Below are 115,343 nucleotides of genomic sequence, written 5' to 3'. Positions count from 1 at the left end.
CTGCGATCGACGAAGCCGTCAAATCTGCCTGGGCCTGCCGTTACTACGCGGAGCACGCAGAGAGGTTTCTGGCGGATGAGGCGGTCGAGACGAGCGCAAATCGCAGCTATATACACTATCAGCCGCTGGGTCCGATTCTCGCCATCATGCCGTGGAACTACCCTTTCTGGCAGGTGATTCGCTTTGTCGCTCCGGCTCTGATGGCCGGCAACGTGGGGCTGCTCAAGCACGCCTCCAATGTTCCGCAGAGTGCGCTGGCTGTCGAAGATGTCTTTCTTCGTGCGGGATTTGCCGAGGGAGTCTTTCAAACTTTATTGGTTGGCGCCTCGAAGGTTGAAGGCATTCTGGCTGATCCGCGCATCGCCGCCGCAACGCTTACGGGGAGCGAAGGCGCCGGCGTTCAGGTTGGCATCTCTGCAGCCCGAAGCATCAAAAAAGTGGTGCTGGAACTGGGCGGAAGCGATCCCTACATCGTGATGAAGTCGGCCAACTTTGCCGAAGCTGTTGCAACCGCGGTCAAGGCGCGTATCGCCAATAATGGCCAGTCCTGCATCGCAGCCAAAAGATTCATCGTGGAGGACTCCATCGCCGACAGGTTTGAGGATGAGTTCGTTGCGCGGATGGAGGCGCTGAAGGTTGGGGATCCGCTGGATCGGGCGACAGAGCTTGGTCCGCTGGCCTCGACCAGCGCCGTCGAGGATCTGCACCGCGATGTGCAGAAGTCCGTCGATGCAGGCGCGAGAGTGTTGACTGGTGGCAAGCCGATGCCAGGAAAGGGTTGTTTCTATCCGCCGACTGTCCTCACCGACATCCCACGAGATTCGCCGGCCTATAGCGAAGAGTTCTTCGGCCCGGTCGCGACCATCTTTCGCGTGAAAGACGCAGAGGAGGCGATCCGCATCGCCAACGACACGCGCTTTGGTCTGGGCGCGAGTGTGTGGACCCAGGACGAGGCGGAACGAGACCATCTGATCCAGGAGTTGGAGGCAGGAATGGTCTTCGTCAACAAGATGGTCGCCTCCGATCCGCGGGTGCCCTTTGGCGGAGTCAAGCAGTCTGGATTCGGGCGTGAGCTTGGACCCTTCGGCATTCGCGAGTTCACGAACATCAAAACGGTTTGGATTGAAAAGTAGATGGCACGACAGCAATTTGTCCTAAAGTGGCATTATGGTATAACCACTTGTCCTTAAGTATTTTCTAACCCAATAACCCAATCGGTCTATTGGTATAACCGAATACCCTAAACGAGAACCCTCCATCGAAATGGCAATTTCAACCCCTGGCGTCCTGTATAGTGTTTCGACCACGACCACCCTCAAAGGTGGCCAGACGAAGGGGATGCCAATGTACAAAGTAGTTCGAACAGCGAGACTTTATGAACAGATCGTGCAGCAGATCGAGCAGTCGATCCAGGAAGGAAAGCTGAAACCAGGGGACCAGTTGCCGGCGGAACGGGAGCTAGCCCAGGAGTTTGGGGTCAGCCGCACGGCGGTACGCGAAGCCGTCAAGACCTTGAGCGAGAAGGGGCTGGTCGAAGCGTACTCAGGCCGCGGCACGTTTGTCAGCACGGGAAAGTCCCAGGCGATACGCCACTCCCTCAACTCCTTTCTCAAGAGCGGCGACCTTGAAGACTCCGACTATGTTGCGGAGATGCGCGAGATTCTGGAGCCTGAGTTCACGGCGCTGGCCGCGACTCGCATCGAAGAACAGCACCTGGTCATGATGCGGGAGGCCGTCGCGGTGATGGACCGCAGCATGAAGAATCCAGACGCTTATATTGAAGCCGATCTCGACTTCCATCTGGCTCTGGCCGAAGCTGCTGGAAATCCGCTCATTCTGTCGTTGCTGGATTCGCTCGTAGGAGTTTTGCGGGAGCAGCGGCTGGGAATTTTCTCTGTCACCGGGGGGCCGGAGCGTGGTCAGGTCCATCACAAACTCATCCTGGAAGCGATCGAAAAGCGGAGTGCCAGTAGTGCACGCAAAGCGATGCGTGCTCACCTGCAACAGGTGCACCAAGATTCGAAGGTTTCTGCAGTTATGAAAAATAAATCACCTAAGAGGCAGTCCTCTTAATGAAAGGCAGAATCGAATGGCGAACCTCGGATTTATTGGCCTTGGAGTAATGGGAAGTGAGATGGTGGACCGGCTCCTGGCCAAGGGCCATACTGTGACCGGCTATAACCGGACACGGTCCAAAGCGGAACGACTCATCGAGAAGGGAATGAAGATCGCAGAGTCTCCGCGCGAGGTAGCCGAAGCTGCTGATGTTGTTCTCTCCATGGTCACGAACGGTCCCGCATTGAAAGGTATCGCGGAAGGCCCGGATGGTTTTCTCGCTGGGCTCAGCGCCGGAAAGATCCTGGTCGATATCAGCACCGTGGGGCCGGATTTAAGTCGCGAGATGGCGGAAAAGGTTCGCGCTCTGGGCGCTGACATGCTGGATGCTCCTGTCTCGGGAAGCGTCATTACTCTGCAGGAAGGCAATCTCTCCGTGATGGTAGGCGGAAGGGCAGAGACCTTCGAGAAGGTCAAACCGATCCTGTTGGATATAGGCCCCAAGGTGACGCACGTTGGCGGCAATGGACTGGCACTGTCCATGAAGATTGCTTCGAATCTGAGCCTAGCGGTACAGATGCTGGCCTTCTCCGAAGGCGTGCTGCTGGCTGAGAAGAGCGGCATCAAGCGCGAAGTTGCGGTGGACGTACTCACTCACAGCGCCATCGCTTCTCCTATGATCAAGTACCGGGGCCCCTTCGTTCTTCAGCAGCCGGAAGAGGCATGGTTTGACGTGAACATGATGCAGAAGGATATGTTGCTGGCGCTGGATCTTGGACGGCAATTGAATGTGCCACTCCCGACCACTGCTGTTACCAATGAATTTCTAACTGCTGCGCGGGCCATGAACTGGGCCAAGCTGGACTTCGCCGTAATCTTCGATGTTCTCGCGAAACTATCTGGCATCGACACAGGAGTTGGAAGATGACATCCCAAACCGAAGAAGCCGTGAACACGTTCGGCAAAGAGTTGGCGCTGCATGCCTATCGGCAGATGTTGCGTATCCGCATGTTCGAAGAGCAGGTGAACGAGCTCTACACGCGTGCGTTGATGCCTGGCCTCGCTCACTTGTACAGCGGCGAAGAAGCCATTGCGGTCGGCATCTGCGAAGCTCTCAAAAAGGAAGACTACGTCACCAGCACACATCGTGGACACGGTCACTGCCTGGCCAAAGGCGCTACGCCGAATCTCATGTTTGCCGAGCTGCTGGGGAAGGAAGCGGGATACTGTCATGGCAAAGGCGGCTCGATGCATATAGCCGATCCTGCAACCGGTAATCTGGGTGCGAATGCGATCGTTGGTGGCAGCATGGGCATCGCGACAGGCGCCGCCTTCTCAGCGAAGTACCTGAACAATGGCCTGGTTGCTGTCTGCTTCTTTGGCGAAGGAGCACTCGGTCAGGGTCTGCTCTATGAGGTGTTGAACATCGCTCAGCTCTGGAAGCTCCCTGTGATCTACGTCTGCGAAAACAACCTCTACAACGAGTACACACACTACAGTGAGACCACGGCGGGAGATATCTGCGCCCGAGCCACCGCATTTGGCGTAAGAGCCGAAGCCGTAGATGGGCAGGATGTGCAAGCCGTCTATAGAAAGGCCAAACAACTTATTGACAGTGCGAGAGCTGGCGATGGTCCGGCTTTTCTTCTCTGCAATACCTATCGCTACACCGGCCATCACGTAGGCGACATCAATCGCGATTACTACCGCACCAAGCTGGAAGAGCAGGAATGGAAGACACGCCGCGACCCCATTCTGCTTCACGGCGAACGGCTGGTTCACGAAGGGTTCACCGATAAGGCAACGCTCGACGCACTTGAAAGCGAAGTAAGAGAAGAGATGAAAGCCGCTGTCGAGTTTGCGATCGCTGCTCCGTACCCAGCATTAGAAGAAGTGGAGATGCACGTCTATGCCTGACAGTACTGATCGTGAATTGACCTTTGCACAGGCCGTAAGGGAGGCACTCGCGGAAGAGATGCGTCACGACTCGCGAGTCTGCATCCTTGGCGAAGACGTGGCCGAAGCAGGCACCCCTTTCAAAGTGTTATCGGGGCTGGTCGAGGAGTTCGGAACCAATCGAGTCTTTGACACACCGATCTCCGAGGCAGGTTTTACCGGCATAGCCGTGGGCGCTGCCATGACCGGGATTCGCCCCGTGGTCGACATCATGTTCGGCGACTTTCTTACCTTGACGATGGACCAGATGGTTAATCAAGCTGCAAAGATCCACTACATGTCGGGTGGCAAGTGGAAGGTGCCGATGGTTCTGCGGACGACGCTCGGAGCAAGCAGGCGCTCTGCCGCTCAACACTCGCAGTCTCTCCACGCATGGCTATGCCACGTGCCCGGACTGAAGGTTGTGATTCCATCCACTCCTGCCGACGCAAAGGGTCTCTTGAAGACTGCGATCCGCGACGAGAATCCCATCATCTTCTTCGAAGACAAGATGATGCACCACAAGCTGAAAGGCCCCGTCCCGACCGGAGAATACACGATCCCTCTCGGCGTTGCGGAGGTCAAGCGCGTCGGCAAAGACATCTCACTGGTAGCGACCAGTAGTATGGTGCAGGTGGCGCTGGGCGCGGCAGATATGCTCGCGGAGATTGGCATCAGCGCGGAGGTTGTCGACCCGCGAACTCTCTGGCCGCTCGATGAAAAGACGCTCATTGACTCTGCAAAGAAGACGTCTCGCGCCATTGTGATCGACGAAGGGTACGGCCGCTACGGTGTGACCTCGGAGTTGGCCTCGGTGATCTCGGAGGGTGCTTTTTACGATCTCGACGGCCCGGTACTTCGTATGGGAGCGATGCATGTTCCCATCCCCTTCTCGCCGCCGCTTGAGGACCTGACCGTACCGACCGAGAAGATGCTCTTTAATGCGGCGAAGAAGCTTTGCAGCAAGTCGTAGAATCACGAACGTCTTTGGACCACGAACGGGAGAAGCAGCAATGGCACAGCCGACTTACGGAACCATGGGAGTTGATTGGGAGCAGCGAATCGATTTTGATCGTCTTCGTGTAGAGAGACTCCAGCGCGCGAAGAACCTGCTTGCGAAGTCTGAGATGGGGGCGCTGCTCTGCTTCGACATGAACAATGTGCGTTACCTCACGTCGACGCACATTGGCACATGGGCCCAGGACAAAGCGAACCGGTTCGTCTTGCTCCCGCAAAACGATGAGCCCATCCTGTGGGACTTCGGCTCCGCAGCCCGACATCATCAACTGCACTGTCCGTGGCTCGGAGAACGCTCGCGCCCGGGCATCTCCATGTTGCGTGGCACGATGTCTCCTGAGCACGGTCGTGCGGAAGATGTCGCCAAGAAGATTCGCATTGAGCTAGAGATGCGTGGGCTGCATAAGGAGCCGGTAGGAATCGACATCATCGAATTGCCAGTCCTGTTTGCTTTGCAACGCGAGGGTATTACCGTCATCGACGGTCAGCAGTTGATGTCCGAGGCCCGCGTCATCAAGACCAAAGACGAGATTGCGCTTCTAAACACCTCTGCTTCGATGGTTGATGCGGCCTATCACGAGCTTTACATGGCGATGAAGCCGGGCATGCGGGAGAACGAAGCCGTAGGCCTGGTAAGCAAGGTGCTCTACGACCTTGGCTCAGAGTACGTCGAGGCGGTCAATGCAATCTCCGGCGAACGATGCAATCCTCATCCGCACGTCTTCTCCGACAGAATTATGCGCCCTGGCGACCCCGTCTACTACGACATCCTCCACTCTTACATGGGCTACCGAACGTGTTATTACCGTACCTTCTCAATTGGCTATTCGTCCCACGCGATGGTCGACGCCTACAAGAGATGCCGAGACTATCTGGACGCTGCGATCGATCTGATTCGTCCTGGCCGCTCGACAGGCGATGTAGCTTCGGTGTGGCCGAAGGCGCAGGACTTCGGCTTCCCCAATGAGGAGGCGGCCTTCGCGCTTCAGTACGGGCACGGCATCGGGCTCGCGATCTGGGAAAAGCCGGTCATCAGCCGCCTCGTCTCTTTGGATCATCCACAGGAGATCAAGCCTGGAATGGTCTTTGCTCTCGAGACGTTCTGGCCTTCTAAGGATGGCTGGAGCGCGGCTCGAATCGAGGAAGAGATTGTTGTTACGGAGACCGGCCATGAGGTGATCACGCGCTTCCCTGCTGAGAAGCTTCTAGTCGCTGGCGCGCATTACTACACGGTCGGCGGCCCGCTTCCAACCGTGCGAGAGACAGAATCAGAACCTAGCGCAGATGTTCGCAACCTGGTTGCAGCCAGTGCACAAAAAGAGAGGATCGGGAGCTAACGCTGCGGCCTTAGGGCCCGCGTATCCCAATAACTTATGGCTATCAGTGTCGTAATGCCCGCACTCGAGATGGCGCAGGAGACAGGGAAGCTCGTCTCCTGGCTTAAGAAGGAAGGCGACAAGGTCTCGAAAGGGGACCTGTTGCTCGAAATCGAAACAGACAAGGCCGTGATGGAAGTGGAAGCCACTGCCGATGGCGTTCTCGGTGGAATCACCGGCGAAGTGGGGACCGACATTCCAGTCGGCCAGACTATTGCCTGGATTCTGAAGCCTGGAGAAGACGTGCCGGCTGAGGCAAAACCTCACACACAAGCGGCTCCTTCACTTGCCGAAGCAGCCCGCACCACTGAAGAAAATTCTCAGCAGCCGGTGATTGCTAACTCCACCGGAAGAGTCTCTCCTAAGGCGCGTCGGCTCGCGAAAGACAACGGTATCGATCTCACTTCGGTGCAGGGTTCAGGCGATGGCGGAGAGATTCTGGCTTCGGACATTCAGGCAATCATCGACGGTGGTCCTAACGACTCTCGCGCTCCTGCGGTTCAACACGAAACACTCTCTTCTATTGGCCGACTGATGGCGGAACGAACGGTGCAGAGCTGGACCACGGTCCCGCACTTCTTTCTGCAGCGAGAGGTGAATGCAACGGCATTGAATTCCCTACGCGCAGCTCTCGGGCCCGAGGTCGAGCGATCCTCCGGAGTAAAGCTCACGCATACCGACATCCTTGTCGCGCTCGTGGCTCGCGCTCTGGCCCGGCATCCGCGCGTTAATGCAAGCTGGATCGAGAACGGAGTCCGTCTGAACCGTGACGTAAACGTCTCCGTCGCGATGGCCGTCGAGGACGGTGTCGTAGCGCCTGTGGTCCACAACGCAAACACTGCGACGCTGGGTGAGATCGCCAAACAACGTCGCGAGTTGACGGACCGGGCAAAAGCAGGTCGCCTCCGTCCTACGGATTTTGCTGGCGGGACCTTCACGGTCAGCAATCTCGGAATGTTCCACATCGATTCCTTTTGCGCCATCATCACTCCGCCCCAGGCCGCAATCCTGGCCGTAGGTCAAATCGTACAGAGAGCAGTCGCGGTAGACGGAGTCGTTGTTGTGAGGCCAATCTTCAGCCTGACGATCTCCTGCGACCACCGTGTGTTGGACGGGGCAAAGGCCGCGACTTTCATGCATGACCTTGCTGAGTCGATCCGCGAACCAAAACTTTAGCTTGCCCGAGCGCTCGGCTTGTGATGATGCGCAGCCAGGCATGGACTTTCCCGGACGACCGTAGGCTGAGGCATAAGACATGGAAAGCGTTGGTGTAGAGCAGCTCCCTGTAAGTACCTCCACTGAATCAAAGGGTAAAACCCCTTTTTATTTTAGTTTCTGGTTTCAGGTCTGCATCGCCGTTGTGCTGGCGATGGTATTCGGGTACCTAAGCCCGGCGCGCGCCGTTGCCATGAAGCCGCTGGGCGATGCGTTCATCCGCCTCATCACCATGGTTGTTACACCGATCATCTTCTGCACGGTGGTCTCCGGAATCGCCGGCATGCAGGATTTGAAGAAGGTGGGTCGAGTTGGCGGAAAGGCGTTGATCTACTTTGAGGTGGTTTCCACACTGGCGCTCTTCATCGGCTTAGTGGTGGGAAATATCGTTCATCCGGGTGCAGACTTTCACGTAAATCCAGCGACTCTTGATGCGAAAGCAGTAGAAGGCTATGCAGGACAAGCGAAGGCGCAGACTGTAACCGAGTTCGCAATGCACATCATCCCGACAACGATCGTGGATGCCTTTGCCAAGGGCGACATCCTGCAGGTTCTGCTGGTCGCCTTGCTCTTTGGCTTTGCACTGTCGTTGATGGGAGATCGGTGCAAGCCGCTTCTCTCTCTGCTCGATACCTTTACGAGTGCCATCTTCGGAGTCGTTGGCATCATCATGCGCTTCGCCCCGCTGGGAGCATTCGGCGCGATGGCCTTTACCGTGGGCAAGTACGGCATCGCATCCCTCGGGCCGCTGCTCAAATTAATTGGAACGTTTTACGTTACTTCAATCTTCTTCGTTGTGGTCGTGCTGGGAGCAGTCGCGCTCCTTGCCGGATTCAACATCTTCAAGTTTCTGTCGTACATCAAAGAGGAGATTCTTCTCGTCCTGGCTGTCAGCTCCTCCGAGCCTGCACTTCCCACGCTCATGGAAAAACTTGAAGCCCTGGGGTGCTCGAAGGCGCTCGTAGGGCTCGTTGTCCCTACGGGATACGCCTTCAACACGGATGGCACGAGTCTCTACATCACGCTGGCTGCTCTATTTGTGGCCCAGGCTACGGGAACGCACCTCACTCTGGCGCAGCAGTTGACCATCTTCGCGGTAGCAGTCCTTACTTCAAAAGGAGCCAGCGGCGTTCAGGGCGCCTCGTTCATCGCATTGGTCGGAACCTTATCGGTCGTTTCGACTGTTCCTGTCGCAGGGATGGCCCTCATCCTCGGGATCGACCGCTTTATGAGCATGTTCCGCGCAGCCGTGAACATGATCGGCAATGGAGTAGCGACGTTGGTGATAGCACGATGGGAAAAAGAGATCGACAGATCGACACTCCGCATTCATCTATGACGACTTGGTGAAGACCAGACGAATGGTCCACCCGCTTCGCAAAAATAACAACCATGATTCATAACAAGAAACAGTGATGGGCCTGGCCAGCGAGACCAGACCCATCACTAAGAAACGGCAAGCCGCTAAGCTCAGGCAGTTGGACTTTCCAGTATCTGAGCCAGTGCATGCAACCTCTTGGCATCCTCTGGGTTCTTCGCGTCCGAAGCACTCGTCTCAACAGACGCCGCCATGCCATGCAGTTTTGCCAGATCCTTCTTGCCAAGGTGCGACCTCTGCGTCCGCATAATCGCCTTATTCAAATCAGCGATCCGCTCTGACGACAATGCCTGCGAACGCCCCAGCTGATCGAGATACGCTCGCGCCACCGTCAACTGAGACGGCCACGCAATCTTCTGCTGGTTCTGCACGTTCAGTTCGGTGACCTTCACCAGGCTGGCCGCATCGATTTCGTTCTGTGTCAGAAATTTGCTTGGGACCAGCTTAAACACATCCAGTCCGCGCGCGATCTCCGACCCGTAGATATAGCCGTTATACCAATAGGCAGACCAGTCGCCACCCAGGATCAGCGCCTTGGCATCGACAGGCCCGCGATCATAGTAAGCGATCTCGTACGGATGTGCCGCGTCCGTAAAGTCCATCACGGAGATGCCACCCTGATACCACGCCTGCACCTCAATATCACGTCCTGGAACTGGAATCAATGAGCCGTTGTGAGCAACGCAGTTCTCCGTCTCCGTCTGTGCGGCCGGCATCTTGTAGTAACTCGCAAACGACAGCTTGTCGTCCTTCAGATGGAAGATCGCATCCGCTCCCCACTTGTTCGGGTCCGTCGAACGGCAGCGCGGCTGCAGACCGCCGCCCCACTCATCGGTGAACACCACCTTCGTTCCATCGTTCGAGAACGACGCCGAGTGCCAGTACGAGTAGTTTGGATCGTTTACGGCATCCACGCGTTTCGGATGCACAGGGTCCCTGATATCCAGCAGAATGCCGTTGCCGGAGCAGGCTCCGGCTGCGAGCCCCAAGGCCGAATACACCGTTATGTCGTGGCACTGGTTGGTGTCCGCAGGCTTCTCGGCTTTCTTATCGTGGCTTCCGCCATTGTTCAGGCCGTTCAGAGCGCCGGTGCGCGGATCGATAAATACCCGCGGACTCGAAACCACTTTGGCCTGTTGCGGCGCGGCAAGCGGCACCTTGATCACGTCGATCCGGAACAGCGAAGTGTTCGAGTCTTTCTCCGGCTTCTCCTCCCGCGAGCAGCCCGCAAGCTCCTCACTCTGCCGCACAAACGATGTCCCCGAAACATAGATGTAGACGTTGTCCTTATCGTTAGGGTCCACCACCAGGGTATGCGTGTGCGACCCGCGGCAGGTCTGCACCGCCGCCACCTGCTTCGGATTTTTGATATCCGAAATGTCGAACACCCTTACGCCGCGAAAGCGATCCGGGCTCGCCGTCGGAATCCGATGGTCCTTCTCATGCCCCGGCTCCGGCGGGGGCAGCGGCGGAAACCCCTGCACTCCGCAGTCCAGCCGCCCGTTCGGCATCTCCACCGACATAAACAGCAGATTCCCATAGACCGAAACATCGCCCTGCCCGCCCGGGCACACCAGTGTCGTAATCAACGACAGCTTCGCCGGGTTCGAGATGTCATAGAAGCTCACGCCATAAAAGTTGCCCTGGAACAGATGCGTTCCCTGAAACGCAAAGTCGGAGTTTGCGAAGGCGAGCTGCGCAATCACCAACTGCATCGGCTTCGGTATCTTGTCCCTGTTACCCACCCCGATCAGGTCCAGACTCTTCTGCACCGCGGGATCGTCTGGATTCGTAGATGACAGTTGAAACGCGTTAGGCTTCTTCAAAAACGCGAGGTGCTCAATCCCCATCGCAGCCTCACCTGCGTCGTAGAGTCCCGGCTTCAATCCCACGCGCGGATCGTTTGTCGTCGACCCCGTCATACCCGGTGGCAACGGCACAGCGGGCTTCGGTAGAAACGGATTATCGTCTTCCTCTGGCGCCGCCTGCGCAGCGGGAGCAGAAGGAGCCTGTCCAGCGGGAGCCTGCGCCCACAGAGCTACCCAACCGGAACACACCAAAGCCGCGCCAAAGGCCACACCAGCCAAACGGAAAGCGTGAGACTGCCTACGATTCATCGTTTCTCCTTCAACATATTCTGCATAATCCCGATCTCGGCCCTTTGCGAGTTATCTGCATCCGTAGCGAAGTCGAACAGCTCCGCATCCTGTCCCGCGCCGGGCGTATCGAACAGTTGCCTGACCATCACCAGCGCACCATTGTGATGCTGAATCATCCCTGTCAAAAACAGTTGGTCGAACTCTGCGCCCCTGGCCTGCTGCAACGCCTCCATCTGCTTCGGCGTCAACATCCCCGGCATGGCCTGCATCGGGCCCCCGCTCTTATCCATATCCGGCATACCCGGCATGGACATTGACACGGACTCCCCGCGCGCCGTAAGCCACCGTTTCATGAACTTCATCTCATCTGCCTGCGAAAGGCCGATGCGCGCCCCCAGAGAACGAATCTCTTTGTTCTCCGTGTGCGACGGAATCAGCGCCGTCATCTCGACCGCCTGCCCATGATGCATAATCATGCCCTGCATGAACTCGACGTCAGCCTGCGATCTTTGGGGAGCCGTGGCGGTGGTCGAGGACGGCAGTCGCCTGCTGGGAGTTCCCGGCGCACCCGGCTGCACTACCACCGGCGCCGAACCCGTTTGTGCCTGTTGAGCATGAGCTGGAGCAGACGGTCCGCCGCAAAACACCGCAGTCAGAAACCATCCACCAAACGCTGCGAGTGTGGACGCCAGGGGCCGCGGCTCGCGGCTGCGACCAGTAGAGTCGAAGTTCAATCTTCCCATCGTGCCGGGCATATTTTCGTTCTCCCACGGTATCATGGCGGGTGTGAGTCGCATGAGAGAAAGCCACTCTCCAGAGCGCTATGGGGAGCGAAGTATGCCGTTCCAGAATCGCCGTCACGAGCGAATCCCCCGCGACTTTTCAGCAAAAGAGGAGTGTCACCCCATGAAGTCTCTCTCGGTCCCAACGCGGGACTTCTGCAAACTTGCCGTAGTCGCAGTCTCTCTTCTAACACCGGCTCTTCGCGCACAAACTACGCCGTCACAGCCAGCCGAGCAGCATCTGCGCAGCCGTCTCTTCGTCTACGACCTGCACACCGGCTCCTCGCATCTGGTCTACACGGCCGACTCCATCTGGGAGGCGCCAAACTGGTCCCCCGACGGCAAATACCTCATCGCCAACTCCGGCGGGGCCATCTACAAGCTCGTCCTCAAGCAGGACGGCACCGCGGAGCCGACAAAGCTGGCCATCCCCGCCGACTATGAATGCAATAATGACAAAGCCATCTCGCCCGACGGCACAAAGATCGCCTTCTCCGCTACCGTCCCGCCGCAGAAAGGCTCGCAGGTCTTTCTCGCCGACGCCGACGGCAACAACGCAAAGGTGATGACGCCCGACTCCCCCAGCTACTTCCACGGCTGGTCGCCCGACGGCAACACGCTCGCCTTCGTGGCCCAGCGCAACGGCAGCGGTCAATTCGACATCTATGGCATGCCCGCCGCCGGTGGACCCGAGAAGCAGTTCACCTCTAACCCTCATCACGATGACGGGCCCGACTACTCCCCTGACGGCAAGTGGATCTACATCAACTCCGACCGCTCCGGCAAAGAGGCCATCTGGCGGTTCCCTGCCGAGGGCGCAGGCCACAACGACGAGAAGGCCGAGATGGTCGTCAGCGACGGACTCGAAGACTGGTTCCCCCACATCTCGCCCGACGGCAAAAAGATGGTGTACATCGGCTATCCCGCCGGCACTCCCAATCACAACCCCCGCAACGTCTCCATCGAGCTGAAACTAGTGGCAATCGACCACGGCAAAGTAGCGCATACGCAAAAGAAACTCATCCAGGCCACCGGCGGCCAGGGAACAATAAACGTAAACTCCTGGGCCCCTGACTCCACCCGTTTCGCCTACGTCACCTATGAGCTTCTGCCTTAGAAGTACCTATGCCTGGTGGCTGCCCACTAACGCAAAAACCTGTTATGCATGGCGGATTGAGTTTAGTGCTCGTAGGGTGACTTAGGAATGGGATCATAGGGGTTGCCGTACTTATTTGAATGCGTATCGCTTGCGCCAGCCTTGGCAGGAATAGTTACAACGCCCAGGTCGACATTTTGTCCCGTCAGATGCAAGCGTTGCGTCAGCTGATCGGCGGTGGTTTGCGGCAGGCCTTCTACCCACAGATGGAGGATGTAGTCGCCCGGGGGAATATTGGGCAGGACGAACGCGTCGTTTGCGTCAGCGATCGCGTACAGGGGTGTGGATAGTGCCAGTACGACCGCGCTCATCTCCGGATGGATGTTGCAGAAGATATAGGACACGCCCTCTCGAGAGAAGATCACAGATTTGCTCGAGCCGGCTTCGTAGAGACCTAGATCAAAACGTTTTCCATCGAATAGCGAGAAGACGTTGTGGAAGAAGGGATCGGCGTTGGGGAATTGAACTGACGTGCCAACCGGAATGACCTGCAGATGCGGGATGAAAGTTCGATTCTTTTGAAGCAGAGTATAGCGACCGTGGGGCCGGAAGCTAAGGGCTGGTGTAGCCCCGATCGGCTCCAGCCAGATGACCGCTGGCGCGGGATGATGCTTCGCGGACTGAGTCGATACGGCGCGCAGTCGCAACTCGCCCACAGGATTCGGCGAGGAGTTGGATTGGGCATAGATCAGGCAAGACGCCAAACTCACGCAGCAGACCAGCCATCTTCGGAGATGTGTTCTCGCCATCAGAACCTATATCCCGCGCCGACACCGATGATGTTGCTGCCGGCAGTCAAGCCATTGACAGGTGAACTCTCAAGACGACGATACTCGAGAGAGAAGAGCAGGTAAGCGCTTGGGCTATAGAGGATGTTGCCGGTGTATGTCCGGTTTCTTGCGAGGTTCTGATAGATACTTCCGCCTGTGATGGCGTATGGCCGCAGCTCTTTCGAGAAGACGTTGTCGAGCCCGAACGCAGCGTTGAATTCCAGCCGTTCACTGAGCTTCTCTTTCAGTTGTGCCCACCCTCCGACGTCATCGAGCGGACGGGAGTAATATTCACCGGGAATTGAACCGGCGATATAGGTGAAATCTTTAAAGGCTCCGCCTCCAAGTCCGCCCAGTGCCTCTCCGCGGTAGAAGCTGCCGCTGAATGCGAGGCGGAACGGCAGAAGCAATTTTGCATCGAGCGTTCCGGCCCAAGCGTCGAAGCGTTTTCCGAACGGACTGAGATGAGGAGCGAAGTATCCCCCGAAGCCGAGATGGCTGCCATCATCCAGTTTCGACCCAAGCAGCGCGACACGGGCCTCCGCACCCGGCCAACGGCTCTGTTGTGCGGTGGTTGCGGAGGTCCCGCCAATCGCCATAGAGATTGGCGGGGCAGGCCATGGGGCATCCCCGACATCGACCAGAGCTCCCTGCAGACGAACCGTGTGAGAACCAACGGGAAGGTCCTGCGTGACACCGAGCTGCGGATTCCACGTCCAAAGGTTACCGGACCAGGCGAGCGAAGGCTCCGCCACCGCAGTCAATGAGGTTGGCGTATCCGGGCTGAAGATAGGGCGATCCAACGAAAAGTACGCCTGGGTGTGTTCCCATTGCAGACCCGCATGAGCTGTCCGCAGCCGTAATAGTGTAGCGTTGGATGCGTCGTAGCCGGCGTAGTTGGTTGTGGTGCTGACGGACGACGGGTTGCCGTCAAAATCCACGCTCAGATCTGCGTAGCTTCGAGCACCGAAGAGATGCGGGCCGCGAGCCGCGATACCGAGAACAGTCTGACGTAACGACGCGCCACTGCTGCCCGGTCCAGAGACCGCGACTGTGGGCGTAGGCGCTGCGTCCACTTGTCTGGTATTGACGAATCCGTTGAGCAGTAACAGTCCAGTTACTTTTACGGGATACTTTGATTCGCTCTCTACCTTTGTCTGATCTTGAGTTTTGATCTGCGCCTCGTCTATTGCTTGACGTTCGCGAATTTCATCGATATCGACGCTGGCAGTCGTTGATGGCGGCTGTGAAGTTGACGAAGTTGCCTCTGGGGTGGCTGCAGGCGGGGACGTAACATTCGCTGAGGAACCGGACTTTGCCATGAGTGCCTGCAGAGCACTCATTTGTCGGCGCATCTCATCCAGTTCGCGTTGCGACTGCTCGACCTGAGCCTGGGTTCGCGCCATCGCTTCCGTCAACCTCTGGAGCTGATCCGACAAATCCGGCGGCGTTGCGTTCTGCGCATACGCACCACGGGCGAAGAGTCCGCAGGATAAAGCCAGTAACGACATCCACGATAGGCTGCGAAGAGAACTCAAGAAACGACAAGTTCTGCTAGGACCGTATATTCTCATGTTCGATAACCTGATTTTGCGGATTCGCTTCCGGAAGAGCCGTCACGTCAGGGATTAGAAGCCCGCGCGACAACCTCATCTGAAAGACAGTTTCACCAGGGCGGCTTTTGAGAAGAACGACCTCTCCTCCGTGCTCAATAGCAATGCAGTTAGCGAGCGTGAGACCGAGACCTGTGCCCTTCTGTTTTCCCTCACTCACAAAAGGTTCGAACAAGCTGTTACGAATGGCGTCCGGGATTCCCTCTCCATTATCGATAATGTGGATAAACATCTGAGTTTCGTGGACCTCAAGGGTCAACATCACTTTACGCTCCCGCTCGGCCGGCCGCGTGGCCTGGCAGGCGTTGAGTAAGAGATTGCAAAGTGCACGTTCGATTTGCTTTCCGTCGGCCGCGATTGTGGTCTTCGCGGGATCACCATATTGCAACTTCAATGAAACGTGCTCCGAATCCGGATGCGCACGGACCACCGCGGCAGCTCGTTCGAGCAGGGTAGCCATTATCTCTGGAGAACGCTTCATGGCAGCACCGTTGCGGCTGAAGATGAGAAGCGACTCGATCATATCGGTGGTGCCGTGCACGGCTGCACGAACGTCTGCGAATATCTCCGCACGTTCCTGCTCTGAAAGCTGACGTGAGGCCAAAAACTCCGAGTTGGCATAGATCGCAGCCAAGTAGTGCCGGAGGTCATGTGAGACCGAACTCGCCATGCGGCCGATCGTCGCCAAACGCTCAGACTCCAGCAGTTCCCTGCTCTTCTGTTGAATCTCTTTCCGCATGCCTGAGAAGGCTGTACTCAGCTGGCGAACCTCCTGCGTTCCATATTTAGGGATACGATATGCTCCATCCCCCACACCAAATGCGATCACACTCCGCGAAAGCTCTTCAAGCGGACGAGTCACAAAGCGTGAGAGAACAATCATCAAAGGGGTGCCCAGGAGAAACGCCAGAAGCCCCGCACTCAGCACAATCTGATCGATCCGGTGGATCGACCGGTCCGCTTCCTCAAAGGATCTCAATACAACCAATTTAAGCGGGGCAGTTGCCGCAGCTGTGAGATCCTCGGTATCGGCGAGAAAACGGGTTCCTCCAAGGTTCAACACGGCAGGAGTCGGCATCATGTTGGACCTCAACAGCGGTTCGGCTGTCAGGCTAGCCTGTGCTGATGAACTCAGCGTACTGGCTACCACTTCGCCACCGTTCAGGAATGTAGCCTCAGCGCCAGTGGGCCGGCTGATCTGACGCACGGTCGGTTCGATGGACACACCGCTTACGACATAGCCAAGCAGTGTGCCATCGCCGTCGCCACCAAAGTAAAGAGGCTGCAGAGAACAGACGTAAAGCCCTCGGCCGTCAATCAGGTAACGCTTATCCGGTGAGGTGGTCAAGGTCTGCAGCCCACGGACCAGGGTCGCATCAGGAGCCGCGTGCTTTCTATAGACAGCGACCACACGTCCGCTGGGGTCCATCAACGCGAACAGATCGTTTCCGCTAAGCCGCCAAAATTCGGTAGCGCCATCCTGAATGGTGAGGTCGTCGCCGCTGGTCATCAGCGCCTTCAAAGTTGGCAGTTGGGCAAGGAGCGAGTTCTCACGCTCCAAAGCTGCTACGCGCTCTGCCTGCAGGTTTTGGAATGTGGTGACAGAGTGAGTCAGGTCCTGGGACAGCTCCTCTGTAACTTCGACGCGCAAGCGATGGCGGATGAGTAACAGCGACGAACCCGTAACAACTGCAATTACCAACGCCATGGCAACGACCAACAGGATGTGTGTCCGAATCCCCGGCTTCTCGTTGAGGCCTACTAACTCGTTGGTCATTTGGGCAGCCGGCCTTGACTGGGAATACTCATGGAACAAATTTATATCCTGCCCCATAGATAGTGAGGATATGTTTTGGATCGGCCGGGTTGGTTTCCAGCTTTTGACGCAGTTTCAATATCTGATTATCAACTGTCCGCGTTGTGGGGTAGGAGTTATAACCCCACACCTCATTCAACAGGAGTTCTCGGGTAAGGACACGGTCAATGTTTTCAGTAAAGTATTTAAGCAGCTTGAACTCGTGTGCCGTGAGACTAACAGGCACTCCGCTACGCCGTGCGGTCATACTCTTGAAGTCGATTTCGCAGTCGGCGAAGCGGAAGATCTCTGCGCGGGCGGGTTTGCGCTGCCTTCGGATAGCCGCTTGAATGCGGGCCGTCAGTTCGCGTGGACTGAACGGTTTTGTAACATAGTCGTCAGCCCCCAGTTCCAGCAGCAAGACCTTGTCCACTACTTCGCTAATCGCGCTAAGCACGATGATCGGAGTTTCGCTGGAGATCGACTTGAACTTCTGGCAAAGTTCGCGGCCAGGAATGCCAGGCAGTATTAAATCAAGGACTACCGCCACGGGCCGCTCCGTGCGGAACAAATTCAGCCCGGTCTGACCATCTCCTGCAACGAGCACGGTGTAGTGTTCTTCAGCGAAGATCCGGCGAAGGACTTTTTGCATGCGCGGATCATCTTCAATGATCAGGATTGTTCCGAGACTGACTGAATGCGTCGATTCGAGTTCGATGCTGTCTTTCACAAAATCCGCTTCCATGATCATAATTTCCGGACCTCTCTAGTTTATTCTCGTCGACTGGTGTTAGGAATTGAGGCTTCGATCGGCACAAATGACAAACAGATGACAATTCCGGTGGTGAATTCTAGCTCTGCAACTGGCTGTTTAGTAACCCCGCCCGGCCGTTTCCCTACTCCTTTAGATTGCGCTGTCAGCGATGGACTCAAATTCGGGGTCGTACACTCGCATTAATGGCAACAGACGAGGCTGTATACGATGCCCGGCTACAGCATCCCGAGTAACGAGCGAAGTAACTAAGACGATAGCCCATAGAGGAAACAAGAGATCAAAGGGTTCGGCCTCTGCAAAACCTCGGACAAGGACAAACATCAGCATCCCGACGAAGATGATCCGGAGCGGACCTTCGTTGAGTTTGCGAACCTTCCGATATAAATCTCCATATACGCCACAGAGTATGACTAAGCCGACGATTCCGTACGAATAGAGTTGCTCTAACACTTCGTCCTCGGCGTGCCGCGCCTCGAAGGTTCCGAAGGCAGGAACTACTTTCCACATGGAATCGAAGCCATGGCCGATCCAAGGTTTTTCAAGTGCCGCATTGGTCACATAGGCCCAGATCGCGGTGCGCCCCGTCAGAGTCTCTGACTGATTACCATAGGATGTGTAGAAGTCGTAATACGCCTCAAAGAGGCCCCAGAAGGCGAGGACGACTACCACTACCCCGACCGTCAGGTATATCTTTGTCCGACGATTCATGGCCCGGTCCTGGATGATGAGATAACCTTCGCTGATCAGAAACGCGACAATGGCTGTCTTGCTGAGACTGCGGACAAGTGTAATCGCAAGGAAGAAGATCGCGAGTCCCCAACGGGCTTTTCTAGACCTCGAGAGATATTGAGAAAAAAAGATGGCAAAAGCACAGAGATTTCCGATTGTGTTGCCATTGAGATAGTCTTCATCTCCAAGACGCATATCAAATTGAGCCGGCATCACCCAGGCGACTAAGGCGATGCAGCAGCAGCCCCATACAAAACCCGTCATCAGCCCTTCCGCTGCCTCAACTCCAGATCGATTGCGCAGCAGTAAGATAATCATTACGACATCAGATACGGTGCCGCACCAGTATGCAGCCGACGCCAATGGCGACGCTGTTTCACTCCACAGCAGACTGCACCCTGAAAATCCGAGAAAGATGAGAACCCATCGAATCTGCGCAAGCGTCAGTACGGAGGCGGAATCGTGACTCCTTGTTCCCAGTGTCGATAGCCAGATGAAGCCCAACAGCAGGAAATTAAGAGTCAGGTCTGTTGCTGCACCCACTTGCGGATCCGTACCCAGGATACGGACAAGGAAGACAGTCGTAACAACGCGGATTGCAAAATAGAACCCGACGCAAAATGCCGAAGCTGAGTACTTCGACACTTGTGGTTGTAGCGCGATGGTCGAGTTACTGATGGTTGCCATTGTTCACTTGTCTCGTTGAAGACTTAGTGGTTGTACATCTCTGGAATGCCTTGGCTCCCGGCTGGCGGTAGATGCCGAATGAACACTACGATCGCCCAAAGCTCATCATCGCTAAGTGTTCCCTTAGAACCAGGCATACCTGACGGCCAGATTCCATTGTCGAGAATCTCTTTGAGCTGGCCATCCGAGTATCGCTGGACCTCATCTGAAGTCAAGGAGGGGATGGGTGGTGAGATGTGATCCGCAAATGGAACTCCAGTGTTCTGTCCATCCATGCCGTGGCAAGCGACGCAATAATGCGAGAACGCCTCTTTGCCATCCGCCCAGGTTGCAGCGTTAGGCTCCAGTGGATTTTTTTGACTCTTGTTGCCGATGAAGATGTGATGCTTGACGAAGGTGACAGTCGCCCTCTCGATCTTGCCTGGAGGGCTCACCTTACATCCAGTCAACGCTGCCGCGAACGCTGCGAGAATTACTCCGGCAGGCAGCCGCATGACTACTCCACCACATGCAATGTCAAGCTCATCGCACCATGACCAGATCCGCAAAACACAGAGCAATGCCCTACGAAGTCGCCGGTTTTATCCGGGATGAAACTCAACTGGGCCGATCCACCTTTGTCGACCTTAGCATTCAGGTTAAGTTCACGAAAGCGGAGGCCATGAGCTACATCTTCGCTCTTGATGATTAGTACAACGGGCTGTCCCTTTTTTAGAGTGATCTCACCCGGAGCATACGCAAAACGCTTGGCGGTAACTTCCACTTGACGCGGTGCTCCCTGCGCCTTGACCACGTGGCCCGGGAAGCCGATTGTTATTAAACCTGCGGCCAAGGCGCCCATCAACGTTTCATTTCTCTTCATATACTCTCCTCTAGCTACATTCGTTTGGGTGGAAGCCGGGCGCAATTGTCAATCGCGTAACATGCCTGCTTGCTTGTGCGAAATATCTCAGCGCTCTTCATACCGTAGAGAATTAATCGCCTCAAGTTGTCATGTGTCAGTTAGTCAATTGTCAAAATTCTGTCTAGTCTCATTAGACCCAATCGCGCGTCGTCAGCCCACGTTAACCAAGGCCGGGGCGTGTCTTCTTCTCTCATAGGGACTGTCTTTCTGGGGCCACCAGTTGGATTGAAGAGTTGCGGGTCATACTTTTTGCTATCGAGGCGGCGGGTATCAAGTCGCGATAAAGTCTCGCGTACTCGTTCGCAAGAACTTCTGCCGAGAGGTGCGGAAGCGACATGGGCTCTTTGGCTGGATTATCCAATGTTGCTCTGATCCCCGTCGCGAGAGCCTCCTCGGCATCTTCTCGCAGCTCGATGAACCGGCAATGGCGGTCGCCGACCTCGCGGAACGCAGGGATGTCTGAACAGACCACGCGGCAGCCGGCGAGAAGCGCCTCCACGACAGGCAGGCCGAAACCTTCTGTCACTGACGGCAGCACGACGGCCTCAGAACACGAGTAGCACCATTGCAATTCCATCTCTTCCAGTCCTTCCAGGAAGATCACACTTTTGTGCAGACCACGCCGAGACACCAGTGTTTCGATGAGATGAGTTTCCGGTCCTTTGATTCCGATCACGACCAGCTTCGTCGCCGGGTGTATCTGCTCTTGCTGCAACAAGCGATCGAATGCACGAATGAGCAGAGGGATGTTCTTGTTCCGCCTATGCTGAGCAACGCTAAGCAGAAAAGGCTCACCCTGCCACCCTGGAAGCGGAGATCGCGTTGCACAAAAGGGTTCGGGCTCAACGCAGTTATAGAGGCGGGTCGCTTTTTGATAAGTCTTGGTCGAGGCATACTGCTTCAGCCGATTCATCGTCGTCTCGGAGACACAGGCAATCGCATCAACGGAGTTGAGGCAGTGCTGCAAGATCACTCGATTGAAAAGGACTTTATGCAGCCCGAAGTTTCTCGGTATCTCGTACGGATAAAGATCGTGCAAGGTCAGCACCGTCGGACATCGGATCGCCTCTGCATCGACCGGCATCGGATAAGTGAGATGAACCAGATCGGGTTTCAATCGGGAGACGAGCTGTGGAAGCTTCCTGTAGTACCACAGGTTTCGCGCGAGGGTTCCTCGGTCCATCTCTTCAAAATGGATTGCAAGGCGCGGGTCCGAACCCAGTCCGGCCGACGCGGCCATCTTTCGCTGCCATGGGGCCAGGACCAGGTGTACCGCCGTGATATCTGGATTAAGCAGTAGACAGCGCACCATATTGAAGGCATGGCGTTGAAGGCCAGAGATGTTAGCCGAGTAGGAGGCGGCGACGACGAGAATTTTCATAGACGAGGCCCTTCATGAAGTTCGCAGGCTGTTGCGAGAGATGAAGCCCTTACCGTCTTCTTGCGTACTATCCCTAGCTGATAGCCGAGAGGCAGATACACCAATAGTGCAATTGAGCCATATCCGACTCGCGAAATTGCCAATCCTTCAATCCCCATATGGCGCAGCAGGTAGATCATCACAACCAACATGACTGCCCTGCCTCCAAGGCTGATGCAGGCCGCCATGCGAAATAGCCCCAGAGCCTGCATGGCATAGATGCCAGTCACCCCCAGACCCATAAGGGCCGAACCGATCACAATCGGAGGAAGGATAGCGGCGGCGCTTTGTGCCACTGCCCCTCCTGCCCAGATCCTGATCAACCTGGGTCCGAAGCTAAGTAGCATGGCCGCACTACCAGAAACAAGCAGCAAATTGCATGCGAATGCCTTCAACACTGTGCGCTTCAACACTTCGCGGGAGACTGTAGCCGCGCGTCCAGAGATATAGGGGAACAAAAAGTGGAGTCCTGATGCAGCTAGCCCAAAGACGGGCTGCGCAAACTGTATGCACAGCGCGTAAGGGGCGAGGGCCACCGCACCCAAATAGACACCAAGCAACAGTCGGTCTAGCTGTCCAAAGATAATGCCACCCAGAGCCTGCACCCAAGCGAAGATGCCGAGACGCAGCAGCGATCGCGTCTCACCAGGATGAAAGGCAGGCAACAAGGAGGGCCTGCCGAGAAGCCGCCAGAGTTGACGAAACTGAAGGTACGTCCCCGAGATAAGGAAGGCAGCGGTGCCTGTCAGAATGGAGATGACACTGTGGCCAGATTGGACGAGTAGAGCTGCCGCAGTGAGCGTCAAGAGTCTAACCGCGACGCTTACCTGCACTGCATCGCGATATTGTTCAAATGCGCGCTGCGTGCTTACACTTACACTTTCGATAGCGCGGACCAGGATCAGCAGGCTTGCTATGCGGAGGCAAATCAGGCACTCCTGAACCGGAGTGAAAGATGCGACCGTGATATGACGCGCAGCATACGACGCGGCAATCCAGGAGGCAACCGTTAACGTAATGCCAAGCACCAGATTGATGCCCAGCATGCTGCGTACAGAGTTCACCATCGAATCAGTTGCGCCTATTCCTCGAAGTATGGCAACCCGCTGAATGTTGGCGTCACAGAATCCCGAGGCGATGATGCCTCCAGCGCTGACGACCGCCGTTGAGATCATCCAAATCCCATACTCTGCCGCACCGAGTTTGTGCAGCACAATGGGCGCAACCAGCAACATCCCGAACGGATATGAGCCGTAGTCGAGAACTCCATAGACTGCGTTGACGAGATGTTTTTTCATTCGGCAACATGCCCCTGTCGGGATACCCGGAAAAGGCGTTTGCGTATCCACGATAAAACCTCAATCGCCAGTTCTTTACGCGGGTCGCGGCTGTCGGCTGCACGCCAGTGTTCACGAACCACGATCATTGCTGAAGTGGCCGCAAACGCGAGGAAGGTACCCAATAGGGTCAGCAAGAGACGAGGCGGAAAATACTTCTTCTCTGGTATTCCCGGAGGATCAATGACTGACACAACTGGAATGATTTTCGCCTCTTCGATGCGAGCCAGCTCGTATTGCTGTGTGAGCAGCTCGAATACTGCCTCCTGCACTCGTACGCGGCGGTACAGGTTGGCATACGGAACGGCGAGACGGGGAAGCTGTCTCAGCGGCGGATACAGTTCCCCCTGATCGCTGGGGTTCGTCGAGGCGTGGCTGCCGGTAGCGTCGCCTATAGTCAGCGGGGCAGAAGTCCCAGTCATCTTCTGCAGATCTCGCTGCAGCGACGCGATTCGCGCTTCGGTCTCACGAACCCGCACATTTCCATCACCGTAGATCTGACGCAGTGATTGAAGGCCAGATTGCTCAACCAGCAACTCACCTTGCACTCTTGCTCCTGCTTCGACCAGTCCACGTGTCTGCTCTTTGATGTCGATCGTGCTGTTCCTGCTAGAGAATTCGCTCAACTCAAGCTGGGCCTGTTCGAGATCCGCCCCTACCGAGTGAAGGCGGCTCTCGATGAAGATGCGTTCCTGCCGGGCGGAGGACGAGCTCGTTCGCGTCAGTAAATTATTCAATTCATCCAGATAGGCCTGGGCCATATCACGCGCCCGCACCGGGTCGCTGTCTTGCACCGCAATGGTGATCACGCCACTCTTCTTGTCGTCCGTGATCTTCGTCATATTCGCCAGGTGTTTCGCAGCGGTAAAGCGGTAACGCGACCGGTAGACTTTTTGCAGATCGAAGCGATCGATGAGACCTCCCCGGACAGTCCCACTTTCCAGCAGGCTCTCGTAGAGTGCAGTGCTGGTGTGCCCACCGAGCAAGCCGCCGGCAATGCTTCCCAGACTACCGAGGCTGCCCAAACTACCAGAGTGTCCAGCCAACGCAGCCAGCAGCATCGCACCTGAGCCCTGTTGGTCGGGAGGCATTATGCTCGCAATGGACTTGTAACGCTTGGGAATCAGGAATGCGATGGTGAGGCTTGCTACGAGCGCAACGGCCGTGACACGCGCAAGCGTCCGGCGGCTTTGCCAAAGGAGTCTTGCGCGACTAGGCCAATCCGTAGGCGCTGAAGCTGCTAACTTCGCAGCGGATTCGACGTACGGGGTCATAACACTTTCGCTCATATCCTGGACCTCGGCAGGGAGCGGTGTTGTTGCTTACTGCCCGGATTGGTCTTGCATTGAAGCGTCCCGTTCGGCATAGGAGTGTCAGGGTCCAGTACGCGGAGTGGTGCAACCACAGCGACCTTAGATATTCGCTACGGCTGCGGTTATGGCAATCGACGACGCGAGTTGTGCAGCAGTGAGGAGATTTTTCCAGAAGAGGGAGGCCCCAATCACTTTCTGCGGTACAACCACAACGTCGCCGGGGCCAAGCTTTGTGGAGAGGACAGAAGGATCGAACAGGCCGCCCGAATGTCGACCAATGACCGAGCCATTGGCGCGGATCACGAAGATCTCCCTTCGGTTCGCCGTATCACTCGTACCGCCCGCATGCTGCAGATACCAGCTCGCAGTTTTGCCAGGTGCAAAGGTCAGTGCCGTGGCGTTGTATACCTGACCGGTAATCAGAACAAACCCGGGACGTTTAGGAATCGTCAAGACGTCGCCGCGACGCATTTCGATGTCGATAGAGGTGTTCGCCCAAATATCGATGTCCGACGAGATGTGGACGACAAGGCGGCCTGTTGGTGGCTCACTCTTCAAGCGGGCTAATACCTGATCCTGTTGCGCCTGGATCAATTTCAGCGTTGCCCCGGAGTCGCCTGCACCCAGATTCGGTGAAAGACGTGCCGAAGCCGAGCTCGTCTCAATTTGTCGAATAAGTTCTTCGCGGCTCTTCTGTTCGAGTTCGCGCACCTGATCACGAACAAGTACTGCACCTGCTGGATATGCCGTTTCGCGGAATCCACCAGCGCGTCGCAGCACAGAGCTGAGGCGCTCTCCTTCTCGAAATCCATACGTGCCGGGATAAGCGACCTGTCCTTCGATCTGTACCGACTGACCGATTTCATTCCATCCGGTGATCTGGTGGATGGTTAGGATGTCTCCCGGTTTGAGCAGAACGTCTGCTTTCGGCTCCGTCCCCGCAACGGCCGTACCGATGTGAACAGTAACCAAGTTTCCCGTGACTCGAGTTCCGTTTGCCACGCCGTAGCTTGTCAGATCTGCCTCATCGAGCATGGCGTCGCGTTTGAATCCACCGGCCATACGGACGAGTTGTGCAGCCGTCATGCCATCGGACAATGGGTAAGTAGATGGTCGCAGTACCTCGCCCTGGATCGTCACCTTTGGGGCATCCGCTTGGTATCGACCCAGAATGCGAATCGTATCGAATGTCTGAAGGTCGAGATTGCTGTTCCCGATGAGCACATTCGGCACATTGAAGTTGATGGTCTCTGCGTGGAGATCCGGTGGGACGAGGCGGATAATCTCCCCTACAGGCGACGGCTCCGGCAGCAAGTCTTGGTAACTGTGCAGAACGTCACTGAGACGCATGCCGTCACTGTACGAACGCCTGCCTGGGCGAACGACGTGCCCCTCAAGATAAATCGCTCGTTGACTATAGGGCAGAATGGGTGCAATCCGAATACGATCACCATCCCGGATCTGGAACGCCGCAATGGTGGCACGGTCGGCGTCAGCAGCTCCGGTCGCAGAGGTCTTAAGTGTGACTGTCTCGCGTTGTCGATTGATATCGATTCTTTCGATCGTGATGTTTCCAAGAGACGCTGCCGCAGTAAGACCTCCGGCATCGCTGATTGCGAGGTCCAACGTCGATTCGCCGGGCTTCAATTCATAGATCGCGGGCCGCTTGACCGCGCCTGCGACGGCAACCTGTGGTCCTATAGGTGATATCAGCAAGGTGTCACCGCTCTCGAAGCGGGCGCCCTTTGCGCGGACTCCATGCAGCAGAAAGTCGTAAAGATCTATATTCTCAACAAGCTGCTCTCCACGGAGATGGCGCACCATCCGAAGGGACCCGGCCGCGGTAGGGCCACCCGCGAGATAGAGTGCACTTAACGGAGTTGCCAGAGAACTGATGTCATACCCGCCGGGCCGCTGGACATCGCCAACAACGTACACTCGCACGGAGCGAAGACGCGACACGGTCACGGTCACCTTAACATCTCGATATTGTTTCTTAAGTGCGCTGTCAATCAGGCTCTCCGCGCGATCGAGCGAAAGCCCGGCCAAGTCCAGCGAACCCGCCTCAGGCAACAAAATGCGTCCGTCGCGGTCGATAACTCGATTCACACTCTGTGTCATGCCACCCCACATGTTGATCGTGAGTGTGTCACCTGCGCCGATCACGTAGTCGGGACCCAGTGGCACGTCCAGAGGGGTGTCCCGACCAGCCCCGCCACGAGCCATTGCGGAGACGTTGCGGTTGACAAATACATCTGAACCGAAGCGCTTGAGCGGGAGAGTCTGTTCGGGGATCTGCGTATATAAATCACGCATCGATTGCAGATTATAAGGAGCAGGCTGCCGCAGAACCTTTGGTGGGTCAGTGGAGCCATTCACCGGTTCACGGCCACGCATCGGTTCGTTGGAAGATTGATTGGCGGCCGAGCCTACCAACTGAGCTGCGCGACCAGAAGCCTCGATTTGATCGGGCGAAGAGAGATCAGCTGCGGCAAGTCTGGCAGTATCACTTCCAGCCAACGCAGGAGACTGACCTGATAGTCCAGTGCTTTCTTGGCCGGTCAGGTCACTGCCTTCCGCGGTTCCGATATTTGAATTGGAGCCCAAACTTTGGAGATCGTCCTGCGAAACGTACCCTCTTGCGCGAAGAAACATCGTGATGTTCGCGCGCAGATCGCCGTTTGTTGCGATCTGGCTGTAGAGCATCTGGTCGGAGATATCGTTGGCGTCGATAGGCGTCCCCTGCTGTTGGAGGTGATCGGCTACCTGGGACTTCAACTCCACGACCAGATCGGGATTCTGCTGCAGGATATGGATGATTTGATTCGAGGAAAGGGTAGCCGGAACGGCGAGGGTGCTTGAGGAGCTGCTTTTATCGTCCTGCGATCCGTCACTTTGGGATTGCTCCGTAGCTCCTAGACCTGGGCCTGGAGTTGAGGGAGATTGGGTCGTAGTCTGAGGAGGTGAGAACACTCCTTGCGCTCGTGAAGACTGACCCAGCATCGCCGTAATTGCCAACAAGCCGCTTGCCGCAACCGCGTGCGAACGCGACATACGACAGCGGGAGGCAGTCTCAAGCGAGGGTATGATTCGAATTGGCTTGAGAATGCGGAATGGCCTGGAAGATATCAGCATAGGTTTCTCTTCGTCTCTCAACGTAAAGAACTCGAACCGCTGCGGTGTCATGCCTTCGTAAGGCAAATGTCAATCTCTTGTCTGCGCGAGATGGGGCTTGCAGCGTCTATCCTTGCGCCGATTGACAATCTTCACAGCTTATGGCTCGATGGCCGATCAGACTTGCTGTTCAGGATGCGGGGGCTTGCGACAGAAAAACAGACGGAGAGATGGATAATGACGGTCACATACGTGCGTTGCCTCAGAGATGTGGCTTAGACCAGTGAAATACCGGCTCACTGAATTAATCCCGGTGTGCACCATAGACCCTAGCGAAGTAGCACAACTGCGATGTCATGCGCGCGCGATTGAACTCAAGAAAGTTGAGCACGCGCCTTGAGTCTTTACACCAACAGCAAAACGGGGCTTCAGGCAAATAGGACTTGGCATAGATTGCCTATTCCGCCCTGTCGAGCTTGTTTGAATACAAATGAGCCGCTGCCAACATGAAGCGAGGTGGAACCTCAATTCAAAGTGCAAGTCGACGGGTTCCCTGACGCCATTTGACCGACTCGCAGAGATAGCGGAGACCTTCAAATACGTGAAAGCGCAGGCGGAAACATACAAAACTAACTTGCATAAAGTATCGTCTGATCCGCTCCGGAACTGTCTCGTTCGGAGGCGTATGGGCAATCGCGGGCGGCAAACTCCGCGGTAGCAGTGATTTTCGGAGCGACCGCTTCGAGGGCATACCTTCGCGTTCAAGCTCTCTCTGGAGCAACAGGTAAAGTTTGCTGCCCGGAAAGCTAGCAAGAACAGACTTGCATCCATACAGTCTTACCCAGGACCGTACGCGAGCCGGAACGTGAGTAACCGTCCAGTTTGTCAGTGTCTCAGGAGCGAAATTACCCATAACCTGAGTAGTCAACATAGTAATGACCCCGAGTGCCAAAGCCGCTTTTGGATTCTCCTCAGCTGCAGCCTGGACTTCTTCCCAGAAGAGGTCATCGTGATGACGAGCGAGCACATGCCGGTAGAATTCGACGAGGTGTGCAGTCCGTGAAAACTCGCTGGCTACATGCTTGAACAGGTGCAACCCCTGCCCTACGAAAAGATCGCTGCGAGAAAGCACCGGAATGGAGACATCATTGAAGTCGAGTTCATGTTTTCGCGCGAGCACTGAGGGGTAGCTCTGATCGCTTGTTTCAGCGTGTAGCTCTATGCAACTCAACGGAAGAGGTTTGTATAAATCCTTCACGGACCTGCCCGGAGCATGGGGCGTCTTGAATTCCCAGCTCTTGCCGCTGACCGCGTGGAGGTAATAGCCTCGTTGTTCCAAGATCCGGCGCGCCTCTGGTATATGATCCTCCGCTACTAAGAAATCCAAGTCTAGTTGCGATCGCAGCCACGGCTTTGGCGCCGAAAGTGGCCAGAGCGAAAATCCTTTAAGGGATGCATACGAGAGGTGTGCGTGCTGAAACTCACTGTGAATCGTATTTGATTCGGCCGCCATGCTCTGAGTGCGGGCAATGTTGTCATGGAGATTCTGCTGCAGACGTTCCAGTACCAATGGCGGTAGCATTTCGGATCGTTGCAACGCCAGCATCCGGTCGAGAAAATACAGTGCAAGACCACTGGTATCCAGCCAATGCAGCAGCTTCTTCCAATCCTTATAGGAGATATGCCGCAGTAGCGAACACTGGGAAGGAGGCGGGTCGCAGAAGGTCAACAGCACCGCATGCCTGATTTGTTGTTCGGCGCTCAGAGAATCTTTTATCGCTTCAAATTTCATGCGGACTCGGAACCAAGACAAATACCAAGCCGTTCCGCGACGCCGTGAGCTGCTCGCCAACCTGCATTGGTGACTTCAACTGTAGGAAAGATTCTAGGGACGTTTGTCATAGGGCTGTAAACCAATTGTCATTTTCCCCTCGCGCCAATCGACGATTGCCGAGCATACAGATCAGTGAATGCGCACACGTAGAAGGTTGAGCCGTTGGGCCACTATCCCGGGGTGGTACACCAGAAGATTTCGCTTGATGGTGAATGACAAACCTTTGACAAAGGACATACGAGCCTGAGACACATCCGGCTGGAGACGTAACTACAGTTGCATTTATGCCGTGCCCCAGACGAGATTTCCGCTTTTTCAAATCACGATGGTCTGCGAGACTGCTCCTATTCGGCGTGGCCGTACTCTTCGCTACACAGTACGGCAAAGCCCAGGACACACCGCTAATCTCCGGCGGTGTTGGGTTCTTCACAAACACCACTGCGGGCAGTACCACCTATTTGCCGATCGTTTCGCCCTTGTTAGCCGCACCAATCGGAGATCACTTTTTCATCGAGTCTCGAGCGGCACTGCTCGAGGACTTTACACCCAAGGCTGACGGTCAGTCCGGCTACGACCATAGTCATTTCATTGGGTTGACCTACCTTCAGGGCGATTACATTGCTTCTTCGCATGTGACCGTAGTGGGCGGGAGTTTCTTGACCCCATTCGGAACCTACAACGAACGGCTATCTCCAATCTGGATTAATAATCTTCAGGATGGACCATTGATCCAGACACTAGGAGTTATGACCACAGGAGTTGGTCTCGGCGGTCAGGTGCGAGGATCCGCAATCTCACGGCGTAACTTCTCCATTGACTATGCTGCATACTTCTCTGCGCGCAGTGGGAACGAACAGTTCAATTCAAAGCGCTCCTCCGGTGGGCGCGTGAGCCTGTATCTGCCGGCGAAACGTCTGGAGGTAGGTTTTTCTTACGGCCGGCTTTTGCAAGGCACTCAAGAGAACTTCTACGGAACGCATGTCTGGTGGGAGCCCAAGGATAGTGCTTTTCGTTTGCGTTCAGAGTGGGCTCGGGGACAGCACGCACAGGGCTATTGGGTGGAAGCTGATTATCGGCCCACATACTTCGGGGGACTTAATAGCTGGATCGGCCGAGTGGAGCCTATCTTCCGTATTCAGCAGACGTTTCGAATCGACAGCATAGCGAGCGATAGTTTGCCAATAGTCAACTCACAGCGTGCAGACTTCGGCCTGGACTATAACCTACCGCACAATACGAGAATTCTCACAAGCTATTCGCGGCAGTTCTCTTCCAGCGGAAACGTCAACATCTGGGAGACTGGAATCGTATATCGATTCCTCTTCCCGGCCTGGAAAGGAAAGCAAAAATGAACCAGCCGTATCCCTTCACCTATGCTTTTGGTTTAGTTGCGCTTCTTACGCCGTTTATGGCCGCGCAAACTCAGACTCAAGCTAATCAGCGGACCTCCGCACACGTTGATCAGAAAGCATCCGCGAAACAAAACTCGCCGGTGCTCCATAATGAGGGCGATCGCATCTTCGCACAAAACTGCTCGCGATGCCATACGGCACCTGATGGGTTCTCGCCCAATATATCGGGCACGGTAGTGCGCCACATGCGGGTGCGAGCATCGCTCAGCCAGCACGATGAACAAGAGCTCCTTCGCTTTCTAAATCCCTAAATAGCTGACATATCTCAGTGACAGTCGATCCGTTCCTGACTTCGAAAAATGTGCGTTCTTCGCGTCGATTGAAATCCCGGATTGGTTTGCAACATGATCTTCCTCCCGCGCTGGATTTGCGTTCTTCAAGTCTTCGCCGAAGGTGGATTGCCCGGTTGTTTATGCTTGGTGGGATCGCTAGGGGGTCAGAGATGGCGTCTCTCCTTTTTGCCCGGCTAACATTTCAGATGTAAAGCAAAATCCACTACTGTCTGTCGTGAACCAGCTTCTCCAGCCGATGAACTGCCCAGTTTAGATCCTTGTACCGCAGTTCGAAGACTTCGGCGGTCAACAATTGTTCAATAGCCGCATGTTGCCGATCGCGTGTATCTGGTGGTCCGAATAGCATCTGGCGCATAAAGTTGCGCGTCACGTCCTTGCGATAGGGTACAAGGCCCTGCCTACCTTCCGAACGACGATTCAAGAACACGATGAAGTCGACCTTCGTTGCCTGAGCACAGGTCAATCCCGGGATCATTGATGTCTGCATCTCTACGGATGGTTTACCGGCCGCTCGTGGCATCATCTTGAGCTCTCCGATCTCCGGAAACAGCTCTGCCGCGGTCGGCCGGAACCTTACCTGATGGCAGTTGCCTGTAACCACGCGATCCTTGCCACCGCTCAACAGATAACTTCCGTCGTCAGAGACGTACGTCCATCCCTTTCGCGCGCATGCGTAGGACAATGTAGATTTGCCTGCTCCTGAGTCTCCACAAAGCAGCACACCGCGCCCCTTCAGTGCCACGCATCCTGCATGTACCGGTGTTGTGTGACAAGACGCAATGCAGGAGACCGGGGTTCCGAGGAAGTAATACCCTGCGTATAGTTTGTGATGGAGGGCCGCATCCGATAGACATATCTGCGTGGTATTCCGCTCCATATCGACGATGCTGTAGTTATCTTTGTCCGCGATACTTATAAACAATGGCGACATAAGACGGTACACCGGCAGGGGCGGACAGTCGAGAGAATCGCTCGTTACCAAATGCACTTCGGAAGAGATGGGAGTTGTGTTGTACCGCTGCTCGAATTTGCCCCAAATACCCTCCAGCACCTCTAACACGTCGGCTGAGTTTGTTCTGACTTCGACGGGAAATCCATATGGGTAGAACCTTCTGGTCAGTGTGAGTTCGGGTTTCGGAAGCTCGGGTCTGGAAAAGTCCGGTAGTTGTGAGTTGTCACACGCCCGTTCGATCTCCTGGATCGTCATATTTGGGTTCCTTTATCTTTGCGAGGCCGAGAAATATCCGACGCTCCGAAGAGTTGCGCACAGGAGATGCTGATGTCGAATTTGTGAAGTTGCTTTGTCATATACTCGTCTGCCTTAAAGCTGATTATGAACAGAGTCTCTTTGTGTGCTGTTACCGATTTGTCACTCTTTTGTCCCAACATGGGCGTTCGTTCTCGGACTGGCTTGTTCAGACGTCGGTATGGATGTAGGTGAACGGCTAATTTGGTAAATACATTCCACATGACCAGCTTTGGGCGCGATATGACGATTCCAGCCGGACTGACGCGACTGCAACAATATGAATTGGCTAGGCATAGCTTCGGAGAAGTCCGCAATTCTCGCCGCAGAGATTTCGGTTCCTACATAAAGAAAATGATTTCGTGTGGTCCGGGCGATGTCGCATAAGTATTCCGGCATGACTTCCGGTGCGAGATCTGACATGGCATGTGAGCTAAAGCTAAGGTCGACTATGTTGTTCGGGAGATGCGCAAGCTCGAATAATGGCATTAGGATGACGTCGGCCTGCCGGATCGTATCGAAAGTCAACTCTGCCTCACCATACAAAACAGTCTTGAGGTGCGGGAAGTTTTTCAGCAGGTAATACGACGTGAGAGATATGCTTTCTGGCACATCGAAATCAATGTAAGTTGTTCCTGGGCGATCGCGAAGAAGATAATATGCCATTCCACCGAACCCCCCGCCGATCTCAGCGATCGTGGCGTGACCATGCAGAAGCCGGGCAATTCTCTGCGCGCAGTAGTGCTGGTACTCAGAGCCTACTCTGACGAGAGTATCTTCCAGAGCAACGCCGAAAGGGTTTCCGGTCGCCGGACCTGCCAGATCGCCAACCGTATAAGAGCCGCTTGTCTCCGCCTTCCAGTAGTCCAGGCGATAGAGAGCATCGACTAAATACAGACGGCAATAGAAATCGGCAATGATATGACCGAAATAATTGTTTTTTACCCGTTGTACGGGGAGCAGTCCCGTTGAACAATCATCGCGGAAGAAGTTCTCGTACATCTTCTGCAATGTATCTAGGTCGTGCGAAGCCAAAGCCCGCATGACAGACTCAAGTGTGTGATAGCGGTGTTGCTGCCACCAAGGGGTTGGATCGTATTTCCTCGGGGTAACCTGTTCTTGGCTCATTGCCAGGGAGTAGGCCCTGCAAATCCTTTGTAGTAATGGCCGATCGGAGCCGTTGTCACCGATGCGATCACTAAAGCCGCGAGTGACGCCATCAAGATCGTATCGGGGATCACCTTTGAAGTGATGGCCGCCTCGATACAAAAGCTCCCGATTTGTCCACGCCGTCCGACATCTGAGTCCGGCGGATTTCAGCGTTTGAACCGGATCACGTAGATACTTAGAAGCTAATTTCATATCGCCGTTCATGTAGTGGATTAGTCGGGAGGTTCGAGATGATGGGCAGGCGCATACAGCTTCCTTTACCGCTGATGGGCTTCTTAATTCGCAGCGTCTTTCCCAAGGTATGTGCCTGGCTGTTTCTACTTGTCGCTAGATTGTCTAAATGTATTCATTGCATTGTCGAGGTCCCTTGCACGAGCAAATTGGAATCCGATTCGATCGGCAGGCTGGCATATCTCGCGAGGTCTAGAGATTCAAAAGACAATGAAGTGACAACTCGATGACAAACGATAGCAGCACCGACCATATGCTCTGGAGGTCTGTTAGTACGCCGATGAACTACGCGTGCCAGTATGTTTGTCGTGATCCAGAGGACAACGAACTAGAGGTCATTAGATGCAGTCATTTCGCGAAATCGATGCTAGTCACGTGGATTCAGCTCACCTAAAGAACGAGTTGGATTCGCGTGGTTACGCGCTCATCAGGCGGCTCCTGCCATTTGAAGACATTGAGAATTTGCTGCGCAAGATCGCGCAGATTCTCTCTGACGAAGGCTGGCTGCTGCCAAATCAGCAACCCATAGCGCGAGCAGCCAACCTAAGGGCAGCCTGTAGTGAATCTGATCCTGCATTCAAGCGACTCTACGAAAAAGTTTTCAACCTTGAAGCCTTGCACTCTTTTGCTCATCACCCAAAAGTTTTTGAGGTAATGCGTTTGCTGGTTGGCCCAAAGCTGCTTGTTCACCCGAAACCGATCGTTCGATTGATCTTTCCTAATTGCGATCGATCAGTGATTCATGCACATCAGGATCACTTAGCCGTTGGAGGTGATACGAACTGCTTTACAGCGTGGTTGCCACTTCACGACTGTCCAGCTGAACTCGGTCCGCTGCAGGTTCTGGAAGGTTCCCATCGTTTCGGCCTGCAGGACGCCGATCCTGACACCGGAGTAATCTCAAAAGGTAATGTGCGAGGCAGAGAATGGGTGAGCGGGGCGATTAATGCGGGAGATGCGCTGATCTTCCATAGCTTAACTGTTCACTCCGCCTCTCCAAACACATCCAGTCAACTCCGAATTTCTATGGATTGCAGGTTTCAGGATTACTCGCACATTTTAAATCCTGCGAACTTCGTATTCCCCGGCTCGAACGATCGCTCATGGGAAAGCACCTATGCCTATTGGGTGTCGAAGGATCTTAAGTATTTCTGGAAGCACTTGCCCCTGAGATTCAAGCCATCAATTGACGAACTGACGACGCTTGTCAATACCGTCGATTCTGAGCGGATGCGAGTGCGTTACGGCAGAATCCTGAGCCAGATCAAGCTTCAGATGCCACTCGATACCATGTCAGAAGTTGATCAGGGCTCTCTATCGAGCCAGCTTCCGCTGCCGCAGAATCCGGTACACGAGGGCTTATGAATTCCTCTTCCGGAAGATCCAGCGACAGAGGCAATGTATATGCATCGGGCTGCGGATGGAAGCCAAAGCTTGTCACGGCAATCCCCGAGGTCTGGATGCTCGTCAAGCCATTTCGCTGGCTCATCTTTGGTTGTTTTACGTTGATGATCGTTAACCGCATATGTAGCCTTGCAGTTCCCGTCGCTTTCCGTTACTTAGTCAACGATGTAATGTACGGACATCGTTTCGATAAATTAGCGCTTATCGTGGGTGCCGTCGCTGGGGCGACATGCATTCAGGGTGTTACTACTTTTTTTCTTTCTCAAAAGCTTTCCATTACTGGTCAACGTTTGATCGCGGACCTTCGGAAACAAGTTCAGAAACATATTGGTCGCCTCCCCATCTCGTTTTACGATGGCAGTCGCGCGGGAGATCTCACCGCCCGCATTATGAACGATGCGGAGGGTGTACGTGACCTGGTAGGCGCCGGCCTCGTGGATTTGGCAGGAGGTATTCTGACAGCGATCATCGCTCTAGTCCTTCTTTTACGCATCAGCACCTTGATGACAATGTTGACTTTCTGCGTTCTGTTCGGTTTTGGATTCTTTCTTAAGACTGCACTTGGCATTACGCGTCCGATTTTTCATGAACGCTCCAAGCTGACTGCTGAGGTAGCTGGGCGCTTAACCGAATCGCTTGCAGCTGTGCGTGTAGTAAAGGGCTACCGTGCCGAAGCTAGCGAGGCTAATGTGTTCGCCAATGGCGCTGAGCGCATACTTAAGAACCATGTGCGCTCCATCAGTGCACAATCATGGATGTCACTGGCGTCTACTATCCTGTTCGGCATAGTTGGCGGCCTGATCATGTATCTCGGGGCACTAGAGGTGAAGGGACACCGTTTAGACATCGGCAGTTATGTGGAGTTCATCATGCTGCTGGCTTTTATGGTGGCTCCCATTGCCCTCCTCGTTAGTGTCGGAAGTCAACTTACAGAGTCCATCGCCAAGCTTCACCGTACCGCGGTCCTCCTTAGAGAACCTAAGGAGGACAGTGAGATATGCCGTACCCAAATGATTGGCCCAATCCAAGGTAGCGTCGTCTTCAGGGATGTCTCATTCACTTACACAACCGGGAAGGCTGTATTGCATGGAGTTCAGTTCGAGGCCGATCCAGGTACAGTGACCGCGTTGGTCGGCGCTTCCGGTGCTGGTAAATCTACAATCATCTCGCTAATTTGCGGATTTTATATTCCAGTTAACGGTGAAATCTTTATCGATGGCGTCGACTTGTCAACCGTGCAGCTCGACAGCTATCGCCAACAATTGGGCGTGGTGCTGCAGGATACATTTTTGTTCGATGGAAGCATCCGTGAAAACGTTCTATTCAGCCGTCCTGGCGCACATAGAGAACAGTGGCTCGAGGCTTGCCGTATCGCCCGGGTGGATGAATTCGCTGAGCGACTTCCGGATCAGTATGAGACAGTCGTAGGCGAAAGGGGAATCCGGCTTTCGGGGGGACAGCGTCAACGAATATCCATCGCTCGCGCCATTTTAGCGAATCCGCGCATTCTCATCCTCGATGAGGCAACAAGTTCGCTGGACTCAGAATCGGAAGCGATGATCCAAGCAGGACTGAGTTCTTTAATGAGGGGCAGAACAACTTTTGTTATCGCTCATCGGCTTTCCACAATCCGGCGCGCAGACCAGATTCTTGTGCTTGATCACGGGAAGATCGTCGAACGCGGAACGCATGAATCTCTGTATACCCTCCAGCAGCATTACTATGACTTCTACACGAAACAATACGGACTTGAAAGCAACCTGTTTCTGGCAACAGGCGAAGGAGACCTATGCCCAACTCCAGTTTGACGGTTGAGGTGTATGTTGCACCACGAGTCCAAGTAGCTATAGCAAGATGGCGAGAGCTGAATGTTGAATGTGCCCAAGATTTGTCCAGGAATTCAGAGGATATGATCCCGTGAGTTTGACTTATATAAGTCATCCGCTTAGCAGCGTTAGGAAGGCGAAGTCGTGGTTTGCCGCTCATGTTCACATGTGGAGGTTTGGCAACCATGGCCGAAGACATTTTAAAAAAGACTCTCACTATGATCTGCAACAGGTCACGGCTGGCTTTGCCAATCGTACCGATGAAGCGTCTGACGATACACCTCTTCTTGAACGCATCTGTGCAGCCTACAATAAAGCCGAAAGCGAGCCGCATTCCATGCTTGGCGCCTATTTGGCGTCGGAGTCAGTGCGAAGGCTGCGACAAGGAAGTTTGAGCCCATCGATCCGGATGCTCATTGAGCATGACACTGTTGCTTTAGGAAAGATGTACCGAAACTTCTACCGCGATCCTTGCTCCGCCGGCTTGCTGGCTGCTCCTCAAGGGATGTCGAATGCGTACTTTGGACCGCAAATCAGAGACATTTACCGTCATTTTTATCTAAGCCACGTTTTATATCGCCTCGACTATTGGAAATATCTTACGGGTGACCGCTTCTCTCTGAAGGACCTCGCCGGATCGGGAATCGGAAATCCGTTTGGCGTTGTGATCGACGGGACGCATATCGCCGTAGGAGCGGAGTACTCACACTATTGCGCGAAGCGGGTAGCAGATTTAGTCGATCGCTTCTGCATACCCCATTCGACCGTTGCGGAAATCGGCGGCGGCTTCGGCGCTATCGCCTACTATCTTCTCCGTGATCAACGACCTCTAACCTATTTTAATTTTGACATTCCGGAGCGAATTGCTCTGAGCTCATATCATCTGATGAAGGCATTTCCCCATTTAACTTTTTTACTGTATGGCGAGAAACCTCTGACCCAAAACACTCTCTCAGAGGTTGACATTGCACTGTTGCCTATATCTGCGCTGGCGGCTATGCAGAATGCATCTATCGACATTACTTTTAGCTCCAATGGAGTTTTAACTTTATCGGCAGGTGCGATGACTGAGTGCCTGCAAAGGATTGCGGCAATCACCAGGCAGTCGGTGCTGTATGTCACCAATCAGGCGTCCAGCGAATTGATCGGAAAGCAGCTTGGAGAAGGAGCAAATGCTTTAACGCTGACGGATAGACGTACGTCGGGATGGCACAGTCATAAGATTTCCGGTGCTGGTGTGGGCGGTGCAGCGGCCCTCGCCCACTCTGCCTTGGTCGAGCAGACTTTCAGTCGTAAGCCCGCGGTTGACCATTCCGCCGTCAATGTGCAGGTGCTTGCTGCAAGAGAAGGAGCGCAGGGTGCGTAACGGTAATCGAGAGAATCACGCGATGCTGAGAGGACCACACGAGGGCATAGGGTCGTCGCCCGTGGGTGCTCCCCGAGACCCATCCGGAGGGATCGCGCAATTTGGTAAAGCAGCGACAGAAAAACAGGTCCCCCTTCCTTCTCAGCCGCGTTTTATGAAGGTTGCGCTTTGGATGCTAATCGGCGCGATGACACTCTCAGTTACGCTCTACAGCGAAGTACCGCTTCTCCGTCAAGCTGCGGAACGGGCGTACCTGGGTTCCATTCTTTTTCTCATAGTCCCGCACATCATGGGTGGCGTCCTCGCACTTCTTATCGGACCGATTCAGTTTTCGAGCCGATTGCGCAGACATCATCCGCAATTTCACCGGGCACTCGGAAGGATTTATGTAACTGCTGTATTTGTAGCCGCTCCCCTCGCGATCGCGTTGTCAAAGCACCGGCATGACCCCAGAGCTATCCATTTTGTTGTGGCCACTTCTATTCAAGCCTACACATGGATGATTACTACACTTGCGGCATTTCTCACGGCTCGTAATGGCCACATTCAGCAACACCGCGAATGGATGGTCCGTTCTTATGCTGTGACACTTACATTTTTGGGTACTCGTGTGCTTCAACCCATTCCAGCGTGGAACCGGCATAGCGAGGCAGGTTTCGCAATCGAGATCATCATAATCACATTTCTAGCCATTCTGATTCCAGATATTGCTTTCCATTGGCGACAGCTGACAACACACTGTCCTAGACCCGTTGTGCTAAAAGCCTAGAAAGAATGAGCGTCTGCCGGATGATGAGATAAATGGTCGCCGTCCGGAGTCCAACAAGAGATTTGCTCGTTTCAGGTTCGACATCCCCTCCATTCCAAAGAACCACTCAAGGAGAATCTTCTGTATGTCGATCGATACCAGAGTCCGCGCAGGGATCAAGAGAATTGTCTTAGGAAAAACCTTACTGCCCCAGGAATTCACTCTCGGGCTGCCGGAGCCGCAGACCGAGATCAGTGTCTTTCTGCGCGGCGCAGGTGTGAATCGTGACGTGACGGAACACCTTTCGACGGCATGTGCTGAACCGTTGACGATCTGCATTGGCTTCGATGAGGGCACCAGCCCAAACCGCGGAGAGCTCTCTGATTTGACTTTGGTGTTCTCGGAACGAAACGGCCAAGGGTGCGTCCTGGGTGAGATCGGTCTTGACTACAGGCAGACTTTGACTGGGGTACGCACGGAGTTCGTGTTCTTCGAACCGAGGAGTTCAAAGAATTTCTGTTTGCCGAATGCGCAGCTCGGACTCCATTACATTCTTCACGCATACCGGCAATGGAGGAGAGACAACACGCAAGGCATTACGATGTCATTCCTCGAGAGACGTGCATCTATGGTCACGTTCATCCGGCCTCACCCTATCATGTTGGTTAGTGTTGGCAATCACGAAGAAGGCAACCTCTTCCCCATGAATCTCTGCGGATATCTCGGCAACGGGTACTTCGGCTTTGCGCTAAGAACAGAACGAGTTGCCGGTACGGTTGTCCAGCGGGCTGGCTGTGTGGCTCTCAGCAGCCTGCCGGAGCAAAAAGGTTATTTGGCATATCGTCTGGCAAATCAGCACAAAAAGGAATCCGTCGATTGGAATGAACTTCCCTTCGCAACCAAGATCTCTAAGGCACTCAGCATTCCCATTCCAGAGTTCGCGCAGAGAGTGAAGGAGCTTAATATTTTGAACTCCATCGCTGTTGGCAGCCACCGCTTCTTCATCGGGCAGATCCTAGAGGAAGAAACATACACTAATGAATTGGCTTTTTGCTCAATCCACGGTTTTTACCAATCTTGGAGACTCAAGAACTTTGAACAGCGAGACAGAGAGCTGACGCGCTCCCTTGCAGCGGATACATTTCATAAGCGAGAACGTCATCCCGCAAAATAACGAGTCAATCAAACATGACAAAGACGCAAGGCTTGGCCGCATGCTTCCGATATGTCTGTGCACGAATAGTGGCCGTGAATATTCCTCACCGACACGGAGTTATGCGGAAGATCAGTTTATTACGCTCGCAGTAGGCTGGGTCGAGAGATGACCGAGCTTTTCTCGTTTCGTGGCAACGTAGTCTGCACAGCGAGGATCGATCGGAACTTCGGCATTTAGACGTTCTACAATATGGATTCCTGATAATGTAACCGCCCGGATCTTTTCTGGGTTGTTGGTCATTAGACGGACCCTCCGAATGTTCAGCGAACAGAGAATGTCTACCGGTAGCTGATAGTCACGATGATCGATTGCGTGACCTAGACGGAGATTTGCTTCAATCGTGTCGAAACCCTGATCCTGTAGCTCATAGGCTTTCAACTTCTCCATGAGGCCTATTCCCCGCCCTTCCTGGTGCTCGTACAGTAGTATCCCTGTCCCTAGCTCCGCGATCGTGCGCAATGCAAGATGAAGCTGGTCGTGGCAGTCACACCGGAGAGAATGGAAGACATCCCCTGTGGCGCATTGAGAATGGATACGGACCACAGGAGCATCGCGGTAGAGGTTACCCGCGATGAGGGCAAGCGCTGTTTGCACACACTTCTCCTTGTTGTATGGACTCGTGTACGTTCCCTCGAAAGCTAGCAGATGGAAGTCGGTCCACCGGGTTGGGAACTTCACTTGGGCGATCTGTTTTAGCTCTATTAGTGACAACCGGATCTCCTTTGCTATTGAAGGTGCTGATCCACGAGTGGACGTCTTCATGGAACGACTCGCCTACGTGCTATTGCGGTAAACCATAAGCTGCGACCGCAGTCGGTGCCGTAAAGCAGAGTTTTCGAGTCGGCCTCCCAACTTGGCTCAATTTGATTACAAGGAACATCCGCAATGCGTCTCGGTTCGCCGGTTTGTTGATTTCGGATCCATAGGTTCCAAGCGCCGCGATCGAAATGGCTGTATGCCATCCAGCGTCCGTCGGGAGAAAGCGCTGGATACCGCGACTGCCCCAAACTCAGCGGTGTGTTATTGTGTAACGCGTCGCTTAAATAAATCCCAGATGGGTGATTTCCCTCTACCGCAGAAAAAGCATACACGTGCTCAGAGAGGAAAGATGCCTCATATAAGTTGAGCGATGGAGGCGTAAGTACCACATCTGATGCCATCTGGGACTGGAAGTTTCTTCGGACGAGTAAACTGCCGTGACCATGGTAGTCGCGAACAAAAGCCAAGCTCGCTTGATCGGCGGAAAGCATCGGCTCACGTGCGTTCTCCACTATCACGTGTGAAGAACCTCCTCCTTCGAAGATTCGTGACTCCGGGTTCAGAGCCTCCTCGATCCACAGACCTTTCGCACCGGCGGTAAACGATAGGTCATCTCCTAAAGTAATGCCGTTCCTTATCGCGTCAGTCGTGCCCTCCAGGTGATATCCCGTCGCCGTGAATGCCAGATATCTGACTTTGTTTCTGGTGGATTCTGGGCTGGCAGAAAGCAGAGCTTGAGTCTGGAGCGGTAGCCGGTAAGCGTACTCTTGACGGACGGCCCGCTCCCGTTCGAGGGTGTAATGCACGCTGAACATAACTGCGGCGGTCATTGCCGCGACCCACGAGTATTGCGTCCAGCTCCACGACGAGCTCGGGGCCCACCGTTCAGAACGCAACAACATATAAGTTCCCAGTAGCAGCGCAAGCATCAATGGCAAACGCGGGATATACAGCAGAACTGCTGGGCCCATCACGCTGCCTGGGGCCGGCAGGGGCAGCCCGATACCCAAGTAGACGATGGCTAAAGCCAGAAGCCATCCATACCTCTTGCGTTTCAGCAGCATCGCTGTCAACACGCATACGGGAAAGGCGAGGAGAACGAAATTATATGAAGCCGGTATGGTGGAGATGGCTAGGGAAGCCAACAGCAGCGCCGACCACTCCAGCTGTGTCCGGTGAGGGTCTCGACCCTTCCCCCGCATGAGCAGAATCGCTGGCGCCAACAATACCATTTGCAGAGTTGGTTGCAGAATGGCATACCAAAATGGAGAGTAGTGCCAAGGATGCGGATTCCACTGTGGTTCATCGAGTAAGAGGTAATGCAGAACGCTCGAGATAGAGCCACTGGCTGTTACATACGGTGGCAGACCTTCCCCATGCAGAGTCCATGGAAGAATTTCCTGGAGATAGGTGCGATGTACGTTCCAGCCGAAGATCGAGACAGATGCCGCGAGAGTCGCTACCCCGGTAAGCACACCCGCAGTGAGGGTGCGCCATGCCTTGCGCTGCACGAAAAAGACAAAGAAAAATATCGGAAATACTTTGCAGGCTGCCGCGACAGCGATCAGGGCACCGGCAAGCGTATCTTTCTTGTGTAGATATGCCCAGCAGGCAGCCACAATCAGCAACAACAACACTAAATAGAACTGGCCATATAGCAAATTTCGATGCAAAGGAAAGCTTAGCGCGAAGATAAGTGCGATCCGCTGATAGGACAAGCCGGTTAGAGAGCGCAACAGCCAGCAAAGCGGGACTAATAATCCAAGATTCAGCAACAGCCACAAACGTTTTGCGGTAAGCGGTGAGAACTGCGTCAGTGGCCACATAGGCAAGGTAGATATCGGCGTGATGGGCAACATTCCAATCACACGAATATCTAAAGCACGATGGTCCTTCTCCCGCTGTAGCCAGACCCATTCATATATCCGGCTGGTATCGTACCCCTCGCGCGCCAGTCTCGCAGACATGTAATAGTTTGGGAAATCGGTATTCAGTTTGCCCCATGCACGTGGCAGGGTGTGTGCTCCCAGATAGAGCAACAAGATGAGGAGGAGGCCACCCTCTAGCCAGTGCAGAATACGATTGTGCGGCAGTGCGGTCACATCTCATCTTGCTGAATAGCCGCTCTGTGATTGTCACTCGGCCGTCATTTTGCGGTCATTCGGTTGTTGTTATCCCCGGATGGCGCATCTGATCGCGCAACTGCACCTTTCGTATCGCGTTATCGACGATAATTCCTGTGCATCTTGGCGGTTCGTAGATTGCCGTGTCTGACAGGCGGCCTTCTTGCCCGATAACAAGATGACAGACCGTTGACAACCTGGTGACAAGCTCCGCTGCACCGGCTCGCTATGCTCTCCATAGAAACGGCGGGTATAGCGTGCGAACATCTCGAAAGATCGTCTTCTTCTTTCCATCGTTTGCCAGTTCTGAGGCGACGGCACCGCTTGGCATTTTGGCGGTAGCGACCCCGCTGATCCGCGCTGGTTTCGAAATCGTACTGATCGATTCGACGATCACACCCGACTTCAAGAATCGCGTCCTGAAGGAGGTCAAGGATGCACTATGTCTGGGCGTATCCCTGGTGACTGGTCCGATGATCCGCGAAACCGTTGAGATCGCGAAGGCCGTGAAGGCATGGAACCCGGACTTCCCGATCGTGTTAGGAGGGTGGCATCCTTCATTGCTTCCAAAGCAGACGCTTGAGGCGCCCTACCTCGACTACATTGTGCGAGGACAAGGAGAAGAGAGCTTTCTGGAGTTGGTGCAGCACCTGCAATCAGGGTCCGCTCCGGACTTCGTTCCAGGGATCGGATTCAAACGTGACGGCAGGCTAATCATGACGTCAGAGCGTCCGCTCCGTCCGCTAGCCGAGATGCCACCCAAGGCATACCACATCGCGGATTTCGATGCTTATGAGCGCAAGTGCGGGCGGCGTTGGGCAATGTACACGTCCAGCCTCGCCTGCCCATTCAACTGCGCTTATTGCACCAACGCCGGCGTCTACGGACGCAAGTGGAACGCTCTATCTCCGGAACAGTTTGTGGAAGAGACGGTGGATCTGAGCCGCAGGTATGCACTCGATATGATCTGGGTGGTTGACGACAACTTCCTCGTTGACATGGACCGAGCCCGAGGAATCGCAGACGGTTTGGTGAGCGAAGACTCTCATTTCCAGTGGAGTATTCAAGCAACCAGCAATGTGGTCGCACGGCTTACACCAGAGGATCTGCGCATGCTGCGTCGAGCGGGCTTGCAGCAGATCTGCCAGGGTGTGGATTCTGGCTCACCTACAGTGCTGAAGGCTATGAATAAGGATTGGCAAGACTTTGATTCTATCTACGAAAGCGCGGCACGCTGTCTGGAAGCCGGAATACGACCGTCTTTCAATATCATTTTCGCATTTCCGGGTGAAGGCAGGAACGAACGCCGCGAAACTATTGATTTTATGATGAACGTCTGCCGAAGGTTTCCGGGCGCCGAATTCTGGACAAACATCTTCACCCCCTACCCCGGCTCACCGATCTTTTCAAAGGCCACGGAGCTTGGCATCGAGTTGCCGACTTCACTTGAGGCGTGGGCAGATTACTTCCCGCGGTACACCAGGCTTCCCTGGCTTAATGGAAGGGAGCACGACAGACTTCAGGTGACCCGGGATTATCTGCGCGTTGCATTCGACCGCATACCAATCGGAGCCGATAAGCGCGGTAAGATCACCCGCCTGATGCAAAAGTGCATTTCGCTCCCCGCACGTTGGCGATTGGATCACGATATATATCGGATGCCAGTAGAGCTCTGGCTCAACAACAAGCTAAAGCAATACACCTCAATGAAACCTGCCGTAGATGCTAAACGGCTTGCGAATACGCCAGCGGAGGCCGCGTGCTAGGCCGGCGCTGCTTCGTCAGGTCCAGGTTCGGTGAGGCTTGCCTGCACGCGAACTTGATGCGCAGAGGTGATTCTTGGTAGACATTCTCCTCACACATTCGTATCACCTTGCCTACGATCAGAAGCAAGTGCGAAAGATGCAGCCTTACCGTCCGCTCGGCACCCTGTACGCAGCGGCAGCTCTTCGCGATGCAGGTTTTTCTGTCGCCCTGTTCGATACCATGCTGTCGGATCCCGAGACGGAGTTCAGAAAGTCTTTGGCTTACCACGACCCAAAGATTGTGGTGATTTACGAAGACGACTTCAATTTTCTGACGAAGATGTGTCTCACACGAATGCGAGAAGTGGCCTGGCACCTAACCGACGCCGCAAAAGAAAAAGAAGTTCCGGTGATCGCGCATGGGTCAGATGCCACTGACCACCCCGAACTCTTCTTGAGTCATGGAATCGACTACGTATTGCGTGGCGAGGCGGAACAGGCTCTCGTAGCCCTTTGCACATACTTAATTAAGGGAAGAAAACCCGCCGAGATTGACGGACTCGTACGCATTGGAGACAGCGGTGAAGCGACCTATGGTGATCGATCGCTCTCGAGAAATCCTGATTGGACCGCTTTGCATCAGCCGCCTACCGATTTGACAGACTTCAATTCGTACCGTCATGCATGGAATAAGGCACATGGATTCTTCTCGGTTAACATGGTCTCGAGCCGCGGATGTCCATATCAGTGCAATTGGTGCGCGAAACCGATTTCAGGCAACAAATTTCAGCTGCGTGCTGCATCTTCTGTTGCGGAAGAGATGAGGCAACTCAAACATGAAGCGGGAGCTGAGCACATCTGGTTCAGTGATGACGTGTTCGCGTTGAATCGTCATTGGGTCCAGGAGTTTGTTTCAGAAGTCTCTCGAAGAGGGGCCGCGCTGCCATTTAAGATTCAGTCTCGCGCAGATCTGATGACTGAGGAAACGGTAGCAGCGTTGAGGTCAGCCGGTTGCGCGGAAGTATGGATGGGTGTTGAATCCGGTTCGCAGAAGATTCTGGACGCAATGGACAAAGGCCTGAATATATCTTCGGTCCGAGAGGCACGACAAAGGTTGAAGGAATTCGGGATTCGCGCAGGTTACTTCCTGCAATTTGGCTATCCAAGAGAATGTTGGTCCGATCTGCAAGAGACTATCGCTTTCGTCCGCAATACACGGCCGGATGACATTGGGATCTCATTCTCATACCCTCTTCCCGGCACCGTTTTCTATGAGCGCGTCCAGACACAACTTGGGTCTAAGCGCAACTGGGCCGATAGCGATGACTTGTGCATCATGTTTCAAGCAGAGTATACGAGCGGATTTTATCGCGCTGTCCGCGATGCTCTGCACGCAGAAGTCGACACCTGGACTCTCGATAGGCAGCGCTTCGAGGTAGGCTTTGCTTCCGTCGAACGCCTGTGGAATGAGGTATCTCTTCTGGAGCCGATTAGTAGAAATCCAGATGCAATCGAACTTACCGCGACGAACGCAAGTGGGAAGACTCGGGTGAATCTGGTTCCCATTCATCAGCTCACTGGAGCGACGGGGGCATAGATGCTCGACCTTCTACTCACTCACGGATACTTTCTATTCGAAGACCCAAAGGAACGGCAGATCATGAAGCCTTATGCCCCCCTGGGAATTCTGTATCTCTGCTCACACCTGCGTAACCGGGGTTTCGATGTCGATGTATTCGACACGACTTTTTCAAGTCGTGAGCAACTATTCAACCACCTGCGTACAGAGAAGCCTTCGGTGCTTGGCGTGTACGCAAACCTAATGACGCGAAGTAACGTTGTTGAAACTCTTTCTGTGGCTCGAGAAGCGGGTTGGATGACCGTGGTGGGCGGGCCTGAACCGGGCGCTTATTCGCTGGAATATCTCCAGGCTGGAGCCGACTTTGTGGTTGCCGGTGAAGGTGAGCTAACAATGGAGGATTTGCTCCTTGCGATTCGATGCCGAGAAAAGGACTTCTCCAAAATTGCCGGCTTATCGTATCTAGACACCTATGGGAACCTTTGCCAAAACGCCCCACGTGGACAGATTCAGAATCTCGATTTGCAGCCCTGGCCGGCACGTAGCGCAATCGATATCCGTCGATATGTTGAGACCTGGCGGACTCATCACGGCACGGGATCGATAAACTTCATCACGGCTCGTGGATGTCCGTTTCGTTGCAATTGGTGTAGCCACCAAGTCTTTGGGCAGTCCCATCGGCGGCGTGATCCTATCAAGGTTGTCGACGAGGTGGCATGGCTGCTCGAACAGTACAGCCCGGACATGGTCTGGGTCTCCGATGATGTGTTCACCATCAATCACGCATGGTTGCGCACCTATGCTGCAGAGATGAAACAACGTGGAATCCGTATTCCTTTTGAGTGCATCTCGCGTGCGGACCGGTTGAGTCCCGAGATGATAGACCTTCTGGCAGAACTGGGCTGCTTTCGCATATGGATAGGATCGGAGAGCGGATCGCAGCGCATCCTTGACGCGATGGATCGCGGCGTCAAGATTGAGCAGGTGCATAAGGCCGTGAAGATGTGTCGCGAGCGCGGTATCCAAAGCGGCATGTTCCTTATGTGGGGCTACGAGGGAGAAGAAATGGAAGATATCGAGGCAACAATTAAGCACGTCAGCACCTCGAAGCCAGACATCTTCTTTACAACCGTCTCGTATCCAATAAAGGGAACGCCATACTATAACCGCATCGCTTCTCGGATCATTCAGATTTCTCCCTGGGGAAAAACCTCAGACCGCGAACTTGAAATCAAAGGGAGGCACTCGCGTGCTTTTTATACGCATGCGGACAGAGTGCTGCGAGATGAGGTCGCTCTAGCCCGTATATTGGACAACTCAAGAGGCATCGACCAGGCGATCGATCCGGGACAGGCAGCCTTGCTGCGGCAGGCTATTGCAAGCGAACGTGCTGCTCTACAAGCGACCTACGCCGAGGTGGAGCGGTAATGAATACTTTCGAAACCTCCACAGCCGGACTGGCATTTGACCGTCTGGCGACTACTTATGATTCGCTCTTCACATTTTCGGTGATCGGCAGGTCACAAAGGAAGGTAGTCTGGGGACGCGCGCTAAAAGCATTCACAAGAGGCAGCCACATCCTTGAACTGAACTGTGGGACTGGACAGGATGCTTTGTTTCTCGCCGAGGCAGGCATGACGGTGACTGCATGCGATGCCTCGCTGGGCATGATCGAACAAGCCCGCTACAAAATGGCCTTAGAGGCCCCGGGCGCTACTGTAGAGTTTCTCCCACTTCGCACGGAAGAGATCGACACTCTGCCTCAGACACTGTGCTTTGACGGCGTGTTCTCCAACTTCTCTGGGCTGAACTGTGTTGGCAATCTGACTAGCGTTGCACAACAGTTATCCGAGCGACTGACATCAGGAGCGCCGTTGTTGCTGTGCTTTTCTACCCGATACTGCTTGTGGGAGATCGCCTACTTTCTGCTACGTGGAGACCCGCGCAAGGCGTTTCGTCGATGGAGTGGCATGACAGAGGCATGCCTCGATGGTCTAAAGTTCCCTGTGTACTATCCGAGCATTGCACAGTTACGTATCGCTTTCGCGCCTGAGTTTCGCCTTGTCTCTACGACTGCTGTCGGTCTTACCGTGCCCCCATCCTATGTCGACTCCTGGGTGACGTCTCGCCCACGCCTTTTGAAGCTTTTCGAGGCAATCGATGAGACCGTGCGCACCTGGCCAGGGCTGCGTGCTTTGGGAGACCACATGTTATTGCATCTGGAGAGAGTGGGGCCATGACAAGCGTGATGGGACACCCAAATGCAAGTTGCGATAGAACCGCTGCAGATCTGATGTCGAGGTGTCCACGTTGTGGTGGCTCGCTCGTGATTAGGCAGAATCGGCAGGAAGAAAAAACTCTAATCTGCGATGGATGCCACCTCTCCGCGGTTCCCCGCGAAGGGATCTGGATTGCACTCACCGAAGATCGCATGGCGCACTATTCGCAGTTCATTACAGATTATGAGATGATTCGCGCCGCCGAGGGGCGTGGCGGTCAAAACGCGGATTACTATCTGGCACTCCCGTATAAGGATCTCTCAGGCAAGAATCAGGCGCAATGGACAATCCGTGCGCGTACGTATTCCTATCTTGCTAAGCAGATTCTTCCGAAGATCCAGGCGGAAGTGGGAGTGAATGCACGCGTTCTGGATGTGGGTGCTGGTAACGGATGGATGAGCTATCGGTTTTCGCAGATGGGGCTTCGACCTGTAGCGGTAGACCTGCTGGTTAATGATCAGGATGGGCTGGGCGCCGCAAAACATTATCAAGAACACCTACAGGAGATGTTTCCGCGTGTACAGGCCGAAAGTACGCGCCTACCATTTGCCTCAGCCCAGTTCGATGCGGTCTTCTTCAACGCCTCTTTCCACTATGCGGAGAGTTACGAGGCAAGCCTGCGGGAAGCGCTGCGTTGCCTTAGGATCAGCGGAACAATCGTAGTCGCAGACTCGCCGTGGTACTCCAACAAGAGTAGCGGTGAGCTGATGATTGCGGAACGGCAGGCAGCGTTCCTTAAGCGGTTTGGCACCTCTTCGGACTCAATTCGAAGCCTCGAGTTTTTGACAGACGAGCGGCTTAGAGATCTGGAGCATAAATTCGGTATCCGCTGGGAACGCCACAATCCGTTCTATGGATTCCCCTGGACGATGCGGCCGTGGATTGCAAGTTGGAATCGCCGCCGCGAACCGTCACGTTTCCAGATTTATACGGCTAGGAAACCCGCATGATTCTTCTTTTCCATCCACGAGCTACAAAACCACGCAACTGCCGGCTGCCTTTGGCCGTGCTCGCCCTTGCCGCCGTTTTGGAGGGGCGTGAAGAGTACGAGATCGTTGACGGCAACCTCGAAGAGAAGCCGGTCGAAGCGCTATTGAAGCTTATCGACGCGCACCCGGTGCAGTTACTCGGTGTCTCCACTATGCCTGGACCGCAAATGGTCACAGCCATGGAAGTTTCGAGTGAGATCCGCAAGTTGCGACCCCATGTAAACATCGTGTGGGGAGGATACTTTCCTTCGATTTACCCGGATGCGGCACTGAACGCCAAGTACGTAGACTTTGTCGTTCGGGGGCAGGGTGAGGATACCCTGCTGGAATTGATCGACGCGCTGCGCGGCAATCGTTCCTTGGATTCAATCCGCGGGCTTGCCTACAAAGATGCGTTCGGTCTGCATCGCAGCAATGCTGAGCGTCCGATGAAAGGTCCGGATAGCTTTCCATGGTCTCCGTTCCATCGTCTGCCAGTAGAGAAGTACCTGCGACCCTCCTTCTTCGGCAAGCGCACGGCAGTCCATCACGCCAGTATTGGATGCCCTTTCAACTGCAGCTTCTGTGGCGTTCATGCGGCCTATGGGCGCGACGAAAAGATGGAATCGCCGGAACGTACGGTGGCAATCCTCAAGCATCTGATCGACCAACATGGCGCGGATTCGGTGCAGTTCTACGACATGAACTTCTTCCTTCGCGAAGACCACGCACGCAAGCTCTGCGATCTGATGACTCCCTTAAGGCTGCGGTGGTGGTGTGAAGGACGAGTAGATATCATGTCACGATACTCGGACGATACGATGGCCGCAATTGCCGGTGCCGGTTGCGCGATGATCTTCTTTGGTGCCGAGTCCGGCTCCGATTGGGCATTAGAAGAAATGCAAAAGGGTATAACCACGGAACAAACCATTATCATGGCCAAGCGGACGCGAGAGTTCGGAATCATTCCTGAATTTTCGTTCGTCGTCGGAAACCCTAAAGATCCTGAACGGGACACGCGAGAAACTTTGAGGTTTATTCGAAGGATCAAACGAATTAATCCGGACTCGGAGATCATCGTCCAGCACTACACACCCACTCCGCAGAAAGGCTCTATGTACGGGGACGTGGACGACCAGATTTCCTTTCCCGACAGCCCGGCAGGATGGGCGACTAAACGGTGGATGGACTTCACTCTTCGCATCGACACTAATGCCCCTTGGCTGAAATCGACGACGAAAGAGCTGATCGACAACTTCGAATTAGTTGTAGCATCTCGATGGCCAACCGTTCAGGATATTCGCGCGCCTAAGTGGAGCCGTATTCTACTGAAAACCTTAAGCTCATGGCGGTATACGCTGCAGGTGTACAACTATCCGGTTGAGTTGCAGTGGGCGAACAGCTTCATCAAGCTACGTAAGCCAAAGCGGGAAAGCCTGTGAGGGCCGCTGAGTTTGAAACAAAGACGGAAAACGAGCATGCCTTCGCAGCTTGGGCGAAAGTATATGACGAGCAGCCGAATCCGCTGCTTGCGCTTGAGGAACGTTATTTCGCTCATCTTCTGCCGCACACGAAAGACCGCGATGTCTTAGATGTGGGCTGCGGCAGTGGAAGATGGCTGTCGCGCTTCGTGCACGGCGGACCAGCCACATTGCACGGTCTGGATAGTTCTAGCGAGATGATTGAGATAGCCGCTCGCAAAGAGCTTTCAGGTGCGGAGCTAATCCACGCCGCACTTCCTCTTATCCCGATTGCATCCGGCAGCAAAGATCTGGTACTCGCCTCGTTCGTGCTGAGTTATGTGGAAGACCTAGAGCTATGTGCGTCCGAATTAGCGCGGGTGATCCGTCCTGGTGGAGATTTATTTCTGTCGGACATGCATCCGGGCACCGCAGCTACACTTGGCTGGAAACGTGGCTTTGATACTCCCGTCCAGACATATAGACTCAAAGTGCATACTCGGCCTCTGATCGATCTGATCAGCACGTTCGTCGCTCATGGTTTCGCGATTGTCGTATGCCTCGAACCGCCATTCGACGAGAGTGAACATGAATTGTTCATGGCGGCAGGTAAAGAGACAGCGTGGCAGCAAGCGGCTGGAAAGCCTGCAATCTGCTTGCTTCATTTTCGCAGGATGTCCGTGTCTTCACCCGCAATTAGGGAGTCTGAAGGTCTTCATCTGCGAGGAGCGCAATGCGTTTTAGGCGCACATGAGAGTCTTGCAGCCTCTATCACCGTGGACAGCGGACTAATCGCTTCAATTGCGACAGAAACTGCACGGTCAGCCAATAGATTAAAAAACAGAGTGAATCAAATTGACCTGACTGGATATCTCGTCTTTCCGGGACTGGTGAATGCACACGAACATCTTGAGTTCGCGCTCTTTCCCCGGTTGGGCTCTCCTCCATACGAGAACGCAACTGAGTGGGCGCTGGATATTCAAGTCAAGGAAGCCGAAAAGATTGCGCTTCACAAAAGAGTTCCGAAAGACGTTCGCCTGTGGTGGGGTAGCATCCGCAACCTGCTGTGCGGAGTCACCACCGTATGTCAGCACAACCCGGTCGATCCGGTGCTGATGATGAGGGACTTTCCCATTCGGGTGATCACGAACTACGGATGGGACCACTCGCTGGCATTCGCAAAAGATATCCGGTCTGCCCTAGAGGGTACTCCCGCCAATGCTCCCTTTCTCATCCATGCGTGCGAAGGTGTTGATCATGTTGCAGCTAAAGAGTTATACACACTCGATGCAGTTGGCGCGATTGAAGAGCGTACCGTCCTTATACATGGATTATCACTGGATGCCAAAGGCGCGGCTCTCCTGAACGAGCGCCGCTCTGCCTTGGTAATTTGCCCTTCTTCAAACAGCTTTCTCTTCGAAAAGACTCTCACACGTGAACTATTACATTCCATCAAGAGGCTTGGACTTGGAAGCGACTCACCGTTGACTTCAAACGGTGATCTTCTAGATGAGATTCGTTTTGCTAGGTGGGCCTGCGACCTTAACGATGACAGACTCTTCTCAATGGTTACTGAGGAAGCAGCACAGCTTTTACGGCTGCATGGTGGTGAGGGTTCACTACGCGGAGGTGCCGTAGCCGACCTTATTGCTGTAACTCAGCGAGTTGGAAGCCCAGCACATATCTTAAGTGAGTTGAGTTGGCGGGATGTGGAGTTGGTGATTGTAGGCGGCTTGGTACACCTTGCTTCATCTGAAATCTTCGACAGGCTCACAGTACAGATGAGGCGAACACTTGTCCCGCTTATGGTTGAGAAGGAAGTCCGTTGGTTGCGCGCTCCAGCCACATCGCTACTCGATGCAACGGAGAATGTTCTGGGTGATGGTAACGTTCGTGTCGGCGGTCTCCACGTTTCCAGAATGCAGGCATAGCCATGTCAACGAACCCACTACCATACATAACTTTGTCGCAGGAGATGCCATGTCAGTTGAATTGGAAGCAAAGACGCAACTTTCTCACACGTTGCCGCATAAGCTCACATCGCTTCCAATTTTATTGCTGAACCTGCATGAGAACTGCAACTGCCGCTGTCTTATGTGCGATATTTGGAAAAGGCCGCCTGGCTTGGGGCTCGACCTTGCAAGCTTCAAGCACCACCGTGACTCCATTATGGCTTTGGAGGTACAGCAGGTCGTACTGACTGGCGGCGAGCCCCTGCTTCACTCGAACTTTGAAGCACTATGTAGCTTCCTCAAGAGCTGCGAGGTCCGAGTTACTCTTCTAACTACCGGACTGTTGCTTGAGAAACGAGCGAATATCGTAGCAAGGTCCGTGGATGAAATCATCATTTCGCTTGACGGCCCAGAAGTGGTCCATGACGGCATTAGGCGGGTCACTCGAGGATTTGATCTGATTCGGGCGGGCATAGCAGCAATTCGGTGCCATCGGCCCGGTATGCCGATCCAAGCCCGCAGCACCGTGCAGCGTGCCAACTTTCTTTTTTTGCGGGAGACGGTAGCCGCGGCGAAGCGGCTGGGCTTTGATTCCATCTCTTTTCTGGCGACTGACGTATCGTCGCACGCATTCAACCGAGACCTCATTTGGCCCGGCGAACGGCAGAGCGAGGTTGCGCTGACACGGTCAGAAATAGCGGGCCTTGAAGTCGAGATTGAATTGCTGCTCGAACAATTCCGCGACGAAATCGCTCAACGCTACATCGTAGAGCCTCCCGAGAAGCTACGACATATCGTGCGCCGATTTCGCGAGCATCTGGGCGAGCTGACGCCAGAGTCGCCTGTCTGCAATGCACCCTGGGTTTCCGCGGTAATGGAGGTCGACGGGTCTATTAGGCCTTGCTTTTTTCATCGTAAGATTGGCACAGTTGAGAGGGGCTCATTAGAAGACGCCATCAATTCTGAAGAGGCGCAGCAATTCAGGCGTACATTAGACATCGCCCAAAACCCCACATGTCAGAGGTGTGTTTGCTCGCTCAATTACACCTGACTTGCTGAAAGCTAAGCTGCTTGACCACCTGCTCACCATCGCGTTGAGCGTTTTTGCTTCACTCGTTTCGAGCCACGACAATCCCAGCCTTCGTCAAGTTGAAACCGATCGTGGATCTGCTGGAGGCTTGATAGAAATACCTGCATCGGGCGAACTACTTCAGCTTCTTTGGCAAAGGCGGCAAAGACGTCGGCGGCATGATGACCTGGGCTGGCGCCGGTGCGCCTGAGCTACCACCTGAGTGGATGGGCCATATTCACACCGCAAAACTCGATGAAGAACTGAAGACTGTAACAGTCGATGGCGGAACTATCGTAAAACCCGCCCAGGATATCCCTAGTGTCGGCCGTTTCGCCGTCGTGCTGGACCCGCAAAAGGTGAAACACCTGCTCTTCGAACCCGGAAAGCAAGATGCTCCACCACGTCTCGATCAAATGGCAGCGGGCAACGTGGGCTGACACGAACTGCTCACCGATGACGCATCAAAAGCCTTCGATTATTACTTCAGGCATTACGGCTGGCAGAAGGACTTTGCGCACGACATGGGCGCCATGGGTACCTATCAAACCTTCCGGACCGACAAGCCCCTCTATACCGGCGGAATGATGAATCGTAAAGGTCCCGGCATGCCCGAAGGTATTCCGCCGCATTGGCAGTTCTACTTCACCGTCGACGACATCGAGGCCGCGCAGAAACGTGTGATTGACGCCGGCGGTAAAGTATTCCGCCTCCCATGGACGTACCCGGAGGCTCACGCATTTTGCAGGCCACAAACGACCAAGGCGGCCACTTTGCTTTAATGCAAGGTCCAAAATCGTAACCGCGATTATTTTATGCCCGGCGAAGCCGTTCCTTCGTTCGCAGGAGAACGGTCGCCGATGCACAGCGAAATTCACGGCACGTCTTCTAAATCTAAGCGCGATGAAGTCGCTCTTACGATGAGCGCTGCATCAATGGAGAATGAATGCGCCAAATACCTGACTTTATTTTCTGTTTTTGTCTTGCTCCTGTGTTTGCCTTTTGGGCTGCGTTGGAAATCAGACCTAAGACGAGGTGGTGTCTTTTCCAATCAAGGCCCACCGTCTATTGACCCGGGTAGATTCATCGGTAAATAACTGTGGTGAAGCAATACCTTATCTGCCACTTTCTTTCCACGATCGGCAAACACACGGAGCCAGAGCAAACGCCTCAGCTCCATAGCCCGCCGTTGCGGCGGCTTTCCGGGGAGAGTGCATCATTCCATCCACCCACGCACAGGAGTTGCCGAGTCGCGTAATAGAAGCGAGAGCCGATAGAGCAAAGGAAGTTTTCCTGGGCGAGCTGCTTCGCCGACCTCGGTGATGCAGCCACGCGGAATTCCGCCGCCTACGATCTCATCTACTGTAGTCATACCGCTGGCGAAAGCCCTGGGGCATGCTTGATCTTAAATGTCAGGACAGCAGGTACACGCTGAGCCAACTTTGTTTCGATCTGAAAACGGACTGCACGATCGGTAGCCATTAGTAGATTCGCTTTATCTTCGCCTAACTGCTATTGCGACACTCCACCAAACAAATTTTGTTTGTACTCGACCCAAACACATTCAAACAGGAGCTTTAGCTTTCCACATGCGTCCACCAAGGATTGCCGTGGCCAATCTGCTTAGGAGATTGCATGCGCAAAAGGCTCATAGAATCATATAACTAACCCAGGCTGAGTAAGTTGCAGTTTACATATGAGCTTGGACAGGTATCAGACGTATCCAAGCCTGCCAGGATGGGCGTGAATCTGCTTCAGCTGTCCTTTGCGCTCTGGATACTAGAAGGTACTCTACCGAACGTTTTGGATTGGCAGGTGATGTCTCAAATCTGAAAGCCTCATCGAAATTTTAACAATAAGCGGGATCTGGCTTTTCTCTTCCGAGACCTTCCTACGCCGACTGATCTTCCCCTGTCAGCAACGTTGACGATCTGCTCTTGGCGGGATCTATGACGGTCTTTCCAGTCAAGGGCAGATCGCTTAGACAGAGCTAAGTTCTCGGTGAAACGCGTTTTGCGCTTCCATAGAGAGAGGCACGGGTTTAGATCTGCAGTAAGCCTGGGTACCCTATACATCCAGATTGGTTACTTTCGATACGTTGCCATCCGTATGTGGAATTATTCTTATTATCGCTTCTTTACGGGTTGAAGCTATTTGGTGCTGTGGTAGCTTTTAGACACTTTAATAGGTGAAACATGCAGCCAACTGCCCTTTGCAATTTTGCACTGGAGAGCATCATTTTTCAACGTAAGAAATTACGTCGGCAGTTGCTCGCCTGCACAGATCTTAAAGAGATACGAATCGCCATTTTGAGTGGAACCACTACGAATGAGCTCGCGGATCTGTTGGAGATCTTATTGTTGCAAAACGGGTTCCGACCAATCTTTTATCAAGGAGAGTATGGAAGATTCTATGAGGATGCGGTGTTAGAGCCGGAAACTATCGTAGCTTTTAAGCCAGATTTAGTTTACGTTCACACTTGTGCTTTAAACATCCGTAAACTTCCGCCTGTTAGCTGTTCCGAAAAGTATTTCTCTGAGCTAGTCGAAAGTGAGATTGTCCGTTACCAGGCCGTTTGGGACTCACTCACTAATATAGTCGGTTGTCAGATTGTACAGAACAACTTCGAGCTGCCTGGGAACGCAATTCTGGGAAATCTCGATGCTGCAAGTGCCGGAGGAACGACACGCTTCATTAACGAGATGAACCATCGTTTTGTTTTGGAAGCACGTGCCAATCCAACGCTTGCGTTACAAGATCTGTGCAGCATTTCTGCTCGCATTGGACTTGATCGCTGGTCCGATCCGGAACGATGGTATCGGTACAAAATAGCCAATACGATCGAGGGCAGCTTTGCAATTGCGACGTCTCTCGCGGCACTCATCCGTGCCACATACGGGCGTACTCGCAAGGTGCTTGTTTTAGATTTAGATAACACCCTATGGGGCGGTATCATTGGAGACGATGGCCCCGACAAGATCGTACTCGGACGCGAGACTCCGATCGCGGAGGCCTACACGGCCTTCCAGGAATACTGCTTGTCCTTGCGTGAGCGCGGCATCTTACTCGCGGTATGTTCCAAGAACAATGAGGAGGTTGCTAAGCAAGGATTCGTGCATCCAGACTCTGTTCTCAAGTTGGAGCACTTCTCCGCATTCAAAGCGAACTGGGAGCCGAAGCACGAAAACATTTTCAGCATAGCTGAGGAGCTTCAGCTTGGTGTGGATAGTTTTGTATTTGTTGACGATAACCCTGCCGAACGCGCTATCGTTGAGGCCCAGATCCCAGGCATAGCAGTCCCGAACGTCGGAAATGATGTGACTCGATATGCCACTATTATCGAATCGCACCGTTATTTTGAACAGCTATCGCTCGGAAAAGAAGATCTCACTAGGGCAAAACTGTATCAAGAAAATATGCAGCGCTCAACGCTTATGAGTAAGTTTGCTGACTACGGGGAATATCTTGACTCGCTTGAGATGTGTGCAGAGATAGACGTATTCAACTCCACGTACATGGAACGTATTGCGCAGCTTACGAACAAATCGAACCAATTTAACTTAACCACACGACGCTACACGCTAGCGGAAGTCGAAGCCACAATCAGCAGTGGCAAGCACATTGGAATCTACGGAAAACTCATCGATCGCTTCGGCGACAATGGTTTGATCTCGGTAGTTCTCGGAACGATTAGAGGGCGAGAGCTTCATCTGGATCTTTGGCTCATGAGTTGCCGTGTCCTCAAACGCGAAATGGAAATCGGCATGCTAGATGGTCTAGTGGAGCGCGCCAGAAATCGCGGTGTCGAGATAATCTTTGGATACTATTTGCCCACCGCAAAAAACGGCATGGTTAAGGATCATTATCAAAAACTCGGCTTTTCAATGGTGTCAAGTGACCAAACCACTGGCGCTTCCGTTTGGTCACTTAGTATCACAAACTACTCTGTCCGCAGCCGCCACATCAGGATTCTGGAGCCAATCAATGGATGATCGTTTGCCCGAAGTACAAGAAATTTTTCGCGATGTCTTTGATTCGCCCACACTCATTATTACTCGTGAGTCAAGTGCCTATAACGTGGAGGGCTGGGACTCTTTAGCACATATCGATCTTGTTACTGCGATCGAGACGAGATATAAAATTAAGTTCGCCCTCGGCGAGCTAGAAGAGCTTAAGAACGTCGGCGATCTCTTGGACCTTATTGATGCCAAAATGCGCGTAAAGTAATGTCGATTTCCACTAATTTGGAACGGATCATTACCTCGTTTGATAGCACTTATCACCGACTCTAGAGGAGCACTCCGATGAACTTTAGCTCTTTTCAATACATCCTCCTCTTTTTACCGGTAAGTTTCGCCTTTTATCTCCTGGCTCAACGCTTTTCGATTCCGAAAATCCCTCAAACATGTATTTTGCTGGCATCGATTTGTTTTTACGCATGGTCAAAACCGTCCTATTTGCCATATCTGTTGGGCTCAATTCTGGTAAACTGGCAACTTTCACAATGGATCGGGCAAGCTGCTGGACTTCGACGTAAAAGAATACTTCAACTTGGTTTGATCCTCAATGTCGGTTTCCTTTGCGTCTTCAAATATCTAAATTTCTTTTTTGGCAGCATTCCTTATCTCGTCGATCATCTCCGCATTCCAAACTTCGCTTTTCCTCTCGGAATTAGTTTTTTTACCATCACGCAAATCATGTATTTAGTTGATTGCTACGAAGGGTTGATCCCTCCCAGCAGTCTCTTTGACCACGCCACTTTCGTTTCATTTTTTCCGTATGTCATATCAGGTCCTATCAGCAGGTCTAAACGCATCATCCATCAATTTCCTATTCTGAATGAACGTGCTGGACCTTCGGCCGATTTGTTTGCTCGTGCCCTATACCTCTTCTCCCTGGGTCTTATCAAGAAGGTCGTACTTGCCGATGCCTTTGCGAAAGCCGCCGATTATGGCTTCAGCAACATTTCAAGCCTATCCACAATAGAGGCGTGGGCCTTCGCAACAGCATATGCATTACAGATCTACTTCGACTTTAGCGGTTATTCCGACATGGCTATCGCTTCAGCCTTGTTTTTTGGCATTGAGATACCACGCAACTTCGATGCCCCCCTAAGAGCTAGCTCAATTATTGAATATTGGCAGCGCTGGCATATCTCCCTTACGTCATTCATTACCACTTACATCTACACTCCTCTTGTGAGGTCGTTTGGACGCGTCACACTCTACACGTCTGCAATTGCTACTATGGTTGCGATGACGATTGCGGGGCTTTGGCATGGATCCAATTGGACCTTCGTCATCTTCGGCGCTATCCACGGCGTGGCTTTGGCCGTAAACCAATTTTGGCGAAAAAAAAAGATGCCAGCAGTCCCAGGATTGGCATCTTGGCTAATGACTCTTGCAGTCTTCGACATTGCTTTTGTTTTTTTTCGCTCACCGAATTTATGGACTGCATTCAGCTATCTGCCGCATTTATTCAGTTTGCAGAACATCTTTGGCGTTGAGAACCTCCATAAGATGAATGGTGTGGGGGTCGGTACAGGAGTCATGTTTGTGGTTTTTTCCCTCTCCCAGGCTGCAGGCATTGGAGCCGCGTTTTTAGGTAAATCCACCGACCAACTGTCAGTCAGTTTTAAACCGACACTCCTCAATTCGGCAACGACTTCGGCCTGCATGTTGTTTTCGTTGTTTTATTTGAATTCCAACGTAGTCAAGCCATTCGTATATTTTGCTTTTTGAGGTCTACCGATGAATTCTTGCAGCTGGAATACCATCACTCTTGCTACGATTTTCACTGTTGCGATAGCCAACTGCGCCCTCGCTTGCATGTTAGACCCTTACGGTTTATGGCGCGATCCGGTAGGACGCAAGCTTTCCGTGGCCGTCATCACAAATGGAAGAAAAGCAAAGTTTCTCATGAGTAAGCGTTACATTCCCGCCAACTTTGGCGGACTGATCATTGGTCCATCGTCGATCGCAAACTGGGATGTTCCAAATCTCGGAGGCGCTCAAATCTACAATCTAGCTATCGATGGCGCGGACTCCGCAGAAGAGAGACTCGTTTTGGATCAAGCTCTTTTGCGTGGGCATTACAAGATCGCTGTTTTCGCACTTGTCCCGATTATTACGGCAAACCACGAGGTAAAGGGTGGACTAGACTCAACCACGACGGCTGAGTCCGTAGCTAGCTTCCATTTGTACATTCAAGAAGTGGCGTACGCGCTCCGTGCAGCTCATCGCGAGACAGATTTTGTCGACATTGCACCGAACGGTCATTACAACTATCACAAACAAAAAAACCTCGAACATTGGGAACTTAATCCTGATTTGTTCACAATCGATCCCGTTGCCCTAAAACATTACCGCGAGATGATTCTTAATTTGCAAAGCCAAGGTGCAGCGATCGTTTATGTCGTCCCCCCCATTTACGAGGGGTTCTATCAACTGCACAGGGCGGATTATGAAACATACAACACAACTGTCCGAGCTCTTCTGCCCAAAGCTCCGGTAATTGACTTCAGCTCCTCTGAGTATGCGGCCTTGCGTAATGATCCAAGCAACTTTGTGGACGTAATGCACTTAGAACCGCAAGGAGCTCAGACGTTTAGTGCGCTTCTAAGCACTTTTGTGTCACAGACGTTACAACGGGTACAGTAGACCCTCCCCCATCCACTAGGGTCCGGAAGTCGTTTTGCCACGCGCTTTGCTCCTCAACAGAATATCGGCTATATCACCATCTACCTATGACTGTTTATTACAACCTTTCTAGGTCTACCCAACTAATGCCCTCATAAAACACAAGAGTTGCTCTGTACGCTATGTGTGCCAAATGCCCCTAAAAACCTGATCCAACCGCACCAACCGAATGAACATACGTAATCGCCTTGAACCATACATGTTTACCACTCGTAAAAATCTCTCCAGCTGCCCAACTTGGAGAAATCATCTACCCGGATGAGAATGACGAAGAGTGTCGGCTTCTCTGGAGATCGTGCTCAGGGCAAGAAAAGCTAATTTAATGGAGAATTCTCGCGGGTCTCTATGGAAAATCACAGAACCGTTGGCGCTACATCGAGATCGCATTGCGTCTCGGCGTAACCCTTGCAGAGGCTGAGATCGTCTCTCAACGCATCTGGTCTGCCTGGGCCTCCAGTCCGCGGCCCGATAGGATGTGCCGGAGCGGGAGCTTGCATGCAACGGGTGAGCGTTTCACTTTTGATAAACAGGACCGACGCTTCATAGGCGATCGAATGGGCGACCTGGTTGAGCTTAGACTGAACGAGCGGATTTGCAGCAACACTTTGGCGAGTGTGCATGATTGCCTCCTATGGGCGGTTGTGCGGGCTGTAGCCCGCGTTTCTCTCTTGGTCACGTCACCTTTGGCGTGACCGCTTCGTGGAAACTCATTCAGCGCCACTATCAGCTCTCACCACCAGGCGGACCGGCTGACGACGGTGCGGCTTAGTGCGCTGCGATTTGATTATCGAGACTATGCCACCACTTCCCGGAAGGCCAAGACCTTGGCGCCGCGTTGGGTTTGTTCCAGGAAGTCCGCCCAGTCCTGCATCATCTTTGTTCGCGCCTTCAGATGGAGGGCATGATTGTAGGAGGCGCTTACTGCATTCCGTGGGGAGTGCGCAAGCTGGAGCTCTATGTGCTCATGTGAGTACTCCTGCTCGTGCAAGATCGTTGAGGCCACCCCGCGGAAGCCGTGCCCGGTCATCTTGCCTTTGTACCCCATCCGCTCAAGCCCTTTGAGGATGGTGTTGTTGCTCATCGGTTTGGCCGGGTTCCGATCGCCTGGGAACAGCCAGTCGCTATGCCCAGACAGTCCACGCAAGACATCCAGAATCTCTAAAGATTGCTTTGCCAGCGGCACAATATGCGGGGTACGCATCTTCATGCGCTCGGAGGGAATATCCCAACGGGCTCCTTCAAGATCGAATTCGAACCACTTCGCCTCGATTAATTCACTCGTTCGAACGAATGTCAGTGCCAAGAGTTTCATCGCGAGTCGAGTGACATGCGTCCCTTGATAGACCTCTATCTTTCTAAGAAGGTCTGGTAGCTCCTTGGCATCCACCCGAGCATAGTTCGTCTTGCGGGTGGCCTTGAGGATGTACTCGGGCGAAACTCAACGGCGGGATTACGAGTGGCGTATCCATGCGCAATCGCATACCGAAAGACCTGTGCCGCTACTTGTAGAGCTCGTTTGGCGATATCACCCGCTCCGCGTTGCTCAATCGCTTTGGTCATCGCGACCAGCTCAGATGCGTCTATCTCGGCGATAGGGCGTTGGCCCAGCCGGGGGAGGATGTCGGCCGCAGTCCGCCGGCGCACCGAGTCTAAATGGCGAGAACTCTTCCCCTGCTGCCAATGCTCCAACCACCGATCCGCAAGACTGGCGAAGGAGTCTCGCCGGCAACTTGATCCGCGATCTTCTTGGCCTTTCGTTCTGCCATGGGATCGAGACCATCAGCCAGCAATGTCCGAGCTTCTTCGTTACGCTTCCTGGCCAGCGCAAGCGATACCTCTGGGTATCTGCCGAAGGTCATGAGCTTTTCTTTTCCCTCGTACCTGTAGGCCCAGCGCCAAAGCTGATCCACAGATAGAAGTTTCTGCCATCGCTCAGCTTGTAGGGCTTGTCTCTCTTCTTCGCCTTTTGATCTCCGTATCGGTCAGCGCCATTGTGCCCTCGAGCCCGCTTTTTTGGATATACCCGCGTTGCGCAAGTGAGATACCCGCAGATGTACCCGCGCTCGACGCTGGCTTTCACTGTACCTCACTGGAAGCCAAAAGGACATAACCCCAGCATTTGCTGGGGCTTTTTTGATTTGTCCGGATGTCTGCGGAACTCGTGGAACTAGATGGTGGCGGAAGAGGAGGGATTCGAACCCCCGATACCCTTTCAGGTACGCCAGTTTTCAAGACTGGAGCCATCAACCACTCGGCCACTCTTCCCTGTTTGAAGTTTAGTACGCAGCAGGCTATCGCGCAAAAAAAGATCACCGTCACCACCTAGACGTTATAGCCCAGGGGCGGATTCATCGACGATCTGTGAATCTATACTCGTTGATAGCCGCAGCGCAACGCATGAGACATGCATAGCACAAGAAAGTGATGTCAACGCTTGTCGAACCAAATCCAAAATCTTAAGCCGGAACCATCGGCCTCCTCCTTGCTTCATGATGACTCCTTACATAAGGAGCCAGAGGCAAAGCCCGCATGGCCGGGGCGCGCACTAGTGTGGTTATTGGGGATTTCTGGCGCAATCTGGCTGAGTCTTCTGATGATTGTGCCAAAATATTTTCTTCCTGCAGAAGATGCAATGATTTTGTTTGCCTACAGCAGAAACCTTGCGGTGCATGGCGCCATTACTTTTTTTGCGGGCGGCCCCCACGCAGAGGGTGCAACGGATTTTGCGTGGATGGTCCTGATTGCGGGGGCGATAAGAATTGGCTTTGATCCATATTGGTTCTCGGCCGTGGTCAATGTGGCGTCGCTGTTGGGACTAGCTGTGGTGTTGTTGCGGATCGCGCGGGTTCGGATCTCAACGCTTCGTGTGCTTGCGATTGCGGGATTGGCGGCGCTATTCCCACAGATCTTAGCGGCGGCGGCGGGATTCGCGGTTCTTCCGGATGCTTTGCTGCTTGCGACGGTGACGCTGATGGTGATCGAGCGGCGGGTGGCTTGGGCTTCGCTTGCCTCGCTGGTGTTCTGCCTGTTCCGGCCGGATGGGGTTGTCTTTGTGCTGCCTCTGCTGGCTTTTGCTGGGGTCTCTGCGAAAGATAGAAGGGCTGTGGGAGGGAGGGTGACGGCTTTTTTTCTGGTGCCGGGAACAGCATACTTCGCGTGGAGAGTGCATTACTTTGGTGAGCTTTTTCCGCTGCCGTTCCTGGTGAAGTCGGATGCGCATCGCGCGTTGGGGTTTGTTGTCGTTCATTCGATGCAGCAGAGCTTCAAGTATCTGTTGTTCGACACGGCAGTCCTAATGCCGGGGGTTTTGCTTCGCGGGTTTCGACCACGATATCTGTTTGTGAGTCTGATCGCCGCGCCGACGGCGTTCTATTGGATGATGCGGCTGGATCAGAATATCGGCGACCGTTTCTTCTTCTATCTACCGCTTGCCGCCGCTATTTTGCTCGCGGTCCATTGGGAGCAGACAACACCTCCGGTGTGCAGAACTGCGTTGCGCATTGGCTTCGTTGCGTGGCTGCTTTTGATCGCAATGCCGTTCTACCGCGAGCTTCGTACTTTTAGGGATATGCAGTTCAACGAATCGAAGGACATTGCCCAAGAATTGAGCGCTATGCAGGAACATGGCTCCATGATTACGACGGAGGCTGGCTTTTTACCCTACTATTCGGGGTGGACGGCGTACGATCCGTGGGGCCTGAACACCCCGGAGTTTGCCCATCGTTTCGTACAGCCTGAAGATGTCGGGCGCCTGCACGCAGATGTGATTGTGGTGCATCCGGATCGGCCGGAGAGCTGTCTGATACAACCCGGATGGCAGGCACAATACGCAGGCAGGACGTGGCAAAATCTAAGTCGAAATCTGGTGATTGGCGCTGACGCATCGCAGTATGAGTTGTGGCTGGTCTCATACGGATCGGAGTTTTATCGACGGCGAAAAAGTTGGCGTTACGGTGAGGGCGATCGTGAGTGCTGGTTTTTGCTGAGAGATTCACCGCGCTACTCCGGTATAGCGGATGCGCTTAGCCGACATCATGGAGTTGGTCCGCCGGAGTCAACTCGCCTTGAGCAAAATCACGCGCTGCACGCAGCCCAATAGCTGCTGATTTGAGGCATACCCCCCTCCCCACCCAGGGTATTTTGGGAGTAAGTCCCGTATGTGCAATGGTTTAGCGGGAGGGTATGACGCTAAACCATTGCATCCAGGTGGGTTGCGCCTAAAATATCTGCTTTGTGCGGGTTGGTGCGTCGGAGGTAGTTGAATTTGGTCTTTGCGTCGTCAGAGCTATGTACGTGGACGTGGTGGCTTGTTGTCCTTTCGTGGTGCGTTCGTGGTGATTTGGGTACGCTAACGGCGAAGGGCTGCCGCAGCTTTCGCCAAAGGCAGCCCCCGATCTGATCTCTACTTGCAATTGTAGCGAATTGGATATAACTCATACGCCAAGTTTGGCAAAGATTTCTTGAATTATTTTTTCTCATCTTTTTTTACCTCTCATGGTGTCGCTAGTGTCTGAACCTGAGGTGGACACCATAACAGAACTGCAGCTCGATGCAGGCGGCATCCTGCAAGAGGACGTGAATAGATAGCTACTTGAAAAGAGCTTGCCCTGAGCTTGGGCTCATAGACTTTAGTTTATGAACGCGACATGTGGCCGGGCGCGGGGCGGCGTTCTATGGGAGAGACGCACTCTGTTGAACGGATGAATAATTTCTGGAGGAGTGTTGATCGTGGCCGGGGATGCGGATAACTCCGGCTGAAGCGATGTCATCGTACCCGATCAAGAGCTGAAGCTCTTAGAAAAGGTAGTGGACACAATGGCAAAACAAGCACACATGGATGCTGCGAAGCATCACACCGAGGCAGCAGGTCACCACATTAACGCAGCCGGTAAGCACGATCAGGGGCAGGTTGATGAGGCGAACGAACACTCCAAGAAGGCCCATGAGTCCTCGACGGCGGCGCATGGCAAATCGACGGATGCGCATTCGAAGTCTGCGGCATCGGCCGGCAAGAAGTAGTTAGAAACATTAATTAGAACGGATTTGAAGGGGCTGCGGTGTTTCCGTGGCCCCTTCGGCATTTAAACGTGCGGGCGGCCAACTTCCTACAGCTGGAGCGTCTCTCACTGATTGATTCACAGGTGGCAGTATGGCCGGAGTCGTACTGCTGGAATCGGACGACAGATCGACACAGGAGAGGTATATGCCGCTTAAGGATGTTTTGCTGGATGAGTTACGCGATATGTACAGCGCGGAGAATCAATTGGTGAAGGCGCTGCCCAAACTGGCCAAGGGCGCGAAAAATGCAAAGCTGAAGGAGCTGTTTGCCGCGCATCTGGAAGAGACAAAGGGCCATGTTGAACGTTTGAAGGAGGTCTTCGGGCATCTGGAAGAAAAGCCAACCGGAGAGCATTGCAACGGGATGGAAGGAATTGTAGAAGAGGGCAAAGACGCGCTGACGAAGGATGAAGAGGGAGCGTCGTTTGACTGTGGTTTGATCGGCGCGGCACTGCGGACCGAGCACTACGAGATTGCGGGATACCAGGCGACGATTGCCATGGCGAAGACGCTGGGAATGCAGGATGTGATCGATTTGCTAACGGAGAACCTGAACGAGGAGCTGGCGGCGGCAGCAAAGATCACCGAAGCTGCACAGCCGATTCTGCGGCAGAGTTCGGAGGAGCCGGAGCATAAGAAGAAGCCCAAGTCTGCCAAGGAAAAGTACTCTGCACAGAAGAGCCTCGAGGATGAAAAAGAGGCGGCTTCAGGTTTGAAGAAGCGCGCTTCCTAGCCTGAGCAAAGCGTCTTCAGAGAGGGCCCCGCGATTGTGGGGCCTTTTCTTCGGGCAAAGATATGCGCTCGTATCTCGACAGCGCCCATAGAGAGAAGCACAGAGCGCTGACACTCAGATAGGAGAAGTTGAATCGTAGCTTCTCCGAGTGAAGGGCGAAGGTGACAACGAACGGAGCGAGCATCACGAAGCTGGTGATGCTGAGGGTAAGGAACAGACGCGGAAGATCCATCTCCACAAAAAGCATGGAACAGGCAACAATGACCCCAAGTAGAGGTGTCTTGGTTTAGCCTGAAATGGAGAAGCGACCTATTTGGGGTCTGCCAAATAAACGAGTTGTACACGTCAGGCCCTTGCCGTCCATTGATCCGATATCCGTCCGAGGTAAATCTTAGCGTGATTTTTCGGTCAAAAGTTGAGTAATCCGCCGGGGTTTGATCGTATACGGGATATATGTTGGCTCTTCCCATGACATTGAATACGACAGCCGAAACCGAAACGGCAAAGATTGCGCGAGGCTTACGTGAGAGGGATATGGAGCTTCTTGCAGACCTGGTGGAGCGCTATCAGCATCGACTGGTGCGCTACATGCTATACCTCACCGGGAGGCGAGAGTATGCGGAGGACCTTGCTCAGGAGACCTGGATTCGCGTGCTGCAACGGGGCAGCCAGTACAACGGGCGACAGCGGTTTGATCCATGGTTATTCGCGATCGCCCGCAATTTGGCAATAGATTACCTCCGGAAAAAACGAAAAGCGGTACAGACAGTTTCCTTGCCAGATGATCACGATGCAGTGCTGCTGTTACCCTCCTCCGGTCCTTCCCCATTCGAAGCCGCAGCTCGAAGCCAAGACGCAATGCGTCTGGCCGGCCGGCTGCAGATTCTGGCACCCCTGTATCGCGAGGCTTTGCTGCTGAGGTTTCAAGAAGACATGTCTCTTCCGGAGATCGCTCAGGTCGTGGGTGCCCCTGTTACAACGGTGTCGTCCAGAATCTATCGCGGTCTTGCAGCACTGAGATGCGCGTTTGAGGAGGGTGATTCGCATGGAGAGTGACAAGAGATTTCGCGAGCTTATTGACAGGTCTTTCGTAGAAGAGATTTCAGAGGGCGAAAGACAGCTCATCCGTGACCACATCCGCGACTGTGATGGCTGCAAGCGCTACGTCGAGCTAACTGCGCGTACGATTCGGGGGTTGCGGGAATTCACTTTTGTGAGTGGACCAGATTCAAATGCCCAGGTCCGTGAGATTCTTGCGCATCACACCGGGACAATGCGACAGCACAAAGTGCAATTCAAGATCTGGGCTGCATTCGCTGTAGCACTCTTGATGTCATTTGTGGGATCGGCACTCGTGTACCAGGTGGCTAGGCTCCTGGCGGCCCCAATGCATTTCGACACTTCCCAAGTCCAGCCACGCGTGCTGATCTTTTGGCTGCTGCCATCTCTTTGCTCGGCCTTATGTCTGCTCGCAGCCCCTGGTGAGAATAGAGGTATTGCATGACAGAGCAATCGGCGGTGCTTTTGGTAGCGTTCTTGGTCGGCCTTGTAGTTGCGGCTGTCTTGTTGGAAACCGCAAGACGGAATGTTCTACCCAGGTCTGCAATGGTCATCGCAGGACTGGCGATCCCGATGTGGGTAGTCTATTTTGCTTCCAGCCAGGGCCGTTCCTTACTTGCTTCCAAAGGATTTCTCAGTACCATGCCAGAAGCGCTTTGGTTTGGCTTGACGTTTGGCGCCTTCACCGCGGCTTTTTTCCTTGCCCTCGGATATATCTATGGGGACGCAAAAAGGCGTCTAATGCCTGCTTGGGCCTGGGTGATTGCCGCTTTCCTCATACCCAATTTGATTGGATTCATCCTTTATTTTCTGTTCCGAGGGCCTCTCCTTGGGCCTTGCAGTTCCTGTGGCAAGCCTATTCGGGGAGGAGAAGCATTCTGCTCACACTGCGGATGCTCGCAGGGTTCCAGTATCGGACGCACCGCAGCTGACAATCGCACAATCTGAAGTAAAAACGGTGGTAACAACCTTGCATCGCACAAAACGGAGGATGGTATGAAACGTGAGCGCGCCTTACAGGTAGTGTTGGTGGTGGTGGGCTTGCTTTATTGCTTTTGGGGCTATCTCCTGTTCGACAATCTGTGGCACCTAAAATGGCTTAGCGGGCATAGTGACGTCATGCCGATGTTCCTGAGCCTTAACACGGCGCTTGGGGTCTGTCTGTTAGTGGCCGTTAAGCATCCGGCCAAGCATCGCTTGATGATCGCCTATGGGGCGTGGTCAAGCCTTGCCCATGGGTTCACGATGACCATCATGTCGGCGCAGGCCGTGGCGCACGGGACGCACAGGAAGGATAGCCCCCAGGACATTGTGATCTTTGCCGTGATTGGAGTCACGCTGCTTGCACTCCTCCCGGCAAAACAAGCATCTCCGGTTGGCGCGCTTATCAGTGAGCCGCGCTTTGCCGAACGCTAGGGGAACCTTCCACCGCCGCGCGTGCAGCGAGATACAAGGACTTCTCAGGAGAACGCGGCGATTCGCTCTGTTGAATGTATGGGAGCCCATGAGATGAGCACTCAAGCAGCGCAGATGCTGAAGATAAGCGAGAACCGATGGACGGATGGATTCATCGTTTGAGTACTGTAGAGCGATTCCACCGTTACGGTGTCTCGGGCATGTCTGCGAGATGTCATTTTTTGGCTGAAGAACCCTGTCAACCTTGCCTCTGCAGAGTTCTTTTAGGTAAGTTGATTCGAAATTCCTTTGGTTAATTGTGGGTGCGGCTTACGTGGTCAGCTGGGTGATCTGGCGTCCGTCTGCGTTGAAGTTTGCGGGATCAAGCCAGCGTTCAAAGGCGCGCTTGCGATCGGGCCACTCCGTGTCGAGCATGGAGTACCAGGCGGAGTCGCGGCTGCGCTTTTTTATGACCATGTGCTGACGGAAGATGCCCTCGAAGGTGAATCCGAAGCGTTCCGCTGCCCGTCGCGATGGCAGATTGAGCGCGTTGCACTTCCACTCGTAGCGTCGATAGCCCAACTCCTCGAAGGCGTATCGGGCCATAAGATAGATGGTCTCGGTGGCCGCGCGGGTTCTTTGCAGTTGCGGAGAGAAGAGGATGTTGCCAACTTCGATGACGCCGTTGGGTGCGTCGATGCGCATGAGGCTGGCATAGCCGGCGGCACTTTCGGTTTGCCCAGAAGGCTGCTTCGGGAGGATGGCGAAGAAGCGGGAGACGCTGTCGTTTTCTTTGGCGCGAAGAGCCTGAAGAAGGTCCTCTTCGCGTAGGTAAGGGCCGTCGCCCAGCCACATCCAGACGGAGTCGTGGCCGTTGACGGCCGACCAGATTGCTTGGCCGTGCTGAGCGGTTACGAGCGGTTCAAGTCGAACCCATCGACCCTCCAGCACGACGGGTTGAGGCAGGCGTGCGGGCTTCCAGTCTTCCAGGTTGAGAGGGTGCTCAGACACCGGAACATGATAGCAGTGAGGCCTGCGGGCTTTGGGTCCGGCTGGAGAGAGTGCGAAGGGAAAAGAGGCACGGCTTACGCCGTACCCATCTTCTAGTTGGTCGGGTGAAAGCCGACCAAAACTATAACGAAGATCACTCCAAAGAGAATGACCAACAGCGGCCACCAGCGATCCACCCAAGACATCGACTCAGTTGACGAACTCATCGCAACATCCTCCGTTAGCTACCTTCAAATCCTAACCGAGAACCGATGTTCGACTCAATGTGCTGGTTAGGGAGCCGTGAGGAGATAGAGATCGCGCGAAGGGAATACGAAGTAATTCAGCCTCAACGTGGATTGCCGGAGTAGTCTGGCAAGGCCCGGTGATTCCCCAGAGATTGGCATTTTCGGAAGAGCGAAATTGTATGGGTAAGACGTGGCCTTGATTTGGGGGGGGTATGCAGTGGTTGTAGATTTGTAGACGTCAGCTCGCGTAGAGGAGTCTTGCATGAAAGTCGCACTCTCGATGGTCTCTGCTCTTTTGCTGCTTTTGGTATCGTTGCCTGCATCTGGCCAGAGTCCAGATACGACGGTTACTTCCGGAGACAAGTCGGCGATTTTACGGGAGTACGACCAGGCGATTGATGAGGTTGCCGAACACGCGATGCGCTCGGTGGTGCAGATAGAAGTCACCGGCTTTGGAAAGCCGGAGAGCAAAGAGGACGAGGAAGATCCGACGGCGATGCAACGACAGCGCGTGATCGGGTCGGGAGTTATCGTCGATCCGGATGGCTATATTGTCACCAACAACCACGTTGTAACGGGTGCGCTGCGGATTCGCGTGATCGTTGCACCGACGACCGTGGAGCTGATAACAGGGCACACGCAATTGGCTAATCCCCAGCGCGTGTACGAAGCTAAATTGATCGGCACGAATCGATACGCTGATCTTGCGGTCATCAAGATTGAAGCGCATGACCTGCCTGCGATTGTACTGCCGGAGGCATTTCATGTTCGTTTAGGACAGACGGTGATTGCGATTGGATCGCCACAGGGGCTGGACCATACGATCACCAAGGGGATCATCAGTGCGGTGGGAAGACAGCCTGAGCTGGATCGCCCGATGGTGTACGTGCAGACCGATGCGCCGATCAATCCGGGCAATAGCGGCGGGCCGCTGATCGATCGCGATGGCAATTTAATTGGGATCAATACATTCATTTATAGCTCCGGGGGCGGAAGCGAGGGCCTGGGATTTGCGATTCCTGAACCTGTGGTTCGGTTTGTGTATCACGAGTTGAAGGCGAACGGATTTGTGCCTTCGGTTTCGATTGGAGCGCATGCCCAGGCGATCAGTCCGGACCTTGCGGCGGGCTTGAAGCTGCCTCAGGATCATGGGGTGATCTTCTCTGACGTGGATGCAGGAGGGCCGGCCGCGAACGCGGGGATAAAGGCCGGCGATCTTGTAGAGAAGATCGATGGCGTTCCGATCGACTCGTTTCCGAAGTACACGGCTTTTCTTTATGTGCACCAGCGAGGAGCTCCGCTTCGGGTTGAGATTTTACGCGGGGGCAAACCGGTCACACTGTCGGTAAATCCGGTTGATTCGCTGCCAATGGTAGATAGCTTGTCGGATCTGACGAATCCGAAGAAGGATCTGATTCCCTCTCTCGGCATCTTTGTGATTGACCTCAACGACTTTATCGCTGCGGCGCTGCCTGGACTGCGCTCGAAGCGTGGAGTTGTCGTGGCCGGCGTTCTGGCGGGAGAGCCTGCTACTCTCGCCACACTTGAGGTGGGTGACGTGGTCCGTTCGCTTAACGGGAGGGAGCTAAATAGCTCGGAGGAGTTGCGGCAGCAGCTTGCGAACTTCAAACCGGGCGAGTCGGTGGCGTTAGAGGTGGAACGCCAGGGGGTCTTGCAGTATGTGGCCTTTGAGGTGGAGTAGCGGGATATGACGGATCGTTACGCTAGCTGCTCATTTGGATCCCGGGATTTTGAGCCACCTTGCATTCCGTTGCATGTACGGGAGAAGAGTCATGGTGCGAGGTTCGGAGGAGGTCTCGTCTCACAAAAAGAAAACGTAACACGGTGGTGCGCGACAGGATAAGATTTAGCGAAATATTCGACATGGTTTTCCTGGGGACTTAGGTTGAACGATCCGGCCCGCGCGTCTCTGCTTGAAAGATTTTCGATCTCCCTTCTGGCGGAGTTGGAGAGCGGTCCACGTGCGCGACTTTTGTCGCTCGGCATCTCCAAGCTGCTGCCGGAGTCTTCCGTTCTGGTGTATCTCCTCGACGAGAGGCGATCGATCTGGATGTTGAAGGCTGCCGTTGGTGAGGTGTCCGCCGATCGGCATGGCATTGCACTGAATTCAGGAGGCCTGGGCGCTGTGGCGACGGAGCGCATTGTGCTGCAGTTCAGCGCCGAGGAGTTGAGCCGGGAAGACTTTGCGCATCTTGATATTCGTCAGAGCTTTCGTTCTCTGACTTATATTCCTGTCTTACTTGAGGAGCAGTTACTGGGGTGCGTTGAGGTGGTTAGTTTCTCTGAACCGCCCACGGAGGATGTGCTTGCAACCATCGTGGAGATGGCCGATTGTGCAGCCGTTGCCCTCGGCACAGCTTTGCTTTATGAGTCGGAGCGAAGCGCCGGCCTCTCTTCTGTGCTTCGACTTACGCAGCTTTACGACATCGAAAAAGTGTTCAACGCGACGCTTGAGATGCAGGAGTTGCTTCCTGTGATCTGCTCGAAGGTGCAGGATCTGGTGGGGGCTTCCGCGGTGAATTTGTGGATGGTCGATCAGGACGACTTGATGCTGATCCAACAGGCGGGGGAGGATTCTGCGGCAGGAGTGGGTGATCGCCAGGTGGCCGGCGGGGGCATCGTTGGAGATGCCGGTGAAACTGGCGAAGCGGTGCTGCTGCAGGCTGAGGACGATGCACTGCAACAGCGGAATCTGCGATCGACAGACGTTGCGGCTACTTCGTTGATGGCTGCGCCTTTGGTGAAGGATGAGAGTTTAACTGGCGTGCTCGAGGTAGTCAGCTATGACCCGGAGTTTGTCTTTAGTGATGACGACCTCTTTACGTTGACTCAGGTGGCTGAGTCGGCTGCGCAGGCGCTGCACAACTCCTCCCTTTTGCAGGCAGAACGAAAGATTGAGATTCTTCAGACACTGGTGAGCGTGAGTCAGGAGATCACCTCCACGCTGAATCTGCAGCGGGTCCTGCAGGCCATCGTGAATCAGCCGCAGCTTGTGATTCCGTATGAGCGCGCCGCGATTGCCCTGGAACAGAGAAACAGGGTGACCGTGCAGGCTATCTCCGGCGTGACGAAGCTCGATCTTTCCAGCCCGGAGGCCGAGACGCTCAACGGCCTGCTGCGCTGGGTGGCGGGATTGGGGACGGAGGTTTATGTCACGCAACATGAGGAGGAGATCAGCGATCCGCGGCCCGAGACGCGCGAGAAGTTTCTCCGTTATTTTGAGACGACCGGGTCGCGCAGTTTTTACGCCATCCCTCTTGGAGATGACGAAGGCACACTGGGAATTCTTTCGTTTGAGAGCTCCGACCCCGATTTTCTGACTACGCTGCACTTTGAAATCATCAAGATTCTGGCGAGCCAGGCGACTCTGGCGTTGCGTAATGCTTCGCTCTATAAGGAAGTTCCATTTATCGGCATACTCGAGCCTTTGATTGAAAAAAGACGTCGCTTTATGGCGATTGAGAGGCGCCGACGCGCACTGATTTTGACGTCGTGCGCTGCCGTGTTACTTGCGTTGATCCTGGTGCCGTTTCCGATGCGAGTTGTCGGACAAGCGCAGGTGAGCCCAGCACAGACGCAATATGTTCACGCAGAAGAGGATAGTGTTGTGCAGCGAGTTTTCGTGCATGAGGGAGATCCAGTACAACCTGGAACTCCGCTGCTTCAGATGACGGATTGGGGTCAGCGGGCGAGTCTGGCTGCGGCACAGGCGAAGTACAACACGGCTATGGCACAGATGACTCGCGCTCTGATCGATAACGATGCAACGGTGGCGGGGCAACGTCAGCTTGAGTCGGACTATCTGCATGGCGAGGTGACCCGCTTGAGCGATAGACTCTCGCGAACGACGGTCCATGCAGAGATAGCGGGGGTTGTTGCGACGCCGCATGTCGAAGATCTTGTCGGAAAGAAACTCTCGAGCGGAGACCCTCTGGTGGAGTTGGTCAGCACGGAGAACGTAGTGGTAGATGTCGCTGTGCCGGAACGGGATGTCGAGCTTCTGAAGACGGGTGCGCCGACCAATATCAAACTGGAGTCGTTCCCGACCGCGACGTTTAGCGGGACGGTTAGTGTGATCAGTCCATCGGGCAAAGCTGAAGGCGACAGCCATGTCTTTTTTGCGAGAGTAGCGGTACCCAATCCGGCGGGTGATCTGAGGCCAGGGATGCAGGGCCTTGGAAAGATTCGAGTGGGGATGCGCCCGTTGGGCTATGTGCTGTTTCGTGATTCGGCTCTCTGGATATGGTCCAAGCTTTGGAGTTGGTTTAGCTGGTGAGGATCAGGATGAAGCGTCTTTTTGCGGTGATGATTGCGGCGGCTGGTTTGTTGGTGAGTCTTGGTTGCGCTCCGAGTAAGGCGCAGCTGCACGCCGCGCCGGTTCAAGTAGCGCACAGCACGGAGACGGCGAAGTCTCAGCTGACTAAGAGAGTGCCACCGCCGCACGAGCTCGTGGTCAGCGGCCCGATTACGCTGGAGCAACAACTGGATATTGTGGCTCTTCGATCCGGGGTGATCGTGATGCTTCCTGTGGACGTAGACACGGTGGTGCAGAAGGGTCAGTTGCTGGCCGGTCTGGATGCGCGCCAGTTGGAGGCGGATCGCAATACGGCTAGATATAAGGTCGAGAGTCTTGAAGCAGACCTGAAGAACTGGCAGTCTGAGCTGCAGGTTCGTGAGACCGATATGCGCCGGGCGGAGGCGATGCATAAAGAAGGAATCACAACCCAGGAGGCGTATGACCACAGCCGCTACGAGGTTGCCGCGAGCCAGTTTGAAGTGGAGCGGCAGCGCGGGGAGATGCTGAGCGCGAAGGCTAACCTGCAGTCCATCGATTTGGAGTTGGAGAAGACAAGATTCGTAGCGCCTTTCAAAGGGGTGGTGGCGCAACGCTATGTGCGGCTTGGCCAATATGTAACGACCGGAGATAAGCTTTTTCGGGTCATGGGCGCGTCTCCCCTCGAGGTCCGATTCACTCTGCCCGGGGCAGAGGCAGTTCTGTTGAAGCGTGGGGATTTGGTTACCGTATCGGCAACGCCTGAGTTCCAGCAGACGACCGCTGCGACGGTGACGCATGTGAGTCCTGTCGTCGACCCGGGCAGCGGCACGATTGAGGTGACTGCGGTGTTGAAGAGCAGGCTGCCGGGCCTGATCCCGGGCACGGTTGCCTCGGTACGGATTGCGAGATGAATCTCGCCGAAGCATTCAACGCTGCGCTGCCCGATCTGCCTGCACGCAGAAGCCGGACCGCGCATCCGAAGCTGGACCCTGCGCTGGTGTTCCGCGAAAATATTGAGGATGGCAATCCGATTATTGTTGCCCTCATCCGCGGCACGGACAAGATCTTTCGGTTCAGCCTGGAGCAGTGGCGAATTGTGGAGTTGTTCGATGGAACACGCGCGTACGAAGACGTAGCTAAGGCCCATGCAGAGCTCTATAACGTGGTCTACAGCACGGATGATCTGAAGGAGTTTGCCGGCGGCCTGGACGACGCTGACTTCTGGTACAAGACGCCGCTGGAAAAGAATATTGCGCTGCAGCAGAAGCTTGAAAGCAGCCGGCATCAACATACGCATCGCAAATCGAAGTGGGGCGACATCTCACACATGCAGTTTTCGGCGTGGGATCCTGACCGGTACTTCAATTGGATCTATCCTTATTCGCGATGGATTTACTCGCGATGGTTTACGGCACTCACGCTGCTTCTGTTTGGGTTCATGATGACTTTGTTCATCGCTAACTGGAGCCAGATTGATCGAGATACGGTTCAGTTCTATACGTTCACGGAGAAGAGCGCGGGCGATCTTGCGGAGTTCTGGATTCTGTTTTTAATACTGGGCTTCTTCCATGAGTCTGCGCATGGGCTGACCTGCAAGCACTACGGAGCGGAGGTCCACGCGATGGGCTTTCATCTTATCTTTCTGACTCCGGCATTTTTTGTGGATGTCAGTGAGGCCTGGGTTTACGCAAACCGCTGGCAACGTCTGGTTACGATCATCGCCGGGATATGGGTGGAGATGATCTTCTGTGCTTTTGCGACGATCGTGTGGTGGGGTACCCCTGCGGGAAGCGATGCGCACGACCTTGCTTACAAGATCATGCTGTTGACTGGTGTCGCGGTGATCGTTGTGAATATGAATCCGCTGATCAAGCTGGATGGCTACTACGCTTTTTCTGAGGTGATTGGCTTCTCGGATATCAAGGAGAAGTCGACGGCGTATCTCTCGGGTTTGGTCAGGGGGAGGATCTTCCGGCTTCCGGTCGAGGTAGAGTATGTGCCCAAGCGCAGGCGTTTCGGCTATCTTGCGTACGCCATTCTCTCTGGCGTTTATAGCTACAGCCTTCTCTACACCGTGATACGTTTCAGCCATAACGTTTTTCTGAAGTACAGTCCCGACTGGGCGTTTCTGCCTGCCCTGGCGTTGGGTATGGTCATCTTCCGCTCGCGTATTCGCATCTTTCTGAGGTTCTCACAAACCGTGTATCTGGATAAAAAAGACCGGGTTCGATCGTGGATCACCGCTACTCGCTTGAGTGTGGCTGCGGCTGTTCTCCTTGTTGTTTTGTTTGCGCCGGTTTTGCATGAGACGGTGAGCGCCAGGTTTGTTCTGGAGCCAAGCCGGCGTGAGGTGGTGAGAACGATTGTTCCTGGCCGGGTTGCGGAGGTTCTGGTTGCTGAGGGACAGAGTGTTGCGGCAGGCGAGCCATTGGTCAGAATGCAAAATGCGCAGGTAGATGCCGGGCGTACAAGGTCGCAGGAGGACTTTGCACTTACCGGGGTGAAACGGGTGCAGGCTCAACTTACGCAAGCCGATCTCGGGGCTGTGTCCCAGGAGCATACCCGCGCGGGAGTAGAGCGAACCATTGCAGAGGAGGAGACTGCCCAACTTGCTCCGAGTGCGCCGGTGGCGGGTACGGTGATGACGCCGCATCTGCGGGATCTTGCGGGCACCTACCTGGATGCGGGAGCGGCGATTGCAGAGATTGGCGAGACCGAACAGATGCGGGTTCGCATGTTCGTCGTGGAATATGCAGTGCCACGGGTGCGGAACGGAGCCAAGGTTCATCTGCTGGTGGATGGACGATTCTCGCCGGCATACACTCGCGTTGAGGATATGCAGCCGGCACCGGAGGTTTTGGCGCCTGCGCTCGAGGGAATCAAGAAGGGCAAAGAGGGAGACATTCTGAAGTACTACGTGGCCGATGCGTTGATACCCAACGATGGGACTCTGCACGATGGGATGACTGGAACTGCAAAGATTGCGGTGCGAAGTCGAAGCGTGATGGGGCTCATGGGCAAAGAGGTACGGGAGTTTTTTGATCGGAAGATCTGGTGAGGGAGAGCTTAACGAGAAGGAGGAAGAGCCTTAACTCTTCCTCCTTTACGTACTTCGGCAAGAGAACCAAGAACGAACTTCCAAAGAAACATCACAGCCCTAAAGAACCGCAAAGCGTGCAATCACATCTGGATGGAGAGGCCCAATTGGCAGATATCTGCTTCTAAAAGTCCACTGCTCTCTTGGAGAGAGCCACTTTGGACAGGTGGGCTTGCTTGGAAAGCGAGATCTGCTTGGACAGGTGAGCTTGCTTGGACAGCGAGATCTGTTTGGACAGGTGAGCTTGCTTGGACAGGGAGACGCCGCCAGCGGCCTTCTTTGCCAGCATGACGCGGCTGGCGACTGGAGCGTTCGATACGGAAACGTCTGACTTGGCGCTCTTGGTGGCTGGGGCAGACTTCTTGGTTGATTCGAGGTTGCTGATCAATGATTTCTTCTGGATAGCCATGATGTGTTTCCTCCGAATGTCTGAATCAGCTAGTTGCTGTTGCCATACATCGTTGCAATCCCCGTGCCAAACGCTAATGAGCTCGTTCCATGCGAAAACAGGGTGATTTTGTGGGGTCTCCTGCTCTGCTGCTGTCTTCTATGTCTCCAATAGCCTGAGCCTGGGGGCAAATTTAACCTGGCTAGGGTTAAATTTTAACCCTCCTGACTGAGCTGATATTTGCGACAGAGATACTTCATCTTTTCCTTGGAGATCTGCAACAGGGCGGCGGCTCCGTTCTTAGTGCCAGCCCTGCGCAGGGCCGCCGTCAGATAGGCGACTTCGATACGGGCTAACTCATCGTCGAGATCGAGGCCGTCGGCAGGGACCAGGATCTCATCCTGCTTGGCCTTATTCTCGTACAGCACTTTGTCGGGGAGATGCTGAACTTCAATCAGATCGCCATCGACCATGAGGGCCAGACGCTGGGCCAGATTTTCCAGTTCTCTTACGTTCCCCGGCCAGGTGCTGGTCTCGAGCACCTGCAAGGCCTCGGGCGAAAAGCGCTTCTGCGGCAGATCCCCTGCGGTGCAATACATCCTGAGATAGTGGTCCAGCAGGAGAGGCACATCTCCTGTGCGCTCCCTCAAGGGCGGAAGGAAGACAGGGATGACGCAGATCCGGTAGTAGAGGTCTTCGCGGAACTGACCCCTTTTCACCATCTGGTCGAGGTCGTCGTTGGTCGCGGCGATCAGTCTGAAGTCTATCTTCCGCGGACTTTTGCCGCCGATTCGCTGGACGACCCTCTCCTGAAGCACGCGGAGCAGCTTGCTCTGGAGCGGCAGGCTGAGTGAGCCGATCTCGTCGAGGAATAATGTCCCGCCGTCGGCTAACTCAATCTGTCCGGGATGGGTGGCGTGAGCACCGGTGAAGGATCCTTTTTCGTGGCCGAAGAGCTCGGACTCCATCAGGGTCTCGGGGAGAGCGGCGCAGTTGACGCTGATTATGGGCTGATTGCGGCGGGGGCTTAAGGAGACGATGGCGCGAGCTGCGAGTTCTTTCCCGGTGCCGCTCTCTCCGCGCAGCATGACGGTGCTGTTGCTCGCTGCTACGCGGCGGAGGATGTCATAGACACGCTGCATGGCTTCGCTGGCGCCGATCATCTCGCAGAAGGTGCTCTTGCGCGCGATCTCGCTGCGAAGCTGGTTTGCTTCGAGCCGCTCGCGATGGCGGGCACCTGCCTCCAGGAGGTACTCCCGGAGTTCGGGAAAGTCTACCGGCGCGAGGAGGAACTCGTCTCCGCCAGCTTTTTTTGTACGCTGACGGGCGTTTCGCAGAGGGGTGCGCGAGATGGCGAGGCATAGAATCTGCGGCGCGGCAGCACGCACGGATTCGATGTAGGCAAAGACGTCGGTGCCGTTGGGGACGATCGTGTCGAGATCGATGACGACGATCTCGGGGGCTTGCTCGGCGAGGCTTTGGAAGAGGGCTACTGAATCGGGAGCCATGCGGATGAAGAACGCCGGTGCCAGCTCCTGGCCGATATCAAGAAGAGCCGCGTCATCGCTGGTTGCAAAGAGCAGCTTTAGTCCGTCATGGGGTCCTTCTGCCGTTGCAATCTTTGCCACGTACAGCCTCAGTTGGAAAGAGTTGATTCGACATTACAGCAAAGCTGCGACGATTTCGGAATTTATCTTGTGAACTGTGCCTTGATCATGGCTCTGACTTATTGGGCGACTTGAAGGTTCCCGGAGTTCAGCGCACCTCGGCGGTAAACTGCCTCACCCACTCGTGTCCCTTCAGTACGAACATGCCTGAGTCAACCGTCCCGACGGGGCCCAGGTCGTTGACGTCGATCCGCATTGCGAGCTTGCCTCCATCCAGCACATCCACCCTTCGCGCTACCTTTATACCGTTGAAGTCGCTAAAGTTCATTCTTCGCGTCTCTAACCCATTCCCATAGGTCTTTACTAGTTGCCCTATCTGATCGAACCAATAGCCATTGAACTGCTTTGCGTCTGGTATGCCGTCGGGGCTCTCGTATCCTCTCGCCACCCGGATGGTTGGGTTCCCGTCAATTGTGTCGCGCTTGATCCTCCAGTCTGACTCGACGAATGTGTCGTCGGCCGGTATTGGCTCCATGTCTACTAGAACGATCCGCAGGAGTCCTGCCATTGGACCCTCCGTAAGCAGATAGCGCTTATCGCCATTCCGGCTACGCACGACGCGGCTGGCACCCAGCGCCGCTTCGCGCCGCCACTGAGTGGCGCTCACCCATGTGTCGGTATAGTTTCCAGTTTCCAAATTGCCTGAACTTCCGCGAATCTTGAACTCCGCTCGAACCACATACGACGGACCAGATCCCGCGGCGGGAAAACTAGCCTTCCTGCCACGATCAAAGTAGGTTCGCGCAGTCTCGAAGCTCTCTACTCCGGTGGGTCGCACGGTCTTGAACGGGATCGTGACTGTTGTTACAACCTGAACCGGCAATCCATCGAAGACATACGGCTTGAAGTTCATATTCGTGATTCGCTGACGAGCCGAGTCATTGAGTCCTGGGTTGTCGCTAAGAACGCTGCCGATATCTCGGATCGTGCCTTCGCGATCGATAACTACTTTCGCCATCAATACACCTTCCAAGGGACCTTGCTCCAGCGGCGGCCATTCAGCAATATTCTGCGGGAGGAGATTCTTTCGCATCGCTAGTTCGTCGACCACTCTTGTCTGCAAGATGGGATCACCAGCGCTTGTTCCTATATCGAAGAGCTGCGGTGTTGTGTCTTTCAAGTCTTCGAGCAAGATAACCTTCGCGGTGACCTCGGCTCCGCTGCCACCTGACGTAACCTTGCGGGCGATACTCCGCCCGTGAAAATCGGCTACGTCTTGAAGGCCCGCCTCGTATCCTAGTCCGCTTACAAAAGACACACCGCTTGCACCGAGATAGATCCCCGCTCCAATTCCCTTCGAGACAACCCCGTCGCTTCCCATCTCGACCCAACTGATGTGTGTTTGTCCGACGAGAGTCTTCTCTTCTCCCGTTCTCACATTTGCGAGCAGCCTCTCCAGGTCGGGCACCGGTTTGACCAGCGCCACGGCTGTTTCGCGCAGCCATTCCGGAAAGTATTCGCCTTTATTTTTCTGCCGGTCTTTCCCATCGTTCACGATCTCGATCTGGTGGAACTCCGGAGACTTTACCTCTCTCCGCCACCTGCCAGGTCCGGCCCACCAAATCTCTACTTCACCTGTTCGTCCTGATGCTTTGTCTCGCTCGAAGCTTGGTGCTAGCACAGCCTTCAGGTGAAATGGCTTAGTCCCTGGCTGATCCAATGTATTTTGCTCTACTGCCTTCTTCACTTTTGCAGTTAGATCTTCAGCTCGCATTGTGACGGGGCACACCACAGCCGCCACCATCACCGCTGCTACTAGTCTCTTTCGCATTGCTGAACTTTACACGCTTTGGCAAGCGTGAAAAAGCAATATGAGACGATCCACACGGCTAGCGGACGACCTGGAAGGTGCGGCCCCAGCGGGCGAAGTCGACTACGGAGTCTATTTTGCCGGGGTGACGGCGAGTGGTGGCGGTGGCGGATTGGGCTATGCTGGCGTCGTTGCCTCCGTAGCCGTCGGTGTCGTCGGCTTCGTGGGGCTGAAGGGAGAAGTAGATGAGCAGGGGTTTGCCTACGATGGCTTCGCGGGGGACGAAGCCCCAGTAGCGGCTGTCTTCGCTGTCGTTGCGGTTGTCGCCGAGGACAAAGTAGTTGCCGATGGGGATGATGAGCTCGTTGTTTTCGATGAGGGAGCGCATGCGGATCCACCAGTGGGAGTCGATCTCTGGGTCGGCACTCTGGAGACGGGGGAAGTTGTCGCGGAAGTTGTCTGGTGGGCTGGGGCGGTAGACGGCGTAAGGCTCAGTGAGGGCGTGTCCGTTGATGTAGACGCGGCCATCGCGGAGGCGGAGATGGTCGCCGGGGAGTCCAATGACGCGCTTGACGAGGTGGAGGGTGGCGTCGACGGGATCGTGAAAGACGATGACGTCGCCGCGGTGAATGGCGGCAGTGGGAAGGAGGGTGCCGGCGCCGTCGGGTGCCACGGCCTGCTTGTCGACGAGGAGGAAGTCGCCGACGAGGAGGGTGGACTCCATGGATTCGGAGGGGATGCGGAAGGGCTGTACGCAGAAGGTAATGATGAAGATGGCAATGACGATGAGGTGCAGAAGAGATTGGAGGGCGGTGAAGACGCTGGGCCTGTCGTGGTGGGCTAAGTGATGCCGGTGGGTTAAAGGGTGGCTGGGTAGCGGCGGACGGGCCTGTGGGGTGCCGGACGTGTCGGAAGAGCTGTGGGTTCCGGGACGGCTGGAGGCGACGGCGGGCTGGGTCATTCGACCACCTCCGCGGTTACTTCCAGAGCGGCGGCTTCTGCTACGAGGCGGGCTTCGGCGACAAGACGCTCGAATGCCAGGCGGGCTGCGGCTTGCTGGGCTTGTTTCTTGGTGGAGCCTTCGGATTCGGCTAGTGCACGGGAGACGCCGGATTTGTCTTCGATGCGGACTTCGACGCGAAAGCGCTTCTGATGGTCGGGTCCGCTCTGGTCGGTGAGAACGTACTGGGGCTGGCCTGCGCCGGTGGCTTGCAGATGCTCCTGCAGGGCGGATTTGTGGTCGCCGATGGCGCCGCTGAAGGTCTTGCTACCCTGAAGGGCGAGGTTGAGGTCGGGGAGAGCGGGCTCGATGATGTGTCTTTCGATGAAGGCGCGGGCGGCGTCAAGGCCTCCGTCGAGATAGAGGGCTGCGATGACGGCTTCAAGGGCGTTGGCCAGGAGCGCGGGCTTCTTGCGGCCGCCGCTTTGTTCTTCGCCGCGTCCGAGACGGAGGAGCGAGCCGAGGTCGATGCGGGCGGCTACCTCGCCGAGGTGGCTGCGGCTGACGAGGGAGGCGCGGAGGCGGGTGAGTTCGCCCTCGCGAGAGGCTGGGAAGCGACGGAAGAGAGCTTCGGCGACGGCGAGACCGAGAACGGCATCGCCGACGAACTCAAGCTGCTCGTTGTCGGCGGCGGGGTCAGGGAGAGTCTCAGGGCTGGTCTCATAGGCAAGCGAACGGTGAGTGAGAGCCCAGGTGAGGAGTTCGGGACGCTGGAAGATGTGATCGAACAGGGCCGGGGGGGCGGCGTTCGGGTGCGATCGTCCGGGCTTTTTGTGACGCGTCGTCATAGAACTTCCCTGCTCTACTTTACCGGACCGAGATGGTCCCGTGCTAAGGGGTAGACGCTCGTTGGTAAAGGAATGAAGCGGTTTTTCAGGGAAAGCTTACTCTTGCGGATGGGAGCAAAGACAGAAACGAGTTGACGGGATAGAAAGCGAAAGCAAATGCGGGGATTCTTCGCTGCGCTCAGAATGACGACGCAAGAACAAGCAAATGCAACGGCAACGGCATCCCTAATGCGGGGGTGGGGGGCGGTAGGCGTCTTTTTCGGCTTTGCCGCTGGGGTCCAGCGGGGCGTCGTCGTCTTCTTCTTGTTGATGAGCGACTTTTGGAGCTACGAAGGGCTCCTTGATTCCCTTTTCGGCGGCGGCTTTGGTGTCGGGCTGGGCGTCGCGGACGGTGAGGGCGGCCTGGTACTCGGATACGGCCTTCTTGCGATCGTCTTTGACGTCGTAGAGACGGCCTAAGTAGATGTGCGACCAGGCGAGGGTTCGGGGGTCCTTGGAGGAGTCGAGTACCTCCTGAAAGTCGGCGAAGGCGGCCCCGGGCTGGCGCTGCATGAGGTTGACGCGGGCGAGAACGTAATGGGCCTGGGCGTGGTCGCCTTTGGGGTCGGCGAGAACTTTGTTGGCGATGTCGGAGGCACCGTCGAGGTCGCCCTTGAAGATCTTCTCTTCGGCCAGTTGCAGGCCCGTGAGCTGCTGGGGGGCGCGACGAAGAACATCACGGCTGCCGGAGGGCAGAAAGGCGATCTGCTGGGCATGATGGCGCTCCCGCTCTACGTCCATACCGTAGACCATCTCGCCCATGTACTCCTTGAGGCTGACGGACTCCTTCTCCATCTGGCCGACCTGGTTGTAGAAGTACTCGGTGAGGATCCAGCCCTGACGCATGGCAAGGTCGACGGCTTTGCGGCGGGTGGCTTCGGCTTCGCGATCGTAGGCGCTAAGGTCGGCGTTGTACTGCTCGATCTCGGCGCGCTGCTTGACCGCGGTGGGCTTGGTTGGTTTGGAGATGCCTACATCCATGGTTCTGTCTTCGACCGCTTTGATGAGGCACTCGGTGATGAGAGGAACGATCTCAGTCTTGTAGACGTAGTCGAGGGGCGCGTCCTGAACGGCTTTGAGCAGAGGCTGGAGGCGCTCCATGGCGGAGGCGCGGGAGTAGACCAGAGGCTCAATCTCGTAGTGAAGATAGCTGTGGCGGATGTCGTCCATGTGGACTGCGCCGAGAGGTTCGGCCGAGGGCGAGGTGACGACGATGTAGTCGTTGGAGTAGATGCGGGCGTTAGTGGTGGAGGGAGAGAGCATGGGCTCGAGGAGGACGAGGAAGCGGCGCCCATCGTAGCTGCTGACTGGAAGGTGGAGGTAGACGTTCGTGTTGAGGATCGTGCGTGTAAGGGGATCGTGGACGCGCTTGAGGAGGTCTTCGTACTCGGGACGATGTTCGATCCAGATGGCGTGGAGGTGGACGTCGTCGGCGAAGGTTCTTAGCAAGGGAAGAATGTTGACGACCTGGGTGGAGTCGGGAGGCAGCTCTGTCTCGCCGACGATGGGGGAGAGGGTTGGGGGCGGAGATAGATAAAGAGCGAGCGAGATGTACTGGGCAAGGTTGAGACTGGCGTCGTTCAGGGTGTGCTCGCGGACGTAGCCGCAGAGTGCGTCCCTGGTGGTGCGGGCTTCGGGAGAGGCGGCAACCTGCGCGTTGATGTCATCGCGAATCCTCAGGCGTACTGGGGCGGAGTTGGCGAGATCAGCGTCGTAGCCGCAAACGTTGAGCGCAACGGCAAGGTAGAAGAGAGGCTCGCTGGTTTCGAGAGTGATGGCCGAACCGCCGGCTTCGGGTTGAGCAATGCGGGGGGCGGATTTGGTGGGGGGTTCTTTGGAGATGGTCGTGTCGGTTGCGCCCTCTGAGCTGCTGCTTGAGGAGCTTGACTGGGCCCTGGCAGCGAGAGGCGTCAAGAAAAGGGATGACGCGAGACACACGGAGATAAAGGCGGGATGGGGCCAGGAAGACGGCTTTGCTGAAAAGGACACGATAGATTCGACGCTCACGTGAAGTTTATGGGAGCGGGGGCAGGGGTGGCAACTTACCGTCTGAGAGCTTTCAGCCAACAAAACTCAATAGGCCTGAGAGGTCGGGTGTTACGACATCCGGCTGTGCATCGAGATCGTCCAGGGGCGCATTGGCACGATTCACCCAAACGGTGGGATAGCCAAACCACTTCGCACCCACGGCGTCCCATGGAGCGAATGCGGCGAAAGCTATCTCTTCTCGTTTCAACCCAAACGCATCCAGCCCCATCTGATAAGCACTTCGGCTTGGTTTATATGCTCTGACTCGGTCAGTGGTCAGGTGCGGTTCAAAGTGGTCGACGAGATTGGCTGCTTTGATGTTCGTCTCCAACATCGCTTCAGTGAAGTTAGACAGAAAGACCATTCTGATGCCACGGCGACGAAGCTCTTTGAGAGCTGCAGGCACATCGGGCCAGAGTGGCAACGAGCGATACGTCTGCATCAAGTCGTCGCGTTGCACGGTAGTGAGCGACATCTTCATAGCACTGGCGGTATATTGGAGCGCGTCTTCGGTGACTTGCCAAAAATCCTTGTACTGATTGCCGAGAGTGCGAAGCCAGGTGTATTCGAACTGGCGTGTTCGCCAGAGATTCATGAACTCCGCGCCTCTGCCGGGAAACTCTTTCTGCACCTGCACCGCGACAGGGCGGGGATCGAAGATCACGAATCCGTCGAACGCGATCGCTTTCATGCGCTTTTGATTAGTGGACGGTTGTGCCTCAGCGGAAAGCACCGATCCTATCGAGGCTACAGCCAACATATTCACGAACTCTCTGCGCTTCATAGGGCGTTTTCGGGCACGAAGGCACCTATCTTCCGTAGCTACAGGGTTCAGGAAGCAGCGTGGTCGCGGATGTGCATGCTGCGTATGAGGCCATCCTGCACATGGTAGACGTGTTGCACCATCGTATCGACGAGGACTTTGCCGGTGAGGTCGCGAACAACCTGATGGACGTGAACGGTGGTGCGGCTATCGGATTCGGGTGTGAAGCCGGTTGGTTCGACGTGAGGGTCAAGGATGGCCCACTGGCGAGTCCAGTAGTCGCGAACCTCTGCGTGGCCGTGGGCACGACAGTTTTCCATCAGGTTGGGCCAGTCCACATCGGAGTGCATGAGGTTCAGGACGGCGTTGATGTCGCGGGCGTTGAAGTGTTTGTAGGCGGAGACGAGAAGTTCGCGGTCGGTCGGCATGGACTTCTACTTTTGCATGGACTTTCTACTTTATTGGGGTGATCGGCTTTCTAGCCGCGGACGGAGATGCCTGAGAACGTCAACACGACGCGCCCGCGCACCGGAGCACCGAAGACGCTGGCCGGCTGGAAGACGCTGGTCAATAGCTGATCGACCACCTGGCTTTGGACCGCAGGGCTCTCAGGCCCGGAGACGATGTGGTAGTCATAGACCTTTCCCTCTGAGTTCACACTGGCCTCAACGACGATGACTCCATCGTGATCGGTGAGGATGGCGTGCGGGTTGACCGAGGAGTAGAGATAGTGGGGAGAGGTCATCGCGCCGAGGGGTTCGTCGTTTGCCATCACGGGCTCCGGCGCAGCGAAGAGCCCGAGGAGGAGCGCGATGCTGCCAACGAGTGCGATGGTGCCTGCGAAACCTGCGGAGACCTGGAGAAGCATAGGACGAGCGGTATTGTCCCATTTGAGGGATACGGTATCAATCCAACTGGATTTGCGCTTGGAATGTTCGTGCGAGATAGCCAGCCTAAGCCGGAGCGCCAAGTTAGCAGGCGCCTTCGCCGGTCCGACGCTTGAGAGAATGTGCTGCGTGGTACGCCAGGCGGCAAACTCGCGCTTGCAGTCGGAACAGCTTTCGAGATGCGACGCGATCTTATGCATCTGCTGTCCACTGACATCGCCGTCGAGATAGGCCGAGAAAGAAGACTGGCACTTCAGACAGGTCAGGGAGGTCATTGGGCCACCTCCAGCTTGGACGTCTGAGGGTCAGTGGAAGATGCAGAATTAGCTGCGGCGATGACGCCGTCGGGGTTCAGGATTGCGCGAAGGGCGGAGCGGCCCCGGGTGAGTCGCGACTTGACGGTGCCAAGGTTGACGTTGAGGATTTCGGCAATCTCTTCATAGGCGAAGCCTTCGATCTCGCGCAGGATGACTACAGTGCGAAAGGCCTCGGGGATCTGGCGGAGAGCAGCTTCGACGCGCTCGCGAACTTCGGCTTGGGCGGCGTGGTCGAAGGGAGAGCCGGACTGATCGGCAAGTGTGGATGCGAGGCTGAGGTTACTATTTTCCGCATCCGGATCGGATTCGAAGGAGGAGTCGATGGTGATCTCCTGCTTCTTGTGTCGGGACCACCATCGTCTCTGGTTGGAGGCCTCGTGGAGCGCGATGCGATAGAGCCAGGTGCGCAGGCTGGCCTCGCCGTGAAAGCCGCGAATGCTACGGAATACCTTGATGAAGACTTCCTGGGTGATGTCTGAGGCGTCGGCGGGGTCGTTGAGGCTGCGTGCGATGAGCGAATAGAGGGGCTGATGGTACTGCGCGATGAGCACAGCGAACGCCTCCTCGGAGCCGGCCTTGAGGTCAGCGATGAGAGCGACGTCTTCTGTTGTGATGCCAATCGCACTGGCTAGATTGCCCACTATCGTGCCCGCCTGCATATCGGGTGTCCTTTACATTACGACGTGATGAATCGCTATGCAACTTTCGAGCATGCGACGCTCCAAAAAGGTGTTAGAAACTGCGCCGCCGGCGGCCGAGTGCTCGCTCACTCTGTTAGCTTTAGACACCGGGAGGGGGGAGATAAGTTCCCGCGCACGTTGACTAATATCGCGCTCTCGGCCAGAATAGAAAGAGTCCTTCCTGAGAGTGGGCCTGTGGCGCAGCTGGGAGCGCGCTTCCATGGCATGGAAGAGGTCATCGGTTCGATCCCGATCAGGTCCACCAATAATCCAATTCAAAATCAGCAGCTTGCGGACAACGTTCGAGCATCAGAAGCTCTCAGATCGGGGCACGATAAGGGCACACGCTCAGAACAGGGCCAGTCCGTGCAACACGGTAAGCGAAACAAAAGCCCACCATTCAAGGTGGGCTTTCAGATTTCTGGCCAGTTCAGCTGGCTATCTTGTGGACGGAGCCATGCCTGACGCAACAGCAGACCGGCCTGGATCGTCTTGCCGAGGCCGACTTCGTCCGCGATAAGGAGACGCGGTGGCCAGTTCCGATACCTCCGTGAGAGCGCATTCTCATCTTGGCCCCGAAGGCCGTGCTCAAGCAGTGGCAGTTCGAGATCCGCGAGAAGCCACGCTCGCTCGCCCCGGCCTCGAAAGCGAAGATCAAGAGCAGGATGTACTCGCTCTTTGAGCACGCAGCACGCCAAGCGCCACAAGTTTTGAGAGAGGAGATTTTAGAAATGAAGATCTTTGTAACGGGCGCCACGGGATTATCGGATTCGCGATTGTAAAGGAGCTTGTGGCAGCAGGCCACCAAGTGACCGGCCTTGCTCGGTCCGAGGTATCTGGCAAGAGGTGGATTACGGCTGGAGCGCGAGTGCAGCTAGGTGCTAGCTCTGAGCGCCGGCCGCTGGTATATCCGCTTAATTATAAGGGTGTACGCCGACAAAGAGCATGTTTGCCATCTCTTAGGCCGCTACGAGAAGTCGCTCATCGCTGAATTACCTGGCCACGCCAGCATAGCCGTAGAAGCTATAGCTGAGAGTTTTTCCTTCGTGGCACCGTCGCGAGCCAAGGTGGACATTCCCTGGATTACTGCCATAACGTGACCCGCCAGTGCGTCTGCATCGGCCGTGTGCCTGAGCTTGCTCATCGTTCGATCGCTGGTGATTTTCTTCCGCAGGCGCTTTTCGATGTTGATACGAATCTCTGCCAATGCTTTCTGCACGTCGGCAGCCACAGGTGAGCAGCTGATCGCCGAACTCGCCAGCAAACATCCCGTTGGAGTGCTTTTCCCGGTAAATCCCGTCGCTGAAGCCTGTAGCAAGCCAGCCGCCGCATCGCGCGCAGTTGGTGCCTCATCGATGATTGACTCGGAGGTGACCGGGCCGGAAAGATAACACCGAAGCGCTTCAAGAAAAAGCTGCTTCTTGTCTCCGAACGCGGTATAGAGGCTAGGCGGCGTAATTCCCATGGCGGCGGTTAGATCATTGACCGAAGTAGCTTCGTATCCGTGCCGCCAGAACAGCAGCATCGCCTGATGCGGTGCGGCTTCGCGGTCAAAGCCCAGAGGTCGTCCTGGCTTGCGTCTCACTGAACTCACAGCCTTTTTCATAGTTATTACTATGAAACACTTGACGTGCATTTGCAAATAGGTCTACTCAATTTTGTAGTGAACACTAAGTTGACGCGAACATATGAGTTCGCAAAGAGAGGTGGGTGGGCTCTCGATACATATAGTTCTTGTCAACCAGATACGCTGACTCACTTCACTTGAAACAATAGAGGAACGAACTTGCTTAGGTTGTCCCTCCAGACCATCCAGGCGTGCATGCCGGGTGTGGAGACAGCCATCGGCGTCATCCCGTTGCTTTTGAGCCAGGCGATGAACTTCTGGTTGGGATCGTACAGGCCGTCCTCGGTTCCGCAGGAGATCCATAGCAACTTCAATTTTGATTGCACCTGCGCTCCGGTCTTCGCGGTTATAGCCGGAAACAACGGCTCGAAGTGATCGTTTCCGACTCCGCCCGCGCTAAAGGCACCGATCCAGGCGAAGTCGTCAGTATGGTTCAGTCCCACCAGCAGGGTCTCGGCGCCGCCCATCGAGAGACCGGCGATGGCATGGTCTTCGCGTTTTTCTGAGAGCGGATACTCGACTTTCACGCGAGGCATCACCTCGGTATACAGCGCCGTCCCGAACTTCGTGAAGTTGCTTATCACCACGGCGGGGTCGCGCCAGGCCGCCCACCCTTGTTTGATGATGGACATGTCGCCATAGCCCCACGGCATCACAACTATCATTGGCTTCGCTTTGCCAGTGGCGATCAGGTTGTCGAGGATGATGTTTACCCTGCCCATAAACGTCCAGGCTGTGGGCTCGTCGCTGTAGCCGTGCAGCAGATAGAGCACCGGATACTTCTTCGTGCTGCGCGGGTCAAATCCCGGCGGCGTATAGACGAAATACTGGCTGTTGATACCGACCACATCGGAACGGTAGTAGTGGTGGTGCACCTCTCCGTGCGGCACGTCCGCATCTTCCCAGGGCATAGGAGGATGGCCGGGCACGAGGGCGACATTATCGTTGTTGAAGAAGCTCGTTTTGATCAACGTATTGTGCGGATCGAGAACCTTCGTTCCATCTACTGTGAAGGAATAGCTGTAATACTCTGGCGCCAACCCTGGAACTGTTGTCGTCCACATTCCATCGGCTCCTTTAATCATGGGAAGAGCGCCCTTTACGCCTTCGAGATCCAGTCCAACGCTCTGTGCATTCGGCGCGGCCAGCCGGAAGACCACCGACCCATCATCGTGAACCTCAGGAGTTGCAGCGGGCGCAGGAACCAACGGCACTGGCGCTGTTGGACGCGCGGCCGAAGCTGCAGGCTGCTGCGCCTGGATGGCGGTGGAAAAAATGCCAAGGGATGCAAATAACAATGAAGCCGCGAAAATGGATTGCGGACCTCTGGCGTGCAGACGAATCATGGAATACCCTTTCGACTTCAATCATCTTCGGTGTAGCCGGCTGGCAACTTCGAAATGCCGGACGATTATAGCTTCCGCACATCACTGAACGCATCGCATAGCCGGGTCGGCTATGTCCGCCACACATCGGCAGCGATCTCACACAACTCGAACATATGGCCGCCAGAGACGCAGTCGCTTTCCGTGCCAACTATGCGTACGCCTGTTTTCGGGAGATGCGTCTCGACTCTGTGTTCTCGATGGCCTTCAGCACGCGCAGCACTTTGAAGGCTTTTTGTACTTCATCGATGGTCATCAGATCGAATCCACGCACAAAGCAAGCCGGATCGTTACGAGCGGCTTCGAGGGCACCTTCACCAATGTGCTCAATCACACGAACTTGGCCGACCCCACTCTCGATGCAGCTTCAGCAAGATCACGCGGGCGATAGGTTCTGACTCGGCGGAGACAGAACCGGCCAGATCTCTCTGCGGGTGATCTAGAGAGTACGCTGTTCTCGCGGAACCTACTCGGGCGTTGTCAATGTAGCTTATGACCTTCGTCTCCAAAGGAGTCGCGAGGTGCGAAAGGCAACCCCGTGAACCATCCTGAGTGGGTTCGACAGCCAAAGGATCGGTTCGTCAAAACTTCACCCCACGGACCGCACACCCCGAGGACACAAGCCGTGGACCAAACGCCCATCACATGCGGTAAGAACTGAAACAGAACTCCAGGCCTCGTCGCCATCGCATGCTGCTCGCGATGGCTTAGACGAGCGCGGGTTTGTTGGAAAGCCTCAATCGCTGCTAGTGCTGGTTTCTGTTCCGTTGCTATTCAGACGCAAAAAGCCCTCTCCTCGCTAAGCGAAGAGAGGGCAATGGGAAGCGTTGGAAGGGATTGGTTATTCTCCGTCGTCGTCCTTGTCTCCTGCGGGTGCCTTACGGTTCTTGAAGTCACTCGCCGGCCGAACTTTCGCCTCGCCAGGATAGGGCCGGATAAATCCGGTGGCCTCGTACCAGGTGAGGTGGTTGACGGTGTCCGGATCCTCAGAGTCCGGCTTCGTGTGCTTGCCGGCGAAGATCTGGGCCTTCTTCTTCATCCAACCGACCCTCAGAGCCTTGGCCGCAGGACTTTCGTCCTTGAGCGCCACAGCCGGGCTGACGCCCTGATCCAAGGGGATAAGGTTCGGCACGTGATTCCATGGCTTGAAGTTATCTGAATCAGGATCGTCAGTGAAGATTGTCTTCATCGGCGAGGCTACGAGGTCGAACTGATTCATCGGCTTCAGACCGAGGATCTGCTCGATGGTGCGGGTCATGTTGACCTGGGTGTAGGCAGTGGAGTCAACCACTCCGTCCTGCCTTACGTATGGGCTAAAGACGTATCCCGGGCTGCGGTGACCATCAACGTGGTCCACGCCGTCCTGAGCATCGTCCTCTTCGACGAAGACTGCTGATGAAGCCCATACCGAGCTGTGGCTGATGATATCAACGAAGCGCCCAAGCGCGAGGTCGTTATCGGCCTGCATGGCCACCGCGGTCGGGGGGCCACCGGTATGGTCGGAGCTGATCCACATAATGGACAACTGAGGTACGGTCCCCGCTTTCACATCCTTTTGGAAGTCCTGCTCCCAGATATCGACGCGGTACTGGTCGGGAATGTCCAAATCGAACTGAGGATAGTTCTTGACCGTGTTTTTGATCAGGTTCGGAAGTGGGGAGTAGGAATCAATCGTGTCGTAGTACTTGAGTTCAGGTTCCTTTTTAGATTCATATGCTTGCGTGTCTGCATAGAACTGGCTCCAGGTCGGGTGGCAACTACCGGTGAACCCATGAATACGTGGATACAGAGTCCCGGCACTTGAAGTCGCAGTGCAACCCGCAACACTAAAAGAATTCCACTCGATGTATTCCCCGAAGTTCTTGAAGCTAATGCCGGCCTTGACCGCCTGATCCCAGAGGTGGCCCTTCTTCTGGTAGGCAATCGCATCGCCGCCGTTGGAGGGATAATCACGGACCCAGTCAGGCGACTGGATGTCGTCGGAGTAGGGCGCCATGGCCTGGACGATCCAGTTGTGACCGTCCGCTGATTGGCGGCTGGGGTCGTAGAAGTTATCGAGGAGCGGGAAACGCTTTACCAGAGCGTGCGCGTTAGGTGTGACGCCAGCGCCGAAGACTGCCAGGGTGGGATCGCCATTGCCGCCGACAACGTCGCCCAGAATCTGGTCGTAGGTGCGGTTTTCACGAATGATCAGGAATACGTGTTTGATCAACGATGGGTCCCCGATGTTCCTCGGGATTACAGTTGCTTTGACGTGCGAATCGCCGTCGGCGGCAGTCCGGATATTCCGGGTCAGGTCCCAGTGATTGTTTTGATAGACCTGATTGGTCCAGTCCGCCAACGTGCCGACACTAGGCAGTGGGATGATGCTAACCGTTCCAAGGTCCTGGTGAGTGTTATAGCTGGTGACGCCGTGAGTAGTTCCGAGCGAATTTTGCGGGGGAATTCCTTTGGAGCCTATGCCCTTGTCGTTGGCAACGATCAGGGTGCCGTTCTTTTTGTCTAGCACGACTGAGCTTGGCGCATACGCAGTCGGGATCATTCCAAGAATAGCGTCCCTCGATACGCTGTTGAGGTCGACCACAGCAATCGTATTCGCGTTGTACAGCGCAACATAGGCAATGCTCTGGTTGGAATCGATGGCAATTGAGTTCGGTCCAGCACCGTAGGCGGCTTTCTTCTCGCCTGGCACTCGGATGGGAAGCCCAACGTCGATCGTGCGAACTACTTGGTTGACTACCGTGTCGATGATGGAGATGGTGTCGTCGTAGGTATTGGCGACTACCAGGTAATTGCCCCAGAAGGCCATGCCGGTTGGGTGCAGACCAGTGGAGATGGTGTTGGTGACTTTAAAGGTGGACAGATCGACTACCGAAACGGTGCCGGTGGACGTGGAGCCAGTGACGTCATCGGCTACAACCGGAGTGCCATCAGAATATTGCCGCGGATCGCTCTCTTTCGCGATCCGGCCGGCTTCGTTGGAGACGTAGGCGGTCTTGCCATCGGGTGAGATCACGACACTGTGCGGGACGTTGCCGACGCGGATCTGGGCACCCTCAGTCGGTGTCTCTGCAGACAGGTCAATTTTGGTTAGTGTGTCGTTCACGTCGAGCACGGAATATGCGGTCTTTCCGTCGGGAGAGACGGCGATGCCGAGGGGATACGAGGAAGGGTTAGTCCCAACCGTGTGGCTGCAGTAGTGGGCGAAGCTGCCATCGGTTCCCGGAGCGCTGCTGGGGGGGCAAGTGACGGTGTTGAGCTTGTAGTCGAACGGCATTCCTTCGATTTTGTAGAGGCTGCCGTCGATGGGAACACTGACGTGGGCGTAGTCAGAGAGCTTGCCCGTCTTCGCATCGACTTTGGCGATAGCGACGTAGCTGCTGTCCTGGCTGAAGAGCAGGTACTTGCCGTCCGGGGTATAGGTGATGCCGGCATGGCTGCCGCTCGAATCGGTCCCGGCGAGGCTGCTGTAGCTCTGTAGGACAGCCCCGGTTTTGGTGTCGAAGATCTCAACGGCTCCGTTACCGTTGGACGGCGACGTTCCCATGGTAAGAACGGCGGCGGTATGAGTCTTCGTGTCCGGGTTGAGCGCAACGGCTTTGGCGCGGACCCGGATGCCCAGATCGACCTGGGTGCCGGCGGGCGTGATGATCGTGCCATCGCTGACGACATAGGAGCCATCCGGCTGAGGGCCGACGGTGTAGGTCGGAAACGGTACGGATTGCGCGAGCGCCGAGACGCTAAGACCCATCGACAGCAGTCCGAACCATGCCGTCAGGCTATTGTTGCGGGGTCTGTTGACAGTAAGTGGTGAGTTCTGGTGGAACGTGTTTCGAGACATATAGAGCTCTCCTCCAAGTTGTCTTTCATTAGGTAATCGGCGATTGGCACAATCTTGCGGTGCACATTGCGGTCGCCGTACTTCTACAAGGAAGTTGAAAGGGGATCTGCCGAAGCCGCGGTAGAACTGTCGACGGCTGAAGAGTAAAACCCCGGGCCGGACAGCGGCATGACAGCAAAATTACATTCTTGTCATTTTGGTTCGCGAGCCGCTTTCGTTGACGGCACGCCGAAAATTCAGTGAATTTGCCGTTGAATTGAAGTCACATCGAACCGAATTACTTATTAACAATTCTGTTCGGAATTTGTAACAACCGCGAAATATCCAGGCTCCTAGAGTACGAAATTGTAATGTTCTCGATCCCCCAATAAGAATTTAGAGCCTATCGGTCGCCGATAGCAGTTTCATCTTGCGAGGCTAAACATGGAAAAAATCCGCTCTTTTTTCTTCCAGTCTGTGCTCGTTGTTTTCACGATCTCTTCTCTCTCTTGTGTGATTCCTGCTTTCGCGCAAGTGGACCGCAGCGGGTTGAACGGCACGGTCACTGATCCGACGGGCAGGCTGCTGGCGCAAACACACATCGTTGCAATAGAGGACTCTACCCAACTCCGGCGTGAAGCGGCGTCGTACACGGATGGAAGATTCAGCATGCCTGAGCTTCCGGTGGGTAAATACACCATCATCTTCGATCACCCCGGCTTTGAGACTCTTACGTTTGCGGATGTGGAGCAGGTCATCGGGAGAACGCGCACTCTGGATGCAGCTTTGCGGGTATCGGGCGGTAAGGAGCGCGTGGAAGTCTCGGCCAGTTCGGAACTGCTAGATCGCAACACCGCCGCGGTGACCGGCCTCATCGAGAGAACCCAGGCCGACGAACTACCACTGAATGGCCGCAACTGGGCCGCGCTGACGGCATTCGTTCCCGGCGCCATCGACACCGGCGGGAGCAATCAGCGGTCGATCCGGTTCGCCGGACGGGGCCTCGACGACAGCAACTTCACCTATGACGGCGTAGACGTGACCAACATCGCGAATCAGACGCAGCGCGCCTGGGCGCGGCTCTCCATTCCGCTGGACGCGATCGCGGAGTTCCGGGTTGACACGCTGCTGGCAACCGCCGAGGAAGGCGCGACCGGTGGCGCCCAACTGGCAGTCACTTCGCCTTCAGGCACAAACCGCTTCCACGGGCGCCTCTTTGAATACTTGCGCAATGACTATTTTGACGCGCCCGAACCGTCCTGGGCCTCTAACGGCGAATCGCAGCAGCCGCTTCGTCTGAATCAGTTCGGCGGATCACTCAGTGGTCCCATCGTGCACGACAAGACCTTTTTTTACCTAGCTTCTGAAGCCTACCGGCAAGTCTGGGGGTATCCGGTGAGCGGCGACGTGCCAAGCGCAGCTTTCAAGGCAAAAGTTCCGAATTCGTCTCAAGTCTATGACATCGTAAACGCCTATCCGGGAGCAGGTCCAAATACGATTGTGACGCCCTACACGCCAGCCAACGGCGGTCCGAACTACGCGGACTACGACCTGCTCACCTGCTCGTGCAGGCAGGTGGTTAACGAGAACTCTGCAATGCTGCGCCTCGATCAGCATGTTTCCGGCAAGACCACCGCATTCCTTCGCTTCAACTACGACCGGTCGGTCAATACGCAGCCGGTTTCGACTACCGCGACGGACTTGCAGCAGAGGGTGACCACGCCGATCAATGGCGCGCTCGAATTGCTCCACATCTTCAATCCCAGCCTGGTGAATGAAGCCAAATTTGGATACAACCGTTCCACCTCCAACACCTATAACTCCAGTGAAACCGGCTCCGTCTATCAGATTGCAATTGCCGCGGGTCCGGGTCCCGGATTTGGCATCCAGAACTACGATTACAACAGCATCTACGTGGGCAACACGTTTTCGTGGATCGACAACTTGACCTGGAGCCATGGCCGGCAAACCTTCAAAGCCGGAGTCGAGGTCCGCCACATTCAATTGAACCAACACTATGGGGAACACGGGACAGTTACGTTTTCCACGCTCCAGGCACTGGCAGCGAACCAGGCGAGAAAAGCAAGTCTGACCGGTTCACTGCCGGTCAACGACTTGCGCAAGAACTGGATTATCGGCTACATCCAGGACGAATTCAAAGTGCGACCCAATCTCACCTTGAACCTTGGCGTGCGGTACACCGTCTTCCAACTGTTTGACGAAGCGCACGGCAAAGGGAACCCCTTCGATTTTGCCACCTGCGGCCCCCAGGGATTCTGCGGAGTGGGCGCCAGCTTTGGTCATCAAAACTACGGCGACCTTGATCCGCGTGTTGGCCTCATCTGGTCCCCTGCCGGGAATAGAAAGACAGTGGTCCGCGCCGGATTCGGGATGTACCACGAAGACGGCCAGCTGGACGATCAGAATCTGCCCGCCAAGAACGAAGTGCCCTCCTACTCGGTGAAGAATGTGATCTATCCGCCCGATCCGTTTTTTACCGTCGGAACCATCTCACCGAATGCCGAACAACGGGACCGCAAGGACAGCTATGTTGAGCAGTGGGACTTCTCCGTGCAGCGGGAACTACCTGCGAACTTCGTGACCACGATCTCCTACCTGGGCAGCCATGGCGTGCATCTGCTGGAGACTAACGTGGTGAACCTGATCGACCCGACTACCGGAATTCCACAATATCCGGCGTTTGCCCCCGCCATTGGCTGGCGCGGGTCAGTCGGCGCGAGCTCGTACAACGGCCTTTCCGTGTCGGTTCGGCGGCCGCTCTCGAACGGGCTCTTGATCGCAGCAAATTACGCCTATACGCACGAGATCGACAACGGCTCGAACGGCAGCGGCGACGGCGACGAGATATCACCGCAAAACGCACTGTGTCTGGCCTGTGAGTGGGCCAGTGGTGCCTGGGACGCTCGCCATGTGGTCAATGGCAACGCCGTCTATCAGCTCCCCTTCGGCCGAGGCAAGCAGATGCTGAACCAACGCGGGGCGGCCAGCGCCATCGCCGGCAACTGGCAGCTGACTACGACGGCGCTCGCTCGCACCGGCTTTCCAGTGAACGTGCTTTTACCCAGCAGCTACGTCGCGCCGGATGGTAACTCGGGCACACAGCGGCCCGACCTGGTCCGAGGCGTCTCGCTCACTCCGCAAGGAGGCAGAAGTGTAGCGCATTGGATTAATCCTGCGGCCTTCACTCTCCCCGTGGCTGGAGAGTTCGGCGACGCGCCCCGGAACTTCGTTCGCGGTCCGGGCACGTGGCAGATCGATCTCGGCGCCGCCAAAACGATTGCACTGCGCGAGCGCGCACAGTTGGAGTTCCGCTCGGAGTTCTACAACATCTTCAATCACCCGCAGTTAGGCCAGCCGCAAGCTACGTGCGACCTTTCGTCGTCAGCTCCAACGGGCTGCCAAACCGGGTTTGGCAGCATCATCAATACGGTGAACTTGAACACGGCGATCGTGTCGCCCATTACCCCTGTCGGCTCGGGAACGCCGCGCGAGATCCAGTTCGCGCTGCGTCTGCAGTTCTAATGAGGGAGTGCGGTCTAGGAAGTATGGCATGGCGGGATAGAGGTCTGCGAGCGTGAAAAGACGATTCTTTCTGGGTTTGCTTTCGGCACTGTTTTTGGCGTCTACCGGAATCTGCTCGCCACCGAACTTAGACTTCTCCGGGACGTGGAAACTGAGCAGCGAACGCTCGACGCCGAAGCGAACCGGCAGTGTCACGCTGCACATCGAGCACCGCGATCCTGACTTGATAGTGGAGACTGCCGCTCTCCGCAATTCTGGGCCGCCGCGGTACGCTGTGCAACGCTACACCACGGATGGTAAGACCTCTGTATCCATAGGGAATGATGGGGATGAGTTTCACACTTCCATCGTTTGGAACGGACCATGCCTGGTCTTTTCTGTGGAAGAACACGAAGACGGCCGCATCATCCTTTCCAAAGAGACGTGGACGCTGATTGACAATGGCGCCGCTCTTCAGAGAGTTCGCAACGGCCTGAATGCGTCTCCGGATAAAGCCGAAAGACAAACACTCATCTATCTCCGGCAATTGCCACAAACCTGAGCATACTTGCTGGAGCCCGAATGATGTCACGGGAAGGCACTAATAGAAATCGTTCGAATTGAGGCAAAATGCACTGTCGCTCGAGAAAGGTTGGCGAATCATGAAAATTCTTGTCGTCGAAGATGAAGCTAAAACCGCCAAGTTCCTGAAGAAGGGCCTTGGAGAAGCAGGGTTTGTCGTTGACGTCGCCGAAGACGGATCGGAAGGATTGCACCTCGCGCAGGAGATGCATTTCGATATCATCATTCTCGATATCATGCTCCCAAAGCTGGATGGTTGGCAGGTTTTGACTCGCTTGAGACAACAAAGCGGGCGCTCCCTGGTACTTCTTCTTACCGCTCGCGATGCGGTGCACGAACGGGTACGAGGGTTCGAATTAGGAGCGGACGACTATCTGGTAAAACCGTTCGCTTTTTCCGAATTGCTGGCACGCGTACGATCGTTGCTACGCCGAGGACCGGCGCGTTCGCAGGAAAGTATGCGCTTGGCTGACCTTGAAATCGACTTGTTGCGTCAACGTGCCATGCGAGGCGGTCAGCGGTTGGATCTAACACCTAAAGAGTTCCTTCTCTTATCGTTGCTGGCAAGGCGCGCAGGTGAGGTGCTGTCGCGAACTCTGATCGCCGAAGCGGTCTGGGACATGAACTTCGACAGCGACACGAATGTCGTAGATGTGAATGTGCGACGGCTACGCGGCAAGGTCGACGATCCTTTCCCGCTTAAATTGATCCATACCGTTCGAGGCGCAGGCTATGTCCTGGAAGCCGAGTAGCAGAATCACGACAGTCTCGCGCTTGTGGCGTACTCTGGCCTTCCGGCTAACCGCCGGCTACGCACTCGCGGGCTTATTTCTTGTAACCATCGCCATAGTTAGTCTCTACTTAGTGCTCGAGAGCGAACTCGACAAAAGTACTGATTTGTTTCTCGCGGACAAGGTACACGTGCTTCGTACTATGTTGCAGGAAAGACCCGATGACGTGGACGCACTGCGGGAGGAGATCGAGCTGGAATCGGCGGCGCGCCAGTACGAACGTTTTTATATTCGGCTGCTGGATGATCAAAACACCCCTGTGCTAACGACGCCAGGCATGGCAGACCAGTTGGACCTGGCGCAATTAGCCGGCAAAACCAAAAACCACTCAGAGCGCACGATCCGAATCAAAGGCAGCAACGGACACGCTTTTCGCGTTACCAGCGCATTGGCTCAGGTGGGGCTGTCCGCAACTCATACCGACACCGTTCAGATTGCGATTGATGTCTCGCAAAAAGAGGAGCTGCTGGCACGCTACCGGTTCTGGTTTTGGGTCATTCTGCTGGGGGCCTTCGCCATTTTTCCGTTGATCGGGTACCAGATTGCGCGGCACGGCATTCGCCCTGTGGAGGAAATGGCGACAACTGCGCGCCACATTAGCTCGAGCAACCTGAAGGAACGTATCCGTCCGGAAGGATATCCGTCCGAACTGGCATCTCTGGCAGGCACCTTCAACGAGATGCTGGATCGCCTGCAGGAGTCGTTCGAGCGCATTTCGAGGTTTTCGGCAGACATCGCGCACGACCTGCGCACGCCCGTGAATAACATTCGCGGCGAGGCAGAAGTGGCTCTCGCCCGCGCGCGCACTTCCGGCGAATATCGCGATGTGATCGAATCCTGCCTCGAGGAAGCTGTGCGGCTGTCGGATCTGATCGGCGACCTCCTCTTTCTCGCACGGGCGGAGAGTCCGTTGTCCTATTTACGCCGCGAGCGGGTGGATGTGGGCGAATTGCTGGACCAAGTAAGGGAATACTACGAAGCCTCGGCTGTGGACGGCGAAGTTTCGCTCACCGCTGCCGTTGCCAGCGAACCGGTTGTTGCCGAGTTGGACCGCACGCTTTTGCAAAGGGCGGTAGGCAACCTGGTCGCAAATGCGTTAGCTCACACCCCACCCGGCGGAACAGTCGTGTTGAGCGCAAATGCAGATGTTTCCACGGTTCACATCGAAGTCTCCGATACGGGCATCGGTATCCCGGCAGAAGCCCTACCAAGAGTCTTTGACCGCTTCTTCCGAGTCGACTCAGCGCGGTCCCACGGTTCGGGGGGAACTGGCCTAGGGCTGGCAATCGTGAAGAGCATTGCGCAGCTTCACGGTGGCAATGTGGAAATTGTGAGCCCACCGGGACACGGTACTCAGGTTACGCTCCAAATGCCGGTCCTCCCCGCAAGACAGCCGACGATGTAATCGTAGAAACGATGGCAATCTGGCGTCGAGCGATTTGGCAGCCGGCGCCGTACCCGGCGACGCTTTAGCCATGCTGCACTTGGCCACCTTCATCCGACCGAGTCGCGAATTGGACTGAAGCGCGCATTGCCACGTGAACTCGGGTTGAACGGGCCGCAAAACGTCAGGCAGAGTTCGAGCGGCAGAGAGCAGAGAGCGATAAAATTGCTGGATGCAGGGATCTCAATTGGGCGGCGACTCCGCGCAGGGAAGGCCGCAGGGACCCACCCCGGAAGGGTCAGCGTCCCTACAGCTCATTCTTTCGATTGGCAGGGCATTCAAGTTTGTCGACGACTATGTTCGCCCGCGTATGCAGAAGCATGGGCTGACTATGACCGAATTCTCAGTACTGATGGTTCTATTTCACGGCGGACCAACGCCACTCGGTGAACTAAGCGAGAGGATTCTGCTCACGGGCGCCAGTACAACTTACACAGTGAAGAAGTTAGAGAAACGCGGGTTGATTGCGCGCGAATCGAGGAGCGAAGATAGGCGCATCGTGATGGGGATCATCACAGAAAAGGGCCGCGTGCTAGCGAGGAAGATCTTTCCTCTTCATGCAAAAGATCTGGTTGAGGCAATGCATCATCTTTCGACCGAAGAGAAGAACGCAGCAGCGCAATTGTTACGCAAGTTGCGTGGGCTAGCACCTAATGAGCGCTGACGATCTGATGCATTAGGACAACGGTTGCGGCCAGCCTGACGACGTCAGCCCCCTTCCTGATCCAGTCGGTGCGCAGCAGTTTTCTCATCAGTGCGGGCGAGTAACCGTCTCGGTTCAAGGCGGTATGGATGGGAAGCTGAAGCGTCACCGTAGAGACTGCGCCGACTGCGGACGCGATGATCATCACCCACGGGACCATTGGGTTCACGGCGACGGGCACAATCCGCAGAAACCATATCTGCAACACGAACCCAACGGCGATGGGAGCAACTACGAAGGCCTGGATCAGCGGCTGTTGCGCTTTGTGATACGCCGTGAAAGAGGCCGCGGCAATGAGAGGCCAAGTTTGATAGTTAACGAAGCGTTCCACACAATTGGCGCCGAAGCTGTAGGCATTGAGTAGGACGATGCCGAAGACGAGTGCTTGCTCGAGAGGTGTTTGCATGGGAAGTCTCGTGGGGCGTTAGAAGTTCCAAGTCAGCTGCGGAGAGATAAAGTTGAGGCTGTGGCCGGGCGGACTCTGCTTCAGGAACTCGCCGGCGAAGAAATGTTCATAGACCAGGGAGCCGCTGAGATGGCGGGTGAAGTTGTAATCAAATCCCTGCTGGATTTGCGTGCCGATGGAGCGTGCGGTGGAGTTGTCTGGAGGATGGGTGAGAATGCCTACGATGTTGTAGACCCCATCCCGTGTGGCTTGCCGCCAGAGGAGTTCAACATTAGTGTTGCTGCTCACTTTGCGGGTGAGCGCTGTCTTGAAGGTGGGGCGCACGATGATGAGATTGAAGGGGCCGAGCAAGATACTCTGACTGAGGTAATTGCCGTTGGGGAACAGTGGATTGAAGGTGCCGAGTGTGTTGTCGTGGGCGTTGTGATCACCGCTTAGGACGCCGCCGTCAACTTCAGGGTGCGGCGCGAAGCGGGCATGGGTAAAGGTGTAGCCGAGGTGATATCCGGCTCCCATGGCACTAATTTCGCCGGTGTTGAAACGGCCGAACTGGCCTGTGTATTCAAAGTCGTAGTCCCACGTGGAGGTGTGGGACCAGATGCGCGCGCCGATGGTCTCACGCTGCTCGCGACCAGTACCCTGTGCGTAGCGGACGGACTTGTGGTCGTAGCCGAAGTAATAGAGATCCAAATTGGTGTGGAAGGACGGAAGCGCCCGGCTAACGTAGAGCCCCCAGAGTTCTTCAGCGGGGTTCGGTTCGTTGTCCAAGAAGCCGGTCTTCGTCTCGGTGGGGCGCACAGCGATACCATCGGCGGTCCAGTAGCCGGCGAGGAGCGTAAGGCGGAAGCCATCGAAGGGCTGCTCGACGTTGAGGCCGGCACCAGTGGCGACGAGACGTGTAGAACCCAGGGAGATGAGTTGGCGACCGGCGCGAACCGTGAGGTTGTTATCAGCGGACTTAAAGGGAGTGATGTCGATGAAGCCCTGGTTGACGTCGAGCTTGTCTTCGTCGATGCCAGGGCGCGGTCCGCCGTCGCGTCCGTCAATAAGGCCGCTGTCGAACTGGATGAAAGTGCGGAAGCGCTGGCTGAGGTGCAGATCGGCGCTGAAGAGATAACGCTGCAAGAGGTAGCCGTTATCGGGTGGCTGCGCGCCGAAGGCAGGGTGATCCTGATACTCGCCACGCTCGCGGAGTTGGCCGTTGATAGAGAGAAACCTGGTGTCGCCGAGTGGGATGTAGTGGAGGCGGTCCGTCCAGTCGGCGGCAACGCTATCGCGCGCGGCAGGCTCGGCGAGGTAGGACCAGTCGATGTCCCAGACCTGAGGTGTGTAGGGCGGTGGGGTGGCAGTTTGGGCGGTGAGACGGGAGTGGGCGCATAGCAGCATTAGTGCGAGCGTCGCCGCGATGCAAAAGGGATCCCGAGTGTTCACTGTTTGGCCTTTCTAAAGAGGCCGCGCCCGGAGAGTTTGCCTCGGGCGCGGCACAGTGCGCAATGCTAAGTGAGCTTGGAGATGACTTCGTCGGAGAGGATTTGTTGGGCTTTGAGACCGTCGGGGCTGCCGAAGTCGTTCTCGAGCTCGGTGACGATCTGGTTGACGACGCTGACAGTAACACCGAGGGCGCGGAGACGGTCGAAAGTTGTGTCGTCGCCTATGGTGGACATGGTGCCGCAGGCGTCGGCGATGACGTTGACGTTGTAGCCGAGACGCACAGCGTCGCGGGCGGCCCAAAAGAGACAGATGTCGGTGGTGAGCCCCGCGAGGATGAGGTTGGTGCGGCGGGTGGCCTTGAGGGCAGCCGTGAGTTCGGGCTGGTCGAAGCAGCTGAGGATGCCGCCACGCTTGAAGCGCGCAGCGAACGCGTCGGGGGCGACCTCCTCGATCTCGGGCAGCGTGGGGCCTACGTATTCCTCCATGGTGGTGGTGAGAAAGAGCGGTATCGAGAAGGTGACGCCCATTCGGGCGAGGACGCGGCAACTAGCGATAACAGTGGCTTTGGGCAGGCTCTTGACCCAGTCGATGGTGGTCGATTGGTGGTCAACCAGCAGGATAATGCTGTCGGTGGGCGAGAACCGTGGTGTGACGGTGGGCATAAAGGTCTCCTTGTTGATTGTTTAATACATTTCTAATTCTAAACAAATTCTAAGGATAATGCAGCACTGATTACCTGCTATTAGCAATTCTCGGAATGGCCCTACACTACGCCGCCATGAGAGTTTGGAGCCGCCCCTGGTTCCGATGCTCTCAACGCGTCGCTTCGTGATCGAAAGCAGCCAGAAAAACCGCCCGCTTATCCTTGAATGCCTTCCTTAAGATGAGCCATGTGATTCCAGTACTTGGATAGTTGGCATGAAATTTGCTGAATTTAAACTATCGATCAAGTCCTCTAGAAGGAAGGAGTGGGTCGTCCTTTAACTCATGTCCTTATAGAGTTAGCCGCGAGTCACGAGCTGAGTTATTACCTCTCATTCCGCCCTTAGGAACAGCGACCGGCTCGCCTACTCGGATTCGCCCACAAAGACTGCGGTTGTGAGTGCGGGTACTGTCGCAGTCCCCTCCTTAGAGTTGAACGTGGATAGCCTCGTTTCCGGATCACTAGAGCTTCGTTGCACTGGGTGCAGATGCAGGGCCAAACCCTGCAGTCGACTGTTGGTGAAAGTCACGGACGCATTGGTCGCGTTGAAGATCACTACGATATGCTTGTACATTCCGTAGTTGCCACCATTCGCGTCCAGCTTCATGACGATTAGCCCCGGCGTCTGGCTTGGCCCCGTATTCAGGAAGATTAGGTTCTGCTGCACTTCGCTAAACGTGGACATGCGGAACAACTCTGAGCTATAGCGGATATTCAACAGTTCGCTGAACGCTGCTTCACTGTACGCGATATTTACTGGAAGAGGCGTATACGCGGAGTTGCTGAGCAGCGGCGTCATGATGGGCCACTGGGCCTGATTCTGGCTTGCAATAGGCAGGCCAATACCCCAGTTTGCCGTCTTCCCGCTCCAGTCGATTTTATTGAACCAGTCTCCGGAGTTATAGCTGTTCTGGTCCATATCCTTGGAGCGGAGCAGATCATCGCCTGCCTGGAAGAACGGAATTCCCTCTCCCAGCGTAACCAGGCTCATGCCCATCACCTGCCTCCGGGCACGAGTAGCAATGTTGTCGTTGTAGCTCGACTTTAGCTGTACCTTATCGAAGAGGTCCTGATTGTCGTGGACTGAGGCATAATTCACCGCCTCAATTGGGCTCTTCGTATATCCCGTCGGTTGCCCGTTGTAGTTCACTTGAGCGCCGGTTACTGTCGCCCCAGCGCTATCGATAAAGCTGTAATCGCGCAGGTTGCCCGTCAGTCCTACATCGATCCAGTCAGAGTATTGCAGCAACTGGCTTTGCTGACCGCTCAACGGCGGATTCGAATTGGTGTAATCGCTTGGATCGGTGAAGAGCCCTGTGGCAAAGCCCTGCACCCGCTCATCGGTAAACGGACTGCCGCCGTGGATGCCATCACGTATGCGGTCGTTGAAGGTGCCAACTCCAAACCCATAAAGATTAATCTGTGAAGCGTTCGGACCTATTTGATTGTTCGCGGTATCTGCGAAGTTGAATCCTTCTCCGTAGAGGTAGATCTTCGATCCGTCAACGCCGTCTTTCTCGGGAGTAAGCGCCTGCAGTGCCTGCTGAATATGCTGAATGTTGTATGTGAACATGAAGCTCAGTATGTCGAAGCGGAAGCCATCGATCTTATAGTCTCGCGCATTGAGCACGAGGGTGTCGATGATCAGCTTTTCCATCATGAGATGTTCGCTTGCTGTGTCGGGGCAGCACGAACCTGTCTCAAGATTTCCATTCGCGTCGAGGCGGTGATAGTAGTTTGGCACCACCTCGTCGAGATTGGAGTTCGGACCTTCGCCGCTGGCGTTTGTGTGGTTGAAGACCACATCCTGAACCACACGCAGTCCCGCCTTGTGCAGCCCATCCACCATTCCTCGATACTCGCGCACGCGGTTATCCGGATTGATTGCGTAGCTACCCTCAGGCGTCATGTAGTGCACGGGATCATATCCCCAGTTGTACGCAGGATTGGTCTGGCTTGTGGTGACAGCCGCCTGCTGCTGCTGCCCGTCCGGCGGATATGCCGCGAGACCTGTGGGGATGATCCACGTGGATTTGTCTTCATTCACGCTGGCGAAGTGGAAGGAAGGCAGGATATGAATTGCCTTTAGCCCACTGGCAGCTAAAGAGCGAAGATGCTTCATACCGTCCGAGCCATGATCCTCAAAAGCATCGTACATACCACGATGAGCCAATGGAACCGTGAGATCGTCCACGCTAAAGTCGCGTACATGCAACTCATAAATGCTTATGTCGCTGAGGCTTCGCAGCGGAGGCGAAGTATCCTCGTCCCAGCCTGCGGGCTTCGTCTCACGGGAGTCGAGATCGGTGAACCTGCTCTTAGTGCCGTTCAAGGCGATATCGATTGAATAGGGATCGCTGGTTACATTTGTGTCCACCGCGCCGTCGGCTGACACCCAGACTTTCACGCTGTAAAGGTAGTACTTATCTTTCCAACCAGGCTCCCCTTTTGCGACCCATACACCATTATGCTCATGCATCGCCACAATGGTAGAAGGCGACGTATCGGATTCGTGGTCAAAGATTTGCAACGAGACACTCTGCGCCGTGGGTGCCCACAGCTTTAGCTTCATGGCGCAGTCCTCGTCTTCAGGCCAGTCGTGCCAACCTGTGTCGTCCCAATGGTGAAAGACAACGCCAAGCTTGCCTGGGTAGTAATAGAGGTCGTCCAGAACACCCGCAAACTGTATGCCAGTGGCATACTGCAACGCTCCATTCGAACCGATCGCTGAAAAAGCGAGCTGCCCTTCCAGAGCCGTCTGCAAAGTTGAAAGTTGCGTATTCGCCGGTAGTTGAAGGACGGTATACCCACTCAATTGCGGGTAACGGAGCAATTCATCCGCAGTCAGGGCTCCGCTAACAGTGAGCGGAATATTGGTGCCTCCCGTAATACCGGTGGGCGTCACAGAAAGGCCGCCGGTCAGGCTGGTGCTGATCGCGTAGGTATCGCCACTTTGAGCAAACTGCGGTTGAATAGCCACTCGCTGGCGATCAAGCCAGTATGCCTGCTCCACATTCAGCAGACTATCCAGTATCTGGGTCGGAGTTGGCGTTGACGTGAAGACCATCGCGTTCCCTGAAATCGCCCACGCCTGGGTATTGGTAGCGACATTCAGATGCATGTCAGGCCCGGGATCTTTAACGCCGGTAGAGATATTGTGGATGATGAATCCAAGGTTCTGCGCATTGGGAATCAGACTTATGTCGAAGTACGCGCCATAGGAGTCATGGCTGGTCACTCCAGTCAGTCCGTCGTTGAAGTCGCCGGTATATTCTGCAGTGTCGTTAAACGCATAGACGGTCCAGTTCGCGTAGTTTCCGTCAGGCCGGTAATAGTGGATGCGAGCGTACCCGGGTAACTGCGCGCTGGGATTGGTCAGGCTCGGCTGGCTCTTGTATAGTTTGCCAATGCCTGTGTAGCCCCAGTACTCAAAACCTTCCGTAGTCGGATCTACAAACTCGTTCGTTCCCGGGTCTTTCTGGTCGCCGCCCGACGCCGATGGATTGTGAATGATCAGCCCAAGGTTCTGCGCATTCGGGACAACTGCTACATCAAAATACGCTCCATACGCGTCAGTATTCGTCACAGGTACTAACCCGCTGTTGTAGTCTCCGGTGTACTCCGTTGTGTCATAAAAAGCATAGATCGTCCAGCCGCCATAGTTGCCATCCGTCCGGTGGTAGTGAACACGGACATATCCTGGCAGTAGCGCGGTGGGATTGGTCAGGCTGGGTGCGGCTGTATACAGTTTGGCTATCCCGGAGTAAGCCCAATACTCAATCCCCTGCGTAGCCGGATCGACAAACAGATTGTTTGGAGTGTCCTTTTGGTCTCCGCCCGAAGCCGTCGGGTTGTGAATAATAATCCCAACCTCTTGCGCGCCGGTTGTTACTCCAACATCAAAATACGCGCCGAAGCTGTCCGTGCCAGTCACCTCAACCGGACCGCCGCCATAGTTGCCAGTGTCTTCCGTGGTGTTATCGAAGGCGTAGACCGTCCAGCCGCTATAGTTGCCGTCCGGCCGATGATAGTGAATACGTATGTCACCCGAGGGGATAGCCGGATCGGCTCCAAAAGCCGGGGCCGACGCAAAAACGCATAGCAAAAACATCAGGGCGTGAGAACTGGCCCTGCACAGAAGGCGCTGTGTTCCAATCCGGATTTTCATGAGTGGCTCCCTGAGGAAATTGGCTGGATTCGTTTTGAGTCAAGGAGCCCGGTCGTTCGCGGTCGGCGAAGGCATCCAATGGCAGCGCCGCGACATTAGTTGAGTAGAACTTCTGGTGTCAAGGAAATTGCGGACCTCTTCGCTTCAGCCCGGAAAAGAGCCATTAGGCGGCGACGCATCGTTGTTGACGACGCAACTTATTTCGTCCGCGATCGAAGGCTTGTGGCTGGTCATAGAGCAATTGCTCAATCCTTTGATTCAAGGAATCTGAGTAGACGCCCAAACCAGCGCATTGGCTAGCTCCACCCATGGAAATTATGATTATCCATAACATTCCAATTGACTTGAGCAGACTCTAAGATCGGCTTTGTGTGCTTGTTGGGTTAATGGGACGGAGTTGCGTCCTCGTCGTGATGGCCATGGTGGAAGATCTTGCCTATACCGCGACCAGTGCCCTTGGTAATTTTGCCTGTGCCCTTGACGGCTCCAACTCCGACGTCTTTGCCTGCGACGCCTGCGCCTTTGCCAACGTTGCCCGCAGCGTCAATGGGGTGGAGGGTAACAAGATCGCCGGCACCTTTGCCGACGCCCTCGGCTGCAGATCCGGTTCCTTTGGCGGCGCCCTTGCCGATGTCGCCGGTTCCGCTTCCGACGTCACCTCCAGGGCTGCGCGGTTGCGTCTGAGCGGGCGTATTTCCGGTGGAGGGCGCCTGGGTAGTTTGGGCGGAGGCGCTCTGGCTGCAAATGACGAAGGCTAGAGTAAGGAGTGCGAGGTGTAGGGTTTGGAATGTATGGCGCACGGATGACCCTCCTTACGATTTGATGCGCTAGAGAAGGGTTAGGAAGCGTACCGCGTCGGAGGGTAAGCGCTTCTCGAAGCCTCTTTCATAGATCGAGGTGGGGCAGCGGTTGGTTGCAGTTCATTTTTTTGAGGGGTGAGTTTGTGGTGTTTTATTGGGGGTTTTGACAAAAACAGGTGTTTTGACGTGGTGTTTTTGTGGTGCGGTTGTGGTGTTTTGTGTGGTGAACGTGGCGAATAAGCAATCATAATTATGGTGACGAAAGATGTGACACGAATTCTGGGTTTATTTTTGGGGTTTCCCGTTTTGGGAATGAGCTTGGGGACAGGGAGTTATTGGCTCGATGACGGTAGCCCAGGTCTGGAAGAGTTCGAAGTTCACGATCGAACGCAGTCAAGGCGAGAAGCCCGGCACAGTCGTCTTTCGATTGTCCGGACCGTTTACGGCGCGGGACATGCACGCTTCCCTTTCGCCTGACGTACTTCGCAGTACGTTTGAATCGGAGGAGGGGAGCGATCCGCATGCGCCCCCTGTTGCTCCTCGCCACGTTCTGGATCTGACAGAGGTCCCGTATATGGATTCTGCGGGGCTTGGTTTGATCGTCAGCCACTATGTCCGGTGCAAGAGCAGAGGAGTTCGGTTGGTTTTGGCCGGGGTGAGTTCGCGCGTGCTTCAACTGTTTGAGATGACCAAGGTAGACAAGTTTTTTCCAAGGGTCGCGACGGTCGAAGAGGCAGATCGGTTGTAAAGATTCTGTTCCCGACTCAGGTGGCGAGGTTCGCTCTCGATGGCTCCTTCACAGAATCGAGATGTGGAGCGCCCGACCGTTCGCAGATTGAAGTCTTACAACCCACCCTTCGCAAGAGCGCGAAGGATGGGGCACCTGGACATTTTTGATAAGTCAACTCTTGTTTGAGGCACTCTTATGGGCAACCGTTCGGGATGCGTGGCTGACGTGGGTGTTCGAGTTTGATTCAGTCGGTTGGCGGGGCTATGCGGGTGGCGAGGAGAAGGGCCAGGGCGCCGGTGGTGAGGAGAAGAAGGGTGGGGGGCTCGGGCGCGGCAGGTTGAAGTCGGATGGAAGATGAAGTCCGGGGCGGCCACCGGAGAGATGAGTCGTAGCTTCGGTGGGCCGCATCCAAGAGTGCGAATGGAGAGAGCGATATGAAGAAGGGTTATTGGGTGGTTGCATACCAGACGGTTGGGGATGATGCGACGATGAAGAGCTATGCAGAGCTGGGTGGAGTTGCGCTGAAGCCGTTTGGGGTGCGTCTTCTGGTGTCGCCGCGTGGCGAGATTACGGCTTTGGAGGCTGGGTTGAAGCAGATGACGGTGGTGGTGGAGTTCGACAGCTACGCGGATGCTTTGGCTGCGTATGAGACTGCGGATTATAAGAAGGCTCTGGCTGCGCTTGGGCCAAATGTGAAGAGAGACTTTCGGATCGCTGAGGGAGCTTGATCGGACGCACGTGATCGGACGCACTGGGCCGGTTCAGGGCTGCATTCGGGAGCGGGCGTCGCGGAGGTGTCCGGTAGCGGGTTCGTGGGTGCCGGCGACGGCCAGGCCAAAGCGGGGCATGTTGGCGTAGATGGATTCGTACTTGCCGGCGGCGACCTGATAGGTTTCGTGCCAGATGCCGACGGAGCCGTCGTCGCCGATGTTCTGGTTGAAGGCCTTCCAGGCGGGAAGGTGGGCGGCGTTGCGGGATTGGGCGTAGTCGACGAGCTGGTCGAAGCTGCGCCAGTACTGGGTGACCATGACACCGGGCCAGTAGACGGAGGAGAAGCCACCGAGGAAGCCCAGGGATGGGTTGGCGTAGAGCTCGCTGAGCATGGGTCCCATGGCTTTGCCGACGGAGAGCCATTTGTTGACTGCCAAGAAACGGTTGATGCGAAAGCCTATGAGGAAGACGACGAAGGGCCCTTCGATGTGGGTGGAGTAGCGGCCTGCGTGGATGGTGGACATGTGGATCGGATGATTCTAATTGGGCTTCGGGTGCATGGGAGAGCGCGGATTTAGCGTGCCAGCGGCTGGCCGATTACCGTAAAGCTGCACCAATAGTCCATGCCACAGGGCTTGTTCTGGACGCTAACCGGGGGATCTTGGGACCGTATGTTTCTATGACTGGGCCTCAAGATTCTGTTGTATCGTCTGGATGAGCTGTGGAATGGGGTGCGCTAAGGGTGAATTCATCAGGCCCAACAATTGCCGTGTGCGCGATGGGGTTGATTTTGATTGCACACGCGAGGACCAGTCACGGATTACAGATATTGCATGACACAGCGCAGGGATCCCATGTGCGCGAAGGCTATGTAGGCGATGCAACATGCAAGTCGTGCCACGTCGACCAAAGCTTGTCTTATGTGCATACGGCGCATCACCTCACTTCACAGAGTCCGACAGCCGAGGCCATGCTCGGTTCTTTTGCAAAGGGCTCAAACGCTCTGAAGATAGCCGATCCTGCGCCAGCTATCGGCGACCCCGGTATCTCTTATGAGATGGAGAAGAGAGGCGCGGATTACTACATTTCGGCAGTTACCGGTTTTGCCGGAGACCTCCAGAGGAGAAGCGAAGAGATTGGTGTGGTGATTGGCTCAGGAGTACGTGGGCAGAGCTATCTGTATTGGCGAGGAGATGAGTTGTTCGAGTTACCGGTGAGCTACTGGTCGGATGGCGGCCGATGGATTAATAGTCCGGGCTATAGGAATGGTTCGCCAAACTTTGATCGGCCTGCGTCTGCGCGATGTCTGGAGTGCCACGTCAGCTATATTAAAGCGCTATCGGACGACCCGATGGGCAATCGGTACGACAGAGGAAGTCTGGTCCCGGGGATCTCCTGCGAGGTGTGCCATGGGCCGGGATCGCGGCATGCGGCGCTCTTTGCAAAGGGAGAGACGAAGAGGCACTTGCAGGAGACGCTGATCTTGAACCCGAAGCATTTCGCGCGAGACAGGCAGGTGGACCTGTGCGCACTTTGCCATAACGGTGCCGCACAGAAGGAGAACGCGCCTGCATTTTCCTTCCTACCCGGGGAGCCGCTTGCGCGATATCTGAGCGAGGATACTGCGAGCGCAGACATGCATCCTGATGTGCACGCGAACCAAGTGGGTCTCTTGAAGCGGAGCCGGTGTTACTTATCGTCTGCGGAGATGAGTTGCTCCACGTGCCATGATGTGCATGCGGCTGAGCGACCGGCGGCGGCGTACTCTGAGAGATGCTTGACGTGCCATCGTGTGGAAAGCTGTGGGATGGAAAAGACGATGGGTCCTTCGATCAGGAGCAACTGTATTGACTGCCACATGCCGATAGAGCAGACAAATGCAATCGTCTCTGAGACCGGCGACCGGGTGATTCGGACGAGGATGCGTACTCACTGGATCAAGGTGTATTCGCCGGCTGAATCACAATGACTAGGGCTGCGCCTGAGATGCATTGGCGGTGCGGGCAGGAAAAGATTTTCTTTCCTGTTCGATCTCATTATTCAGCACCGATTTGAGATGTTGGAGGGTTTGAGCCGCCTCGTCGTTGCGGTGCAGCCTGCGCAGAAGAATGAACTGACGGTCGAGTGCAGAACGGTTGTCCGGCTCTAACTCGATCGCTTTGCTGTAGTGACCCACCGCGGCTGAGATATCGTTTTCCTGTTCCAGCAGGTGGCCCATAAGGATCTGGGCTTCGGCGGAGTCTGGCTTCGTAGCGAGAGAGGTGGCGAGATAGCCTTTTGCTTCCTGAAATGCCGGCTGTCCAGGTTGAACTCCGGCACGGATGATGAGGTCGGCAAGCAAATAGTTTGTGACAGAGTCTTTAGGAGTAATGGCGAGTTGCTTGGTGAGGAGCGCCTTCTCTTTGTCGGGCTGATTGCGATCGGAGTACAGCATGCTCATGGCAACTACACTATGCGGCTGATCTGGTTCGAGCTGCGCGGCATCCACGAAGTCTTTTTCAGCCTGGTCGTATTGGGCTAGTTGTGCATAGGCGACACCCCGAATGAGATAAAGAGATGCGGCCTTCGGGATTCGTGCGATTCCCGCGGTGGCTGCTTTGACAGATCTGTTTTCCTGGTTGTGCTCGAGGCAGAGTATGGCGAGGTCGAGATAGTTTGTCTGATCCGTTGGTTTAAGCTCGATTGCCTTCTCGAGGACACGAAAGGCATCATCGGGTTGATTCGTCTGGACGTAAGCTGAGGCCAAAAGGTTGAGCAGATCGGAGTCGTTGGAGTTTGAGAGAGGCGTGAGTGTTTTGATCGCTTCTGCTGGCTGATGAGTGCGCAGCTGTGCCACGGCAAGATTGTAGGTTAGGTCAGCTCTCTCGGGATGCAGTTGAGTTCCGCGCAGAAGGACATGCAGGGCTTCATCGTTTTGTCCTTGTTTCAGAAGGCAATCAGCGAACTCGTCGAGCGCTTTGGGATCGCGATATACCTGATCGTTACTGAGGGTGAAGTACGTGATTACGGCTGCGCAGTCATGTGCCTGGTAGGAGAGCGCTCCCGCCATAGCGTTGCCTACATCGTTGGCGGGCATGACCGCCAGCAGCTTCTTGACGTATTCCAGTGCACGAGGATTGGCCCGGAGATAAGAGATTTGCGCTGCTCCCTTGAGTGCGGGGACGAAGGCGGGATCAATCGAAAGCGCCCGGTCGAAACTCGAGAGGCTTTCTGTGGTGCGGTCGAGGCCATCCAATGCGACACCACGCATCGTGAGTAGCATTGGATCGCGAGGGTGCTGTTTTAAGAGCGGTTCAAGGTCGCGAAGAGCCTGGTTGTACTGACGAGATGAGAGTGCGGATGCTGCGGCCTTACGAGCGGCCGTGGAGTCTTGACCTTGAGCGAAGCAGGCGGCGACGAGAGAGACGCCAATGAGATAGATAAACCGCTTGCTGGTCATTTCAGAAAAACCCAGGAGATGAGATCCGCTGCGTATCAGTATAGAGACACTACTGATACGCAGCGGAGTCGTGATCAGAATCGAATCCGGCCAAGCACCTGAATAGTGCGGGGAAGATTCTGGTCTGTAGATTTGCCGAACTCACCATTGGAGAGATCGCTTACGGGATTGGTCAGATTAACTCTGTTGAAGAGATTGAGAATCTCTCCCCGCACCTGGAAGCTCCCGGCATCACCAAGGAACGGTAATCGGAAGAGCCGTTCTGCGGCAAGGTTAGTGTTGGCCAGTCCGGGCCCGTTGTAGGTGTTTCTCCCTAAATTTCCCTCGGTTCCCATTGCTGGTAGCGGGAAGTCAGAGACCGCGAAGACCCCTTTGAGGAAATCGGAGCGGCTTGTCGCCTTATTGCTGCCAAAAGCCGGCATGTTGGGAACATCATAGTTATAGCCGTCTGCGTTGAAGTCGCCTGATGGATAAGGGGCCGTGGTGTAAACCGTAAACGGCTGCCCAGATTGAAGGACGATGACGGGAGAGAGGGTCCAGCCACCTGTAATCAGGTGCTCAATTCCTTTTCCGACACCTGGAATATTCCAGACAGCGTCGATTGAGATTCGATGCCGTGAGTCATAGTCGGAGCGGCCGTAGTTGCGGCGTGGATTATTGACGTCGATGACATTCTCTGCTCCGCCAACTCCATTGTCATTACTGCTGGTGTAGTCCAAGGCTTTGCCGTAGTTATAGATGGCATGAACAGACCAGCCTCGAGAGAAGCGCTTGGAGATGGCTAATGCTCCGACTTCGGCATTCGCCTTCCCGATGCTTTGGCCATAGACGACGGCACCGAAGCTGGAGTTGAGTCTAGAAAGTGACCCATCATGTTGAATTAGATCGCCAGCGTAGCGGTTGGAGTCGGTCTGAAAGTAGAGATGGGTGCTGGATGTGCCGAAGTAATCAGCTTCGATAACGACACTGCTGCCGATGCTTCGCTGAATACTAACTGACCAATCCTGCACTTCAGGAGGAACGAGATTGGGTTGAAGACCACCGACCCC

At 55.1% G+C, this 115,343-nt stretch carries 94 protein-coding genes and 2 tRNA genes (2 of these 96 running past the window's edge); 51 read left to right on the top strand and 45 right to left on the bottom strand.

Annotation, left to right across the window (positions count from 1 at the left end):
* From HDF08_RS02165 to dctA, 8 genes are all read left to right on the top strand, one after another.
* Nucleotides 1-1,133: the 3' portion of an NAD-dependent succinate-semialdehyde dehydrogenase gene (locus HDF08_RS02165; protein ID WP_179636835.1), read on the top strand. 235 nt of this gene lie to the left of the window's left edge; the window shows 1,133 of its 1,368 coding nt (coding positions 236-1,368); its start codon lies off the left edge, out of view; it ends in the stop codon at nucleotides 1,131-1,133.
* A gap of 130 nt (nucleotides 1,134-1,263) precedes the next feature.
* On the top strand, nucleotides 1,264-2,073 hold the full coding sequence (locus HDF08_RS02160; protein WP_179636833.1) for a FadR/GntR family transcriptional regulator: 810 nt from the start codon (nucleotides 1,264-1,266) through the stop codon (nucleotides 2,071-2,073).
* Between the two features lie 16 nt (nucleotides 2,074-2,089).
* On the top strand, nucleotides 2,090-2,983 hold the full coding sequence (locus HDF08_RS02155) for an NAD(P)-dependent oxidoreductase (protein ID WP_179636831.1): 894 nt from the start codon (nucleotides 2,090-2,092) through the stop codon (nucleotides 2,981-2,983).
* Entirely contained in the window at nucleotides 2,980-3,972 is a 993-nt protein-coding gene (locus HDF08_RS02150) for a thiamine pyrophosphate-dependent dehydrogenase E1 component subunit alpha (RefSeq protein WP_179636829.1), read from the top strand. Before HDF08_RS02155 ends, HDF08_RS02150 begins: the two co-directional genes overlap by 4 nt.
* Entirely contained in the window at nucleotides 3,965-4,963 is a 999-nt protein-coding gene (locus HDF08_RS02145) for an alpha-ketoacid dehydrogenase subunit beta (protein ID WP_179636828.1), read from the top strand. The genes HDF08_RS02150 and HDF08_RS02145 overlap by 8 nt, the downstream gene beginning before the upstream one ends.
* A gap of 40 nt (nucleotides 4,964-5,003) precedes the next feature.
* Nucleotides 5,004-6,344 (top strand): M24 family metallopeptidase, encoded by a 1,341-nt coding sequence (locus HDF08_RS02140; protein WP_179636827.1) that lies wholly within the window; start codon nucleotides 5,004-5,006, stop codon nucleotides 6,342-6,344.
* A 36-nt stretch (nucleotides 6,345-6,380) separates the two neighbouring features.
* Complete coding sequence (locus HDF08_RS02135) at nucleotides 6,381-7,559, top strand: dihydrolipoamide acetyltransferase family protein (protein WP_179636826.1); 1,179 nt, start codon at nucleotides 6,381-6,383, stop codon at nucleotides 7,557-7,559.
* Nucleotides 7,560-7,638: 79 nt separating this feature from the next.
* On the top strand, nucleotides 7,639-8,937 hold the full coding sequence (gene dctA / locus HDF08_RS02130) for a C4-dicarboxylate transporter DctA (protein WP_179636825.1): 1,299 nt from the start codon (nucleotides 7,639-7,641) through the stop codon (nucleotides 8,935-8,937).
* Nucleotides 8,938-9,068: 131 nt separating this feature from the next.
* Here dctA and HDF08_RS02125 read toward each other — a convergent pair whose 3' ends face one another.
* Together HDF08_RS02125 and HDF08_RS02120 are read right to left on the bottom strand one after the other, a co-directional pair.
* Nucleotides 9,069-11,093, bottom strand: a complete 2,025-nt coding sequence (locus HDF08_RS02125) for an LVIVD repeat-containing protein (protein WP_218884475.1) — start codon at nucleotides 11,091-11,093, stop codon at nucleotides 9,069-9,071.
* A complete protein-coding gene (locus tag HDF08_RS02120) occupies nucleotides 11,090-11,872 on the bottom strand; it encodes a DUF305 domain-containing protein (protein ID WP_257030838.1) in 783 nt (260 codons plus the stop codon). The genes HDF08_RS02125 and HDF08_RS02120 overlap by 4 nt, the downstream gene beginning before the upstream one ends.
* A 109-nt stretch (nucleotides 11,873-11,981) precedes the next feature.
* On the opposite strand from HDF08_RS02120, the gene HDF08_RS02115 reads away from it, so the two are divergent.
* On the top strand, nucleotides 11,982-12,974 hold the full coding sequence (locus HDF08_RS02115; protein WP_179636824.1) for a TolB family protein: 993 nt from the start codon (nucleotides 11,982-11,984) through the stop codon (nucleotides 12,972-12,974).
* A 62-nt stretch (nucleotides 12,975-13,036) separates the two neighbouring features.
* Here the strand turns inward: HDF08_RS02115 and HDF08_RS02110 are convergent, their stop codons facing one another.
* The 12 genes from HDF08_RS02110 to HDF08_RS02055 all read right to left on the bottom strand — a co-directional run bounded on the left by HDF08_RS02110 (nucleotide 13,037) and on the right by HDF08_RS02055 (nucleotide 29,262).
* A complete protein-coding gene (locus tag HDF08_RS02110; RefSeq protein WP_179636823.1) occupies nucleotides 13,037-13,762 on the bottom strand; it encodes a hypothetical protein in 726 nt (241 codons plus the stop codon).
* Nucleotides 13,762-15,294, bottom strand: a complete 1,533-nt coding sequence (locus HDF08_RS02105) for a hypothetical protein (RefSeq protein ID WP_179636822.1) — start codon at nucleotides 15,292-15,294, stop codon at nucleotides 13,762-13,764. Before HDF08_RS02105 ends, HDF08_RS02110 begins: the two co-directional genes overlap by 1 nt.
* Nucleotides 15,295-15,337: 43 nt before the next feature.
* Nucleotides 15,338-17,104, bottom strand: coding sequence for a sensor histidine kinase (locus HDF08_RS02100; protein WP_179636820.1), 1,767 nt, complete (start codon nucleotides 17,102-17,104; stop codon nucleotides 15,338-15,340).
* 97 nt (nucleotides 17,105-17,201) lie between these two features.
* The gene (locus tag HDF08_RS02095; protein ID WP_306459656.1) at nucleotides 17,202-17,942 is read right to left on the bottom strand and encodes a response regulator transcription factor; all 741 of its coding nucleotides are present in this window, start codon (nucleotides 17,940-17,942) and stop codon (nucleotides 17,202-17,204) included.
* Nucleotides 17,943-18,095: 153 nt separating this feature from the next.
* Nucleotides 18,096-19,382: an O-antigen ligase family protein gene (locus HDF08_RS02090; protein ID WP_179636818.1), complete on the bottom strand. Its 1,287-nt coding sequence runs from the start codon at nucleotides 19,380-19,382 to the stop codon at nucleotides 18,096-18,098.
* Nucleotides 19,383-19,405: 23 nt separating this feature from the next.
* A complete protein-coding gene (locus HDF08_RS02085; RefSeq protein ID WP_179636816.1) occupies nucleotides 19,406-19,876 on the bottom strand; it encodes a c-type cytochrome in 471 nt (156 codons plus the stop codon).
* 2 nt (nucleotides 19,877-19,878) lie between these two features.
* A complete protein-coding gene (locus tag HDF08_RS02080) occupies nucleotides 19,879-20,244 on the bottom strand; it encodes a cupredoxin domain-containing protein (RefSeq protein WP_179636814.1) in 366 nt (121 codons plus the stop codon).
* A 232-nt stretch (nucleotides 20,245-20,476) separates the two neighbouring features.
* Nucleotides 20,477-21,667, bottom strand: a complete 1,191-nt coding sequence (locus tag HDF08_RS02075) for a glycosyltransferase family 4 protein (RefSeq protein ID WP_179636812.1) — start codon at nucleotides 21,665-21,667, stop codon at nucleotides 20,477-20,479.
* Complete coding sequence (locus HDF08_RS02070; RefSeq protein ID WP_179636810.1) at nucleotides 21,664-23,004, bottom strand: oligosaccharide flippase family protein; 1,341 nt, start codon at nucleotides 23,002-23,004, stop codon at nucleotides 21,664-21,666. The genes HDF08_RS02075 and HDF08_RS02070 overlap by 4 nt, the downstream gene beginning before the upstream one ends.
* On the bottom strand, nucleotides 23,001-24,332 hold the full coding sequence (locus HDF08_RS02065; RefSeq protein ID WP_257030837.1) for a Wzz/FepE/Etk N-terminal domain-containing protein: 1,332 nt from the start codon (nucleotides 24,330-24,332) through the stop codon (nucleotides 23,001-23,003). The genes HDF08_RS02070 and HDF08_RS02065 overlap by 4 nt, the downstream gene beginning before the upstream one ends.
* A 123-nt stretch (nucleotides 24,333-24,455) precedes the next feature.
* Nucleotides 24,456-27,491 (bottom strand): SLBB domain-containing protein, encoded by a 3,036-nt coding sequence (locus HDF08_RS02060; RefSeq protein WP_257030836.1) that lies wholly within the window; start codon nucleotides 27,489-27,491, stop codon nucleotides 24,456-24,458.
* Between the two features lie 508 nt (nucleotides 27,492-27,999).
* Nucleotides 28,000-29,262: a nucleotidyltransferase family protein gene (locus tag HDF08_RS02055; RefSeq protein ID WP_218884474.1), complete on the bottom strand. Its 1,263-nt coding sequence runs from the start codon at nucleotides 29,260-29,262 to the stop codon at nucleotides 28,000-28,002.
* A 395-nt stretch (nucleotides 29,263-29,657) separates the two neighbouring features.
* Here HDF08_RS02055 and HDF08_RS02050 point away from each other — a divergent pair, with 395 nt between their 5' ends.
* Nucleotides 29,658-30,656 carry a hypothetical protein gene (locus HDF08_RS02050; protein ID WP_179636808.1) on the top strand — a complete coding sequence of 333 codons (999 nt, stop codon included), beginning with the start codon at nucleotides 29,658-29,660 and terminating at the stop codon, nucleotides 30,654-30,656.
* Nucleotides 30,653-30,967 (top strand): c-type cytochrome, encoded by a 315-nt coding sequence (locus HDF08_RS02045; RefSeq protein ID WP_179636806.1) that lies wholly within the window; start codon nucleotides 30,653-30,655, stop codon nucleotides 30,965-30,967. Before HDF08_RS02050 ends, HDF08_RS02045 begins: the two co-directional genes overlap by 4 nt.
* 244 nt (nucleotides 30,968-31,211) lie before the next feature.
* Here HDF08_RS02045 and HDF08_RS02040 read toward each other — a convergent pair whose 3' ends face one another.
* Nucleotides 31,212-32,216, bottom strand: a complete 1,005-nt coding sequence (locus tag HDF08_RS02040; RefSeq protein WP_179636804.1) for an aldolase — start codon at nucleotides 32,214-32,216, stop codon at nucleotides 31,212-31,214.
* Nucleotides 32,217-32,378: 162 nt separating this feature from the next.
* The gene (locus HDF08_RS02035; protein WP_179636802.1) at nucleotides 32,379-33,617 is read right to left on the bottom strand and encodes a putative sugar O-methyltransferase; all 1,239 of its coding nucleotides are present in this window, start codon (nucleotides 33,615-33,617) and stop codon (nucleotides 32,379-32,381) included.
* Between the two features lie 381 nt (nucleotides 33,618-33,998).
* Between HDF08_RS02035 and HDF08_RS02030 the strand changes: the two genes are divergently transcribed.
* The 5 genes from HDF08_RS02030 to HDF08_RS02010 all read left to right on the top strand — a co-directional run bounded on the left by HDF08_RS02030 (nucleotide 33,999) and on the right by HDF08_RS02010 (nucleotide 40,174).
* The gene (locus HDF08_RS02030) at nucleotides 33,999-35,021 is read left to right on the top strand and encodes a phytanoyl-CoA dioxygenase family protein (RefSeq protein ID WP_179636800.1); all 1,023 of its coding nucleotides are present in this window, start codon (nucleotides 33,999-34,001) and stop codon (nucleotides 35,019-35,021) included.
* Complete coding sequence (locus HDF08_RS02025; RefSeq protein WP_179636798.1) at nucleotides 35,018-36,868, top strand: ABC transporter ATP-binding protein; 1,851 nt, start codon at nucleotides 35,018-35,020, stop codon at nucleotides 36,866-36,868. Before HDF08_RS02030 ends, HDF08_RS02025 begins: the two co-directional genes overlap by 4 nt.
* Before the next feature lie 109 nt (nucleotides 36,869-36,977).
* On the top strand, nucleotides 36,978-38,252 hold the full coding sequence (locus HDF08_RS02020; protein ID WP_179636796.1) for a class I SAM-dependent methyltransferase: 1,275 nt from the start codon (nucleotides 36,978-36,980) through the stop codon (nucleotides 38,250-38,252).
* Nucleotides 38,209-39,021, top strand: coding sequence for a DUF2306 domain-containing protein (locus tag HDF08_RS21930; protein ID WP_306459689.1), 813 nt, complete (start codon nucleotides 38,209-38,211; stop codon nucleotides 39,019-39,021). Before HDF08_RS02020 ends, HDF08_RS21930 begins: the two co-directional genes overlap by 44 nt.
* A 124-nt stretch (nucleotides 39,022-39,145) precedes the next feature.
* Nucleotides 39,146-40,174: a hypothetical protein gene (locus HDF08_RS02010; protein WP_179636794.1), complete on the top strand. Its 1,029-nt coding sequence runs from the start codon at nucleotides 39,146-39,148 to the stop codon at nucleotides 40,172-40,174.
* Between the two features lie 111 nt (nucleotides 40,175-40,285).
* Here HDF08_RS02010 and ribA read toward each other — a convergent pair whose 3' ends face one another.
* Together ribA and HDF08_RS02000 are read right to left on the bottom strand one after the other, a co-directional pair.
* Nucleotides 40,286-40,978: a GTP cyclohydrolase II gene (ribA, locus tag HDF08_RS02005; protein ID WP_179636792.1), complete on the bottom strand. Its 693-nt coding sequence runs from the start codon at nucleotides 40,976-40,978 to the stop codon at nucleotides 40,286-40,288.
* Nucleotides 40,975-43,077 carry a glycosyltransferase 87 family protein gene (locus HDF08_RS02000; protein WP_179636790.1) on the bottom strand — a complete coding sequence of 701 codons (2,103 nt, stop codon included), beginning with the start codon at nucleotides 43,075-43,077 and terminating at the stop codon, nucleotides 40,975-40,977. Before HDF08_RS02000 ends, ribA begins: the two co-directional genes overlap by 4 nt.
* Before the next feature lie 221 nt (nucleotides 43,078-43,298).
* On the opposite strand from HDF08_RS02000, the gene HDF08_RS01995 reads away from it, so the two are divergent.
* From HDF08_RS01995 to HDF08_RS01925, 14 genes are all read left to right on the top strand, one after another.
* On the top strand, nucleotides 43,299-44,864 hold the full coding sequence (locus HDF08_RS01995; protein ID WP_373563103.1) for a B12-binding domain-containing radical SAM protein: 1,566 nt from the start codon (nucleotides 43,299-43,301) through the stop codon (nucleotides 44,862-44,864).
* A gap of 136 nt (nucleotides 44,865-45,000) precedes the next feature.
* On the top strand, nucleotides 45,001-46,440 hold the full coding sequence (locus HDF08_RS01990; protein ID WP_257030834.1) for a B12-binding domain-containing radical SAM protein: 1,440 nt from the start codon (nucleotides 45,001-45,003) through the stop codon (nucleotides 46,438-46,440).
* Between the two features lie 63 nt (nucleotides 46,441-46,503).
* Nucleotides 46,504-47,850 carry a B12-binding domain-containing radical SAM protein gene (locus tag HDF08_RS01985; RefSeq protein ID WP_257030833.1) on the top strand — a complete coding sequence of 449 codons (1,347 nt, stop codon included), beginning with the start codon at nucleotides 46,504-46,506 and terminating at the stop codon, nucleotides 47,848-47,850.
* A complete protein-coding gene (locus HDF08_RS01980) occupies nucleotides 47,850-48,662 on the top strand; it encodes a class I SAM-dependent methyltransferase (protein WP_179636784.1) in 813 nt (270 codons plus the stop codon). The genes HDF08_RS01985 and HDF08_RS01980 overlap by 1 nt, the downstream gene beginning before the upstream one ends.
* 86 nt (nucleotides 48,663-48,748) lie before the next feature.
* Complete coding sequence (locus HDF08_RS01975; RefSeq protein WP_353068196.1) at nucleotides 48,749-49,651, top strand: class I SAM-dependent methyltransferase; 903 nt, start codon at nucleotides 48,749-48,751, stop codon at nucleotides 49,649-49,651.
* Nucleotides 49,648-51,111: a B12-binding domain-containing radical SAM protein gene (locus tag HDF08_RS01970; RefSeq protein ID WP_179636780.1), complete on the top strand. Its 1,464-nt coding sequence runs from the start codon at nucleotides 49,648-49,650 to the stop codon at nucleotides 51,109-51,111. The genes HDF08_RS01975 and HDF08_RS01970 overlap by 4 nt, the downstream gene beginning before the upstream one ends.
* Nucleotides 51,108-53,060 carry a methyltransferase domain-containing protein gene (locus tag HDF08_RS01965; RefSeq protein WP_179636778.1) on the top strand — a complete coding sequence of 651 codons (1,953 nt, stop codon included), beginning with the start codon at nucleotides 51,108-51,110 and terminating at the stop codon, nucleotides 53,058-53,060. The genes HDF08_RS01970 and HDF08_RS01965 overlap by 4 nt, the downstream gene beginning before the upstream one ends.
* 49 nt (nucleotides 53,061-53,109) lie before the next feature.
* Nucleotides 53,110-54,132: a radical SAM protein gene (locus tag HDF08_RS01960; RefSeq protein WP_179636776.1), complete on the top strand. Its 1,023-nt coding sequence runs from the start codon at nucleotides 53,110-53,112 to the stop codon at nucleotides 54,130-54,132.
* Between the two features lie 197 nt (nucleotides 54,133-54,329).
* Nucleotides 54,330-54,590 carry a VOC family protein gene (locus HDF08_RS01955; protein ID WP_179636774.1) on the top strand — a complete coding sequence of 87 codons (261 nt, stop codon included), beginning with the start codon at nucleotides 54,330-54,332 and terminating at the stop codon, nucleotides 54,588-54,590.
* Between the two features lie 6 nt (nucleotides 54,591-54,596).
* Complete coding sequence (locus HDF08_RS01950; protein ID WP_373563166.1) at nucleotides 54,597-54,932, top strand: VOC family protein; 336 nt, start codon at nucleotides 54,597-54,599, stop codon at nucleotides 54,930-54,932.
* A 1,413-nt stretch (nucleotides 54,933-56,345) separates the two neighbouring features.
* On the top strand, nucleotides 56,346-58,142 hold the full coding sequence (locus HDF08_RS01940; protein WP_179636769.1) for an HAD-IIIC family phosphatase: 1,797 nt from the start codon (nucleotides 56,346-56,348) through the stop codon (nucleotides 58,140-58,142).
* Nucleotides 58,135-58,377, top strand: coding sequence for an acyl carrier protein (locus tag HDF08_RS01935; protein WP_179636767.1), 243 nt, complete (start codon nucleotides 58,135-58,137; stop codon nucleotides 58,375-58,377). Before HDF08_RS01940 ends, HDF08_RS01935 begins: the two co-directional genes overlap by 8 nt.
* A gap of 77 nt (nucleotides 58,378-58,454) precedes the next feature.
* Nucleotides 58,455-59,891, top strand: a complete 1,437-nt coding sequence (locus HDF08_RS01930; RefSeq protein ID WP_179636765.1) for an MBOAT family O-acyltransferase — start codon at nucleotides 58,455-58,457, stop codon at nucleotides 59,889-59,891.
* Nucleotides 59,892-59,900: 9 nt separating this feature from the next.
* A complete protein-coding gene (locus HDF08_RS01925; protein WP_179636763.1) occupies nucleotides 59,901-60,809 on the top strand; it encodes a hypothetical protein in 909 nt (302 codons plus the stop codon).
* Between the two features lie 832 nt (nucleotides 60,810-61,641).
* Here the strand turns inward: HDF08_RS01925 and HDF08_RS21570 are convergent.
* From HDF08_RS21570 to HDF08_RS01915, 4 genes are all read right to left on the bottom strand, one after another.
* Entirely contained in the window at nucleotides 61,642-62,235 is a 594-nt protein-coding gene (locus tag HDF08_RS21570) for a tyrosine-type recombinase/integrase (RefSeq protein WP_353068193.1), read from the bottom strand.
* The gene (locus HDF08_RS22060; RefSeq protein ID WP_373563102.1) at nucleotides 62,196-62,537 is read right to left on the bottom strand and encodes a phage integrase central domain-containing protein; all 342 of its coding nucleotides are present in this window, start codon (nucleotides 62,535-62,537) and stop codon (nucleotides 62,196-62,198) included. The genes HDF08_RS21570 and HDF08_RS22060 overlap by 40 nt, the downstream gene beginning before the upstream one ends.
* Entirely contained in the window at nucleotides 62,498-62,707 is a 210-nt protein-coding gene (locus HDF08_RS21565) for an Arm DNA-binding domain-containing protein (RefSeq protein WP_257030832.1), read from the bottom strand. Before HDF08_RS21565 ends, HDF08_RS22060 begins: the two co-directional genes overlap by 40 nt.
* Before the next feature lie 316 nt (nucleotides 62,708-63,023).
* A tRNA-Ser gene (locus tag HDF08_RS01915) sits at nucleotides 63,024-63,113 on the bottom strand.
* Nucleotides 63,114-63,480: 367 nt separating this feature from the next.
* Between HDF08_RS01915 and HDF08_RS01910 the strand changes: the two genes are divergently transcribed.
* The 6 genes from HDF08_RS01910 (at nucleotide 63,481) to HDF08_RS01885 (ending at nucleotide 69,114) form a co-directional block, all read left to right on the top strand.
* Nucleotides 63,481-64,947: a hypothetical protein gene (locus tag HDF08_RS01910; RefSeq protein ID WP_179636761.1), complete on the top strand. Its 1,467-nt coding sequence runs from the start codon at nucleotides 63,481-63,483 to the stop codon at nucleotides 64,945-64,947.
* A 716-nt stretch (nucleotides 64,948-65,663) separates the two neighbouring features.
* Nucleotides 65,664-65,867 (top strand): hypothetical protein, encoded by a 204-nt coding sequence (locus tag HDF08_RS01905; RefSeq protein ID WP_179636759.1) that lies wholly within the window; start codon nucleotides 65,664-65,666, stop codon nucleotides 65,865-65,867.
* A 184-nt stretch (nucleotides 65,868-66,051) separates the two neighbouring features.
* The gene (locus HDF08_RS01900) at nucleotides 66,052-66,639 is read left to right on the top strand and encodes a ferritin-like domain-containing protein (protein WP_179636757.1); all 588 of its coding nucleotides are present in this window, start codon (nucleotides 66,052-66,054) and stop codon (nucleotides 66,637-66,639) included.
* Between the two features lie 534 nt (nucleotides 66,640-67,173).
* Nucleotides 67,174-67,695, top strand: a complete 522-nt coding sequence (locus HDF08_RS01895) for an RNA polymerase sigma factor (protein WP_257030831.1) — start codon at nucleotides 67,174-67,176, stop codon at nucleotides 67,693-67,695.
* A gap of 444 nt (nucleotides 67,696-68,139) precedes the next feature.
* Nucleotides 68,140-68,646, top strand: coding sequence for a zinc ribbon domain-containing protein (locus tag HDF08_RS22055; protein WP_179636753.1), 507 nt, complete (start codon nucleotides 68,140-68,142; stop codon nucleotides 68,644-68,646).
* A 48-nt stretch (nucleotides 68,647-68,694) separates the two neighbouring features.
* The gene (locus HDF08_RS01885; RefSeq protein ID WP_179636752.1) at nucleotides 68,695-69,114 is read left to right on the top strand and encodes a DUF6632 domain-containing protein; all 420 of its coding nucleotides are present in this window, start codon (nucleotides 68,695-68,697) and stop codon (nucleotides 69,112-69,114) included.
* A gap of 309 nt (nucleotides 69,115-69,423) precedes the next feature.
* Here HDF08_RS01885 and HDF08_RS01880 read toward each other — a convergent pair whose 3' ends face one another.
* On the bottom strand, nucleotides 69,424-70,104 hold the full coding sequence (locus HDF08_RS01880; RefSeq protein WP_179636750.1) for a GNAT family N-acetyltransferase: 681 nt from the start codon (nucleotides 70,102-70,104) through the stop codon (nucleotides 69,424-69,426).
* Between the two features lie 489 nt (nucleotides 70,105-70,593).
* Here HDF08_RS01880 and HDF08_RS01875 point away from each other — a divergent pair, with 489 nt between their 5' ends.
* The 4 genes from HDF08_RS01875 to HDF08_RS01860 all read left to right on the top strand — a co-directional run bounded on the left by HDF08_RS01875 (nucleotide 70,594) and on the right by HDF08_RS01860 (nucleotide 77,686).
* The gene (locus tag HDF08_RS01875; RefSeq protein ID WP_179636749.1) at nucleotides 70,594-72,033 is read left to right on the top strand and encodes a trypsin-like peptidase domain-containing protein; all 1,440 of its coding nucleotides are present in this window, start codon (nucleotides 70,594-70,596) and stop codon (nucleotides 72,031-72,033) included.
* 204 nt (nucleotides 72,034-72,237) lie between these two features.
* Nucleotides 72,238-74,628 carry a GAF domain-containing protein gene (locus HDF08_RS01870; protein WP_179636747.1) on the top strand — a complete coding sequence of 797 codons (2,391 nt, stop codon included), beginning with the start codon at nucleotides 72,238-72,240 and terminating at the stop codon, nucleotides 74,626-74,628.
* 8 nt (nucleotides 74,629-74,636) lie between these two features.
* A complete protein-coding gene (locus HDF08_RS01865) occupies nucleotides 74,637-75,539 on the top strand; it encodes an efflux RND transporter periplasmic adaptor subunit (RefSeq protein WP_179636745.1) in 903 nt (300 codons plus the stop codon).
* Nucleotides 75,536-77,686: an HlyD family efflux transporter periplasmic adaptor subunit gene (locus HDF08_RS01860; protein ID WP_179636743.1), complete on the top strand. Its 2,151-nt coding sequence runs from the start codon at nucleotides 75,536-75,538 to the stop codon at nucleotides 77,684-77,686. Before HDF08_RS01865 ends, HDF08_RS01860 begins: the two co-directional genes overlap by 4 nt.
* 163 nt (nucleotides 77,687-77,849) lie before the next feature.
* Here the strand turns inward: HDF08_RS01860 and HDF08_RS01855 are convergent, their stop codons facing one another.
* The 10 genes from HDF08_RS01855 to HDF08_RS01810 form a co-directional block, all read right to left on the bottom strand.
* Nucleotides 77,850-78,134, bottom strand: coding sequence for a hypothetical protein (locus HDF08_RS01855; RefSeq protein ID WP_179636741.1), 285 nt, complete (start codon nucleotides 78,132-78,134; stop codon nucleotides 77,850-77,852).
* Nucleotides 78,135-78,328: 194 nt separating this feature from the next.
* Nucleotides 78,329-79,741 (bottom strand): sigma 54-interacting transcriptional regulator, encoded by a 1,413-nt coding sequence (locus tag HDF08_RS01850; RefSeq protein WP_179636739.1) that lies wholly within the window; start codon nucleotides 79,739-79,741, stop codon nucleotides 78,329-78,331.
* A gap of 127 nt (nucleotides 79,742-79,868) precedes the next feature.
* The gene (locus HDF08_RS01845; RefSeq protein WP_179636738.1) at nucleotides 79,869-81,551 is read right to left on the bottom strand and encodes an energy transducer TonB; all 1,683 of its coding nucleotides are present in this window, start codon (nucleotides 81,549-81,551) and stop codon (nucleotides 79,869-79,871) included.
* Nucleotides 81,552-81,609: 58 nt separating this feature from the next.
* The gene (lepB, locus tag HDF08_RS01840) at nucleotides 81,610-82,491 is read right to left on the bottom strand and encodes a signal peptidase I (protein ID WP_179636737.1); all 882 of its coding nucleotides are present in this window, start codon (nucleotides 82,489-82,491) and stop codon (nucleotides 81,610-81,612) included.
* Nucleotides 82,488-83,318, bottom strand: a complete 831-nt coding sequence (gene rnc, locus HDF08_RS01835) for a ribonuclease III (RefSeq protein ID WP_179636736.1) — start codon at nucleotides 83,316-83,318, stop codon at nucleotides 82,488-82,490. Before rnc ends, lepB begins: the two co-directional genes overlap by 4 nt.
* Nucleotides 83,319-83,543: 225 nt before the next feature.
* A complete protein-coding gene (locus HDF08_RS01830) occupies nucleotides 83,544-85,271 on the bottom strand; it encodes a tetratricopeptide repeat protein (protein WP_218884473.1) in 1,728 nt (575 codons plus the stop codon).
* A 145-nt stretch (nucleotides 85,272-85,416) separates the two neighbouring features.
* Nucleotides 85,417-86,076: a haloacid dehalogenase type II gene (locus tag HDF08_RS01825; RefSeq protein WP_218884472.1), complete on the bottom strand. Its 660-nt coding sequence runs from the start codon at nucleotides 86,074-86,076 to the stop codon at nucleotides 85,417-85,419.
* A 140-nt stretch (nucleotides 86,077-86,216) separates the two neighbouring features.
* Complete coding sequence (locus tag HDF08_RS01820; protein ID WP_179636734.1) at nucleotides 86,217-86,576, bottom strand: nuclear transport factor 2 family protein; 360 nt, start codon at nucleotides 86,574-86,576, stop codon at nucleotides 86,217-86,219.
* A gap of 50 nt (nucleotides 86,577-86,626) precedes the next feature.
* Nucleotides 86,627-87,310 carry a zf-HC2 domain-containing protein gene (locus HDF08_RS01815; RefSeq protein ID WP_179636733.1) on the bottom strand — a complete coding sequence of 228 codons (684 nt, stop codon included), beginning with the start codon at nucleotides 87,308-87,310 and terminating at the stop codon, nucleotides 86,627-86,629.
* Complete coding sequence (locus HDF08_RS01810; protein WP_179636732.1) at nucleotides 87,307-88,011, bottom strand: RNA polymerase sigma factor; 705 nt, start codon at nucleotides 88,009-88,011, stop codon at nucleotides 87,307-87,309. Before HDF08_RS01810 ends, HDF08_RS01815 begins: the two co-directional genes overlap by 4 nt.
* A gap of 210 nt (nucleotides 88,012-88,221) precedes the next feature.
* Here HDF08_RS01810 and HDF08_RS01805 point away from each other — a divergent pair.
* Together HDF08_RS01805 and HDF08_RS21925 are read left to right on the top strand one after the other, a co-directional pair.
* A tRNA-Ala gene (locus tag HDF08_RS01805) sits at nucleotides 88,222-88,297 on the top strand.
* Nucleotides 88,298-88,601: 304 nt separating this feature from the next.
* Complete coding sequence (locus HDF08_RS21925; RefSeq protein WP_306459655.1) at nucleotides 88,602-88,814, top strand: hypothetical protein; 213 nt, start codon at nucleotides 88,602-88,604, stop codon at nucleotides 88,812-88,814.
* A 185-nt stretch (nucleotides 88,815-88,999) separates the two neighbouring features.
* Here the strand turns inward: HDF08_RS21925 and HDF08_RS01795 are convergent, their stop codons facing one another.
* The 4 genes from HDF08_RS01795 to HDF08_RS01780 all read right to left on the bottom strand — a co-directional run bounded on the left by HDF08_RS01795 (nucleotide 89,000) and on the right by HDF08_RS01780 (nucleotide 94,885).
* Complete coding sequence (locus tag HDF08_RS01795; RefSeq protein ID WP_218884471.1) at nucleotides 89,000-89,617, bottom strand: TetR/AcrR family transcriptional regulator; 618 nt, start codon at nucleotides 89,615-89,617, stop codon at nucleotides 89,000-89,002.
* 170 nt (nucleotides 89,618-89,787) lie between these two features.
* The gene (locus HDF08_RS01790; RefSeq protein ID WP_179636730.1) at nucleotides 89,788-91,005 is read right to left on the bottom strand and encodes an esterase; all 1,218 of its coding nucleotides are present in this window, start codon (nucleotides 91,003-91,005) and stop codon (nucleotides 89,788-89,790) included.
* Between the two features lie 190 nt (nucleotides 91,006-91,195).
* A complete protein-coding gene (locus HDF08_RS01785) occupies nucleotides 91,196-91,378 on the bottom strand; it encodes a hypothetical protein (protein ID WP_179636729.1) in 183 nt (60 codons plus the stop codon).
* A 507-nt stretch (nucleotides 91,379-91,885) separates the two neighbouring features.
* Entirely contained in the window at nucleotides 91,886-94,885 is a 3,000-nt protein-coding gene (locus HDF08_RS01780; protein ID WP_179636728.1) for a bifunctional YncE family protein/alkaline phosphatase family protein, read from the bottom strand.
* Nucleotides 94,886-95,308: 423 nt separating this feature from the next.
* On the opposite strand from HDF08_RS01780, the gene HDF08_RS01775 reads away from it, so the two are divergent.
* The 5 genes from HDF08_RS01775 to HDF08_RS01755 all read left to right on the top strand — a co-directional run bounded on the left by HDF08_RS01775 (nucleotide 95,309) and on the right by HDF08_RS01755 (nucleotide 101,867).
* Nucleotides 95,309-98,407: a TonB-dependent receptor gene (locus HDF08_RS01775; protein WP_179636727.1), complete on the top strand. Its 3,099-nt coding sequence runs from the start codon at nucleotides 95,309-95,311 to the stop codon at nucleotides 98,405-98,407.
* Nucleotides 98,408-98,459: 52 nt separating this feature from the next.
* Nucleotides 98,460-98,948, top strand: coding sequence for a hypothetical protein (locus HDF08_RS01770; protein WP_179636726.1), 489 nt, complete (start codon nucleotides 98,460-98,462; stop codon nucleotides 98,946-98,948).
* Between the two features lie 100 nt (nucleotides 98,949-99,048).
* Nucleotides 99,049-99,720, top strand: coding sequence for a heavy metal response regulator transcription factor (locus HDF08_RS01765; protein ID WP_179636725.1), 672 nt, complete (start codon nucleotides 99,049-99,051; stop codon nucleotides 99,718-99,720).
* A complete protein-coding gene (locus HDF08_RS01760; RefSeq protein ID WP_179636724.1) occupies nucleotides 99,701-101,164 on the top strand; it encodes a heavy metal sensor histidine kinase in 1,464 nt (487 codons plus the stop codon). The genes HDF08_RS01765 and HDF08_RS01760 overlap by 20 nt, the downstream gene beginning before the upstream one ends.
* 211 nt (nucleotides 101,165-101,375) lie before the next feature.
* Nucleotides 101,376-101,867, top strand: a complete 492-nt coding sequence (locus HDF08_RS01755) for a MarR family winged helix-turn-helix transcriptional regulator (RefSeq protein WP_373563101.1) — start codon at nucleotides 101,376-101,378, stop codon at nucleotides 101,865-101,867.
* On the opposite strand, the gene HDF08_RS01750 is transcribed toward HDF08_RS01755, so the two are convergent.
* The 5 genes from HDF08_RS01750 to HDF08_RS01730 all read right to left on the bottom strand — a co-directional run bounded on the left by HDF08_RS01750 (nucleotide 101,854) and on the right by HDF08_RS01730 (nucleotide 109,414).
* Nucleotides 101,854-102,312: a hypothetical protein gene (locus HDF08_RS01750; RefSeq protein WP_179636722.1), complete on the bottom strand. Its 459-nt coding sequence runs from the start codon at nucleotides 102,310-102,312 to the stop codon at nucleotides 101,854-101,856. The two genes, HDF08_RS01755 and HDF08_RS01750, sit on opposite strands and share 14 nt — an antisense overlap.
* Before the next feature lie 18 nt (nucleotides 102,313-102,330).
* A complete protein-coding gene (locus HDF08_RS01745) occupies nucleotides 102,331-103,743 on the bottom strand; it encodes an alginate export family protein (protein ID WP_179636721.1) in 1,413 nt (470 codons plus the stop codon).
* 65 nt (nucleotides 103,744-103,808) lie between these two features.
* Nucleotides 103,809-104,405 carry an isochorismatase family protein gene (locus tag HDF08_RS01740; RefSeq protein WP_179636720.1) on the bottom strand — a complete coding sequence of 199 codons (597 nt, stop codon included), beginning with the start codon at nucleotides 104,403-104,405 and terminating at the stop codon, nucleotides 103,809-103,811.
* Between the two features lie 405 nt (nucleotides 104,406-104,810).
* A complete protein-coding gene (gene pulA, locus HDF08_RS01735) occupies nucleotides 104,811-108,614 on the bottom strand; it encodes a pullulanase-type alpha-1,6-glucosidase (protein ID WP_179636719.1) in 3,804 nt (1,267 codons plus the stop codon).
* Nucleotides 108,615-108,997: 383 nt separating this feature from the next.
* The gene (locus HDF08_RS01730) at nucleotides 108,998-109,414 is read right to left on the bottom strand and encodes a hypothetical protein (protein WP_179636718.1); all 417 of its coding nucleotides are present in this window, start codon (nucleotides 109,412-109,414) and stop codon (nucleotides 108,998-109,000) included.
* Between the two features lie 343 nt (nucleotides 109,415-109,757).
* Between HDF08_RS01730 and HDF08_RS01725 the strand changes: the two genes are divergently transcribed.
* From HDF08_RS01725 to HDF08_RS01715, 3 genes are all read left to right on the top strand, one after another.
* Complete coding sequence (locus tag HDF08_RS01725) at nucleotides 109,758-110,162, top strand: STAS domain-containing protein (RefSeq protein WP_179636717.1); 405 nt, start codon at nucleotides 109,758-109,760, stop codon at nucleotides 110,160-110,162.
* 160 nt (nucleotides 110,163-110,322) lie between these two features.
* A complete protein-coding gene (locus HDF08_RS01720) occupies nucleotides 110,323-110,502 on the top strand; it encodes a hypothetical protein (protein ID WP_179636716.1) in 180 nt (59 codons plus the stop codon).
* 76 nt (nucleotides 110,503-110,578) lie between these two features.
* Nucleotides 110,579-110,872, top strand: a complete 294-nt coding sequence (locus HDF08_RS01715) for a DUF1330 domain-containing protein (RefSeq protein ID WP_179636715.1) — start codon at nucleotides 110,579-110,581, stop codon at nucleotides 110,870-110,872.
* A 33-nt stretch (nucleotides 110,873-110,905) separates the two neighbouring features.
* On the opposite strand, the gene HDF08_RS01710 is transcribed toward HDF08_RS01715, so the two are convergent.
* A complete protein-coding gene (locus tag HDF08_RS01710; RefSeq protein WP_179636714.1) occupies nucleotides 110,906-111,379 on the bottom strand; it encodes a DUF4188 domain-containing protein in 474 nt (157 codons plus the stop codon).
* A gap of 446 nt (nucleotides 111,380-111,825) precedes the next feature.
* On the opposite strand from HDF08_RS01710, the gene HDF08_RS01705 reads away from it, so the two are divergent.
* On the top strand, nucleotides 111,826-112,824 hold the full coding sequence (locus HDF08_RS01705; RefSeq protein WP_179636713.1) for a multiheme c-type cytochrome: 999 nt from the start codon (nucleotides 111,826-111,828) through the stop codon (nucleotides 112,822-112,824).
* Here the strand turns inward: HDF08_RS01705 and HDF08_RS01700 are convergent, their stop codons facing one another.
* Both HDF08_RS01700 and HDF08_RS01695 read right to left on the bottom strand, forming a co-directional pair.
* Nucleotides 112,825-114,294, bottom strand: a complete 1,470-nt coding sequence (locus tag HDF08_RS01700; RefSeq protein WP_179636712.1) for a tetratricopeptide repeat protein — start codon at nucleotides 114,292-114,294, stop codon at nucleotides 112,825-112,827.
* 74 nt (nucleotides 114,295-114,368) lie between these two features.
* A protein-coding gene (locus HDF08_RS01695; RefSeq protein WP_179636711.1) for a carboxypeptidase-like regulatory domain-containing protein crosses the window boundary here: on the bottom strand, nucleotides 114,369-115,343 show its 3' portion. 2,310 nt of this gene lie beyond the right edge of the window; 975 of the gene's 3,285 nt are visible here — the last part of the coding sequence; its start codon lies beyond the right edge, outside the window; the stop codon is at nucleotides 114,369-114,371.

Source organism: Tunturiibacter empetritectus (assembly GCF_013410875.1).
Taxonomy (GTDB): domain Bacteria; phylum Acidobacteriota; class Terriglobia; order Terriglobales; family Acidobacteriaceae; genus Edaphobacter; species Edaphobacter empetritectus.
The sequence above is the reverse complement of the archived record's forward strand: the minus strand, read 5'-3'. Positions and strand labels throughout refer to the sequence as shown.

Excerpts from the sequence above, each read along its gene's own strand:
- HDF08_RS02160 (WP_179636833.1), top strand. The coding sequence starts at position 1,264 with ATGGCAATTTCAACCCCTGGCGTCCTGTATAGTGTTTCGACCACGACC.
- HDF08_RS02155 (WP_179636831.1), top strand. The coding sequence starts at position 2,090 with ATGGCGAACCTCGGATTTATTGGCCTTGGAGTAATGGGAAGTGAGATG.
- HDF08_RS02150 (WP_179636829.1), top strand. The coding sequence starts at position 2,980 with ATGACATCCCAAACCGAAGAAGCCGTGAACACGTTCGGCAAAGAGTTG.
- HDF08_RS02145 (WP_179636828.1), top strand. The coding sequence starts at position 3,965 with ATGCCTGACAGTACTGATCGTGAATTGACCTTTGCACAGGCCGTAAGG.
- HDF08_RS02140 (WP_179636827.1), top strand. The coding sequence starts at position 5,004 with ATGGCACAGCCGACTTACGGAACCATGGGAGTTGATTGGGAGCAGCGA.
- HDF08_RS02135 (WP_179636826.1), top strand. The coding sequence starts at position 6,381 with ATGGCTATCAGTGTCGTAATGCCCGCACTCGAGATGGCGCAGGAGACA.
- dctA (WP_179636825.1), top strand. The coding sequence starts at position 7,639 with ATGGAAAGCGTTGGTGTAGAGCAGCTCCCTGTAAGTACCTCCACTGAA.
- HDF08_RS02125 (WP_218884475.1), bottom strand. The coding sequence starts at position 11,093 with ATGAATCGTAGGCAGTCTCACGCTTTCCGTTTGGCTGGTGTGGCCTTT.
- HDF08_RS02120 (WP_257030838.1), bottom strand. The coding sequence starts at position 11,872 with ATGCGACTCACACCCGCCATGATACCGTGGGAGAACGAAAATATGCCC.
- HDF08_RS02115 (WP_179636824.1), top strand. The coding sequence starts at position 11,982 with ATGAAGTCTCTCTCGGTCCCAACGCGGGACTTCTGCAAACTTGCCGTA.
- HDF08_RS02110 (WP_179636823.1), bottom strand. The coding sequence starts at position 13,762 with ATGGCGAGAACACATCTCCGAAGATGGCTGGTCTGCTGCGTGAGTTTG.
- HDF08_RS02105 (WP_179636822.1), bottom strand. The coding sequence starts at position 15,294 with ATGTCGTTACTGGCTTTATCCTGCGGACTCTTCGCCCGTGGTGCGTAT.
- HDF08_RS02100 (WP_179636820.1), bottom strand. The coding sequence starts at position 17,104 with ATGGCGTTGGTAATTGCAGTTGTTACGGGTTCGTCGCTGTTACTCATC.
- HDF08_RS02095 (WP_306459656.1), bottom strand. The coding sequence starts at position 17,942 with ATGATCATGGAAGCGGATTTTGTGAAAGACAGCATCGAACTCGAATCG.
- HDF08_RS02090 (WP_179636818.1), bottom strand. The coding sequence starts at position 19,382 with ATGGCAACCATCAGTAACTCGACCATCGCGCTACAACCACAAGTGTCG.
- HDF08_RS02085 (WP_179636816.1), bottom strand. The coding sequence starts at position 19,876 with ATGCGGCTGCCTGCCGGAGTAATTCTCGCAGCGTTCGCGGCAGCGTTG.
- HDF08_RS02080 (WP_179636814.1), bottom strand. The coding sequence starts at position 20,244 with ATGAAGAGAAATGAAACGTTGATGGGCGCCTTGGCCGCAGGTTTAATA.
- HDF08_RS02075 (WP_179636812.1), bottom strand. The coding sequence starts at position 21,667 with ATGAAAATTCTCGTCGTCGCCGCCTCCTACTCGGCTAACATCTCTGGC.
- HDF08_RS02070 (WP_179636810.1), bottom strand. The coding sequence starts at position 23,004 with ATGAAAAAACATCTCGTCAACGCAGTCTATGGAGTTCTCGACTACGGC.
- HDF08_RS02065 (WP_257030837.1), bottom strand. The coding sequence starts at position 24,332 with ATGAGCGAAAGTGTTATGACCCCGTACGTCGAATCCGCTGCGAAGTTA.
- HDF08_RS02060 (WP_257030836.1), bottom strand. The coding sequence starts at position 27,491 with ATGCTGATATCTTCCAGGCCATTCCGCATTCTCAAGCCAATTCGAATC.
- HDF08_RS02055 (WP_218884474.1), bottom strand. The coding sequence starts at position 29,262 with ATGAAATTTGAAGCGATAAAAGATTCTCTGAGCGCCGAACAACAAATC.
- HDF08_RS02045 (WP_179636806.1), top strand. The coding sequence starts at position 30,653 with ATGAACCAGCCGTATCCCTTCACCTATGCTTTTGGTTTAGTTGCGCTT.
- HDF08_RS02040 (WP_179636804.1), bottom strand. The coding sequence starts at position 32,216 with ATGACGATCCAGGAGATCGAACGGGCGTGTGACAACTCACAACTACCG.
- HDF08_RS02035 (WP_179636802.1), bottom strand. The coding sequence starts at position 33,617 with ATGAAATTAGCTTCTAAGTATCTACGTGATCCGGTTCAAACGCTGAAA.
- HDF08_RS02030 (WP_179636800.1), top strand. The coding sequence starts at position 33,999 with ATGCAGTCATTTCGCGAAATCGATGCTAGTCACGTGGATTCAGCTCAC.
- HDF08_RS02025 (WP_179636798.1), top strand. The coding sequence starts at position 35,018 with ATGAATTCCTCTTCCGGAAGATCCAGCGACAGAGGCAATGTATATGCA.
- HDF08_RS21930 (WP_306459689.1), top strand. The coding sequence starts at position 38,209 with ATGTGCAGGTGCTTGCTGCAAGAGAAGGAGCGCAGGGTGCGTAACGGT.
- HDF08_RS02010 (WP_179636794.1), top strand. The coding sequence starts at position 39,146 with ATGTCGATCGATACCAGAGTCCGCGCAGGGATCAAGAGAATTGTCTTA.
- ribA (WP_179636792.1), bottom strand. The coding sequence starts at position 40,978 with ATGAAGACGTCCACTCGTGGATCAGCACCTTCAATAGCAAAGGAGATC.
- HDF08_RS01990 (WP_257030834.1), top strand. The coding sequence starts at position 45,001 with ATGCAGCCTTACCGTCCGCTCGGCACCCTGTACGCAGCGGCAGCTCTT.
- HDF08_RS01985 (WP_257030833.1), top strand. The coding sequence starts at position 46,504 with ATGAAGCCTTATGCCCCCCTGGGAATTCTGTATCTCTGCTCACACCTG.
- HDF08_RS01980 (WP_179636784.1), top strand. The coding sequence starts at position 47,850 with ATGAATACTTTCGAAACCTCCACAGCCGGACTGGCATTTGACCGTCTG.
- HDF08_RS01970 (WP_179636780.1), top strand. The coding sequence starts at position 49,648 with ATGATTCTTCTTTTCCATCCACGAGCTACAAAACCACGCAACTGCCGG.
- HDF08_RS01960 (WP_179636776.1), top strand. The coding sequence starts at position 53,110 with ATGTCAGTTGAATTGGAAGCAAAGACGCAACTTTCTCACACGTTGCCG.
- HDF08_RS01955 (WP_179636774.1), top strand. The coding sequence starts at position 54,330 with ATGATGACCTGGGCTGGCGCCGGTGCGCCTGAGCTACCACCTGAGTGG.
- HDF08_RS01940 (WP_179636769.1), top strand. The coding sequence starts at position 56,346 with ATGCAGCCAACTGCCCTTTGCAATTTTGCACTGGAGAGCATCATTTTT.
- HDF08_RS01935 (WP_179636767.1), top strand. The coding sequence starts at position 58,135 with ATGGATGATCGTTTGCCCGAAGTACAAGAAATTTTTCGCGATGTCTTT.
- HDF08_RS01930 (WP_179636765.1), top strand. The coding sequence starts at position 58,455 with ATGAACTTTAGCTCTTTTCAATACATCCTCCTCTTTTTACCGGTAAGT.
- HDF08_RS01925 (WP_179636763.1), top strand. The coding sequence starts at position 59,901 with ATGAATTCTTGCAGCTGGAATACCATCACTCTTGCTACGATTTTCACT.
- HDF08_RS21565 (WP_257030832.1), bottom strand. The coding sequence starts at position 62,707 with ATGACCTTCGGCAGATACCCAGAGGTATCGCTTGCGCTGGCCAGGAAG.
- HDF08_RS01910 (WP_179636761.1), top strand. The coding sequence starts at position 63,481 with ATGATTTTGTTTGCCTACAGCAGAAACCTTGCGGTGCATGGCGCCATT.
- HDF08_RS01905 (WP_179636759.1), top strand. The coding sequence starts at position 65,664 with ATGGCAAAACAAGCACACATGGATGCTGCGAAGCATCACACCGAGGCA.
- HDF08_RS01900 (WP_179636757.1), top strand. The coding sequence starts at position 66,052 with ATGCCGCTTAAGGATGTTTTGCTGGATGAGTTACGCGATATGTACAGC.
- HDF08_RS01895 (WP_257030831.1), top strand. The coding sequence starts at position 67,174 with ATGGAGCTTCTTGCAGACCTGGTGGAGCGCTATCAGCATCGACTGGTG.
- HDF08_RS22055 (WP_179636753.1), top strand. The coding sequence starts at position 68,140 with ATGACAGAGCAATCGGCGGTGCTTTTGGTAGCGTTCTTGGTCGGCCTT.
- HDF08_RS01885 (WP_179636752.1), top strand. The coding sequence starts at position 68,695 with ATGAAACGTGAGCGCGCCTTACAGGTAGTGTTGGTGGTGGTGGGCTTG.
- HDF08_RS01875 (WP_179636749.1), top strand. The coding sequence starts at position 70,594 with ATGAAAGTCGCACTCTCGATGGTCTCTGCTCTTTTGCTGCTTTTGGTA.
- HDF08_RS01865 (WP_179636745.1), top strand. The coding sequence starts at position 74,637 with ATGAAGCGTCTTTTTGCGGTGATGATTGCGGCGGCTGGTTTGTTGGTG.
- HDF08_RS01860 (WP_179636743.1), top strand. The coding sequence starts at position 75,536 with ATGAATCTCGCCGAAGCATTCAACGCTGCGCTGCCCGATCTGCCTGCA.
- HDF08_RS01855 (WP_179636741.1), bottom strand. The coding sequence starts at position 78,134 with ATGGCTATCCAGAAGAAATCATTGATCAGCAACCTCGAATCAACCAAG.
- HDF08_RS01845 (WP_179636738.1), bottom strand. The coding sequence starts at position 81,551 with ATGCGAAAGAGACTAGTAGCAGCGGTGATGGTGGCGGCTGTGGTGTGC.
- lepB (WP_179636737.1), bottom strand. The coding sequence starts at position 82,491 with ATGACCCAGCCCGCCGTCGCCTCCAGCCGTCCCGGAACCCACAGCTCT.
- rnc (WP_179636736.1), bottom strand. The coding sequence starts at position 83,318 with ATGACGACGCGTCACAAAAAGCCCGGACGATCGCACCCGAACGCCGCC.
- HDF08_RS01825 (WP_218884472.1), bottom strand. The coding sequence starts at position 86,076 with ATGAAAGCGATCGCGTTCGACGGATTCGTGATCTTCGATCCCCGCCCT.
- HDF08_RS01820 (WP_179636734.1), bottom strand. The coding sequence starts at position 86,576 with ATGCCGACCGACCGCGAACTTCTCGTCTCCGCCTACAAACACTTCAAC.
- HDF08_RS01815 (WP_179636733.1), bottom strand. The coding sequence starts at position 87,310 with ATGACCTCCCTGACCTGTCTGAAGTGCCAGTCTTCTTTCTCGGCCTAT.
- HDF08_RS01810 (WP_179636732.1), bottom strand. The coding sequence starts at position 88,011 with ATGCAGGCGGGCACGATAGTGGGCAATCTAGCCAGTGCGATTGGCATC.
- HDF08_RS01790 (WP_179636730.1), bottom strand. The coding sequence starts at position 91,005 with ATGATTCGTCTGCACGCCAGAGGTCCGCAATCCATTTTCGCGGCTTCA.
- HDF08_RS01780 (WP_179636728.1), bottom strand. The coding sequence starts at position 94,885 with ATGTCTCGAAACACGTTCCACCAGAACTCACCACTTACTGTCAACAGA.
- HDF08_RS01775 (WP_179636727.1), top strand. The coding sequence starts at position 95,309 with ATGGAAAAAATCCGCTCTTTTTTCTTCCAGTCTGTGCTCGTTGTTTTC.
- HDF08_RS01765 (WP_179636725.1), top strand. The coding sequence starts at position 99,049 with ATGAAAATTCTTGTCGTCGAAGATGAAGCTAAAACCGCCAAGTTCCTG.
- HDF08_RS01760 (WP_179636724.1), top strand. The coding sequence starts at position 99,701 with ATGTCCTGGAAGCCGAGTAGCAGAATCACGACAGTCTCGCGCTTGTGG.
- HDF08_RS01755 (WP_373563101.1), top strand. The coding sequence starts at position 101,376 with ATGCAGGGATCTCAATTGGGCGGCGACTCCGCGCAGGGAAGGCCGCAG.
- HDF08_RS01750 (WP_179636722.1), bottom strand. The coding sequence starts at position 102,312 with ATGCAAACACCTCTCGAGCAAGCACTCGTCTTCGGCATCGTCCTACTC.
- HDF08_RS01740 (WP_179636720.1), bottom strand. The coding sequence starts at position 104,405 with ATGCCCACCGTCACACCACGGTTCTCGCCCACCGACAGCATTATCCTG.
- pulA (WP_179636719.1), bottom strand. The coding sequence starts at position 108,614 with ATGAAAATCCGGATTGGAACACAGCGCCTTCTGTGCAGGGCCAGTTCT.
- HDF08_RS01725 (WP_179636717.1), top strand. The coding sequence starts at position 109,758 with ATGACGGTAGCCCAGGTCTGGAAGAGTTCGAAGTTCACGATCGAACGC.
- HDF08_RS01715 (WP_179636715.1), top strand. The coding sequence starts at position 110,579 with ATGAAGAAGGGTTATTGGGTGGTTGCATACCAGACGGTTGGGGATGAT.
- HDF08_RS01710 (WP_179636714.1), bottom strand. The coding sequence starts at position 111,379 with ATGTCCACCATCCACGCAGGCCGCTACTCCACCCACATCGAAGGGCCC.
- HDF08_RS01705 (WP_179636713.1), top strand. The coding sequence starts at position 111,826 with ATGCTCGGTTCTTTTGCAAAGGGCTCAAACGCTCTGAAGATAGCCGAT.
- HDF08_RS01700 (WP_179636712.1), bottom strand. The coding sequence starts at position 114,294 with ATGACCAGCAAGCGGTTTATCTATCTCATTGGCGTCTCTCTCGTCGCC.